Origin of the sequence: Pseudomonas sp. NFPP28 (assembly GCF_900115535.1) — a bacterium.
In the GTDB taxonomy this organism is placed as follows: domain Bacteria; phylum Pseudomonadota; class Gammaproteobacteria; order Pseudomonadales; family Pseudomonadaceae; genus Aquipseudomonas; species Aquipseudomonas extremorientalis.
The window spans coordinates 566,263-681,605 of record NZ_FOWT01000001.1; the positions used below are offsets into that span (position 1 = coordinate 566,263).

The window sequence follows — 115,343 nt, forward strand, 5'->3', positions numbered from 1 at the left end:
CTTGGCGGCTGCGTCCAACTCGATACCGCCACCCGGGAATCCGACTTCGGTCTGTTTGACCTGATCGTAATTCATCGGCAACAGCTTGGCGGTGCACAGCTGGTAGTCGTTATAAGCCTTATTGAATTTCACCGGCAACAAGCGGATTTCGGAGTAGCCGCCTTCACGGCCGTAGTGGCGGACCGTCGGGCTGCGCCCTTCCAGCAGTCCGGTGAACAGGCGACCGGCCTGGGCCTGCGAGCTATTGAACAACACATCGCCACTACCGGCACGCACGGCGCCGAGGTTGATATCGCCTCGGCCTGGCTGCCAAGGGGCGGCGGCGGCCAACAAGGTGGCCGAGCCTGTGCCCAGCGAACCGTTATAGGCTTTCAGACGAAATGTTGCCTGCTCACCCGCCCGGCGCACGAACTCACCCGAACCGAAGTCTGTGATCGGCTGGGTCAGACGGCACTCGAACTGGTCGCCCTCTACCTTCCACTCAATGTTCTCCAGACGTGTCTGGAACGTGAGGGCCATCGCGGGCAGGCTGGCGAACACACTGAGCAGGGCTAGATAATGCTGGCGCACGGGAGGCTCCACTGGTTTCTACAACACTTCAAAGCGTCATACATCGATAAGGCATACAAAAGGCTATCGGTTGCATCCTGCAAAACTTGATAGCGAGTGCCTGATAGAGTCTTTTCCGGTAGCATTCCCCCCAGATTGACCCGCCTGGAATCCCCAATGTCCGACCGCCTGACCCTGCTGCGTCCCGACGACTGGCATATTCATCTTCGCGATGGTGCTGCGTTACCCCACACCGTGGCCGATGTGGCGCGTACCTTTGGCCGCGCCATCATCATGCCTAACCTGGTTCCTCCGGTGCGTAACGCCGAGCAAGCCGATGCCTACCGCCAGCGTATCCTCGCTGCACGGCCGGCCGGCAGCCGGTTCGAACCGCTGATGGTGCTGTACCTTACCGACCGCACCCAGCCCGAAGAAATTCGCGAGGCCAAGGCCAGTGGGTTTGTGCACGCCGCCAAACTGTACCCGGCCGGCGCCACCACCAACTCCGATTCCGGCGTGACCAGTATCGACAAGATCCTGCCGGCCATCGAAGCCATGGCCGACGTCGGCATGCCGCTGCTGATCCACGGTGAAGTCACCCGTGGCGATGTGGACGTGTTCGATCGCGAGAAGATCTTCATCGACGAACACATGCGTCGCGTGGTGGAGCTGTTCCCGACCCTCAAGGTCGTGTTCGAGCACATCACCACTGCCGATGCAGTGCAGTTCGTCACCGAGGCCTCGGCCAACGTCGGTGCGACCATCACCGCGCATCACCTGCTGTACAACCGCAACCACATGCTGGTAGGCGGGATTCGGCCGCACTTCTATTGCCTGCCGATCCTCAAGCGCAACACGCACCAGGTGGCCTTGCTGGATGCGGCGACCAGCGGCAATCCGAAGTTTTTCCTCGGCACCGACTCCGCGCCTCACGCCCAGCACGCCAAAGAAGCCGCGTGCGGTTGTGCCGGCTGCTACACCGCCTATGCCGCCATCGAGCTGTACGCTGAAGCGTTCGAACAACGCAACGCGCTGGACAAGCTCGAAGGGTTCGCCAGCCTCAATGGCCCGCGTTTCTACGGCCTGCCGGCGAATACCGATCGCATTACCCTGGTTCGTGAAGACTGGACCGCCCCTGCCAGCCTGCCGTTTGGCGAGCTGACTGTCATCCCGCTGCGCGCCGGTGAAACACTGCGCTGGCGCCTGCTGGAGGAAAGCAAGTGAGTGAAGACCATTACGATGACGAACACGAGCACAGCGGTGGCGGATCCCGTCATCCGATGGCCGAGCGGTTCCGCGGCTATCTGCCGGTTGTCATCGACGTAGAAACCGGTGGTTTCAACTGCGCCACCGATGCGCTGCTGGAAATCGCCGCGACGACTATCGGCATGGACGAACAGGGTTTTGTGTTCCCGGAACACACCCACTTCTTCCGCGTCGAGCCGTTCGAAGGCGCCAATATCGAGGCGGCTGCCTTGGAGTTCACCGGGATCAAGCTCGATCACCCATTGCGCATGGCAGTAAGTGAAGAAGCGGCACTGACCGATATCTTCCGTGGCGTGCGCAAGGCATTGAAGGCCAATGGCTGCAAACGCGCGATCCTGGTCGGCCACAATAGCAGCTTTGACCTGGGCTTCCTGAATGCCGCCGTGGCGCGGTTGGACATGAAGCGCAACCCGTTTCACCCGTTCTCCAGCTTTGACACCGCTACTCTCGCCGGGCTGGCGTATGGCCAGACCGTGCTGGCCAAAGCCTGCCAGGCAGCCGGCATCGACTTTGACGGTCGTGAGGCTCATTCGGCCCGCTACGACACAGAGAAGACGGCCGAGCTGTTCTGCGGCATCGTCAATCGCTGGAAACAGATGGGCGGCTGGGAAGACTTCAACGACTGAAGTGGAATCCCGCGCATAAAAAAACCGGCCTTCTCAGGCCGGTTTTTTTGCCGCAAACGTGGCTTACAGCTTGCCGGCGTTCTCGGTCAGGTAAGCCGCAACACCTTCCGGCGAAGCGTTCATGCCTTTGTCGCCTTTTTTCCAGTTGGCAGGGCAGACTTCGCCGTGCTCTTCGTGGAATTGCAGGGCGTCGACCAGACGGATCAGCTCTTCCATGTTACGACCCAGTGGCAGGTCGTTGATGATCTGGGAGCGAACCACGCCTTTGTCGTCGATCAGGAACGCGCCACGGAAGGCCACGCCGCCTTCGGACTCAACGTCGTAGGCCTTGGCGATGTCGTGCTTCATATCGGCAGCCATGGTGTATTTCACTTTGCCGATGCCGCCATCATTGATGGCGGTGTTGCGCCAGGCGTTGTGGGTGAAATGGGAATCGATGGAAACGGCTACCACTTCAACGTTGCGCGCCTTGAAATCGTCCATGCGGTGGTCCAGAGCGATCAGCTCCGACGGGCAGACGAAGGTGAAGTCCAGCGGGTAGAAGAACACCAGGCCGTATTTGCCTTTGATGGCTTCAGACAGTTTGAAGCTGTCTACGATTTCGCCATTGCCGAGGACGGCAGGTACGTCGAAATCCGGGGCTTGTTTGCCGACGAGTACGCTCATTGGTTATCTCCTGATGTAAGGGTGACGATTGAAGTAAAAGGACCGGCCTCGAGTCTGCCGTTTATAAGCGACAGCCCTGTGACGCAGTCACGCTTCGTGAAGACCGACCATCATACACTGAAAAAACCGTTCGTCAGTGCGGGCACGGTGCCAGTGAATACCCTACGATTCTACTTTGACAATCATTCTCGTTAACATTAAGATCCACCGCACTTAAGCCTTAAACCCGCGATGGTTCTCCCTTATGTATGTGTGCCTTTGTACTGGCGTCACCGACGGAAAAATCCGCGAAGCAATCTATGAAGGTTGCTGCAGCTACAAGGAAGTGCGTGAAGCCACCGGCGTTGCCAGCCAGTGTGGCAAATGTGCTTGCCTCGCCAAGCAAGTGGTACGGGAAACCCTGACACAGCTGCAGACCGCTCAGGCTGCGCTCCCCTATTCAGCAGAATTTACACACGTCTGATTAGGCATGTTTTAAAGAACCGGACTTAGTGTCCGGTTTTTTTATGCCCGCAATTCAATAAGTTAGCGCTAAGACGCGGAACACAAACATTCTTATTCCGATTAATTTTCATTTATTATTCAATAACTTAGGTTTGACACTAGGGATTTCGCCGCTCAAACTCCGCTTTATACACAGCTATTACAGGGCAGGACCCCAGTCATGAAAGGCGACATCTCAGTCATCCAGCAACTCAACAAAATCCTTGCCAATGAACTGGTCGCGATCAATCAGTACTTTCTGCATGCACGCATGTATGACGATTGGGGCCTGGAAAAGCTGGGCAAGCGCGAATACAAAGAATCGATCAAAGCCATGAAGGACGCGGACGCGCTGATCAAGCGCATCCTGTTCCTGGAAGGCCTGCCGAACGTGCAGGACCTGGGCAAGCTGAACATCGGCGAGCATACCCAGGAAATGATAAGCAGCGACCTGGGTTTCGAGCGCAAGAGCCACAGCGACCTCAAGGCCGCCATTGCTCACTGTGAAACCAAAGGTGACTTCGGCAGCCGCGAACTGCTGGAAGACATCCTGGAAGACCAGGAAGAACACATCGACTGGCTGGAAACCCAACTGGGCCTGATCGATAAAGTCAGCCTGGAAAACTACCTGCAGTCGCAGATGGGCGAGTAACTCCGCTTCCTGTAGAAGCAAAAAAGCCCCGCTCTCTCTCGAGAAGCGGGGCTTTTTATTGCAGGCCAATCACGCGTCGGTCTTGGCCGCCGCATTTGCCGCCGCTTCTTTGATCAGCGTTTGCAACGAACCATCAGCCGCCATCTCAACGATGATGTCGCTGCCGCCGACCAGTTCACCGGCAACCCACAGTTGTGGGAAGGTCGGCCAGTTGGCGTACTTCGGCAGGTTGGCGCGGATTTCAGGGTTTTGCAGGATATCCACGTAAGCGAATTTCTCGCCGCACGCCATGATGGCCTGGGAAGCTTTCGCGGAGAAACCGCACTGAGGAGCATTAGGCGCGCCCTTCATGTAAAGCAGAATGGTGTTGTTGGCAATCTGCTCTTTGATCGTTTCGATGATATCCATGGAACACCTCGGCTGGAACTTTGCGACTCACAGGTCGGCACGGTGGCGCATTGTAACGCAAAATTCCAGCGTGGTGCTCAGGCGGCTGCTACCTGCACCGGAACGCCATTGAGTGCGGCATTGCCCGACAACTGATCCAACTGCCGCTCGTCGGTCAAATCGTTGGCGCTCGCCCCCGGCTGTCCGCTGGCGATTGTCATCTGCACGCCTGGACGGCCATGGCCCCAACCATGCGGAAGGCTGACTACGCCGGGCATCATGTCCAGGCTGGCCAGGACTTCCACTTCAATCATGCCGATGCGCGAACTCACGCGCACGCGCTGCCCATCGCTCAACTGCCGACTGGCCAGATCATCCGGGTGCATGAGCAATTGATGACGTGGCTTGCCCTTCACCAGCCGATGGTAGTTGTGCATCCAGGAATTATTGCTGCGCACGTGACGGCGGCCGATCAACAGCAGTTCGTCGGCCGCCGGCACTGGCTGCGCGGCAAAACGCGCCAGGTCGGCAAGGATCACCCCCGGCGCCGCCTGTACCTTGCCATCAACGGTTTTCAAGCGTGCCGCAAGATTGGGCTGCAGCGGCCCCAAGTCCACACCATGAGGATGGTCCGCCAGCACGGCCACCGACAACTTGTGGCTGGACGCATCACCGTACACCCCGGCACGCAGCCCGAAGTCGATCATCTGCGCAGGCGGCATGGTCGGCTTGAGCGCCGCGCCCGTCTGTGCGGCAAAGGCCTTGGCCAGTCCGACAAAGATCTCCCAGTCATGCAGCGCGCCCGCAGGCTTGGGCAGGATTGCGCGATTGAAGCGGGTGACATTGCGCACCGCGAACATATTGAAGGTGGTGTCGTAGTGATCATTCTCCAGCGCCGACGTGGACGGCAGGATCAGGTCGGCATAGCGCGTGGTTTCGTTGATATAAAGGTCGATGCTGACCATGAACTCCAATCCGTCGAGGGCTTGTTCCAACTGCCGGCCGTTGGGCGTCGACAACACCGGGTTGCCCGCCACCGTCACCAACGCACGGATTTGTCCTTCCCCTTCGGTGAGCATTTCTTCGGCCAATGCTGACACCGGAAGCTCGCCGCCATACTCCGGGCGCCCGGAAACCCGGCTCTGCCAACGATTGAAATGCCCACCACCAGTCGATGCCACCAGATCCACCGCCGGCGTGGTGCACAGCGCCCCCCCCACGCGGTCCAGGTTGCCGGTCACCAGGTTGATCAGTTGCACCAGCCAATGGCACAGCGTGCCGAACGCCTGGGTCGATACCCCCATGCGTCCGTAACACACCGCCTTGTCGGCGGCAGCAAAGTCCCGCGCCAACTGGCGGATCTGTTCGGCAGGCACCGCACACTGACGGCTCATGGCCTCGGCGGTAAAGCCAGCGATGGCGCGACGAACCTCCTCAAGGCCTTCAACCGGCAAATGGCTGGTGCGGGTCAGGTTCTCGCTAAACAACGTGTTGAGCACTCCGAACAGCAATGCCGCATCACCACCCGGGCGCACGAACAGGTGCTGGTCGGCCATCGCCGCCGTCTCGCTGCGCCGTGGGTCGACCACCACCACTCTGCCACCCCGGGCCTGGATCGCCTTGAGGCGCTTCTCCACATCAGGCACGGTCATGATGCTGCCGTTGGACGCCAGTGGGTTGCCGCCCAGAATCAACATGAAGTCGGTGTGATCTATATCCGGGATTGGCAATAGCAGGCCATGGCCGTACATGAGGTAGCTGGTGAGGTGATGGGGTAACTGATCTACCGAGGTGGCAGAAAACCGATTGCGCGTCTTCAACTGGCCGAGGAAGTAATTGCTGTGGGTCATCAGTCCGTAGTTGTGCACGCTGGGATTGCCCTGATACACCGCCACTGCATTCTGCCCGTGCCGCGCCTGAATCCCTGAAAGCCGCTCGGCTACAAGCGCAAAGGCGTCTTCCCACGCAATCGGCTGCCATTCACGGCCCACCCGCAACATCGGCTGGTGCAGGCGGTCGGGGTCATTCTGGATATCCTGCAGCGCCACAGCCTTGGGGCAGATATGCCCGCGACTGAATGTATCCAGCGGATCCCCTTTGATCGAGGTGATCGCCAGGCTGCCGTCGTCGGCCTGGGTGGTTTCCAGGGTCAGGCCACAAATGGCTTCACACAGATGGCAGGCACGGTGATGGAGAGTCTTGGTCATGGCCAGTCTCTTTTATAGGGGCATTGATCCCACTATGGGCCGGGAGCGGCAGGCGCGCCAGCAACGTTCGCCACGTGAATCGACCAGCATCAGGCCCGGCCATGAGCAAGCGTGAGCAAATGTTTCAAAACCCGCCCCATAGCCTCTGAAACCGACGCAGCCTGGTCTGCGCCCGCCTCCGCGCATTGCAAAAGGTCTCGGCGCCAGTGTACAAATGGCCCGCTGCTGTCTGGAATTCATCTTCAAAAGCGCTTCGGCGCCCTGCTTGAACACCCTTAAAAACCGTAGCCCTATTGGTAAGACGCGACATTTAATTATAAGATCGCGCCTTCCCCTATTTCGTCGCCCCGTGCGGCTTTCGCCGCAGGTCTCGCCCGTTGTCACAACAAACAAGGCTTTGAGTATCTGCGGTCTGTTGCAAAAAGGTAGTTAATGATGAGCGCAAGGCACTTTCTCTCCCTGATGGATTGCACGCCCGAAGAGCTGGTCAGCGTGATCCGTCGAGGCATTGAGCTTAAAGACCTGCGTAACCGCGGCGTACTGTTCGAGCCTTTGAAAAACCGCGTGCTCGGCATGATCTTCGAGAAGTCGTCGACCCGCACCCGTGTGTCGTTCGAAGCCGGCATGATCCAACTCGGTGGCCAGGCTATCTTCCTGTCCTCGCGCGACACCCAACTGGGCCGTGGCGAGCCGATCGCCGACAGCGCGAAAGTGATGTCGAGCATGCTCGATGCCGTGATGATCCGTACCTTCGCCCACAGCACCGTGACCGAATTTTCCGCCAACTCCCGTGTACCGGTGATCAACGGCCTGTCCGATGACCTGCACCCGTGCCAACTGCTGGCCGACATGCAAACCTTCCTTGAACACCGTGGCTCGATCCAGGGCAAGACCGTGGCCTGGATCGGCGACGGCAACAACATGTGCAACAGCTATATAGAAGCGGCCATCCAATTCGACTTCCAACTGCGCGCGGCCTGCCCGGTAGGCTACGAGCCTGACGCGCGTTTCCTGGCGCAAGCCGGCGACCGCGTGACCCTGGTCCGCGATCCGCGTGACGCGGTGATCGGCGCCCACCTGGTGAGCACCGACGTGTGGACCTCCATGGGCCAGGAAGACGAAACCGCCAAGCGCCTGGCCCTGTTCGCCCCGTATCAGGTGACCCGCGCCCTGCTCGACCTGGCCGCGCCCGATGTCCTGTTCATGCATTGCCTGCCGGCCCACCGTGGTGAAGAGATCAGCACCGACCTGCTCGACGACCCTCGCTCGGTCGCCTGGGACCAGGCTGAAAACCGCCTGCATGCACAAAAGGCCCTGCTCGAATTCCTCGTGCCACCGTCGTACCACCACGCATGAGCCATCCATTACTGCTGAACCTGCGCAACCTGGCATGCGGCTATCAAGATCAACGGGTGGTACAGAACCTCAACCTGCACCTCAATGCGGGCGACATCGGTTGCCTGCTGGGCTCCTCGGGCTGCGGCAAGACCACCACGCTACGAGCGATTGCCGGGTTTGAGCCGGTGCACGAAGGTGAAATCAGCCTGGCCGGCGAAGTGATCTCCAGTGCCGGCTTCACCTTGGCCCCTGAGAAACGTCGCATCGGCATGGTGTTCCAGGACTACGCGCTGTTTCCTCACCTGAGCGTGGCCGACAACATTGCCTTCGGTATTCGCAAGCACCCGCAAAAAGACCGGGTGGTTGCCGAGTTGCTGGAGCTGGTAAACCTGAAGAACCTGGGCAAGCGCTTCCCTCATGAGCTATCCGGCGGCCAGCAACAACGCGTCGCCCTCGCCCGTGCCCTGGCGCCAGAACCGGCCTTGCTGTTGCTGGATGAGCCTTTCTCCAACCTCGATGGCGAGTTGCGACGCAAGCTCAGCCACGAAGTGCGCGACATCCTCAAGGCTCGCGGCACCAGCGCGATCCTGGTGACCCATGACCAGGAAGAAGCCTTCGCCGTCAGCGACCAGGTCGGCGTGTTCAAAGAGGGCCGTCTCGAACAGTGGGACACGCCCTACAACCTTTATCACGAACCGCAGACACCTTACGTCGCCAGCTTTATCGGCCAGGGTTACTTCATCCGTGGTCAATTGAGCTCGCCGGAATCGGTCAGCACCGAACTGGGTGAGCTGCGCGGCAACCGCGCCTACACCTGGCCTACCGGCGGTGCGGTGGATGTGTTGCTGCGCCCGGATGACATCGTCTACGCGCCGGACAGCGGGTTGAAAGCGCGGATCGTCGGCAAGACGTTCCTCGGCGCATCGACGCTGTACCGCCTGCAACTGCCGACCGGCGCGCAGTTGGAGTCGATTTTTCCGAGCCATGCCGATCATCAGGTCGGTGCGGATGTGGGAATTCGAGTGGCCGCCGAGCACCTGGTGTTGTTCCAGGCGTCCGGCAGCACGGCCGCACACCTCCCTCCAGTCGAATCCGGCGTACGGCGTTACAGCCCGGTATAAAGCCCCGTCATACCCGGCCAATTTCCGCGAACTTGGCCTGGGTATGCTCAGCCAGCACCGCCGCCGGCAGCTCAACCTCCAACCCGCGCCTCCCCGCGCTCACAAAAATCGTCGCGAACGGCTGCGCCGTCACATCGATAAACGTGCGCAGACGCTTTTTCTGACCCAGCGGGCTGATGCCGCCCAACAGATAGCCAGTGGAGCGTTGCGCGGCCGCCGGGTCGGCCATTTCGACTTTCTTGACGCCTGCCGCGTGCGCCAGGGCCTTCAGATCCAGACTTCCGACGACCGGCACCACTGCCACCAGTAATTCGCCCTTCTCGCTGCTGGCCAGCAAGGTCTTGAACACCTGCGCCGGGTCCAGGCCCAATTTTTCCGCGGCCTCCAGCCCATAGGACGCCGCCTTTGGGTCATGTTCGTAACTGTGGACTCGATGTTCGGCGCGAACTTTTTTCAACAGGTCCAATGCGGGCGTCATAGCGTCTCCGAGGCGTGGCAAACAGATGGCCAATTCTAGGCCAAGCCCACGTAAAACGCTCTAGTCCGCACACTCTTGTGCTACAAGCGCAATGTGACAAGCGTGATCATTCACCAGACCAATAGTTTGAAAGTGACTGACAGTTCACTTTCGACCTTTGACAGCCGTCATTCTTGTCTATATTTTTTCGTTTCCGAATACTGTAGGAATACACCCGCAGCGTTCAAAGCAGTAAGCCATGGTCGGGATGGGGATCCCTGCCACGGTGAAAATCGCGCAACAGCCCGTTGAGGTTGTGCGCCAGACAAGAACAACAACTGAGGTTTTCCATGACAACTGCTCTTCAACAGCCTTCACTTTCGAGCCAATGCATGGCCGAATTCCTGGGGACTGCGCTTCTGATCTTCTTCGGTACAGGATGTGTCGCTGCGCTCAAGGTCGCGGGTGCCAGCTTTGGCTTGTGGGAGATCAGTATCATCTGGGGGGTCGGCGTCAGCATGGCGATCTACCTGAGCGCCGGTATTTCCGGAGCCCACCTCAACCCGGCTGTCAGCATCGCGCTGTGCATTTTCGCCGACTTCGAAAAGCGCAAACTGCCCTTCTACATTCTCGCCCAGATCGCCGGCGCCTTCTGCTCGGCGGCCTTGGTATACACGCTCTACAGCAACCTGTTTTTCGATTACGAACAAACCCACCATATGGTGCGCGGCTCCCAGGCCAGCCTGGAATTGGCGTCGGTGTTCTCCACCTACCCCCATGCGCTGCTGAGCACCGCCCAGGCGTTCCTGGTGGAAATGGTCATCACCGCCATCCTGATGGGCGTGATCATGGCCCTCACCGATGACAACAACGGCCTGCCACGCGGCCCGTTGGCGCCCCTGCTGATCGGCCTGCTGATCGCAGTGATCGGCAGCGCCATGGGCCCGTTGACCGGCTTTGCGATGAACCCGGCGCGGGATTTCGGGCCCAAGCTGATGACCTTTTTTGCGGGTTGGGGTGAAATGGCCTTCACTGGCGGCCGCGATATTCCTTACTTCCTCGTACCGATTTTCGCGCCGATTGTCGGCGCATGCCTCGGCGCCGCGGCCTATCGCGGGCTGATTGCCCGTCACCTGCCGAGCGCCGCACCTGCTATAGCTGAAGCAACACCTGACACGGCTGTCAACGGCAAGACCCGTATTTCCTGATAGCGCCAGCCTGAACGTACCTGCCCTTTTTACGGCCCAGGCTGATTACCGACTTTCTTATTTTCCAAGGCATTCGACATGACCGATATTCAGAATAAGAACTACATCATCGCCCTTGACCAAGGCACCACCAGTTCCCGGGCGATCATCTTCGATCGTGACGCCAACGTGGTCTGCACCGCCCAGCGCGAATTCGCCCAGCATTACCCGCAGGCGGGCTGGGTCGAACATGACCCGATGGAAATCTTCGCCACCCAGAGCGCCGTGATGGTCGAGGCCCTGGCTCAAGCGGGCCTGCACCATGACCAGGTCGCCGCCATCGGTATCACCAACCAGCGTGAAACCACCGTGGTGTGGGACAAAGTCACCGGTCGCCCGATCTACAACGCGATCGTCTGGCAGTGCCGCCGCAGCACCGAGATCTGCCAGCAGCTCAAGCGCGACGGCCACGAGCAATACATCGGCGACACCACCGGCCTGGTCACCGACCCGTACTTCTCCGGCACCAAGCTCAAGTGGATCCTCGACAACGTCGAAGGCAGTCGCGAGCGTGCGCGCAACGGCGAGCTGCTGTTCGGCACCGTCGACAGCTGGCTGATCTGGAAATTTACCGGCGGCAAGACCCACGTCACCGACTACACCAACGCTTCGCGCACCATGCTCTTCAACATCCACACCCTCGAGTGGGATGCGAAGATGCTGGAGATCCTCGACGTGCCGCGCGAAATGCTGCCGGAAGTGAAGTCCTCCTCGGAAATCTACGGCCGTACCAAAAGCGGCATCGCCATCGGCGGTATCGCCGGCGACCAACAGGCCGCCCTGTTCGGCCAGATGTGCGTCGAGGCCGGCCAGGCCAAGAACACCTACGGCACCGGCTGCTTCCTGCTGATGAACACCGGCGACAAAGCGGTGAAGTCCAAGCACGGCATGCTAACCACCATCGCCTGCGGTCCGCGTGGCGAAGTGGCCTACGCCCTGGAAGGTGCTGTATTCAACGGCGGTTCCACCGTGCAGTGGCTGCGTGATGAGCTGAAAATCATCAACGATGCCCACGACACCGAATACTTTGCCGGCAAGGTCAAGGACAGCAACGGCGTGTACCTGGTACCCGCGTTTACCGGCCTGGGCGCGCCCTACTGGGACCCGTATGCCCGTGGCGCACTGTTCGGCCTGACCCGTGGCGTACGCGTGGATCACATCATTCGTGCAGCGCTGGAGTCGATTGCCTACCAGACCCGCGACGTGCTCGACGCCATGCAACAGGACTCCGGCGAACGCCTCAAGGCCCTGCGTGTGGACGGCGGCGCGGTGGCCAACAACTTCCTGATGCAATTCCAGGCCGACATCCTCGGCACCCAGGTCGAGCGCCCACAAATGCGTGAAACCACCGCACTCGGCGCCGCCTACCTGGCCGGCCTGGCATGCGGTTTCTGGGGCAGCCTGGACGAGTTGCGCGGCAAGGCGGTGATCGAGCGCGAATTCGAACCGCAACTGGACGAAGCCGCCAAGGAAAAACTCTACGCCGGCTGGCAAAAAGCTGTCAGCCGCACCCGTGATTGGGAGCCGCACGAAGGCGCTGAATAAGCCAACGTCGGGTTGTAACTGGCAGGGAGCGGATTCCTGCGTCATCATGGGCCACTTTTGTATGGCAGCCCAAAGGACGCCCCATGAATCTGCCTCCCCGCCAACAACAAATCCTCGAACTGGTCCGCGAACGCGGCTATGTCAGTATCGAGGAAATGGCGCAGCTCTTCGTTGTTACCCCGCAAACCATCCGCCGCGATATCAACCAGCTGGCGGACGCCAATCTGCTGCGCCGCTACCACGGCGGCGCGGCCTATGACTCCAGCGTCGAAAACACCGCCTACGCCATGCGGGCCGACCAGATGCGCGACGAGAAACAGCGCATCGGCGAAGCCATCGCCGCGCAGATCCCCGATCACGCCTCGCTGTTCATCAATATCGGCACCACCACCGAATCCATCGCCCGTGCGCTGCTCAACCACAACCATCTGAAAATCATCACCAACAACCTCAACGTCGCCACCATGCTCAGTGCCAAGGACGACTTCGACGTGCTGCTGACCGGCGGCAATGTGCGGCGTGACGGGGGCGTGGTCGGTCAGGCGAGTGTCGATTTCATCAACCAGTTCAAGGTCGACTTTGCCTTGGTGGGCATCAGTGGTATCGATGAAGATGGCAGCTTGCTCGACTTTGACTATCAGGAAGTCCGGGTTTCCCAGGCGATCATCGCCAATGCGCGCCAGGTGATCCTGGCGGCGGACTCCAGCAAGTTCGGGCGCAATGCCATGATTCGCCTGGGGCCGATCAGTTTGGTGGACTGCCTAGTGACTGACCAGCAGCCGGTGCCGGCGTTGGTGCAGTTGCTCAATGACCACAAAGTTCGTCTGGAAGTGGTGTAGCGTCTGCACTGACGCCATCGGGGGCAAGCCCCCTCCCACAGGTTGATCACATTCCAATGTGGGAGGGGGCTTGCCCCCGATAGCTATTGACCTGACCACCCATTTCTCCAGCCAGCACTGGCTGATGTTCAAAAATCTTCCTTTCTCCGCCCTTCGATGAGTTTTTTCAATCGAACTCAGGTGGCTGCGCGCGCGTTTATCCGCTACCATTTTCGCAAATGAACATTAATGTTCGAATTCCAATACGAAAAAGATCGCGAGGCCAGCCGATGAACCCTTCTACCTTGCCTGCTCCACCGCTTGCCGAAGTCTATGATGTTGCCGTTATCGGCGGCGGGATCAATGGCGTCGGTATTGCAGCAGACGCAGCCGGTCGCGGTTTGTCGGTATTCCTTTGCGAAAAGGACGACCTGGCCAGCCACACCTCCTCCGCCAGCAGCAAGCTGATCCACGGCGGCCTGCGTTACCTCGAACATTACGAATTCCGCCTGGTGCGCGAAGCCCTGGCCGAACGTGAAGTGCTGCTGGCCAAGGCCCCGCACATCGTCAAGCAGATGCGCTTCGTGCTGCCGCACCGCCCGCACCTGCGTCCGGCGTGGATGATCCGCGCCGGCCTGTTTCTGTACGACCACTTGGGCAAGCGCGAAAAACTGGCCGGTTCGAAAAGCCTCAAGTTCGGCGCCGACAGCCCGCTGAAAAGCGAAATCACCCAAGGTTTCGAATACTCCGACTGCTGGGTCGATGACGCCCGCCTCGTGGTGCTCAACGCCATGGCCGCCCGCGAAAAAGGCGCACACATCCACACCCAGACCCGTTGCATCAGCGCCCACCGCAGCAATGGCATGTGGGAAATGAACATGGAGCGCGCCGACGGCAGCCTGTTTTCGATCCGCGCCCGGGCCCTGGTGAACGCTGCCGGCCCGTGGGTCGCCAAGTTCATCAAGGACGACCTGAAGCTGGATTCGCCCTACGGCATCCGCCTGATCCAGGGCAGCCACCTGATCGTGCCGAAACTGTATGAAGGCGCCCACGCGCATATCCTGCAGAACGAAGACCAGCGCATCGTCTTCACCATTCCGTACCTGAACCACCTGACCATCATCGGCACCACCGACCGCGAATACACCGGCGATCCGGCAAAAGTGGCGATCACCGAAGGTGAAACCGACTACATGCTGAAAGTGGTCAACGCGCACTTCAAGAAGCAACTGAGCCGCGATGACATCGTGCACACCTACTCCGGCGTACGCCCGCTGTGCAACGACGAATCGGACAACCCGTCGGCCATCACCCGTGACTACACCCTGGCACTGTCCGGTGGCACGGGCGAAGCGCCGATCCTGTCGGTGTTCGGCGGCAAGCTGACCACCTATCGCAAACTCGCTGAATCGGCCATGGCGCAACTGGCACCGTACTTCACCCAGATGCGCCCGAGCTGGACCGCCACCGCCAGCCTGCCGGGCGGTGAAAACATGACGACGCCAGAAGCCCTCGCCGAAGCCATTCGTAGCAAGTTCGACTGGATACCGAGCGAGATCGCCCGCCGTTGGTCCACCACCTACGGCAGCCGCACCTGGCGCCTGCTGGAAGGTGTGCAGTCGCTGGCCGACCTGGGTGACCACCTGGGTGGTGGCCTGTACACCCGCGAAGTCGATTACCTGTGCGCCGAAGAGTGGGCCACCCAGCCCCAGGACGTGCTGTGGCGCCGTACCAAGCTCGGCCTGTTCACCACCCCGGAAGAACAGGACAACGTGCAACGTTACCTGTCCAAGGTCGAGCAGACCCGTGCAAAGATTGAAGCGGCCTGATCAGGTCGCCCCGCAAAGCCCCTGCGCCGGAAGGCCCAGGGGCTTTTTTATGCAAGATAAATCCCACACGCCCTATTCGGTTTTCCGAACGCCATACCACAGCCTATTCGGATTGCCGGATCACGGTGTGACAAATTCCTCGAAGAAAAAATTTAATACCCTTATAAATCAAAGATATAACCTTTTATTCGAGGTATGGCACGACTCATGCTCTACACTCCCTGACGATTGCCTGAGACGCCTCAGGAGCCGTCACGGGCATTCGCTGTACAAGAGAGCCGTCTAGCCGGCTTCATAAAAAAAACAAATGTCGAGGAAGTATTGATGCGCATCGTTCCCCATATCCTGGGCGCAGCTATCGCTGCTGCTCTGATCAGCACTCCAGTTTTCGCCGCCGAACTCACCGGCACACTGAAGAAAATCAACGACTCCGGCACCATCACCCTCGCTCACCGCGACAGCTCCATTCCGTTTTCCTACATCGCGGATGGCTCGGGCAAACCTGTGGGCTACTCCCACGACATTCAGCTGGCTATCGTTGAAGCCCTGAAAAAAGACCTGAACAAACCCGACCTGAAGGCCAAGTACAACCTGGTCACTTCGCAAACCCGTATTCCGCTGATCCAGAACGGCACCGCGGACCTCGAGTGCGGTTCCACCACCAACAACGCCGAACGCGCCCAACAAGTTGATTTCACCGTCAACATCTTCGAAATCGGCACCCGTCTGCTGGTCAAGAAAGACAAGGATGGCAAGCCGAGCTACGCCGACTTCGCCGACCTGAAAGGCAAGAACGTCGTGACCACCGCTGGCACCACGTCCGAGCGCATCATCAAGGCGATGAACGCCGACAAGCAGATGGGCATGAACGTCATCTCCGCCAAAGACCACGGCGAATCCTTCCAGATGCTGGAAAGCGGCCGCGCCGTAGCGTTCATGATGGACGACGCCCTGCTGGCCGGTGAAGAAGCCAAGGCCAAGAAGCCGGACGACTGGGTCATTACCGGTACTCCACAGTCCTTTGAGGCCTACGCCTGCATGGTTCGCAAAGGCGACCCGGACTTCAAGAAGGCTGTAGATGACGCCATCGTTGCCCTGTACAAATCCGGCGAAATCAACAAGATCTACAGCAAATGGTTCGAGAGCCCGATCCCACCAAAAGGCCTGAACCTGAACTTCCCGATGAGCGACAAGGTGAAGGAGCTGATCGCCAACCCAAGCGACAAACCAGCCCCTGACGTAAAAATCTGATACCTGACTAAGCTTATCTCCTGAGGGAGCCAACCTCCCTCAGGCGTCTGTTACTACCTGCTGGCTTTATTGTGGAACACTCGACCTGGCGGTTTTCGAGCCGATCGCGTGTGCCTGGCGTTCATCGCCAGGCGGGAAAGGATCTTCCCCAAGCGGGTGCTTGTACATCGATCGATCTCGAGGGGAGACCCTAATGAATTACAACTGGGACTGGGGCGTGTTCTTCAAGTCCACTGGCGTGGGCAGCGAGACTTATCTCGACTGGTACATCGCCGGATTGGGCTGGACCATCGCCATCGCTGTCGTGGCATGGATTATCGCCTTGCTGCTGGGGTCCATTCTGGGCGTCATGCGCACCGTGCCAAACCGCATCGTAGCGGGCATCGCGACCTGCTACGTGGAACTGTTTCGTAACGTGCCGCTGCTGGTTCAGCTGTTCATCTGGTACTTCCTGGTACCCGACATGCTGCCGCAGAACCTGCAGGACTGGTACAAACAGGACCTCAACCCGACCACCTCGGCCTACCTGAGCGTTGTCGTGTGCCTGGGCCTGTTCACCGCCGCCCGTGTGTGCGAGCAAGTGCGTACCGGCATCCAGGCGCTGCCACGCGGCCAGGAATCCGCTGCACGCGCCATGGGCTTCAAGCTGCCGCAGATCTACTGGAACGTGCTGCTGCCCCAGGCCTACCGGATCATCATTCCGCCGCTTACCTCGGAATTCCTCAACGTCTTCAAGAACTCCTCCGTGGCGTCCCTGATCGGCCTGATGGAACTGCTGGCGCAAACCAAACAGACCGCCGAGTTCTCGGCCAACCTGTTTGAAGCCTTCACCCTGGCCACGCTGATCTACTTCACCCTGAACATGAGCCTGATGTTGCTGATGCGCGTGGTCGAGAAGAAAGTCGCAGTGCCCGGCCTGATCTCCGTGGGGGGTAAATAATGGACTTCGATTTCAGCGGCATCATCCCCGCCATCCCGGGCCTGTGGAACGGCATGGTCATGACCCTGCAGTTGATGGTCATGGGCGTGGTCGGCGGTATCGCGCTGGGTACGGTCCTGGCGCTGATGCGCCTGTCGTCCAGCAAACTGCTGTCGCGCGTTGCCGGCGCTTATGTGAACTACTTCCGCTCGATCCCGCTGCTGCTGGTGATCACCTGGTTCTACCTGGCGGTGCCGTTCGTATTGCGCTGGATCACCGGCGAAGACACCCCGATCGGCGCGTTCACCTCCTGCGTCGTGGCGTTCATGATGTTCGAAGCCGCGTACTTCTGTGAAATCGTGCGGGCCGGCGTGCAGTCGATCCCCAAGGGCCAGATGGCGGCTGCACAGGCCATGGGCATGACCTACGGCCAGACGATGCGCCTGATCATCCTGCCCCAGGCGTTCCGCAAGATGACCCCGTTGCTGCTGCAACAGTCGATCATCCTGTTCCAGGACACCTCGCTGGTCTACACCGTGGGCCTGGTGGATTTCCTCAACTCCGCCCGTTCCAACGGCGACATCATCGGCCGCTCCAATGAGTTCCTGGTTTTCGCCGGTGTCGTCTACTTCATCATCAGCTTTTCCGCCTCGCTGCTGGTCAAGCGTCTGCAAAAAAGGTTTGCCGTATGATCTCTATCAAGAACATCAACAAGTGGTATGGCGACTTCCAGGTGCTGACCGATTGCAGCACCGAGGTTAAAAAAGGCGAAGTGATCGTGGTGTGCGGGCCGTCCGGCTCGGGTAAATCCACCCTGATCAAGTGCGTCAACGCGCTGGAACCGTTCCAGAAGGGCGACATCGTGGTCGACGGCACGTCCATCGCCGACCCGAAGACCAACCTGCCGCAGCTGCGCTCGCGCGTCGGCATGGTGTTCCAGCACTTCGAACTGTTCCCGCACCTGACCATCACCGAAAACCTGACCATCGCGCAGATCAAGGTGCTGGGCCGCAGCAAGGAAGAAGCCACCAAGAAAGGCCTGCAACTGCTCGAGCGCGTCGGCCTGTCGGCACATGCGCACAAGCACCCGGGCCAGCTCTCCGGCGGCCAGCAACAACGTGTGGCGATTGCCCGCGCCCTGGCCATGGACCCGATCGTCATGCTGTTCGACGAACCGACCTCGGCGCTGGACCCGGAAATGGTCAACGAAGTGCTCGACGTGATGGTGCAACTGGCCCAGGAAGGCATGACCATGATGTGCGTGACCCACGAAATGGGCTTCGCCCGCAAAGTGGCCGACCGCGTGATCTTCATGGACGCCGGCAAGATCATCGAAGACTGCCCGAAAGAAGAGTTCTTCGGCGACATCAGCGCCCGCTCCGAACGCGCGCAGCACTTCCTCGAGAAAATCCTGCAGCACTAAGAAGCAACTCGCTGCTCTGTCTGTGAAGACGGGCTTGTTGTGGCGAGCGGGCTTGCCCCGCGTCGGGCTGCGCAGCAGCCCCGGTACTGAAAAATGCCGTGTATCAGGCATCTCTCAGTACCTGATTTTGGGGCTGCTGCGCAGCCCGACGCGGGGCAAGCCCGCTCGCCACAGAATAAGCACCATCAGCACAACTGGTTGACCCAAGGCATCTGTGATGAAATGCGACCCCAACCAATTTCGCGCCGCACCGCCATCACTTGCCGTGAAACCACGCCTGATCCGCCAACTGTTCCTGCCGCCACTGATCATCGCCCTGATGATCGGCCTGGGTTTCATCGGCTTCTGGGTCAGTGAGTACTACGGCATCCGCACCCTCAGCGACACCGGCGAACGCCAGTTGGAGTTGCATGCCCGCACCGTCGAAAGCGAGCTGAGCAAATACACCTACCTGCCCAGCCTGCTGGAACTGGAGTCCAGCGTCTCCACGCTGCTGGCCGACCCGAACCAGGAAACCCGCAAGACCGTCAACGATTACCTCGAAGGCCTGAACCGACGCAGTCGCAGTCGGGCCATCTACGTGATGGACACCACCGGCCGCGTGCTGGCCACCAGTAACTGGCGCGATGCCGACAGTTACCAGGGTGAAGACCTGTCCTTCCGCGCCTATTTCCAGAACGCCGTGCGGGGCCAGCCAGGTCGCTTCTACGGCATCGGCAGCACCAACGGCGAACCCGGCTACTACCTGGCCCACGGCCTGGAAGAGCATGGCAAGATCATCGGCGTCGCGGTGGTCAAGGTACGCCTCGAAGCCCTCGAAGAGCGCTGGCAACGCGCACGCCTCGAAGCGTTCGTGAGCGACGAAAACGGCATCATCATCCTCTCCAGTGACCCAGCCCGGCGCCTCAAGGCCGTGCGCCCGCTGAGCGATGACACCAAGGACCGCCTGGCCCACAGCCTGCAATATTACTGGGCGACGCTGAACGAGCTGGAGCCCCTGGCCCGCGAGCGCCTTAACGAAGGTACCGAAAAGCTGACCTTCCCGGCCAACAGCGAAGTGGTCAACGACGCCCACGAAGTCAGCTACCTGGCGCAGACCCGTCCGCTCAACGACACGCCGTGGAATTTCACCCTGCTCACTCCGCTCAACGACCTGCGCCGCGCCGCAATCAACCAGGGCATCCTGGTGGCCGTTGCGTTTGGCCTGGTGGCGTTTTTGCTGATTGCCTGGAACGAGCGACGCAAAGTCATCGCCACCCGCCTCGCCGCACGGGAAGCCTTGCAGGAAGCCAACAGCCAGTTGGAACGACGGATTGCCGAGCGCACCGCCGACCTGCGCGCCAGCAACGAACGGCTCAAGGGCCAGATCCGCGAACGGCGCCAGGCCGAAGAAACCCTGCGCCGTGCCCAGGATGAACTGGTGCAGGCCGGCAAACTGGCGGCCATCGGCCAGATGTCCACCAGCATCGCCCACGAATTGAATCAACCACTGGCCGCGCTGCGGACCCTGTCCGGCAACACCGTGCGTTTCCTGGAGCGCGGCGCCCTGGATACCGCCAGCGCCAACCTCAAGACCATCAATGAACTGATCGACCGCATGGGCCGTATCACGGCCAGCCTGCGCTCCTTCGCCCGTCGCGGAGACGACCAGGGCGAAGCCAGCCTGGCCAAAGCGGTAGACGCCGCGTTCCAGGTGCTCGGCGCACGCCTGGACAGCCTGCCACTGACCCTGCACCGCGACTTTTCCCACGCCCAATTGCAAATCGACCAGACGCGCCTGGAACAGATCCTGGTCAACCTGATCGGCAATGCCCTCGACGCCATGCAAGCCCAACCGGCGCCGCAATTGTGGCTGGAGGGCAGCAGCAGCGAGGGCAAATACCGCCTGCAAGTGCGCGACAATGGCCACGGCATCGATCCCGAGGCGCGCAAGCATTTGTTCGAACCGTTCTTCACCACCAAGCCCGGCGAGCAAGGCCTGGGCCTGGGCCTGACGCTGTCCGCCAGCCTCGCGGCGGCCACCGGCGGCAACCTCGCCGTGGAACACCCGGCCAGTGGTGGAACGGCCTTTGTCTTGTGCCTGCCGCTGGCGGGCACTCAACAAGCTGAGTCGACATGAATACAAACGCTACCGCCGTTAAAGAAGACCTCACCGTGCTGATCGTCGAAGACGACCCCCACGTGTTGCTCGGCTGCCAGCAAGCCCTGGCCCTGGAAGATATTCCCAGCGTCGGCGTGGGCAGTGCCGAAGAAGCCTTGAAGCGCATCGGCGAAAACTTCGCCGGCATCGTGATCAGCGATATCCGTTTGCCGGGCATCGACGGCCTGGAGCTGCTCACCCGCCTCAAGGCCCTGGATAAAAGCCTGCCGGTGGTGCTGATTACCGGGCACGGCGATATTTCCATGGCGGTCGGCGCGATGCGCAACGGCGCCTATGACTTCATGGAGAAACCCTTCTCCCCCGAACGGCTGGTCGACGTCGCCCGGCGCGCCCTGGAGCAGCGCGGGCTGGCGCGGGAAGTCTGGTCGCTGCGTCGGCAATTGGCCGAGCGCGATTCGCTGGAAGGCCGCATCATCGGCCGTTCTCCGGCCATGCAGAACCTGCGCGAACTGATCGCCAACGTCGCCGACACCTCGGCCAACGTGCTGATCGAAGGCGAGACCGGCACCGGCAAGGAACTGGTCGCGCGCTGCCTGCATGATTTCAGCCGGCGTCACGCCCACCAGTTCGTCGCCCTCAATTGCGGCGGCCTGCCGGAGAACCTCTTCGAAAGCGAGATTTTCGGCCACGAAGCCAACGCCTTCACCGGTGCCGGCAAGCGCCGCATCGGCAAGATCGAACACGCCCACGAAGGCACGCTGTTCCTCGATGAAGTGGAAAGCATGCCGATCAACCTGCAGATCAAGTTGCTGCGGGTATTGCAGGAACGCACTCTGGAACGCCTGGGGTCGAACCAGAGTGTCGCAGTGGATTGCCGGGTGATCGCCGCCACCAAGTCCGACCTCGACGAACTGAGCCGCGCCAACCAGTTCCGCAGCGACCTGTACTACCGTCTCAACGTGGTGACCCTGGAACTGCCGCCCCTGCGCGAGCGTCGCGAAGACATCCTGCAACTGTTCGAACACTTCCTGCAGCAGTCATCCCTGCGTTTCGACCGCACCGCGCCGGAGCTGGACAACCAGACCCTGTCGAGCCTGATGAGCCACGACTGGCCGGGCAACGTGCGCGAATTGCGCAACGTCGCCGAACGCTTCGCCCTCGGCCTGCCCGCCTTCAAGAAAAGCGGCGCCGGCAGCGGCGGCCAGGGGCTGGCCTTTACCGAGGCAGTGGAGGCCTTCGAACGCAACCTGCTCAACGATGCACTGCAACGCAGCGGCGGCAACCTGACCCAGGCCAGCCAGGAACTGGGGATGGCCAAGACCACGCTGTTCGACAAGGTCAAGAAGTACGGGTTGAGTCACTGATGGACTTGCTATTGAAAGCCGCCCTTGGCGCGGCAGTAGTGCTGATTCTGGCGGCGCTGGCCAAGACCAAAAACTATTACATCGCAGGGCTGGTGCCGCTGTTTCCGACCTTTGCGTTGATCGCCCACTACATCGTCGGCAAAGGGCGCTCGGTAGACGACTTGAAGACCACGATCCTGTTCGGGATGTGGTCGATCATTCCGTATTTTGTGTACCTGGCGACCTTGTATGTGATGGTCGATCGGATGCGGCTGGAAGCGTCACTGGCCGTGGCTGCCGTGGCGTGGTTGATGGCCGCGACGGTGCTGGTGAGCATCTGGGTACGCGTCCACACCTGACCCAACACGGTCAAAACTGTGGGAGGGGGCTTGCCCCCGATGGCGGTGTATCAGATACAGAAAAGCTGTCTGACCCACTGCAATCGGGGGCAAGCCCCCTCCCACATTTTTATCCCGGTTGAGTCAGCGGACGATCTTGTCGACCTGAATACCCAGCTTCTTCAGGCGATACCAGAAGCTGCGCTCGGAAATACCGATCTTCGCCGCCGCTGCGGCCTGCACCCCGTTGCTCTCCTGCAACGCTGCCAGAATATAGGCCTTCTCCACCTCTGCCAGCGCCGCATCCAGGTCCTGGGGAATGCCCGGCCCATCGCTGAGGATCGCCGTCACACCGCCCTCGCTCGGTTTGGATGCAAACAGGTAACCCGGCAGGTCGATATCCTCGATTACCGGTGAGGCCGCCACGATGGTCGCGCGCTCCACGCAGTTCTGCAGTTCACGGATATTGCCCGGCCAGTGATACGCCGCCATGGCCTGCAAGGCTTCCGGGCTGAAGCCAGTGATACGTTTGCCGGCGGTGGCACTCAGGGTGTGGGCGAAGTGGCGGGCCAACGGCGCGATGTCTTCCACTCGCTCGCGCAAGGCCGGCAATGGGATCGGGAACACGTTGAGGCGGTAATACAGGTCTTCGCGAAACTCTTTGTTGGCCACCGCGTCCAGCAAATTCTTGTTGGTGGCGGCAATCACCCGCACGTCCACCTTGCGCTCGCGCGGGTCGCCCACCGGTTCGATCACCCGCTCCTGCAATGCACGCAGGATCTTCGCCTGCAACGCCAACGGCATGTCGCCCACTTCGTCGAGAAACAACGTGCCCTTGTCGGCCTGCTGGAAGCGCCCTACCCGGTCGGCCACGGCGCCGGTAAACGCGCCTTTGCGATGGCCGAACATTTCGCTTTCCAGCAGCCCTTCCGGGATCGCCGCACAGTTGACCGCCACGAACGGCTGGTCGGCACGGCTGCCGTGTTTGTGGATGGCGCGGGCGACCATTTCCTTGCCGGTGCCGCTTTCGCCGGTGAGCAGGATGGTGGCGCTGCTGTCGCGCACCGAGTCCACCGCCTGCAGCACTTTGCGAAACGCCGGGCTGTCGCCGACCAGGCTGTCGAACTGTGCATGCTCGTCCAGTTCGGCGCGCAGGCGCGCGTTGTCGCGCATGATGTCGCGAAACTGCAGGGCCTTGGCCACGGTGATGTCCAGCTCGTCGATATCGAACGGCTTGGCGATGTAGTCGTAGGCACCATTGCGCATCGACTGCACGGCGTTTTTCACGGTGCTGTAGGCAGTCATCACGATCACCGGCACGTGGGGGTAACGCACCTTGATCTCGGCCAGCAGCGCCGGCCCGTCCATGCCTGGCATGCGCCAGTCGCTGATTACCAGGTCGATGTCTTCCTGCTCCAGCACCTTGAGCGCGTGCAGGCCGTTGCCGGCGATGAACACCTGCACGTTGTTCTGGCCCAGGGCCGACGCCAGCAGGTCGCAGAGCTTGGGTTCGTCGTCGACTACCAGAATGTTATGCGTCATGACTGTCCTCGTCGTCTTCGCCCATCGCCGGAATGTACAGGCTGAACGTGGCGCCGGCATCTTTTTCACTGGCGCATTCGATGCTGCCGTCGTGACTTTCCATGATCGAATAGACTTTGGCCAGGCCCAGCCCGGTGCCCGAGGCCTTGGTGGTGACGAACGGGGTAAAGATACGTTCGATCATGTCCGCCGGAATGCCCTGGCCGGTGTCGGCGATGCTGATCACTGTGTTGTCGTCCACCGAGCGAATGCCCAACGTCAGCCGCCCGCCTTCGGGCATCGCGTCGACGGCATTGAGAATCAGGTTGAGACACGCCTGCTTGAGCTGCTTGGCGTCGGCATAGATGGTCGCTCCCGGCGCCTGGTCATCGACATGCGCATCGATCGCATGGGTGGCCAGTTCCGGCGCGCAAAAGCCGAGGATCTCGTCCACCAGCGCGCGCGCCGGCTGCAACACGCGCAGCGGCGGGTTGGGCTTGGCGAAGTCGAGGAACTCGGTGATCAGGTCGTTGATGCGGCTGACCTCACTGACCACGTATTCCAGGTGACGCTTGTCGGTTTCCGGCAGATCGGCACGCCGATGCAACAGTTGCGTGGCTGTCTTGATGATGCCCAGCGGGTTGCGGATCTCGTGGGCCAGGCCCATGGCGACTTCGCCCAGGGCGTGCAGGCGATCGCGTCGGCGCAACTGGGCCTCGAGGTAATGCAACTCGCCCAGGCGCTCGGTCATATGGTTGAAGGTGCTGCTCAACTGCGCCAGCTCATCGCCGCCGCTGACCGGCACACGGTGTTCGTAGTGACCCGAAATCACCGCGTCCACACCTTGGGACAGGTCGCGCAGCGGTTTGGTCAGGCGCCGCGACACCAGCACCCCGGCCGCCAGCGACAAGGCCGAGCTAAGCAGGAAGATCAGCACGAACAGGTTGCTCTGGTTGACCAGCCCGACCAGGCTGGTGTGGCGCAGCAGACCGCTGAAAATCACGCCCTGCAAATCCCCCGCATCATTGAAGATCGGCCAGTACAGCCCGCTGTAGTTGTTGGTGAACTGCTCGCTGGGCTGGCGGGTGCTGCGCATCGCCGCTTCGACGCTCTTGGGGATGCGCGAGGGGTGATCCACGAAGCGCTGGGTCGAGAAGATCTCGGAAAAACCGTCGGGGTTGGCCAGGTACAGGCGCAGGTCGAGGGAATGCACATCGGCCACGCTGGTGAGGAAACTGCTGTCCAGGTAGGTGGCGACCAGCAACAGGTAGTCGACACCGTCACGGCTGGTTTCGAAGGTCGACACCACCAGGCCGGTATTCACCCCGGCCACCTGCACGGTCTGCAACACCGCGTTGCTGGTCAGGTTGATCTGTTTGACGATGTCATCGGAGGCGGTGCTGAATTCGACCTTGTGGTCGCTGGCGCGAATCAGCGCCACCACGTCGATGTCGGTAGCGTCGGCAATGTCGGCGGTCAGGCGGTCGTGCTTGGCGGCTTGCCGGCTTGACGGCGGGCTGGTGTAGCGCAGGAACAATTTGGCCATGCGCGCGTTGTCGTGAAGGATGTCGCCGATTTCGTCCTTGACGATCTTGGTCGACTCCTGCAGCCAGATGCGCACGTTGCTGTCGAAGATCTGCGACAGCGTGGTCGCGGCCAGCTCGGCCGCGATCATGGTAGGAATCACGCTGACCAACCAGAACGCCAGCACCAGCTTGCGCTGGACGCTCCAGCGCGAAATGGCAAAGGGGCGGGCTTTCTGGCGGGTCTTGGTGATCATCAGGTTTCGCTTATCGCAGCAGCCATGGCAGGGTCGGAACGGTCCGGTCGAATAAACAGTTTTACAAGCTTGAGCAGGCCGTTGACCAGCCGGTTGCGGTGACGGAAAAACACACTGTTGCCCTGGAACTCGCAGCCCAGGCGCAGCTTACTGGCATACCCGGCCTGGCCGCACTCATACACGGCAATATTGTGTTGAATACAGTAGTCGACATTGGTCAGCCAGCTGCGGAAGTACAGGTTGTAGTCGCGGGTGAACGCCACGTCATGCCCGAAAAACTTGTCCACCAGCCGGTGTTGGTCGACCAGCACCAGGTTGAACGCCACCAGTTGCTCGTCCACCCAGTAAAGAACACAGACCGCGCGCTCATCCAGGCGTTCGAGCACACCGGTGAAGTAACCGGAGGGCAGCCGTTCGAACTGCAACTCGGCACGCGTGAGCGTGGCCTCGTACAAGCGCATCACCTCGGGCAGCACGTCGTCGATATTGCGCCGCCACTCCACCCGCGGCCCCGGCGCACGCAGCTTGCGGCGCAGGTCCTTGCGCGTGGATTTGCCCAGCGAACCCAGGTAGGCATCCACCGAGCCGTACGGCAGCGGCAACACACCAGTGGGCAAGCTCGGCATGCTCTGGAAGCCTGCCGCGCGGCAGCTCTGGAGCCAATGCGGGTCCTTGCTCGGCGCATCCTTGACCGCCACCAGGCCGATGCCGAAGTCATCGGCATCCTGGCGGGCGGCGCCCAGCAGGTGCTTGAGCAACAGCGGACGCTGGGCGTCCGGCACGCTGCTGGCGAAACCCACGTCGCAGCGTTCGGCCACCGGCGATCCGAGGGCATACAGCCCCAGCTGCAAAAGCCCCGGCCACAATCGCTCGACACGTTCGGTCAAGCGCTTGCCGGCGCCCGACACCGTGGTGTCGAGGCGATAATGCGTGATGAACGCGGCAGCCACGGCCACCAGCGTTCCATCTTGATAAACCGCGAGATAACGCCACTGGAAATCATCAATGGCGGCGTTTTCCACGGCGACGTAATAGTCCCAGTCCTCCAGGGCCCCCGGGAAACAGTCGTTCCAGGCACTGCGCTGGATAGCCCGGATGGTCGGGAAGGCTTGGGCGGTGATCACATCGTGTCCTTTGTCAGAGTCTATGGCGGAGAGTGGGCTTGTTGTGGCGAGCGGGCTCGCCCCGCGTTGGGCTGCGAAGCAGTCCCATCACTGACACTGCATTCCCCTCGTTAGTACCGAGGTGTCTGGGTTTGGGGCGGCTTCGCCACCCAACGCGGGCGGTGCGACGATTCGACAAGCCCGCTCGCCACAAAGTGAACTGGCGCCCATGACGGAGGTGTGTTGTTCGATGAAATCGGCGCTCAATTCGATCACCCGGCGGTATTGCAGGTCGACGGTGATCATGTGGTAGCAGTTGTCCAGCAGGATCTTGGTCACCGGCCCGCCGAGGTGGCGTTCCACGTAATCGGCGTTCCAGCGGCTGGTGATGTCGTCCTCGATGGAGTGCAATACCAGCGCCGGTACGTTGATCGACGGCATGCGTTTCTTGACCACGGCGTTCATCCAGTGCAATTCACGCACCGTCACGCCCTCCATCGTCAACAGGCCCGCCTCGCTGCTTTCGCCTTCCTTCATCTGCCGTTCAACGATGGCGCGCAGGCGTTCGTTCTTGATGCCGTAGGGCGGCTTCTCGGTAAAGCGGAACAGGCGCACGCCGAACGGGATACGGATGAGCAACGGCGTGATAAACGCCATTTTGTTGATGCTCCACCCGTCGTACTTGAGCGTGGTGGAATACATCAGCAAACCGGCCACCTGGCCCGGATGCTCCGACGCCAGGTACATCGACATCACCGCGCCCATCGACAAGCCGCCGACAAACACCTGCGCGTGGCGTTGCTTCACGCCCACGAAGGTCTTGCGCACGCCTTCGTACCAGTCCATCCAGCCCGTGGCCTGCAGGTCGCTGTTGTCACCGCAGTGCCCGGCCAGGGTGGGCACGTACACCGTGCAATTGCCCACCTTGGCCAGGCCCTTGGCGACCTGGCGCAACTCCGTCGGGGTGCCGGTCAGGCCGTGGATCAACAGGATCCCGACCGGACCGTCACCGAGAACGAAACCGGCATCACCTTCACCGAGGTCGATCCCGACGCTGTTCACCGGTTGGTCGCCCGCACCAGCAGTTGCTCGAGCAGTTTCAGGCCCAGCTCGATTTCCGGGTAGCTGATTTCCAGGGACGGTGCCAGGGTGATCACGTTCTTGTAGTAGCCGCCCACGTCGAGGATCAGCCCGAGTTTCTGGCCGTCCACCACCATGTCGCCTTTCATGCCTTCTTCGACCATGTAGTCCAGGGTCGCCTTGTCCGGGGTGAAACCATCCGGGGCGCAGATTTCGCAGCGCAGCGCCAGGCCCAGGCCGTCGACATCGCCAATGATCGGGAAACGTTTCTGCAGGTCCTGCAGGCCTTCGAGGAAGAACTTGCCCTTGGCCATGACCATCGCGCCGTAGTCGATCTCGTTGGTCATCTTGAACATTTCCAGGCCTACCGCCGTGCCCAACGGGTTGGAGGCGAAGGTGGAGTGGGTCGAACCTGGCGGGAAGATCTTCGGGTTGATCAACTCTTCACGGGCCCAGATGCCGCCCAGTGGGTTGAGACCGTTGGTCAGCGCCTTGCCGAACACGATCACGTCCGGCTGCACGTCAAAGTGTTCGATCGACCACAGTTTGCCGGTGCGGTAGAAGCCCATCTGGATCTCGTCGGAGACCATCAGGATGCCGTGTTGATCCAGCACGTGCTTCAACTCGCGGTAGAAGTTCATCGGCGGGATCACGTAGCCGCCGGTGCCCTGGATCGGCTCGACGTAGAACGCGGCGTATTCGCTGGAGCCGACTTTCGGGTCCCACACCCCGTTGTATTCAGTCTCGAACAGGCGGGCGAATTGCTGCACGCAGTGGCTGCCGTATTCTTCCTTGGTCATGCCTTTGGGGCCACGGAAGTGGTACGGGAACGGGATGAACTGCGCGCGCTCGCCGAAGTGGCCGTAGCGGCGACGGTAGCGGTAGCTGGAGGTGATCGACGAAGCACCCAGGGTGCGCCCATGGTAGCCGCCCTCGAAGGCGAACATCAGGCTCTTGCCGTTGGTGGCGTTACGCACCACTTTCAGGGAGTCTTCGATGGACTGCGAACCGCCCACGTTGAAGTGCACGCGACCGTCGAGGCCGAATTTCTTCTTGGCGTCGACCGCGATCATTTCCGACAGCTCGATCTTGCCCTTGTGCAGGTACTGGCTGGCAATTTGCGGCAGCGTGTCGATCTGCTGTTTCAACGCGTTGTTCAGACGCGGGTTGGCGTAGCCGAAGTTGACCGCCGAGTACCACATTTGCAGGTCGAGATAGGCCTGGTCTTCGGTGTCCCACACGTAGGAGCCTTCGCAACGGCTGAAAATACGCGGCGGCTCGATGTAGTGAACGGTGTCGCCGTAGGAGCAATACTTGGCTTCTTTGTCCAGAAGGATCTGGTCTTCGGCGGTAGCGATACGGATATCAGACATGATGGAAGAGTTCCTGGTTGTCAGCAGTAAAGGTGGTGGCGTTGGCGGCGATGCCCTGAGGCAGCAGGGCCAGCAATGCAGGCAGTTCGGCAAAGGTGTCGAAGCGTGCGTGAGGAATGTCGTTGGCTTCGCAGTACTTGGCGAGGCTGCCCTTGGCGAACACGAAGTCGGCGGTGGAGGCCACGCACATGTCGGACTTGCCGTCGCCGATCACCAGCACGCGCTTGCTGCGTGGGGTGGACTTGCACTTGCAGTTGCCGGAAGCGGCACGGCAGGCGTCGCTGGCATACGGGAAATCGATGCGCCAGCTGTTCTGGTCGACCTGGCGCAGGCGGTTGGCAAGGATCGGCAGCAAGGTCACGTAGTTGCGCGACAGGATGCGGGCGATGCCCTGCTCGATGCCGTCGCTGACCACTTCGATGGTCGCACCCAGTCCCATGACGTGGTCGACGAAGTCGGGGAAGTCCGGGTCGATCTCGACGCTGTCGAAGTACGCCAGCAGCTCGGAAGGTGTGGCCTTGATCAGCGCCAGTTGGCGGCTCAGGCATTCGCGTGAACCGATATGCCCATCCAGCCATTCCTGTTCGATGGTTTCCCACTCGGGGCCGGCGAAGCGTTGGAGGACGTTGTCGATGACATCGGTGGGGGTAATGGTCCCGTCGAAGTCACACACGATATGCCACTGGATCATCGTTGTTTACCTTGGAGGAGCGCGCTGTGTGCGCTTGCACCAGAGGTAGAGCAGGGACTGTGCCAACTGGCCACCACCCAGCAGGGCTGGGGCTCTGGCGCGTATCGAGGGCGGAATGTGTCGTCGAAGCTACAATTTTTGTAGCTTGCTACAAACAAGATGAGTGCTTGCGTGAAGCGGGCCCTTCGCGCGTTCATGCGCACGTAATCAATCAAGGAACCTGACCATGTACAGGATCACATGCGCTGCATTCGCCGGTTTGCTTGGCCTTTGGAGCTTTTCAAACGCTGCCCTGGCCGAAGGCATCACCGGTGAAGTGGGCGCAGGCATCAGTTATCAACCCCATGACCCCACCGCCAGCCGCTACGAAGTCCGCCCCGTGCCCTACCTGGACCTGGATTGGGGCAGCGTCAGCCTGGGCACCGATGACGGCTTGACCTGGAGCGCGCTCAACACCCACGGCTTTACCGCCGGCCCCTATATCAACTACCTGTCGGGGCGCACGTCCAATGGCGATCTGCAAGGCCTGCGCAATGTGTCGGACATGGCCGAGGTGGGTGGCTTCGTCCAGTACGCCCCGGCTGATTTCTGGAGGGTCTACGCGCAATTGGGGCAAGCCGTGGGCGGTGGGCATTCGCAGAGTGGCGCCCTCGGCAAACTGGGCGGCGAACTGGGCTACCCGCTGGGCGGCGGGATCATCGGCAGCAGCGGGCTGGTCGCGCATTTTGCCGATGCACGCCAGACCAACACGTTTTTTGGCGTGGATGACAACGAAGCCGCTTCCACCGGCTTTCGTCCCTACAACGCCAGCGGTGGTTTCCAGAACCTGACGCTGACCCAGAGTTTCGAATTTCCCCTGGCTGCCAACTGGTCCTTGCTGACCAGCGCCAGCTGGATTCACTTGGTGGGATCGGCCGCCAACAGCAGCATCGTCAAAGAGACCGGCGATGTGAACCAGGGCCAGGTGCAGACGGCCATCAGCTACAAGTTCGATTAGGTTGGTCTGGGGTTTGCAACAAGGTGCTGGAACCCACTTTTCCAGGACACTCTTCATGGCTCGCCCCGCTTACCGCCTGCTCCATCACTCGCTCTGGGACCTGGTGCCCATCGCCCTGGGCCTGGCGCATTTCGCGTTTGTCGTCTGGCTGGTTGCCGCCTTCCATCACATGAGCTGGTGGGCCCTGGTGCCGCTGGCGCTGCTTTACGCAGTCAGCCTGTCGTGGAGCATCAACAGCATCTCCCACAACCAGATCCACAACGCCTACTTCACCCATCGCGCCATGAACCGGGCCTTCGACCTGCTGCTGTCGGTGACCATCGGTTTCTCCCAGACGCTCTACCGCGACATCCACAACCGCCACCACCGTGGCAACGCCGACCTGCCGGGGCCGGATGGCAAGACCATCGACCCGCTGTCGATCTACCAGCGTGGCCACAACGGCCAGCCGGAAAACCCGTGGGCCTATACCTTCCTGAGTTTTTTCCGCGACGACCCCAAGCCCTTCTATGACGAGATGAAGCGCAAACGCCCGGCCGATGCGCGCTGGGTCAAGGTCGAGATCGGCGTGACCGTGGCGTTCTACATCGCGCTGGCGTTCTACAACTGGCAGGCGGTGCTGTGGCTGTTGCCGTTCTGGTACCTGGGCCAGTGCCTGTCATCGCTCAATGGCTACTACGAGCATTTCGGCGGCAACCCGGACCTGCCAATCGCCTGGGGCGTGAGTTCCTACAGCGTGTTGTACAACCTGATCTGGATGAACAACGGCTACCACGCCGAGCATCACTACCGGCCGAAGATGCACTGGACCCAGGTGAAGGCGTTTCATCGGGAGATTGCCGGGCAGCAGCGGGAGGCAGGGGTCAAAACACTTCCGGTGTCCCATGGTCTAGGGTTTTTGGTGGCACACCGCAAACCCTAGGCACTCAGTTTTCTTCGCCCTCTGCCAGGAGGGCGATACCACCGATAATCACCGCCACCCCCACCCAGTGCAGCGGGCTGATATGTTCCCCCAGCCCCAGCCACGAACCCAGCAACACCACCACGAACACCAGTGAACTCAGCGGAAACGCCAGGGACAGGCTGCTGCGCCGCAGGATCAGCATCCACACGAAAAACGCGCCGATGTAGCTGGCAATCGCCGCCAGGATTCCAGGGTTGCGCACCACCTCACCCAGCCACTGCCAGTTGAAATCCATCTGCCCCAACTGGTCGCCAGCGACTTTGGTAAACAGCTGGCCGGCGCTTTCCGTGCAGATCAGCAAGGCCCACAGCACCACCGTGCCCAAACGCCCATGCAACCATCCCGTATTCATCGTTTGCGTACTCATGCCTGACTCCCTGCAATCGCCACCAACATCACACCCAAGGTAATCACCAGCGTACCGAGCCAACGGCGCCGGCTGACGGTTTCGCCCAGCACCACCTTGCCCGCCAGCACCACGCCGCAATACGCCAGCGCGGCCGCCGGAAACAGCAGGCTCAACGGCGCTCGGGACAACGCTTCAAGCCACACGAAAAATTCGACGGCATAGGCGCCGATCCCCGCCCACAGCAACGGCGCATTGAACACCTGGCCCCAGAACGCATTCAGGCGAAAACCGCCGTCCAACTCCGGCAAACGGTCCAGGCCGATCTTGAAACACAGCTGGCCGATCACATCGAGCACGATGGAAAACGCCACCAGCAACACCACGGTCAAGGTCACGGGAACAGCTCCTCAAACAGGTCAATCAGGGCTTCATTGGTCGCGGCATTGCGCTGCAGATCCTCAGGGCTCCAGCGTTCGGGCGGCGGCTGGTCGGACTTGGCTTCCCAACGCTTGAAGGCATTGCTGAACGCCGGCGTGGCGAACTCGCCGCACACGTCGATGCCGATGATGCGCTTGCGCGCCGCCAACGCCCGCAAGGCTTGCAGCAGGTGGGTCAGGCGCATGCCGCCCTGATCCCAATTGGTGGCGGCGTCTTCGCTGGCGAGTACGTCTTTGTCGAGGGTGATCCAGATTGCCTCGGTGGGCAGGCTGTCGATCATCTGCTCAAGGAACGCCGCCCAGTCCAGCTCGGCCAGGTTGCGCCAATGCAGGTGGTTTTCCCGCTGCTGGTGACCAGCGCCGTCCCCTACCCGCCCCCAGACTTTGGAGGGCGCATGCTGCCAGGGAAACAGCTGCAATTGCCCGCGCTTGAGGGCACCGAGGTTGCCGCCGCGCAGTTGCGGGTTGTGCAGGTCGTCGCTGCACGGGCCGAGGGTGACGATGCGTTTGATCGCCGGCATTTTCAGCGCGCGATTGACCCACGAACCACAGTGACGCTTGGGCGCAAAGCGCACCCAGTCGGGGTGGTTGTCGAAGTGGATCAGGCTGATGGGCTCTTTCAAATCAGCCAGGAATGCCGGCGTGAGGTGGTGATAATCGCCGGAGCCGACAAACAGGATTTCCGGCCGTGCGTCGGAAGGCCGGGGCCGTTGGGCCAGGCGTTCGGCGAAGCGCTTCCAGGTTTTTTCGGTGGACCACAGGCGCAGCTTGGGGCCAAGGTCCAGCAGGTCGATACGATGGGCGCGCCCACTGGCCAGGCGCCGTGCAATCGGTGCCTGGCCGGTGAGGCTGTGGTCGAGGTCAAGAATGTTCAAGGCAGTGTCCCCTAAGGCTTTAAGGGGTCAATGCAAGGGACGGGCCAGCACCTGTCTCAAGACCAATGGAGAACAATGTGGGAGGGGGCTTGCCCCCTCCCACATTTTGACCTGCGTTCGGCTTTAGCTTTTGGCTTCGCTGATGATCTGCCGGATCGCCCCCACAAAGGCTTCAGCCGGCTGGCCACCGCTCACGGCGTACTGGTCGTTGAACACGATGGTCGGCACCGAGGTCACGCCACGGGAGATCCACAGTTGTTCCTGTTCGCGGACTTCGGCGGCGTACTCGTCGCTGGCCAGAATCTCGGCCGCACGCTGGATATCCAGCCCGACGCTCTCGGCAATGATCGCCAGGGTCGCGTGGTCGGACGGGTCCTGCCGGTCGGTGAAATACGCCTTGAACAACGCTTCCTTGAGGTTGTATTGCAAGCCCTCCAGCCCGGCCCAATGCAACAGGCGGTGCGCGTCGAAGGTGTTGTAGATGCGGCTCTGGCCGTCAGTGCGGAAGGCGAAGCCCAACCCGGCGCCCATGTCGCGGATGCGCTCCCGGTTAGCCTGGGATTGCTCGGCGGTGGAGCCATATTTCTCGGTGATGTGCTCGACGATGTTCTGCCCTTCGGCGGGCATGTTCGGGTTCAGTTCGAACGGCTGGAAGTGGATCTCGGCTTGCACATCGGCGCCAAGCTGGTCGAGGGCTTCGGTCAGGCCGCGCAGGCCGATGATGCACCAGGGGCAGGACACATCGCTGACGAAATCGATTTTCAGGGGAGTACTCATGGCAGGCAACCTCGCTGGCAGTAATGCGCCGTAAAGGTTGCACGATACACCAATGTCACAACACCTTCGAAGGCTCGCCCAGGTCAATCTGCGCCCAGTGCGCCGCATCTTCCCGATGGGCTTGCAGGTACGGCAACACGGCCGTCAACAGGGGCGCCTTGAACGCTTCCTGGAACCGATGGGCCATGCCGGGAATCAGCTTCAACTGGCTGCCCTGGATATGCGCCGCCAGGTGCACGCCGTGCATCACCGGCAACAACGGGTCGGCCGTGCCGTGCACCACCAGGGTCGGCACGCGCAGTTGGTTGAGCAACGGCACGCGGCTCGGTTCGGCGAGGATCGCCATGATCTGGCGCTTCACGCCGTCCGGGTTGAAGGCGCGGTCGTAGGACTGCGCCGCCTGGTGCAACAGCGCCTGGCGATCATCCTTGACGTTCGGGCTGCCCAGTGCGGCGAGCAAGTCGGCCTGCTGCTCCAGGGCCACTTCACGATTCGGCGCGCTGCGTCGCGACAACAACTGTACCAGCGCGGCATTCGGCGCCGGCAGGCCTTCGGCGCCGGAACTGGTCATGATCAGCGTGAGGCTTTCGACCCGCTGCGGCGCCATGGCGGCCAGGTGCTGGGCGATCATCCCGCCCATGCTCGCGCCGAGTACGTGGAATTGCTGGATCTGCAACGCGTCCATCAGGCCTATGGCGTCATCGGCCATGTCGGTCAAGGTATACGGAGCCGCCACCGGCAGGCCGAGTTTGTAGCGCAGCACTTCGAAGGTCAGGTTGGCATTGGCCGGAGCCTGGCGCCAGGTAGACAGGCCGACGTCTCGATTGTCATAGCGGATCACCCGGAACCCTTGCTGGCACAAGGCGACGACCACCTCGTCAGGCCAGTGGATCAACTGCCCGCCCAGGCCCATCACCAGCAGCAAGGCAGGGTCGGACGCACGGCCGATGCTCTGGTAGGCGATGCTCACCTGAGCCAGGTCGACCATTTGGGTCGGGACATTCACATCACATCGAGAAGCCGCAAAAGACGGCAGGCCGAACACTAAGGCGGCCAATAAAAACAACACACGCATGGAAAACACCGAAACGCAGAACCCCAGTAGAGCGCGAGTCTGATGAAGTTTGTTCAAGCGCGCTGCCACAGTTGCGTGACAGTTTGATGAAGAGTGCTCAACGGTCACTGTCGACACGGCTTGTAACATGAGACAAACTCACGTCATCCCGATTCGTCACAAATTGTATTCATGGAGAGCCCGTGCTCGAGATCCGTCATCTCAAGACCCTGCACGCCCTGCGCGAAGCCGACAGCCTGGTGGAAGCGGCCGAGCGCCTGCACCTCACGCAATCAGCGCTGTCCCACCAGTTCAAGGAACTGGAAGAACGCCTGGGCATGCCGCTGTTCGTGCGCAAGACCAAGCCGCTGCGTTTCACCAGCGCAGGGCTGCGCCTGCTGCAACTGGCCGACGCCACCCTGCCGCTGCTGCGCGGCGCCGAGCGGGATATTGCGCGCTTGGCCGGCGGCACCGCCGGACGCCTGCACATGGCGATCGAGTGCCACAGTTGCTTCCAGTGGCTGATGCCGACCATCGACCAGTTCCGCGATGCCTGGCCCGAAGTCGAGCTGGACCTGGCCTCGGGTTTCGCCTTCGCGCCGCTGCCGGCCCTGGCCCGTGGCGACCTCGACCTGGTGGTCACCTCCGACCCGCTCGAGTTGCCCGGCATCACCTACGTGCCGCTGTTCACCTATGAAGCCATGCTGGCCGTGGCCAATCAGCACCCGTTGGCGAACAAGGCGTACATCGTGCCGGAGGACCTGCTGACCGAAACCCTGATCACCTACCCGGTGGAGCGTGACCGCCTGGACATCTTCACCCGCTTCCTGGAACCGGCCGACGTGGAACCGGCCCAGGTGCGCACCTCGGAACTGACGGTGATGATGATGCAACTGGTGGCCAGCGGCCGTGGCGTATGCGGCATGCCCCACTGGGCGCTGCATGAATACAGCTCGCGTGGTTATGTGAAAGCCAAGCGCCTCGGCGAGAAAGGCTTGTTCGCGACGTTGTATGCGGGGATTCGCGCCGACATGCTGGATGCACCGTACATGCGCGACTTCCTGCTGACGGCCAAGGACACCTCGTTCTCCACCCTGGATGGGGTCAGCGCGGTTCGCTGACCGCCCCCCATCAAGCGGACGTCGCGCAGCCGGCCAGCGATTCGCGGTAGAACGGCAGGATCAGGTCGCGGGTCAACGGCGCCAAGTGCAAGCCGCCGTCGCCCATGGGATCGATCCAGCGTATTTCTTCGATTTCAGCGGCAGGCGTCACCGGTACGTCGATCCGCACCTGGAACAGCTCGGCTTCCACGGTGAAACCCGGCTCGTTGGCGGCCGGCGCCGAGAAGTGCCCCAGGTACAAGGCCTGGCCTGGATCGATATGCAGGTTCAGCTCTTCGTGCAGCTCGCGGGCCAGGGCCTGGGCGGGTTGCTCACCGGCATCGATCTTGCCGCCCGGTTGCATGAAGGCCTGGGTGCCGCGCTTGCGGACCAGCAACGTGTGGCCATCACTGCCGATCAGGAGGGCGGCAGCAATGCGGATAATGGTGGACATGCAATAAACCTCAGGCGCAAAAGCGGCAAGGATCACATGGGCTTGCGTTGCAGGCAATCGCCCCCGGGCACGCGTTCACCCACACACATGCACCGCAACACGTGCAACCGCCACCCCTAGACTCCGAACTCTGATCCAGCCGTGCGCAGCAAGCGCCTTCCATACGAGTTCACCATGTACCAGTCATCGCTTCCCCCCTCAGATGCCCCGGAACCACTCTTGCCGGTCAACGGGCCTGCCAACCTCTCGCAACCCGTGACCCTGCCGGTGGTACCCGCCGCCAACCAGACCGGCGACACCCAGCAAGTGCGGCTTATCCAGGCACTCGGCAGGTTCAATACCCAGACCGACGAACTGCTCCAGCAACAGCCGAATCTTGAAACGGTGTATCAGCAACAGTTGGCTGCCTTGTTTCCTGATTTGCAGCGGCCCATCAATCCCAACCACATTTTCTACAGCCGCTATCGCGAGGACGTACCGGGCCAGAAACAATGGCTGGGCAGCGAACCCCTGGGATCACTGCTGGCCAGGTTACGCGGCTCTGACGCGCAGGCTTATCTGACGCAAGAGAGCGGTGCCTTCTACCGGGAAAGCGGTACCGTGGACGAGGGCAAACGCCTGTCTGCGGCCAGCCCGACCGCCACACTGGCGGGCGTGCTGGAAATCGCCTTCACGGTCAAGCTCAATGAATTCTGGAGAGATCGGGAAGGCGACCAACCGACCCTCGAGGAGCGACTGGTCGACCTGCGCCGGCAGGTCCTGGCCCACCAATTGGCCCTGCGCACGCTGGACGGCACATTGTCGGCCGCGTCACGGACACTGGCGGACACGGTATTGAAATACCCCACCGCCGCAGCGCGCAAAAAGGTGTTTCCCACAGGCCCCAGACCTGCCGTGTACCGGCTGGCGCTGGACAATGGCAGCGAGTTCGCCGCCGCGTTCATCCTGAACGCCACCGGTGGCACACCGCCCGTTGGCAGCGTGCTGCTCTTCAGCCCTGGCGAAGGCTTCGAGGAATTTGAAAACCTGGCGCGGTTGAATGAAACCGTGGCGGCACGTCTGCGCGCCAGCGACCCCGCGGGCCAACGCCTGATTGCCAGCCTGCCGCTGGCCGCTCAAGCACACGCGAGTGACACGCCAATATTGGCGAGCGACCCGGCACGGATCGAGGCCGACGTGATCGCCGACCACGTCCGCTCCCTGCGGGTACGGCAGTACTTCAACACCCGGGCGGCTCTGCGCCAACAGACGTTGCCACTGGCCGGTGAGCTCGCTCTGGTCGCCGACCTGGCGCCACACCTGGATGTATCCGCGGCCCTCGCGGCACGCAACCTGCGCCTGGTCGCGCCGCACGACCCCGTCTGGCTGAGCACGGCCAGCCCGGCGGACCAGCAGTTGTACCGACAGCTGGAAACAACCTTGGTCGACAACAATGAGGCGCTGCGCCCACTGCTTGAACAGATTTCGACCCTGCCAGCGTTCGCGGAGGATGAAACCCGCAAGGTGCTCAGCCGCCAGAAACCGGAATACGCCAATGTGGACCTGGACGTCCACAAGAGCCTGGTACGACTGCGTGTGAGCACGTCAATGCCGGTCAAGGTCACGGGTTATCGAGACGACGAATCCGAAACGGTCTACATCTGCGAAGACCCACAGCTCGATATTCCCCTGGTGTTGACGGAGCAGACACTGACCTTCGGCACCTGGAACGCCAAAGAAGTCGTGGACCTGCGCACCCTGGGAAGCTACGCCCGGCGCAACGTCGATGCGTGGTCGCCCCATGAATTGCACAGAACGATCACCGCCACTGCCGATCTTTTCGACACGCGAGGAGAAAAAGTCGGCAGGCTCGACAACGCAGACCTGCGCGCCCTTGCCCTACAGGCCGACATTGGCCAGCAGTACGCGGCGTACCTCAGGGCGGCGTTCGCGCCAGACGGTGAAGGTCGCGCTTTCGCCAGCGCCTGGCAGCGCGCGAATGCGGCAAGGATGCGCAAGGACGCCTTGGAGAGCCGGCTCAATCCTGCTGTCAACGACCTGTTTATTTTCAAGACACCCGGCGGTGGACTGGACTGGGTGCAGGCGGTTGCGCAGCATCCCGACCCCACCACCCGGCCCAAGGTCGGCCAGTTCGATATCGAGGTCAATCTCCTGGTCATGGGAGGCGGGCTCGAGGGGGGCCAGGGAGGCCAGGTGATCAACGGCGTGCTGGTCATTCAGCGCAAGGGCACCAGGCCCGGTGGCGTGTGCGTGCTCTACACACCGGAGGCCCCCGATGATGCGCCCTTCAGGGAATTGGTGCTGGGCCTGGCGGAACTCGACACGCTCAAGGCCAAACCCGAATGGCGTGCCTATTTCAGCCAACGGATGGCCACGCACGATGTGCGCGAACTCTCCCGGGTATTCAATGACACTCGCAGCGTGCACCGTTATGCCCTGACCCCCATCACCGCCGAGCTGCATGCCTATTTGTATTCGGCACAACTGGGCTTTCAGCTTTCCCATGCCGATTACCGTTCGCGGACCAACGCGGAAATTGCCCTCGAATCGGCGGTCAACGGCTTTTTATTTTCCGTCGAAGTGGCTGACTTCCTACTCGGACTGTCCCTGTTCAAGGCCCTGCGGCGCCTGGCCCATCGCTACATCGTCCGAGGGGTGCGCAACGCGCAGAAGTTGGGGCGCAGCATCCCGGGCCTGATCCGCAAAATCGGCGAAGACAAAAAAGCCTCCATCGTTCTCGCCAAACCCGCGATCCGCTCGCTGGACCCGGCCTGGGTCGATGTCGCAGAGTACCGACTGCCCCACTCGATCGACGCTCTTTTTGACGTCGAAGCGTTTGCCCAAACCCACCATTTTCGACTGTCGCGCGCGATGGGCGCGCCCAGTTTCATGGACAGTCGCAATCAGCAATTTGTCGCGATGATGGGCAACGACGGTCGCTACTACCTGTATGCGTCCCATGTGGAAGAAGGTGCGCGCTTTATCAAGCACCCGACGGGGAATAAGCCGGATTTCATGGTCGTGCCGGGCGATGCAAAAAGCTGGAAGCCACGCTTTGAGCGTACGACACGCGGAGGCGGGTCGGTGTTGGGCGTTCTCGGGGGGCGTACCGCCGAACAGCAAGTGCACGATGACCTGATCGCAGCGATGCGCATCTACTCCTCTGCTACCCATGGCGAAGCGATGCTCAAGGAGGTGACCGCGTCACAGAAACGTCGACTGCTGGACAACGCGCTGGAGCGCCTGGGTGTCGATGAGGCCACGTTCCGCCGCATTGTCTGGGGGCAGCGGGGGGTTCCCGCGCCGCGACTGCGCGAGACGTTATTGAACATTGAATTCGAAGCGAACCTTTATACACACCTGAACAAGACCACCTACTTCCTGTCCGGACAACTCACCCTCTCCAGCGAGGAGATGGAAAATCTGTTTATTAAAATCAAACGAATCGTTGGCCGGAACGACGACTTCTCAAAACACATCAGGGCATCGATCAGTATTATCGACCACGATACCGGCGCCACTTTCGTCGGTTATGCGTTCACCCAGAAACAGCTGAACAGCCTGACCAAGTTCGATAATAAGTTTCACTTGTCCACCTGGCGCCAGGAAACCCTCGAGGCGTTTGTGAGAGAAAAAGGACGCACGAAGATCGTCCAGGACATCGCTACACAACACAACATCAGCTTTAACGAGGCCTTGAAGAAACTGCTCGAGGCCCCGAGTATCCAGGAAGCCTTGGAAACGTTCAGGACCGAACGGCGCCGTGAGCTTTTACTGAAGCTCGGCGTCGATTCATTTTCAGACGATTTCAAAAAAGCCGGCATTCCCTACATTGCCTTGTCCCACGGCGAAAGGACCGGAGCAGTCTCCAGTTTCAAGGCGGTGGACAGCGTGACGGTCGCGGAATTTGAAAGAACCATTCCCAAATTCTCAACGCCTTTGGAATTTCAACCCGCACACCCGCCACTTCCTCGCGGTGAAAGGCTGCCTCAAAGGCCACAAACCCCTGTGCCACCTAGCCCCGTCACTCCCTCGGGCGACGGGGCGGCCCACATCGTCAGGTTCGACGAGCTGATGGAAACCCAACTGTCTCTGCTGCCAGCCAACGCCAAAAGCAAAATCGACGAAATCGTTCAGGACATTCAAGGAGGACGGGTCAGCGGCAAGAAAATCGGCAGCTACAGCTACGTGGATCTGCCGCAACTGGACCCAGGCGCCGGGCGCGGTCGATGGCGAGTGGCGCTCGAGAAAACCGGGAAAGACGGTGAGAAAGACGTGTACGTGCTCAGGGGCATCATCGACTATCACGGCAGCCGGCGTAAAACCTGGGGCCTGTAGGCAAGCCGGGCCCCGTACGGCGCGCACTAGGGGAGTTGCGCCTGCTCCTCGGGCGTCTTGATGAACACGCTGTACTTGGCGCCCTCCATCGCTTCGAACGCAATCAACTTGTCGACCAACGGCAGGTTCAACACCTTGCCGGCGTTCAACAACAACATGCCGTTGTCGGCATTGAGGTTGCGGGCCAGGACCATGCCGGCCTCCAGTTCTCGAGTGGTGAGGACTTTTACCGTGGGGTCGCCCAGGGTCACGTCGCTCAGGAAGGTTGCGCAGGCCTGCACGAAATCTTCCACCAGGTCCGGATCGTAGAGGCGCCCGGCATATTTGCGGATAAACAGCAGGGCCTCATCGCTGTTCAAGTTGCGCTCGAGGATCAAGCCTTTCTGCAACTCGATGAAGTCCACCGCCAATTTCAACAGCCGTGAACCGGGAGGAATCGACTCGCCCTTGAGGTGGTCGGGAAAGCCCGTACCGTCCCAGCGCTCCTGATGATGGCGAATGATCCGCGCCGCGTCTTTCATCGGTTCAAGGGTCATCAACAGCGATTCACTCTGGGCCGGGTACTCGCGGTAGAGCGTGCGGTCGGTGCTGTGCAATTTGTCCGACGGCGACACCATCATGCTGTCGGTCCAGCTCAGCTTGCCGATGTTGTACAGCGCGGCGGCCATGGTCAGGTCACGGGTGCTGGCTTCATCCATGGCCTGGGCGGCGCAGTACACGCGGATCAGTTCGATCAGCGCGCGGTTGGTCTGCTTGTCCCTGGGCAGGCGCAGGTTGGCCAACAGCGAAAACACTTCGGTGCCGGTCACGTAGCTGCGCTTGAGTTCTTCGTAGGCCAGGTCGAGCATGTCGGCGGTTTGCTGCAACTCGGCGGTGCGCGACGCGACGCGCTTTTCCAGGGTGGCATTGAGCGCCTTGAGCTGGTCGTTCTGCACCTGGGTCAGCCGTTCAAGCCGCTGATGTTCAAGCGCCTGCTGCAGGATCAGCTTGAGTTCATCGTCATTCCACGGCTTGGCGATATAACGGTGGATCTGCCCTTCGTTGATCGCCTTGATGATGGTCGGCACGTCAGCGTAGCCGGTCAGCAGGATACGGCTGGTGGCCGGGTACAGCCGGTGGACTTCGGCCAGTAACTGCGCGCCATCCATGCCGGGCATGCGCGCATCGCTCATGATCAGGTCGATGGGCTGTGCCGCCATGATCTCCAGAGCCTGGGCGCCGCTGCCGGCCAGCACTACGTCGAAGGCTTGACTGCGCAACAGCCGGCGCAGGCTATTGAGAATCGACTCTTCATCATCGACCAGTAAAACAGTGGGTTTCTCATCCATGGTGACCGCGCCTTCAAATCAAACAAAATTGAGCTAAATTGAACCCTTGTGCCCGGCCAGCTTCCTTCGCCTGAGGCGCGGGGTTGATTTGACGCCAACTGGCCGTCGATATCAAGCGACCTCGACTATGCTGACAGAACAGGTTGGCGCCCCGCTCCGAGGCGAAATCAGGGAAGGAATCGTTATGCCGTCAAACCTTTTGTCGTCACGGAGCAGGCCATGACTGCTGATTCCGCCAGGGCCAACCGGCGCATTCTGATCGTCGATGACACGGCCTCGATCCACCAGGACTTCCGCAAGATTCTCTGCGCCGATGCCAATGGCGAGCCTTCGTTGGAGAACCTTGAAGAAACGCTGTTCGGCACCGCCCCTAAAGTACGCCAGGCCTTCAAACTGGACTCCGCCTACCAGGGTGAGGAAGCTCTGGAACTGGTCAACCGGGCCCTGGCCGCCAACGCGCCCTATGCCCTGGTGTTCATCGACATGCGCATGCCGCCGGGTTGGGATGGCCTGCAGACCATCGAACAGCTGTGGAACGTTGACCCCAACCTGCAGATCGCCCTGTGCACGGCTTATTCCGACTATTCCTTCGAAGCCATCGAGGCGCGACTGAAGTACAACGACCAACTGCTGATCCTGAAAAAACCCTTCGATCATCTGGAGATCCGCCAGATGGCAAGCGCCCTGACCTGGAAATGGCAGCTTGCCCAGGACATAGCGCTAAAGGTGATCGGCCTGGAGCGCACTATCGAAGAACGTGTGCAGGAGCTGCTCAAAGTCTCGCACCTGCTGCAATACGACACCCTCACCGGATTGCCCAACAGCACGCTGCTGGGCGACCGGCTCACGCAGGCGATTGCATTGGGCCACCGGCATGACACGCAACTGGCGGTGATGTTTATCGGGCTGGACCGCTTCAAGCGCGTCAACAATGCCTTGGGCTACCCGGTGGGCGATGAGGTACTGCAACAGGTCAGCCACAGCCTGGTGGCGAGCGTGCGTGCATCGGATTCGGTGTTTCGCTACGGCGCGGACGAATTTGTGGTTGTGCTCAGCGATATCGAGCATCCGCAGCAAACCCAGCATATCGCACAAAAAATCCTCACGGCCGTGAGTGCCACCCGACATGTCGCAGGGCACGACCTGAGCGTCACCGCCAGCCTGGGCATCGCGATCTACCCCGATGACAGCGGCAATGCCGTGGAACTGATCAAACACGCCGAGACCGCCATGCGCACCCGCAAGGAACTGGGCCCGGATGGTTTCAGCTTTTACACCGAAGACATGAACCGGCGCGCCCGACACCAGCAAAACCTGGAAAGCGCGATTCGCCAGGCGCTGGACCGCGAAGAGTTTGTGCTGCACTACCAGCCGAAGCTGGACCTGAAATCCGGCAAGATCGTCGGCGCCGAAGCGCTGATCCGCTGGTTCCAGCCACGCTCGGGCTGGGTCAACCCCGGCGATTTCATCCCCGTGGCCGAAGACAGCGGGCTGATCGTGCCCCTGACCCAATGGGTGCTGCGCCAGGCCTGCGAGCAAGTGCAGGCCTGGCGTGCGATGGGCCTGCCACCGCTGTGCATCTCGGTGAACATCTCGGCCATCGACTTCCGTCAACGCGACTTCGTCGACAACCTCGTCGCAATCTTGAAGCAGACCGATATGCAGCCACATCTGCTTGAACTGGAAATCACCGAAAGCGTGCTGATGCAGAATGTCGAAGAAACCGTCAAGACCCTGCACACCATCAAGGCCATGGGCGTGCGCCTGGCCCTGGACGACTTCGGCACCGGTTACTCCAGCCTCAGCTACCTGAGACGCTTCCCCATCGACGTGTTGAAGATCGACCAGTCCTTCGTGCGTGGCCTGAACGTAAATAGCCAGGACGAGCAACTGATCAGCGCTATCATCGGCATGGGCAGGAGCCTGGAACTGACTATCATCGCCGAAGGGGTCGAAACCCTCGATCAGCTGAGTTTCCTGCAAGCCCAGCTGTGTGAAGAAGGCCAGGGCTTTTTATTCAGCAAGGCCGTGCCTGCCAAAGACTTCGCCCAGTTGCTGCAAGTGGGCTGCGCGACATTGATGCCCACCCCATAGCCCTATGCTTGCAAGGAGTGCTCGCTTGAGCGATGTCTCAACTTACCGTCTTGGCCTGATGTTCATGCTGGGCCTGGCGGCACCGCTGCTGGCCGCACCACTGGATGAAGCGCTCAAACCGCTGCCTGCGGTTCCCACGCTGGACCCGGCCAGGGTCGAGCTGGGTCGCCAGCTGTTCAACGAACCGCGCCTGTCGGTCAACGGCACCCTCTCCTGCGCCAGTTGCCATCGACTGGCGTCCGGCGGTGCCGACGACAAGCCGTTTTCCCTTGGCTTCGACGGCAAGCCGGTCGCGATCAACACGCCGTCGGTATTCAACGCCAGCCTGAACTTCAAGCAGTTCTGGAATGGCCGGGTGGATACCCTGGAAGCCCAGGTCGAACAGGTGGTGATCAGCCCGGTGGAAATGGGCAGTGACTGGAAAACCGTGGTGCAGAACCTGTCCGCCATGCCTGCCTACCAGACCGCGTTCAGCCAGGCCTATCCCGACGGCGTCACCGCCGCCAATGTGCAAAACGCACTGGCCACCTATGAACGCACCCTGCTGACACCCAACTCGCGATTCGACCAGTACCTGCTGGGCAACACCGAGATCCTCACGACCCAGGAAAAGTACGGCTACCAACGCTTCAAGGACTACGGCTGCATTGCTTGCCACCAGGGGGTCAATATCGGCGGCAACATGTTCCAGAAGTTCGGCGTGATGGGCGACTATTTCAAGGCACGGGGCAATCCGGTGGAGTCGGACCTTGGGCGCTACCTGCAGACCCAGGACGAAGAGGACCGCCATGTGTTCAAGGTGCCCAGCCTGCGCAATGTAGCCGTCACCGCCCCGTACTTTCACGACGCCTCGGCCAGGACCCTGGAAGAAGCGGTCGATGTGATGTTCAAGTATCAACTGGGGCGCAACCCGTCCCAGGAAGACAAGGACCTGATCATTCAATTCCTCAAGACCCTGACGGGCGAATGGGCGGGCAAACCACTATGACCCTGTCCAGACGCCGTACCAGCCAACTGCTGCTCGGCCTGATCACCGTGCTGCTGGCCTCGACACTGGTCTTTCTGTACTTCAAGTCAGGCCGTGACCAGACAGCCAGTTACACTCACTCGCGGGACCTGATCCGGCAACTCCAGCAACTCAATGCCCAATGGGACAGTGAGGTGCTCAAGGCCAGGATCTCTATTACCCATAACTACGACCCCCTGGTCGCGCCACTGCTGGAAATGACCCGACTGTGGACCGAGCTGAAAAGCCGCGGTTCCTACCACGAGGCCACCGACCTGCCCCGCTGGCAGGCCGATCAACAAGCCTATGAGGCGGCCATCCAGGAAAAGGCCCGGTTGGTGGACCAGTTCAAATCCCACAACGCGGTGCTGCGCAACTCGCTGGCCTTCCTCCCGACTGCCGAGGACGATATCCAGGCCCAATTCAACCGTGTGGACGATGAGGGCAAGGCGCAACTGCAAAGCGTGGCCACCGACACCTACGACCTGCTGCTCAGCAGCCTGGAGTTCGCCCAGGTCACCAGCGATGATCGAGCCGCCGACATTCTCGTTGGCCTGGGCAAGCTGGCCGTCAACAAAGAGTTGCTGCCTGTCGAGTTCCAGGCGCCGGTCGATATTCTCAGCAATCATATTTCGCTGATCCTGCGCGAACAGCCTTTGGTCAACAGCCTGCTCGAACGAATCGCGGCGGTGCCCGTGGCCGAACGCCTGGATGACCTGACCACCCATCTCAACCAGGACCAGCAGACGGCCGACCTGGTCGACCATCAATACCACCGTTACCTGCTGATTTTCTCGACCTTGCTGGTGGTGCTGTTGCTCTATCTGGCCGTGCGCCTGTTGCGCAGTTTCGCCGAGATCAACCGGGTCAACCGCGCCTTGCAGGCGGCCAATGAAACCCTGGAGCAACGCGTGGAGCGGCGTACGCGGCAGCTCAAGGATGCCCAGAGTGAACTGATGGACAGCGCCCGCCAGGCCGGCATGGCCGAGATCGCCACCAACGTGCTGCACAACGTCGGCAATGTGCTCAACAGCGTGAACATTTCCGCCGACCTGGTCAGCCGCAAATTGCGTAGCAGCAAGGCCCTGGGCCTGGGCAAAGCCATGCAGTTGATCAACGAACGCCAGGCTGACCTGGGCACGTTCCTTACCGAAGATGAAAAGGGCAAACTGTTGCCCGGCTACTTGAACCAGTTGGTGGAGGCCATCGCCGCCGAACAGCAGGGCATGACCGAGGAACTGGCGCAGTTGAGCAAAAGCGTCGACCACATCAAGGACATCGTCGCCACCCAACAATCCTACGCCGGTGCGTCCACGCTGCTGGAGCCGGTCAACATCAGTGCCTTGATGGAAGATGCCTTGCGCATGAATGCCGGTGCCCTGAGCCGTCACCACGTCACGGTGGTCAAGGAGTACGCACGGGTGCCGGAAATCCTGGGGGATAAGCACCGGCTGTTGCTGATCATGGTCAACCTGATCAGCAACGCCAAGTACGCCATGTCCAACCTCACCGACCGGCCACGACAAATGACCCTGGTTGTCCAGCCGGGTGCCGATGACACCTTGCAAATCAGCGTGAAAGACGAGGGCGAAGGCATTCCGCCCGAGAATATGACCCGGATCTTCACCCACGGCTTCACCACCCGCAAGGAAGGCCACGGCTTCGGCCTGCACAGCTGCGCCCTGGCCGCCGTGGAAATGAACGGCCAGCTCAGCGCACACAGCGATGGGCCTGGCCTGGGTGCGGTGTTTACCTTGACGATTCCTCTCACTCTTGCCGGAAGCCCCCCATGAACCAGCCTCCCAACCGGCGCATTTTGTTGATCGATGACACGCCGTCGATCCATGACGACTTTCGCAAAATCCTGATGCCAGCCGTCGAATCCAACCAGGCGCTGGATGACATGGAGTCGGCCCTGTTCGGCGACACGGCCAAAGCCCAGGCCCAGGTGTTCGAGTTGCATTCGGCATACGGTGGAGAGGAAGGCCTGCAACTACTCGTCACGGCCATGGCAAACAAACAACCCTACGCCCTGGCCTTTGTCGACATGCGCATGCCCCAGGGCTGGGATGGCGCGAAAACCATCGAGGAACTCTGGAAAGTCGCGCCCGGCCTGCAGGTGGTGGTGTGCACCGCTTACTCGGACTATTCCTGGGAAGACCTGCTGGAGCGCCTGCACGCCCATGATCGCCTGCTGATCCTGAAAAAGCCTTTCGACAATATCGAAGTCCAGCAAATGGCCAACACCCTGGCCAACAAATGGGACATGGCCCGGCGTGCCTCCCTGCAAACCGCGCACCTGGAACAGTTGGTGGAACAGCGCACCCAGGCGTTGCAACTGGAGATCGACGAGCGCAAGCACCTGGAAAGCCAATTGGTGCAGTCGGAAAAACTCGCGTCGCTGGGGCAACTGGCGGCGGGCGTGGCCCATGAGATCAACAACCCGGTGGGGTTTATCTCCTCCAACCTCAGCACCCTGGATGGCTATTTCAACCAGCTGCAACAGATGTTGGATGCCTACCGGACGGTCGAGCAAACCCTTGCGCCGGGAACACAGCGCGATCAACTCAAGGCGATGCGCGACGAGGTGGAACTGGACTTCCTCAAGGAAGACATTCCGATCCTGATCAGGGAATCCAAGGAAGGCATCAGCCGCGTGATACAGATCGTGAAGGACCTGAAGAACTTCTCCCGGGTGGACAACGACCAGACCTGGCAATTTGCCAACCTGCAACAGGGCATCGACTCCACGCTCAACATCGTCGCCAGCGAACTCAAGTACAAGGCCGATGTGGTCAAGCACTATGCCCCGCTACCGGAAATCGAGTGCCTGGCATCCCAGCTCAACCAGGTGGTGATGAACCTGGTGATCAATGCTGCGCAAGCCATGGGACCCGAGCGCGGCACCATCACCATCAGCAATGGCGTGGAAGGCGAGCATGTATGGCTGGAAGTGGCCGATAACGGCTGTGGGATTGCGCCTGAGACCGTGCAGAAAATCTTCGACCCGTTCTTCACCACCAAACCGGTGGGTGAAGGCACAGGGCTGGGCCTGTCGCTGTCCTACGGCATCGTCAAGAAACACCGGGGCGATATTTCCGTCAGCAGCGAACTGGGCAAAGGTACGAAATTTAGAGTGGTCTTGCCGATCCGGCAGACGGCGGCGTAGGACACGCCGCCATCATGTCGCTCAGGCCTCGGCTTTTTTCGGGCTAGAGCCAAACGACGCGAACCGCTTGTTGAACCCGGCAATGCGGCCTTCGGCCTGGGTCTTGCGCTGTTGGCCGGTGTAGATCGGGTGCGAGGCGCTGGACACATCCAACGGAATATACGGGTAAGTGTTGCCGTCACTGTGTTTATGGGTGCGGTCGCTGTCGGCGGTGGAGCCGATCAGGAAAAACACGTCGGCGGCGGTGTCGTGGAACAGCACGGTGCGGTAGTCGGGATGGATACCAGCTTTCATAAGGCCTCCGGGGCGTTTGAGTGCATTTGATGCGTTATACAGTAACACAATCCACACACCCAAACGAGAACAGATTGCAATAAGCATATCCCTGTCAGAACTCACAGCAGACGTTGTTGGTTGCTAACCAGACACTCCAGGCAAGCGAGTTGCCTCAATTGAGCAGCACGCGCCTCGGCTCCAGCCAGCCCTTGACTGTAACGACCAGCGTCACCAATACCGGCCCACGCGCAGGCGACGAAATTGTTCAGCTTTACCTGCGGGACGCTGTCGCCAGCGTCACCCGCCCGGTACGCCAGTTACGCGGCTTTCGCAAAGTGCATTTAGCAGCCGGCCAAACCCGGGAAGTGGTTTTCACACTCGATGAAAATGACTTTGCCTTACTGGGTGCGGATTTGGCACCAGTGGTGGAGGCCGGCACCTTTACTGTTTTTGTCGGGGGTGACTCAACCACCGACAACCAGGCCCACGTCGAAGTCACTGATAGCCGCAAGCTCTCTATATCGGGCCAGTCCGTCTCACCCAGCGTGCCAAATTGAATATTCCCACAGGTTGTCTAGGGTTTCCTTACAGGCGCAGAATGCCGTACCGACCAAAAGAGTCTGAACCCAAGGAAACCGTATGAGCCTGTCGTTGTTAAGCCGTTACGCCTTCTTTGCCGTGTGCGTCCTGTTCACCCTTGCCAGCTTGCCCTTTATCGAACACGAATGGCTGTGGCCCATCACGGTGGTCACCGGCGTGTTGAGCCTGATCGGTCTGTTCGACCTGCTGCAAAGCCCCCACGCCGTGCGCCGCAACTACCCGATCCTGGGCAATATCCGTTACCTGGTGGAAGCCATCCGCCCGGAAATCCGCCAGTACCTGCTCGAATCCGACAGCGATGCCCTGCCCTTCTCCCGCGCCCAGCGCTCGCTGGTCTACTCGCGGGCGAAGAACGAAACCGCCGACAAACCCTTCGGCACCCTGATCGACGTGTACCAGTCGGGCTTCGAATTCATCGGCCACTCCATGCGCCCGGCGCCGCTCAGCGACCCCAGCGCATTTCGCGTGATGGTCGGCGGCCCGCAGTGCACGCAGCCGTATTCGGCATCGGTGTTCAATATCTCGGCGATGAGCTTTGGCTCGCTGAGCGCCAACGCGATTCGTGCGCTGAACCAGGGCGCCAAGCTCGGCAACTTCGCCCACGACACCGGCGAAGGCAGCATCAGCCCTTACCATCGCGAAAACGGCGGCGACCTGACCTGGGAACTCGGCAGCGGTTACTTCGGTTGCCGCACCAGCGATGGCCGCTTCGACCCTGAGCGCTTCGCCGTGCAGGCGCAGAACCCGCAAGTGCGCATGATCGAAATCAAGATGAGCCAGGGCGCCAAACCCGGCCACGGCGGGATCCTGCCCAAGCACAAGGTCACCCAGGAAATCGCCGACACGCGTGGCATCCTGATGGGCGAAGACTGCATCTCGCCGTCGCGTCACAGCGCGTTCTCCACACCGATCGAATTGATGCAGTTCATCGCGCAACTGCGTGAACTGTCCGGCGGCAAACCGGTAGGCTTCAAGTTCTGCCTGGGCCACCCGTGGGAATTCATGGGCATCGCCAAGGCCATGCTCGAAACCGGCATCCTCCCGGACTTTATCGTGGTCGATGGCAAGGAAGGTGGCACCGGGGCCGCGCCGGTGGAGTTCACCGACCACATCGGCGTGCCACTGCGTGAAGGCCTGCTGTTCGTGCACAACACCCTGGTGGGCCTGAACCTGCGCGACAAGATCAAGCTCGGCGCCAGCGGCAAGATCGTCAGCGCGTTCGATATCGCCAGCGTACTGGCCATCGGTGCCGACTGGGCCAACTCGGCGCGCGGCTTCATGTTTGCCATTGGCTGCATTCAGTCCCAGTCGTGCCACACCAACAAATGCCCGACCGGCGTGGCGACTCAAGACCCGCTGCGCCAGCGCGCCCTGGTGGTACCGGACAAGGCCCAGCGCGTGTTCAACTTCCACCGCAACACCCTCAAGGCCCTGGCGGAAATGCTCGCGGCGGCGGGCCTGGAGCATCCGTCGCAACTGTCGGCCAAGCACCTGGTGCGACGCATGTCGGCGACCGAGATCAAATTGTTCTCGCAGTTGCATGTGTTCCTCAAGCCGGGCGAATTGTTGACCGGTGAGGTGAATGGCGAGTTCTATTCGCGGATGTGGCAGATGGCGCGGGCGGACAGCTTTGAACCCCACGAAGCCAGCGCCGCGTGATATCAAGATAACGACCCTCACCGCTGAACCGGACCACCGACGGCATCGTTGAAACAAGGAGATTCACATGCCGTTACTGGACTTTTCCGCCATGGCCGCGCAACTACCCGAGAGCTGGAAATCCAAGCGTCTGGGCCAGGTTGGCCCCGCGTGGATCAAGGTGTTGCGTATGGATGAGCAGGCGTACGAGGTAGAAACCCATGACTACAACGAAGGCCTGCTGGTGATCGATGGCCTGTTGCGCCTGAGCATCGGCGACGACGAAATCAGGGTAGGCGCCGGCCAGATGTACCTCGTGGAAGCCGGTATCGCCCACGCAGTGCTCGCCGGCAGCCATGGCACACTGGTCATCATTGATGTCTAGAGACATTCAGTAATATCCAACCTTTGCAATTGCTTACAAATACCGCCAACCTGCGCCCGCCCGACGTGCGGCGTACGACAACGCCCACGCTCACCTGTCCTTGTTAAACCTGACATTCAAGAGCCCGTAGCCATGCCTGACGGACGCGACCCACGCATCGATTTTTTTCGGGGCCTGGCGTTGATCTTCATTTTCTGGGATCACGTCCCCCACAACCCTCTCGGCCAGATCACCTTGCGCAACGTCGGTTTCAGCGACGCGGCGGAGGTGTTCGTGTTCCTCGCCGGTTTTGCCGCCGTGCTCGCCTACGGCAAGATCCTGCAGCGCGACGGTTACTGGCTGGCCAGTTTGAAAATCCTGCGACGCACCTGGGTGCTGTATGTGGTGCATATCTTTTTGCTGGCGCTGCTGATGGGCATCGTGTTCTTCGCCAACAGCCATGTGGAAACCCGCGACCTGGTCGAGGAGATGGGCCTGACGCACTTCGTCACCCACCCCCAGCAGGCGCTGACCGACGAACTGCTGCTGCGCTTCAAGCCCAACCTGATGGACCCGCTGCCGCTGTATATCGTGCTGTTGGGCGGCCTGCCGCTGGTGCTGCCGATGATGATGCGCAGGGTCGAGGCCGTGGTGGCCGTGTCGCTGGCGATCTACTTGATGGCGCCCTGGATGGGCTGGAACCTGCGCGCGATTGCCGACGGCGTGTGGTACTTCAACCCGGTCACCTGGCAGTTGCTGTTCGTGCTTGGCGGCGCGGCGGCGGTGTACAGCCAGCGGCCGAAACCTGTGCAGGTACGCCCGTTGTCGCGCCAGCCGCTGTTTGTCGCATGTGCCCTGTATGTAGTGCTGGCGGCGGTGATCACCCTGTCGTGGCGCTGGCCGCACGTGCATGACGCCTGGATGCCGGCCTGGCTCAGTGATGGGCTGTACCCGATCAGCAAGACCGATTTGTCACCGGTGCGCCTCGTGCACTTCCTCGCCCTGGCCTACGTTACGGCGAAGCTGTTGCCCCACGTCGGTTGGACGCAGAACCGCGTTGCCACTGAGGTGTGCCGCATGGGCCGCTACTCCCTGGAAGTGTTTTGCCTTGGGGTCGTGCTGGCGCCCCTGGCAGACATGATCAACGCCTTGGCCCACGATGCCGTCGCCATGCAACTGGCGACCGCCGTGGCCGGTGCGCTGTTGATGGTCGGCCTGGCTATGTGGCTGGACATGCTCAAGCGCCTGGACTCGGCCCCCAAGCCCGCGCTACATAGGTAGCGCCCGGCAAAACCGGCAGGGTGATTCCATTTCCTTCCACTTAACCCGTGAAAGGAAATGGCCCATGCCAACCCATCAACTGCTCAACGGCCTGTCGGGCAACCTGCAATCGAGTGATGCCTGGGGCCGACAGCAAGCCCTGGAGCAGATCCGTGAAACCCTCACGCGCACACTGAACACCCTGAGCCCTGACCAGCAGCGCGATTATGTGCGGCTGCAACGCAATGCCCTCCAGGCCCTGAAAGCGGTAGAGACAGAAAACAACGCCCTGATCGGCACGTTCAAGACGTGGGGGCAGGCCCAATTGCGCGCGCGCATCGGCAACCAGGACCCCAAGCGCGTGTTCCTGCACACCCGCTACCTGGAACAGGTGCAGCCGCCGATGCCCTGGGAACCGCGCACCAGTTCCACCAGCCTCTCCCGGGAACGGCGGCGTTTTCGCCGGGCATACGATGAATGGAAATACCGCTCCCATGTGTCCACCCTCTCGTTGTGGGACGCCGCGTGCCTGAACTTCGACTTCACCACCGGCACACCGCAACGCCAGGGCAGTACCTTCGTCGATGCCTCCTACTTCACGGGCAATGAAAACCCGGTGTTGACCGTCCAGGGTTTTGTCGAGATCGCCCGCGAGCTGGACCTGGGCGGGCAACTGCAACGCACGCTCGATGCAGCCCTGGGCCGGGACGGGAGACTGCAACAGTTGCTGCAGGACAGCGCCCGTGCCTGCCTGCTCTTCGAAGCGTTGGAAGCCTATCGCAACCGCGCCGTGACAGGCGTCACCCTTGAACTCTACCACCGCCTGACCCAGGCCATTGATGGCAGTGGCGCGGCGCTGGAATTCGAAACACTTGGGATGAGCACCGGCATCACGCTGCTGCCGGCGGTGCCGTTCGTGCCCTCCGGCGAGACCATCCCGGTGCCGCTGCTGCTGATCCGGGTGGGCAGCCTCGGGGTAGTGTCCTACTTCCCGTTCCGTCCCGGCGGTGCGCTGCACTATCACATCGACAGCAACGCGGCCCACGCGCACTTCATGCAGCAACTCAAGGACAGCCACCGCCAACATGACCTGGGCTGGTTCGCACGACAACTGCCCGTGACCGAAATGACGGCGTTCAAGCGCCTCGACCAGCAGGAGCGACGCCCGGAGCACCTCAGCGCCCTCGCCGGCTTCCTGTACGACACGTTCCATCGCCTGTTCCCGGCCAAGACCCTGGACAGCCTGCGCTTCAGCCCAGACCCCAAGCACGGGCGTCCCGAAACCCTGGTGCAAGCCCTCACATACCGTCACGTCCAACACTACCAGGCCAATCTCTCCACCCTGGCCACCAGCCGCTCGACCCGCGACTTGCAGGCCGTCATGGACGGCGCTGCCGCCATCGCCGACGAAATCCTGCAATTGCTGCTGACGCCCATGCCCGGCGGCGTCACCGGCCTGAACCGGGTGATGCAGGCGGCGGTATTCGGCAGCCTCACCTACAGCACGATCGTCGGTATCAATGAAGCCGCGAAGGGCCAGGCCATGGACTTTGCCGCCGCATTGGCGGATGTGATGGACCTGGCAATCAACGGTCTGTTGATCACCACCGCCGGGCGGGTGCATCGGCTACGCATCCAAGGTTTGCTGCAACGCCTGGGCAACCCGCAAAAGCTGATGCGCAACGACGAAACCGGGGTGCTCTGGAAACCGGACATAGGCCCCTACGCCATTCTCGATCAGAACCTGCTCAATGGTCAGACGCCCAATGCCCAGGGCGTGTACCAGATCAACGGGCAGCAGTACGCCTGGTTGAACTACGGTAAAGAGCGACGCGTCGTGGAAATCAGCCATGACGCCAAGACCCTCAGGTTCGTGCTCAAGCAGGAAAACCGCGGCGACGCAGCGCCGCCGATCATGTTCGACCCCGCCTTGCAAGCCTGGACCCTGGACTTGAGAAACGCCCATGACCTGTCCGACGTGCAACTGATCGAGCGCATGCTGCCCAATGGCTCAAGCCCGGTGCCCAGGCTCGACTTGGAACGCATGCTGCGCAGCATCTCGCCCAGCCGAGCCACCCTGGACAACGTCTGGGCCGGAGAGCCCGCCCCCGTCAACCTCACCGAAGGCGTCAGGCGCCTGCAGGTTGACCGGGTCATAGACCAGTTGATCAGCGACTTTCACCGCCGCGGCCACCTGCCGCCCCATGCCGATAGGGCGGTGCTGTGCCTGTTGCCTCACGTGCCCGGCTGGCCAGCAGATGCGTCCCTCCAGGTGCATGACGCCCAAGGCACGCTCATCGAAACCTATGCCGCCGCCGATACCCCACCGGCCACGGGCGCCGTTATCAAGCTCAAGCGCCGCGACGATGGCACCTATATCGCCCTGGACGGTCCGGACACCACCGTCGTCTCCCAGGAGCCGTTGTTCGAGCTGATCCTTGAGCAACAGCCTTCCGGTTCGGTACTGGGCAAAGAAGGCAGCCCGCATTTGACCACGGCGCAACGCATCGCCCGCGTGCGCCTGCAAATCAGCGAGCTGGCCCAGGCCCGGCGGTTGGCGCTGTTCAGCGCGCTGTACCGCTACGCCGACCATGCCCGGCATGAAGTACCGGCCAGCGATCCCGCGCGCCTCTTTACGCCGCTGAAGGTCGCGCCCCCTTTGGTAGAAGTCACGTCTGTGCTGAAGACTCTGCGCGAGCGATTCGCCCCGTTGACCCCGGCAAACCTGGCACAGTTGCTCAACGACATGCCCTTGAGCGAGCCTGAGCAGGCGCGTTTGCTGCAGACCGGCAAATTGCCGCAGGCCCTGCACGAGCACCTGGAGCATCACCGTACCGCGCTGCGTATCGATGTGGTCATCGACGGCCTCTACCACCGCCGCGCATTCAACCCGGACACCGATCAATGGGCACGGGAGTTCGCCGCCAGCCTGCTACGCGACACCCTGGGACGACATTTCGTGGTCACCGATATGAGCAGCGGCGATCCCGGGCAACGTTACGAGTCCAGCGGACCCGACGACACCACGGTGGAATTGCTGTTCTACGGCGAAGGTCGCTACGAAGCCTACGACATGCGTAACGGCGGAGCGATCCCGGTATCGCCGGCCGTCGACAGTTTCTACCTGGCCATCGGCTCGGTGCTGCAACCCCACGAACGCTTGAAACTGGGTATGCAATCCGCTTCCGATGCCCAGGGGCTGCGCACCACCTTGGGCGACCTGATGAGCGCCCAGCGCAGCCCCAGCGGCTATGTCAGCCTCCTGGACCTTTCGTTGCACCAGTACGAGCAGAACGTGGTGCTGCCGGCACACTTGCAAGCGGGCGCCAATGGCCTGTATGACCTGGACGGGCAAACCCTGCTGCCGCTCTATGGCTCGCTGTATCCGGTTGTCTATGACAACAGCCTGCGCAAGTGGCGGCTCAAGCACCCGGAAAAAATCGGCGTCGACACGCCCACTCTGGAACACAACCGTCGGGGCGCATGGCGCTTGTCCACCGAGAACCCGATGACCTGGAGCGATCATCGCCTGCTCTACCGCCTGGGAGCCCAGGACTACAACGTGGACGAAACCACCGCCGCGCGTATCCTGAAAATCACCGATACCCCGGCACGGGCCCTGCGCGAGTCGCACAGCACTCAATTGCCGCCACCGCCGTTGCTGGAAGACACCTGCAAACGCTTTCGCATCGAGCGCGACATCCTGCACTTTATCCAGGCGATGACCACCTATTCTGCCCAACAGAATGCGCGACCGTCCTTGCAACTGCAGCTCGCCAGCCACTTGCCTACCTGGCCGGACAGCCACAGCCTGGAGGTTGTCGACGACAACGGCCGCGTGATCAGCCAGTACCGCTACCACCCCACTACCGAGAAAATACGCCTCACGGAGGCCGAAAGCCGCAGTCGCGAACCGTTGAAAAAGCTGGTGCAGAACGATGCCTTGACTCGCGCCTTGCTCGGCGAACTCCCGGCCACCCAGGAAGAACGCCTGTTCAAACTGGCCAAGGCCATCGCCGAATATGCCTACCGCGAACGCGCGCAACTGTTCGACAACCTGTACGCCCAGAGCGAGCAAGGTGGCAACCGGCTGGAACAGCGCTTGAAATCCAGTTTCCCGCAACTGCCCCGTAGCGCGGTCAGGGCCATTCTCGACCAAGCCACCCCACGGGAACTCAAGCAACTGCAGGACCATGGCCGGGTCGGCCTGCGCCTGGTCGAACAGGCCCGGCTCACCGCCGACGATATGCGCCTGAACCGCGCCTACGAAGGCCTTTACCTCAGGACCCTGGCCAACCCCGACAGCGAAAGGATCACCTTGCACCTGCTCAAGGAACTGCCCGGCTGGCCCCGGCAACTACGTCTGGACATCCACGACGGCAACGCCAGGGGCCGTCTGCTGGAGAGCGCAGGTCACCTCGCCGGTATCGATCGGCGCACCCTGGCGCGATTCAACGGCGGATTCCATGCTTATGACAAGCAAGGCCGCTTGCTCAACGACCCCGCCGATGTCGGCAGCGACCTGTTGAGCGCCATCGCCCTGCTGCTGTCGGAAACCGAGTGCCGGGCACTGGGCATTGCCGACAGCATTGACCTGTCACCCCTGCGACAGGCGATTGCCGAGCTGGCGTTGAACCGGCGCATTGCAATCAAGGGCCTGCTCGGCCTACGGCATATACCGCCGTGGCTGCAACCGCCGATGCAGGTGGACAGCTCATTCATCGCCTATCCGTTTTCATTGAGAGGGCTGTGGCCATTCGGCGGGGACCAGCCGGTGGACTTGCTGAGCAAGGTGCGTGAACTCTACCCCAGCTTCAGCCAATTCCGAGCGCAGGAACTGATCGACAGCCTGGGCATGAGCGAACCCGCCGCCCTGATTGAATTGCAACGCCGCAAAGCCGAGTACCAGGCCCTGCAATTCGAATTGCAACGCTGGATCGGTCCCCCCCAGGCCGTCGACGCCCCGCGCACCGATCCGGTCGTTCGGAACTATGGCGTGCGTCGGCAATTGGCCGACAGCATCCTGCGGGCCTGGCGCCAGGAAACACGCGTGGCCTATATCAGCGGTACGGGTCTGTTCGACGCTCACCAACTGGTGCTGCGCCTGGACGGCAACAGCTTGCCTGACGCTGATTTCATCCTGAATAACCGAGGCTTCGAGCACATTGAATACCTGCGCATCGACGGCGACGCCTTCCCGGAGACCGGCAACGCCTTCCTCGGCAAATTCACCGGCCTGACCCACCTGAAAATCGACTGCATGCTCAATGAGCTGCCCGCCAGCCTGACGCAGATGACCCAGCTTGAGAACCTTGACCTGAGCGACAACACTATCGTGCTGACGGCCGAATCTCGCCAGCGACTGGCCGGTATGACGCGACTGGCCGAGCTCCACCTGGATGGTAACCCCCTGGGCCTGACCCCGGATATTTCCCGCATGACCCGCCTGCGCGTACTGTCGTTGCCTCAGACCAACATTGATCAGTGGCCCATCGGCGCCGAAACCCGCAGCAGCCTGCGCACCCTGTTATTGCAGGAAAACCGCTTGACCACGGTACCTGACGCAGTGTTTTCCGACGTGCGCATGGGGCCGACCAACCGCAACACCATCCTGCATGACAACCCATTGAGCGAAACGACCCTGGCCAGGATTCGCGACTACCGTCGTCGCACCGGCATCGTCATCGGTGGCGCATTGCCGGGGACCTTGCACCAACAAGCCATGTCCAGGGAATTCAGCCGCTGGCTGGCCGGGGTTCCTGTGGCACAGCACAGTGAACGGCAACAGTTATGGGAGCAGTTGCAACACCACGAGGGGGCGAGGTCGGATGACGCGTTCCGGGTACTGCGCGACCTGATCCAGTCCTATGCCTACACCCACAGCCCGGCCAGCCAGCAAACCCTGACCACCAGGGTCTGGCACCTGCTCGAGGCCATGGGCCAATCGACCGAGCTGCGCGAGCAGATTTTCCTGAACACCTATGTCGCCGGTACGTGCGGCGATGGCGCCATCCTCGCCTTCATCGATATGGAGATTCAGCACAAGGTCCACCAGGCCCGGTCCCAGGCCGGCAGCAGCCAGGCCGACCACGATCTGCTGAGCCTTGCCAGAGGCCTGTTCTACCTGCGCAAAGTGGATGAATTGGCCGATACGCACCTGCAAAAGTTGCGTGAAGAGGAGATAGATCCGGACGATGCCGAGGTGAAACTGTATTACCGGCTGCGTTTTCGCGATGAGTACAACCTGCCGATTCGTCGCGAAGAGATGCTGTACTCCGTGGAGGAGTGGGTCGACGAGCAAGATATTGTCGAAGCCCGCGATAGTCTGGCCGGGTTGGAGAGAACCCAGGCAGTGCAGAACTCGGTGCTGATGGAGGAGTTCTGGATCGAGTACCTGGCCCGCAGTTACCCGGAACCTTTCTCGACCATCGAGAACGTCGTGAGTCACCAATTGAAAAGCCTGAACCTGGAGATCTCGGACAGACGCTCGGAAGCCTACCTGGAACGTCGGCAATCGCTGATGGAGTTGGAGATCGCCGAACGCAATCGGCTGGTGCGCCAGTTGACCGAAGCGGCGCAACTGGCACAACAGCAGGTCAATTGAGCCTCACGCCGAACGCGTGGCCCCCTGGGCAGTGTTCAACGGCTGCAGCTTGAACACGTAGAACAACACGGTCAGCAGCACCAGGAACGCCGGCCCCACATACAGCGCCACGCGAGTGTCCGGGAAGTACGCCATCAGGCCCACCACCAGCACCAGGAACGCCAGGGCCAGGTAGGAACTGACCGGATACAGCCACATGCGGTATTTGAGCCCTGCCCGTTCGGCGGGGCTCAGGCCTTTGCGGAACTTGAGCTGGGCCAGCAGGATCATCAGCCAGGTCCAGATCGCACCGAAGGTGGCGATGGAGGTGACCCACACAAAGACTTTTTCCGGCACCAGGTAGTTGAGCAACACGCCCAGCAGCAAGGCAAAGATCGACAGCAGCAACGCCTTGCGTGGCACGCCATTGCTGGAGGTCTGGCCGAACGTGGCCGGCGCCTGGCCGTTCTGCGCCAGGCTGTAGAGCATGCGCCCGGTGCTGAAGATGCCGCCGTTGCACGACGACAGCGCGGCGGTGATCACCACGAAGTTGATGATGCCCGCGGCGGTCTTGATACCGAGCCGTTCGAAGGTCATCACGAACGGGCTGCCCTGGGTGCCGATCTCGTTCCACGGGTAGATCGACAGGATCACAAACAATGCACCCACGTAGAACAACAGGATGCGCCAGAACACTGAGCCGATGGCGCTGGGAATGGTCTTTTGCGGGTTCTTCGCTTCACCGGCGGTGAGGCCGATCATCTCGACGCCCAGGTAGGCAAACATCACCATCTGCAACGACATCAACACGCCCTGCACGCCATTGGGCATGAAGCCGCCGTGGGCCCACAGGTTGGAAATCCCCAGGGCCACGCCGTCATTGCCGAAGCCGAAGGCGATGATGCCGACGCCGCCGATGACCATGGCAATGATGGTGACGATCTTGATCAGGGCGAACCAGAATTCGAACTCACCAAACGCCTTGACCGCGATCAGGTTGATGGTGCCCATGCTGATCAACGCCGCCAGGGCCCAGATCCAGCGCGGCGTATCCGGGAACCAGACGCCCATGTACACCGCCACGGCGGTGATCTCCGCCACGCAGGTCACCAGCCACAGGAACCAGTAGTTCCAACCGGTGAGAAAACCCGCCAAGGGGCCGAGATAGTCTTGGGCATAACGGCTGAACGAACCGGCGACCGGGTTGTGCACGGCCATCTCGCCGAGGGCGCGCATGATCACCAGGATCGCCAGGCCACCGATGATGTACGACAGCATGATCGCCGGGCCGGCCATTTCGATGGCCTTGGCCGAGCCGAGGAACAGGCCGACGCCGATGCAGGCGCCCAGCGCCATCAGGCGGATATGCCGTTCACCGAGTTCGCGTTTGAGCGGGCCGCCTTGAGCGGTCTCGCCATGGGGCAGTGGGTTGCCGACTGGCATAGGGTACAACCTCATTTTGTTATTGGATTGTCCGTCGAGTCTCCAGGGCGCGGGCCGGTAAGCCGGCACCCTTGCCGAGACCGGGGCCGCCTCATGGACGGGCCCTTCTTGCCAGGCAAGATCAGCGGGGCGTGCAGTATAAAAAGCCCGGAGCAGGGTCTTTCACTATAAAAGCGAGGCAATTTAGTGGAAGTGCTCGCTGTCTTGCAATTTAACAGGAGCATCTGACCTGCATTGAGCGGCAAAACGTCGCGGCAGGCCCGCCCCCATAACCGTCGGAAGGTTCTGACTCGAAAAACACATTTCCCTCACAAGCAGCGTCCAGCGACTACGCTTCAAGCAAGTCCGATCAATCTGCGTGAATGGATCAATCGACTATGGGCGCACTGTGGCAAACCGAATCGACCAAGGCTGCGAAACCACAAGGCAGTTCGGACCCAGCGCCTTTACCCGAAAGTAAACCCCGGCCGCGCCATGGGCGTCGCCTGTTCTGGTTGATCGTGCTGATGGCGCTGATCGCCCTGGGCTTTGCCGCCGCCAGGGAGATGCGCACCTCGCACCTGCAGGCCGAGGCACTCAGCCGGCTGGCCCGCGACCTGACTTATGACGTCAGGCCCGGCCCCAGCGATGCGATCGTTTACCCCGGCGCAGGCCCATTCGATCGTCGCCTGGGCTACAGCGACCTCGATACATTCCTGCCGCGCTTGCTCAAGCGCGGCTACGTGATCGAAGCCCAGGCGTGGTTTTCCCCCGCGTTGATGGACTACAGCGCCAAAGGGCTGTTCGTGCCCTACACGGAAAAAATCCAGGCGGGACTTTCCATCACCGATTGTCGCGCCGTGCCGCTGTATCGGTACGACTACCCGCAACAGTTGTACTCAAGCTTCACGGCTATCCCCTCACTGGTCGTGAACAGCTTGCTGTTCATCGAAAACCGCGACCTGCTCGACCCCGCGCAACCCCAGGCCAACCCCGCCGTGGACTGGCCACGCTTCGCCAAGGCAGCCTGGTCGCAAGTCGCCCGGCTGCTGCACCTGCCAGGCCAGAGTGCCGGCGGCAGTACCCTCGCCACCCAGTTGGAGAAATATCGCCATTCGCCGGACGGGCTGACCGTATCGGGTGGGGAAAAGCTGAGACAGATGTTTTCCGCCGCCGTGCGCGCTTACCACGATGGGCCCGAGACCTTGCCGGCGCGGCAGGATATTGTGCGCGACTACCTCAACAGCGTGCCGCTGTCGGCGGTGCCGGGGCACGGCGAAGTGCACGGCATGGCCGAGGGGTTGCGGGTGTGGTACGGCGCCGACTTCAACCAGGTCAACCAGGCCTTGCGCGGCCCAGTGAATGCGCAGCAAGGCCTGGCGTTGCGTCAGGTGCTGTCGTTGATCATCGCGCAGCGTCGTCCTTCCCATTACCTCGCCAAAGGGCGGGACGAACTTGCCGACCTGACCGACAGCCATTTACGCCTACTGGCCCAGAATGGCGTGATCGGACCTGACTTACTGAAGGTCGCCCTGGCGAGCAAGGTCACTTACCGCGACTGGGCACAACAACCCACGCTTCAACCGATAGAAACCAATAAAGGCATCAGTGTGGCCCGCAGCCGTTTGGCCGCATTACTTGACCGGCCGCTGTACGACCTCGACCGCCTGGACCTGTCCGCCACCACGACCCTGCAAGCGCAGTTGCAGGGCCAAGTCAGTGACTACCTCAAGCACCTCGCCGACCCCGAGTATGCACGCCAGATCGGCCTGATCGGCGAGCGCCTGCTCACTCCCGCCAGTACCGCCCAGGTGCGCTACAGTTTCACCCTGTTCGAACTGACCCCGGACGGTGCGCGGGTGCGGGTACAGACCGACAACACCGACCAGCCCTTCGACATCAACGAAGGCAGCAAGCTGGAGCTGGGCTCCACCGCCAAGCTGCGGGTGCTCACCACCTACCTGCAAATCATCGCCGAACTACACGGCAAGTACGCCGCGCAAGCGCCCGCCGCGCTGAAAAAAGTCGCCGTCGACGACCAGGACCGCCTGAGCCGCTGGGCCCTCGATTACCTGATCCAGGCCCCGGACAAATCCCTGGCCGTCATGCTCGACGCGGCGCTGGACCGCACCTACTCGGCCAGCCCCGGCGAGCGCTTCTTCACCGGCGGCGGCTTGCACAGCTTCCATAACTTTCGCAGCCAGGACAACGGCCGCAGCCCGACCCTGCGCGACGCCTTGCGCGAATCGATCAACCTGCCATTTATTCGGCTGATGCGCGACGTGGTGCGCTATGTCACCTATTCGGGCGAGAACAACAGCGCCGAGTTGCTCAAGGACGACAGCGACCCGCGCCGCCAGGAATACCTTGCCGGTTTCGCTGACCGCGAAGGCACCACCTTCCTGCGCAAGTTCTGGAAGAAGTACCAGAAGAAAGACACCCAGGCACGCCTGGACACCTTCCTCGACAGCCTGCGCCCAACGCCGATCCGCCTGGCGGCCGTGCACCGCTACCTGTTGCCCGACGCCAGCCAGGCGAGCTTCAACCTGTTCGTGCGCTCACACCTGGCCGGCATCAAGACCCACGAAAAACTCACCGACGAACGCCTGCAAAAACTCTACAAGGACTACGGCCCCGGCACCTACGACCTGCCCGACCAAGGCTACATCGCCAAGGTGCACCCGCTGGACCTGTGGTTGCTCGGCTACTTGCTCAACCATCCCGAGGCAACGTTCAGCGAGGTGGTCAAGGCCAGCCAGTTCGAACGCCAGGAGGTGTACAGCTGGTTGTTCAAGAGCCGCCACCAGAGTGCGCGGGACAGCCGCATTCGCACCATGCTGGAGATCGAAGCCTTCCTCGACATCCATCAGCGCTGGCAGGCCGTGGGCTACCCCTTCGATCACCTGGTGCCGTCCCTGGCGACGGCGATCGGCAGCTCTGGCGATCGCCCGGCGGCCTTGGCTGAACTGATGGGCATTATTCTCAACGACGGAGTGCGCCCCAAGGTTCTGCGTATCGACAGCCTGTTGTTCGCCGCCGGCACGCCGTACGAAACGCGCGTCGTCAACGACCCGGCACCCGGCAAACAGGTGATCCCGGTCGAGGTCGCCAGGGCCCTGCGCGGCGCCTTGTCCCAGGTGGTGGACGCCGGCACCGCCAAACGCGTCGCCGGCAGTTTCAAGCTGGCCGACGGCACGCCGCTGGCCATGGGCGGCAAGACCGGCACCGGCGATAATCGCATCGAGGCCATCGGCGCCGGTGGGCGCATCCTCAGTTCCAAGTCGATCAACCGCACTGCCACGTTTGTGTTCTACCTGGGCGAACACCACTTCGGCACGTTAACCGCGTTTGTCCCCGGCCAATCCGCCGAGCACTTCACCTTCACCTCGGCCCTGCCCGTGCAGGTGCTCAAGGGCATGGCGCCGTTGCTGATGCCGTACTTGCAACCCGGCAGCCAGACCCTGTGCCGGGCAAACGCTGACCTCAGTCGAGGCTGAAAAACAGGCGCCTGGCCACGCCCAGAGAGAGAGCTTGACGTTCGATCTCAGGCACAGGTTGCAACTGACCAGTCTGCCCGCGACGAATACGCGCAAACCTGTCCGCCTCGACTTCGGCCTGGTCCTGGCGGCCCAGGTGTTCCTGTTCGGGACGCTTGAGGTGGGCGGCCACGAAATGATCGTCCAACGCCTTCTGCGTCGGGTAATGGAAATGGGCGACACACAGCGCTTCGCCGTTCGCGGCATCGACGACGGCGTAGACCTGCAGATAGTCGTCGCGGTGCCCCTTGAGCGCCACCCGCCCGCCGCGCCGGGTTATCCGAACCTCGTGGTGGCGATGCAGGAACTCCAGCGTGTCCTGGGTGATGGGCCGTACCTTGCTCGCCTGTATGCGAGCCTCCAGGCCGGCGGCCTCCAGGCTCGCCACCGAGGCGTGCAAGCGGCTGACCATGGCCCGGGCGTTGGCCTGTTGCACCACTGCCAGCCGCGTACTGTCGAGCACACTCAGCTTCTTGTTGATGTCCTCGGCCACCCAGCGTCGACGGGTGGCCTGGGACTCCAGCAGGTATTGCAGGCTCGACGGCTGGTTGACGCCAGGGATCATGGCCTTGACCTGATTGATGGCTTTATCGACCGTCGCCAACAGGGCTTCGCCTTTTTCCATCAGGCTGCTCAATGCCGGATCGGGGCGGCGCCGGGCGGGTGTCGGCCGGGCATCCCACACGCCGTCTTCGGCTTCGGTGAAGGCGGCGATGACTTGGCCCGAAGGGTCACGCAGTTCGGCGGCTGGGTGGTCGGACGGCAGGTCGCTCAGTTGGGCAACATACAGGTCGCGGTTACGCGTGCGGATGATCTTCTTGCGCCTTGCCCCTGGTACGGGTGCGGGCGGCTTGGTCCGTGGCCTGGTCTTGGCGACCGGTTGCGTCAGGTCGTTGAGTTGGCCTTCGATGTACAGATGCAGCTGTGTCAGTAACGCCTGGAGTTTTTGCAGGTAATCCACGTTGAACTTGTCCGGCTCCATGGCCCGCCAGAACTCGATCTGATCGTCGGTTTGCGCGTAGACCCGGTCAACGCTCTCCAGCAATTCGATGCGCTCCTGGTCAGTGACCTCCACGTGACGCAAGTCCGCCATGGAACGGTTGGCCCGACGCGCCCGGTTGATGGTTTCGCTGATGCTGTCGAAGAAGGCGTCCTCCAAAGGCGGCCCCGCAACATCGATGGCGATACCCCATAACGTGGTGAACTGCAGGGCTTGCAGGTCCTGCACCGATGGCCGTGGGGGCAAGCCTGCCGTCAAGGCCTCGGCCTTGTCGCGGCCAAGCCTGGGAACCTGCCGCAATTCGTCCAGGTGAAGGTCCTCCAGGGTTCGCCAGTGAATAGCGTGGTCGTGCAGCGTCGCCAATTCGCGCAGGCCCTGTCCCAACTCCACATGGGCCTGGCGGTTGATGTCGGACTGAGCCTCATCCTCGGTTTCGTCCTCCAACAATTTGAACACCGGATCGAGTCGCGCGTTGGTTGCCACCATCTGGTCGCGGGTCAGGGAGCTGAGCAATTGCGTGCTCAACACAACCGACTCCAGGGCGCCGCACAGCTCTTCTTCATAACGCGTGCGCGGTGCCAATTCGCGCAATGCGCGCAGGGTGTGCAGTTCCTTGCGGGCGAAACCACAGGCGCGTTCGGCTTCCTGGTGATAACGCTGCCGGGCTTGCACCCGACGTTGCTCATCAATGGCGCCTTCAGGCTGTTCGACCAGTGCACGGGCCACCGCCATCGCCTGGCGAGCCCGCGTCTGGTCCTGGCGTGCCTGCTGGTAGTCGCGGGTCAGGCTTTCACGCCGTGTACTGGCTGCCTGGCGGGCTTCCTGCCGGGCAGGGTCATCCGCGCCGCCACGCAGGTGCAGGCCCAGGTCGATGTCCCAACGCCCGTTGCCCAGGTGTTTGAGCCAGGGCCCCAGGATTTCGTCCGTGGCACCGACCACCCGTACCCGCCCCTGTTGGATCTGAACGCGATAGACCCGCCCGCGTACCAGCGCCTGCCAGTACCCGCCGACAGCCGATGCGGGTTTCAACAACCCTTGCAACGGACCGCTGGCTTCAGCCTGTTTCAGATCGTCGGGCGTGGGCTGCGACTCGAGGCTCAAGGCCGTCAGCCGCGCCTGCATGGCCGGGGTCAGGGTATCCCGTGCGTTGGCCCAGCCAAGCGGCGCACTGAACGATGCCGGGGCCACCACCCGCACCGGCGCGGCAGGCAACGGTTCGGCGCGGGCCAATGGCGCAAACGCCGGATGTTCCAGGTCCAGATGGCGCTGCACGTCATGGGGGGCAGCCTGATGCGCTATCACGGCTATCAGGTTGACCAGCATGTCCGTGACGGCGGCGGCTCGCGCCTGGGCATCGGTACTGTGCAGGCTCTGAAGATCCTCTCGTACGCTGTCCGTCAACTGCAGCAGCCACCCGGACAACGCCGCCGGCCCACGCAGGAACGGCAGCAGGTTGGTAAACAGCAGCCAACCGAGTTTTTTCAGGGTGGCCCAGCGCTGTTCGGCATTGGACTGTGACTGACGGTCGGCCAGGGTCACCAGCGCCTCGGCGGTTGCAATGAAAACCTGTTGCGCCGGGTCGCCCTCGACCACCTGTTTGTGCAGTTGTGCGGGAGCCGGTTTGGTGTAGACCGTGAACTCATCCGTCGGTAAAAAATGCCGGATGTGCGGCTCGATGAAACCACCCTTGACATAGATCGCCTGGCGTCGTGCATCTATCCAGCTCAGCACCTGATCCTGCAGTTCGCCAGGGGCCCTGATCGCCTCGAGCAAAGCCGCCAGGCTTTCATACTCCTGCAACGTCGGGCTCAGCAGTGGCCGGTACAACAGGTGCGGCCCTTCGTGCCCGGCCTGGGGCCCGATGATGAACTGGTTGGCAACCACGTCCGCCACCTGATCGGGCGCAGCGCGAAACGCCAGCGGCCACAGGGCCATGCCTTTTCCATCGAGCAGGCGTTGGGCCGGAGTAGCTTGCAACGCGGCCTGCAAGCGCAGGAAACCGGTGCGGGTCAGGCCGTGCAGCCCCTGGATTTTGTATTGCAGAGCCAGCAGCGGCAGTTGGTTACGCAGTTGCCGGCTGAACAACCGCCGGCGGCGCGTGGCTTCAGATTGGTCCTCCACCAGCTTGCGCTTGAGCAACAGCGGATAGGCTTGCCCGATATCGACCTGCTCGATGCAGGTGCTCAGCAGGTTGTACGTCAACCACGTCGGGGCCTTTTCGCCCTTGAGGCTGATCGACTTGGGCGTGTGTGGAAAGCCGGCGAGGTTTTCCAGGGCCAATTGCACCAGTGTCACGGTGACGGGTTCGACTTCCCCGGCAATGAAGCCGCCCGGCAGCGGCACGGCAGCGGCAATCACGCGATCGAACCGCAGGCTGATGTCTTGTGCTTTCAGCTTGGCCGTCAAGGGCTGCTGCTGCAAACACCCTTGCAATTGCTCGATGGCAAACTGCTCAATCGTCGGGATACCTTCCAGGTAGTCGTGTGCGCCCTCGGCATGCCCGGCCAGCACACAGCCACGCAGCAATTGGGCACAGGCGATACTGTCGGCGGCATCGGCCTGGCTCAGCCACAGCGGCAAGCCAGCACGCAACTTCTGTTGAAGAGAACTCAGGCGCGCGACAAACCAGTGAAAGGGGTCAGTGATGTCGTTCAGCAACTGTTGCAAAGCCTGGGGCGTGCGTGGCACCCGGCGGTCGATGCGGTCGAGGTCGCGCAACTGCCGCTCCAGGTAACTGGCCGCCAAAGCATCGAAGGGGTCCCCCTCCACCGGCTGGGAAAACCACTGTGCGACTTGCCCTGACGGTGACGGTTCCACCTCGGCAGCCAGCAAAGCCCCTATATCGTCTATAGCTTCAATGGGGGTGATTCCCGAGGCCGGGTTGTAGACCAACAAAGACGAACGCCCCAGCGCCAGGGTCCGCTCAAGCAACAGCCAAGGCAGCGTGCGCAGCTGGTTTTGCTGCAGGTGCAGCGTTTGCACGCGCAATGCCGCGCTGTGCAGGCTCCACTCACGGTCGGGCCGGGTCGCACGCAACAAGGTTTTCGGAAACAGCTCGGCAAAGCGCGCCGGGCTCATGCCAGGCGGCATGGGGGCATCGTAGAACAGCGCCAACAACTCATCGGACAAATACCCCCAGCGCACGCTGTCCACGGGCATTGCCTCATGCCACCACGCCTGCAATCGCTGGGAAAAAGCCTCCAGCAGAAAGCTACCGCATTCGTTGATCAATACCTCCAGTTCGGCAAGGCTCGGCCCGCCCGGCCCAATCACCTCGCGTACGCGTCGGACCACCTTGTGATAGTCCTGCACCAGCAACACTGGCCGAGCAGTCGCCAGGCGCTCCACCACCATCTGCGCCAATGAGGCATAGCGCCAGGCGCCTTCATCGGGGTGATCTTCAGGGGTTGCGATATGGAGCCATCGCGCGTGCTCGTTACGCGCGCTGAAATGACGGTCCAGGTAAGCCTGGGCACTGTCCAGGGCGACTGCCAACAAGGAGGGAGGGTCGTTGAACAGGGTTTCGATCTGTTCAATATGAGCTTGGCGCAGGGCGCTGGCAGTGAGGGGCATCCAGGTCTCTCCATGGGGTGGGTCCACTCAAGCTAATCCCTTGCGCCACCTCCGAAGACGTAGACAGTTAACACCGCCGACCGAGCCCCAGGAATAAAGCGCAGGCGACTTCAACTATCTACTGCCTCGCCCCCACCCCAGGGCACCTAGGCTGACGACCTTTTCTACACCTCAAGGTCATCTGCCATGCACCCGCCACCGCAGCCCGCGCCCGCGTCGTCCCTCCACCCAGACAAAGGCCCGCACTATGAATTGATCAAACAGAAGATCCCGCCATGGCTGCTCGCAACCTCGCCGGCCAGAGCTGAAGCCTTGAGCAAGGCCCGCCTGGACCTCGCGTCCTGGTATCACAGCGCGCCCCCTCAGGCTCACGCCAGCCTCAAGACGGCCAACGCCCAGGCATGGGTCACCCAGAACACGGTGGATGAGCGCCTCGAACAGGTCCAGGACGTCTATGCCTTCGCCGAGCCGTTGCTGACCCAGGCGCTCAAGACAACATACGGCGTGGACGCCAGCGTCCGGGACACCTTCCTGTTCCTGTACAGCGTCAAGGGCACGTTCATCCAGGGTGTCACCAGCCGCAGTGTGTCTCTGCTGGACGCCGCCCTGCACAACTTTGCCAAGGATGAGCACTTCACCGACGACTCCAGCTACACCAGCCGGCCCGACGCCCGCGGTCACTTCACCCTCAAGCCCCTCAAGCAGCAGATGAGCATTGCGCAGTTCACCGCCCTGTGCCGACAACTGGATCTGGGTGCCCAGTACCAGCGCCACCTGCAACAGCACCTGCTGCCCACCGACGAAACGCAACTGGCCGCGCTGCACGATGCGCTCATCGCCAGCCAGAAAGCCGCCCTGAACGCCGCGGCCCACCACGCCTTGCTCACGCACGCCATCGACCCCGCCAGTTTCCATGTGCTGCAACGCGCCCTCAACGGCGAGCGAGGCGTGCTGCAGTTTTATGAGTTGCAGATGATGGACTCGCGCCTGACCGGCATCCTGCTGATCGCCGCCGACCTTGAGCGCGCAACGGTCACCGTGCCGGTACTGGCGTATATCCCCCATGACCCACAGGCACCACTGATGGCATACCCCAGCAGCGCGGCGTTCATGCAAGCGCTGACCGATAAGTTGCGCACCGCCGCGTACCGCCAGTTCTTCAGCCAATTCATCGACCAGCAACAGCGCGGGCACTTTTTCGCCAACCTCGAACAACGCCTGAACCGCGTCCAGTGGTATCGCCGCACCGATCCGCTGGACACGCGCCCTACCTGGCGGGACACGCCGGTGGACCAGCCGCGCCTGCAATACGCCGCCGTGCCCATCGACGGCGACCTGTGGCGCCATCGCCTGCAACGCGGCCTCGACAAGATCTTCAATGACGCCCGCGACATCGTGGTATCCACCGCCGACAGCGACAGCCGCGCCCGCTGGGCCTGGTGGGATAATTTCAGCCGCGTGCTCAGCGAGATCTTCAACGCCGCCTTGCTGGTGATCACACCCTTCGTGCCGTGGCTGGGTGAGCTGATGCTGGCCTACACCGCCTACCAGTTGCTCGATGAAGTGGTCGAAGGTGTGGTGGACCTTGCCGAAGGCCAGGCCAGGGAAGCGGCCACACACCTGGTCGGCGTGGTCAACGAGGTGGTGCAGTTGGGTACGTTTCACATCGGCGGCCAACTGGTCAAGCTCATCCCTTCGCCCTTCGTCGATCAACTGCAGGCCATCGAACACAATGGTCAACCGCGCTTGTGGAACCCCGACCTGCGCCCCTACGCGTTGAAGGCCCCCGGCCTGCCCAGCGATTCGGCACCCGACGCGCTGGGCTTGCACACCCACGCAGGCCGCAGCGTGCTGCCCCTGGACGGCGAGCACTATGAAGTCAGGCTCGACGACGCCGGCCACCGTATCCAACACCCCAGCCGCCCCGACGCCTACGCACCGCGTTTGCAACACAACGGCCAGGGTGCCTGGACCCACGAGGCCGAAGACCCCAGGACCTGGGACGACCCCCAATTGATGCGGCGCCTGGGTCACAGCGTCAATGACCTGGACGCGGCGCAACTGGAACAACTGCGCCAGACCAGTGGCACCGAGTACAACGAACTGCGTGCGCTGCATCGCGACAACGCAGCCCCCTCTCCGCGCCTGGCCGACAGCCTCAAGCGCTGGCGGCTGAGGCAGCACACGGAGCGCCTGGCCCAACGTTTAAAGGTCGGCGAGGCGGTGGATGATGACACCTACTGGAGCCCTCACTTGGCCACCGAACTGCCGCAATGGCCAGCGGACCAGGCGATTGACGTGTACGAAGAAGATGACCTCGGCGGCGCGCCCCTGCGTTACGGCGCCACCGACGCCAACGCCGTGCTGCCGATCAGCCGCCAGGCCCTGAACAGGGGCGAGCTGGCGCCGCGCCTGCTCGACGTTCTCAACGAAGCGCAACTCCAGGCCCTCGCCGGCCCCTTGCCGCAGACACGGGCGGCGCGTATCGATGCATTGCGCCAGCGCCTGGCCGATCAGCTCGCCGTACGTCAACGGGCAGTGTTCGACTACCTCTACCAGCACAGCGAGAGCGTGAACCAGGCAACGGCGCTGCGGGTCCGCGAGGCGTTCCCCGAACTGCCCAAAAGCCAGGTCGAATATCTGCTGGAACAAGCGCGCCCGGACGAACGGGCGCTCATGACCCACGGCCATCACTTGCCTCTGCGCCTCAAAAGCCTCGGGCGCGCACTCCAACTGCAAGCCCGGGCCACTCACGCGTATGAAGGCTTCCACGCCGCGCCGCTGCTCAACGAGCACAGCGAGCGCATGATGCTCGGTGCGCTTGAGCAACACAGCCCGGCCCTCGCCGCGCTGCACTTGCAAGTGCGCAGCCAGTCCACCGGCGGTGCAGTGCGCGCCGAGGCGGGTCGCGGCGACGCCCGGCGTATCCTGGTACATCGCGAAGACGGCCAGTACGCGGTCTACGACGGCGCTCACCAGAGCCTGCACCCCGCCAGTGACTTTTACAGCGCATTGCTCAACGCCCTGCCCAGGCCAACGCGTACCGCGATGGGCGACGCCGCCGCCGACGGCCCGGCGTTGCGCAACTGGTTGATGGAGCGCCTGGTACCGCTGGAGGATCGCTGCCGAGTGCTCGCCGACCCCATCGGCGCGCCGCCCGAACGCGAGACCCTGCGCCTGGTGCAGGCGCCAAGGTTCAAATGGGCGAGCAAGCTGCTGGGGCTGTCGCCAGGCTCGGTGGAAGAACGCGTCAAAGCCTTGTACCCGGGATTGAGCGCGGCAAAGGTGCAGGAACAGGTGCAAGCGTTTGACTCACCGGATGGCCTCACGGCGCTGCGTGAGCTGGAGCGGGAGAAAAAGCAGCTGGCCAAGGACCTGAAGAAATGGGTGGAGGCCCCCACGAGCCGGCATCAGGGCAACATCGAAGAACAAACCGCCGAGCGACTGGTGCGCTCTCAACTGTCCCAGGCCTTGCGGCGCAGTTGGGAGAAATCGGCAAGTGGCTACCGCGACGGGTTTGGCGAGCGCCAGCCAGGCAGCCGCCTGGACCTGGAAGGCTGGCCGCTGGGTACCTACCTGTTGCATATGCCGACACTGCGCACACCGCTCAAACACATCACCAGTCTGAACCTTGGCGACACCGGACTGGGCGATGCGCAGGCCAGGTTCCTGGAATTGTTTCCAAACCTCATCACTCTGGAGCTGGCGCAGAATCGCCTGACGCGGCTGCCGGAAACACTCACCACTCTGCCACGCCTGACCCAACTGGGGCTGAGCGCCAACCCCTTGCAATGGGACGCCCATTCCCTGGCCCAACTCAACACCCTCAGCCGCCTCAAGGTGCTGGACCTGTCCTACAACCGCCTGCTGCGCGAGCCACCGGACATCAGCGGCATGCCCGACCTGCGCGAGCTGTACCTGACGAATACGCAGTTGACGCAGTGGCCGCAAGGGTTGTTCGAACAGCCACGGCCCGAGGATTTCCTGCTCGACCTGCAAAACAGCCCGATCAAGAGCGTGCCGAAGTTTCTGCCCTGGCAAGCCGAGGCGCTGTTGGTGGCGCGCACGCGGTTGGACCGCAACCAGCTCGGCCTGGACGACGAAGAACGCATGGTCAGCTATCGCCTTGGCGCCGGCCTCGACCCTTATCGCACCTACCCGCCGCGTGGCGAACAGGACAGCGCGTTCTGGCTGCAGGACCTGCCGGCCGAACAGGGTCCATCGCGTCAGCGCCAATGGGACGAGCTGGAACAGGAACACGGCTCCCAGGGTTTCTTCGAAGTGATCCGCAGCCTGCAGACGCCCAACTACTTCGAGACCGAGGGCGATCGGGCCGCGTACCTGGCCAACCGGCGGGCGCTGAGCCTGAACGTCTGGCGCATGCTCGACGCGATGCACGCCGATGAAGCGCTGCGCAGGCGCTTCTTCACCCTGGCCAGCGCGCCCGCCAACTGCGCCGATGCGGGTGCGCAGGTGTTCAATAGCCTGGGCGTGCAGACCCTGGTGTACGAGGCCTACGCTGCACGCCCGGCCCTGGAAGAAGGCGCCTTTGCCCGGCGACTGGCGCACCTGGCCTGGCAGGCCGCACGCCTGAGCCGCGTCACCGCCCTGGCCCGCCAGGAAGTGGCGCACCGACTGGCGCCGATTGACCAGGGTGGGCTCGGGTTGCGACTGACCAGCGAAGTGATCGATGGCGTACCGGGCAGCGTGGATGAAGTGCAGGTGCACACGGCGTTGCAGACCGCCCTCAAGGCACGCCTGCACTTGCCCTGGCTGGCAGAACATATGGTCTATCGTGTCACCGCGTCGGTGAACCCCGCACTGATCGAGACGACCTACAAGGCCGTCATCGAGAGCGAGGCCGGCGACGGCCGGGTGGATGCGTTGTTGAACGTCGAGTTCTGGGACCAGTACCTGGAAGCCACTCACGCCGAAGCGCTGGCGCTGAACACCCAGGTCCATCAGGACAAAGCCGCACGCCTGGACGACTTGCTGCAGGCCCAGCACGCCTGGGTGCAGGGCCAGGGTTCGCGGCAAAGCGTTGAGACCCTGGCCGATGCGCTGGGCGTGCCCCGTGCCAGCGTGCTGACCGACGCCCCCGTTAGCCAGGCAACCTATGAACGCTGGCTGGAAGACGTGGCGCAGGCCCACAAGGCCCTGCGCCGGCAATTGACCCGTGAGGCGCTGGGCCCGCTGCAAAGCGAGGCCGCGCCCTCAGACTTCGGAGTCCCAGACCACCGTAGCCGTTCCTGAATAGGTGGTGCCGCTGCCGTGTTCGAGCATCTGTGCCACACCGTCGGCCAGTACCGAAAAGTGCAAGGTGCTGGGTTGCCGGTAGATGTAGATGCGCGGCTGGAAGCGCTCGGTGCCGCTGCCGTCCAGGCGCAGCGGCAAGCGGTTGACCGGCCGCCCGGCACTGTCATACAAACCCGCCGGGAGGCTGACGGCCACCTCCAGCGGCACCTGGTGCGTGCCGTTGCTGACGCTGCAGGTGTTGCCCAGCGGCTGCCCGCACTCCAGGGTCATCTTGAAGGGGCCGCCCGACCACAGGCTGACGGTCTGGTCCCTGGCCAGGCGCGTCGGTTTGCGCCCGTTCTGCAGCCAGTTCTGCCAGCCGCCCTGGGGTTCCAATTGCACCCGGTTGCCGCCCGGCGGCACCTGTACGCGCAGGTGATGGTCCACTGTCAGGGTGAAGTTGAACGTCAGGACGTTATCGTTGGGGATCATCACATCGCCGAAATCGAAATCCCCACCCGGGCCGAGTACGTAGCTGAGGCTGCCCGTGTATTCACCCGGCGCCATGGCCAACGGGTTCGGGGTTTTCAGGCCGTAGGCATACTCCATATTGCTGTAGTTGAACCAGTCGATGGTGGTGGAAGGCACCCGGTGACACACCCCGGCGTTTTCCGGGACCAGCCAGAAGAACAACACAAAGTTGGTTCCAGCGGCAAAATAGTTGATGCCGCGACAAGGGCTGGGCGCATCCCGCCACGCGCTGCTCCAAGGCAAGCCGGGTTGCCCCCAGGCACTCACGCCGGGGCGGCTGTTCCAGCGATGGCCGATGCCTGCGATGCGCATCTGTACCGTATCGGTCTGCCCGGTTTCGGTATGGGTGACCTGCACCGCACGCCACTCCGAAGGCACCTTCCACATGGCCCCCTGGCGGGGGCTGGGGTGGTTTGCGGGAATGGGCCCGTTGGCCTCGGCCGTGAAGGCGTTGGTGCGGATGGTGAAGATCCCCAGCGCGTTGCAATGCCCCGGGATATGCCCCGGGCAAATGCCGCTCTGGGGCGTGGTGTTGACGAACTCGTTGACCGTCGGGTTGGACGGGTCGGGGCGGAACTTGGCGGTGATGTCCTGGGTAAGTGCGCTGGCCAAAGGGCTGATCAACGCGGCCGTCAGCCCGGATGCCAGGATCAGTCTGCTGATCCAATAGTGACTCATTTAAACCTCCGAATCCCAGATCACGGTGGCTGTGCCTGTATAGGTACTGCCGCTGCCGTGTTCGAGCATCTGCGCCACCCCCTCGGATTGAATGGAAAAGTGCAGCGTGCTGGGCTTGCGGTCGACAAAGCGGGTCGGTTTAAACAGCTCGCTGCCACTGCCGTCAAGGCGCAGGGGCAAGCGGTTGACCGGACGTCCGGAGGCATCGCTCAAACCTGCGGGCAACGTGACAGCGATGTCCAGCGGCACCTGATGCGTACCGTTGCTTACGCTGCAGGAATTGCCCATGGGCGCCCCGCACTCCAGGGTCATCTTGAACTGAGTACTGGTCCACAGGTTGAGGGTCTGGTCGCGGTACAACCGGGTCGGTTTGCGCCCGTTTTGCAGCCACGCCTGCCACCCCCCTTGAGGCTCAAGCTGTACGCGATTGCCACCGGGGGGCACCTCGACCTTGAGGATATGGTCCACATCCAGTACGAAGTCCAGGATGGCGACGTTGTCGAACGGAACCACGCGGTCGCCGAAATCGAAGTCCATCCCCGGGCCTACGGTGTAGAGCTGGCTGCCACGGTAAATCCCGGCGGGCATATCCAATGGGTTGGGCGTACGCAGCTCGTAAGTGAAATACAGGTCGGGGAAATCCATATAGGGCAGATCAAACAGCGCCTGGGTGGCGCAGGCGCCCGCATTTTCCGGCACATGCCAGAGCCACTCGACCCAGTAAGCGGTGCCATTGATCATTCCGGTGGGGATACACGGTGCCGGCGCTTTATGCCAGCGTCCGGTACTCCACAATTGTTCGTAGTCTCCACCATTGGTGATCAGCGTCACATGCCCGCCGTGACGCTCGGTGCCACCGATCCCCGAGATACGCACCTCCAACTGACTGCTGTCGCCAGCAGCGCTGGTGACCGTGATGGTTCGCCATTCGGACGGAACCTTCAGGTATACGCCCTGACGCGGGTCGGCGTGGTTGGCGGCAACCGGTCCACCAGTGGTTTGCGGCCTTGGGCCGATGGGCATGTCCAGACTGAACCAGCCTCTAGGCTCGCAGTAATAAACGAAGTGCTTACAGAACCCCGTACTGGGCGTGACGTTGGTAAAGCGGTTGACCATCGGGTTGCTGGGGTCGGGACGGAATTCGGCACGGACCTCGGCGGAACCGGCCTGGGCTGCACTCGCAACCAGCGTGAGAACCAGGCCAAGGCCCCATTGGATATGACGTAAATACCTCATGGATTCGCCCCCGGCGCCAGCGCATCGAACACCATGTGCACCGTGCCGTAATAGTTACCCGGGGCGTAGTCATCCGCCGGTTTGATCGCGGCGATTTCCAAAGCCACGCGCTTGCCCGGCGCGGCATCGGTGCTGGACACCACTTCGCTGGAGGTCAGGCCCAGCTCTTGATTGTTGAAGGTCACGCGCAGGTCGATACGCTCCCTGCCGTTGAACAGAAACGGTTCGGCATCCAGCCGTGCGCCAATGGCGCCGCTGACGTTTTTCACATCGAATTGCGCACGCAGCGGCTTGAGTTGCGATGACACCGGGTTGTAATCCAGCGGCTGGTCGCGCTGCACCAGGGTCGGATCCACCGGGAGCACATAAAACTGCGCCGTGGGGATTTCCACGAACACCTCGAAGGTTTCCCGCTCTACCGCCGCGCGGGCCGAGGGCAACACGCAAATGGCACTGAGCGAGGCGAATGCCAGCGTCTTGAAGAGTGTGATCACCCCTTGACCTCCATCGGTTTTTTCTCGCTGCCTTCGATCAGGCTGAAGCGGTAGGAGCGGCCAGGCTCTTTATCGAATCCATAGGAACGACCGGCCATGATGTGGTGCTTGACCGTCGGCCGGCATTCCAGGGTATTGGCCGCCGAGCAGTCCTTGAATTCATCGACCACCACGACACTGTTGCCCTTGTTGACCAAGGTGTAGCGCTTGCCTTCGTCACGCACCTGGGTGTCAAACCGCACGTTGCTGGGGCGCACGAAAAACACCGTGCCGTAACCCGCCAGCACGCGTACGCCAGCGGCCAGGCTGTCTTTGTATTGCTTGCGCTCTTCTTCGGTGACGGCGAACTCGTCTTCGGTCTCGGGCACCACCGGTACGAAGCGCACGCGGAAGTAGCGTTCCTTGTCACGGTTGCCCATGAACAGCAGGCGCGTGCCCTGGGTGCCGTTGGCCGGTACGATCAGCCGCGCCGGGCTGGCCATCAGGCCATCGCGCGCAGCGGCGCCGGGCTGGTTCTGCAACGGTACTTCACGGTAGGAGCCATCGGCGTCGTAGATCATTTCCAGGATGTTGACCTTGACGAACGCCGTGGAGGTGCCGCCATTGAACACCCGTTTCATATAGGTGCTCTTACCCGCCTCCAGGTAGTCGTACACCACGCCTACGTTGATCTGGGGGCCCGCCTGGGCCCCCAGGGAGAAAAGACATACGCATAACAACCAAAAACGTTTCATGCCACAACCTCATGTTTTGCAAGCGGCCAAGCGCGGCCATTTATCCAGGAACTATTCAACCCGCCGTTGCCGTGCCCAGGGTGGCCTCGGCCAGGGTGTCAGGGGTACAGCGCAGGTCACCGATCATCAGCACATCGCTCTCCTGGCGCGCCTGGCTGGGGTCAAGGCGGAACTGGCAGAGCAACTGGTTGGCGTAGCGCACTTCCAGGGTGGGCGAGCTGGCGTTCATCTCCATGGAGAAGAACCCGTCGACCTCGCTGACCCCGCGACTGGCGTGATTGATCACGTGGTGCCCCTTGAGCGGCCGGCCCTGGGCATCCAGCAGGCGACCGAGCACCGTGACGGTTTTCATCACGCTGATCTTGCGGTAGCCCACCCCGCCCTTGTTCAAGTGGTAGCTGGACCGCGCCGGCTGAATGTTGGCCGCCGGTGGATGGTTGCCCTCGAAGTCGAAACTCAGGGTGCTGTTCTTGTAGGCGGTGATGGGCACGAAGTTGCGCCCCGGCCGCAGGGTGCTGCTGCCGCCGGTAAGGTCGTCGGCGCGCAGGGTGATGTCGTCCAGGTCGGTCTCCACGTCCACGATCATCCCGGCGCCGTGGCCTTGGGGCTGGCTGCTCAGGGCAACTTTCTGCCCGCCCACCGCGACGGTGCTGCTCAGGTTCAAGCCACCGGTGATCTTGTTGTTGAAGGAGGAACGCTGGGCAAAGGCATCGCCGTACAGCGCATCGGTCTGGAAGCTGGTACGACCGGACAACCCGACGCCGTAAGTATCGGCAATCGCCGTGGCCGACACGCTTTGCAGCACGTGATCGTCCAGGGTGCGCTGGTAGGTCAGCGAGCCATTGTTGTCGCGGCTGCCGTCACGGGCAGTGCGCGTACCGAGGCTGGCGGACCATTGCTCGTTGGGCCCGCCCAGGGCCAGGCTGACGCTCACGTCGACGCCCACGTTGCGTTTGTCGCCGGTGCTGGAGGTGGCCGGGCGATCGAACACCGAAAAACGCCAGTTGGCGTCGCTGCCGAGAAGCTTGCCGCGCTGGTTCCAGCCCAGGTCCAGGCCCAGCCCTTCGATGTTGCCCTGGCTGTAGGACAGGCGCGAGTTGATCGAACTCTTGTTGCTCAATCGATGGTTGATCGACAGCGACGAGTTGCTGGTCTGGCCGATAAAGGCGGTCCGCGGCCGCAGCCGTGTGCCATCGGGGAGGATCTCGAAGGTGCGGCGGGTGTCCAGCCAACTGCGGTTGTGGCTGAGTACCACGCTGCCGTGCCCGTAGCTGTAGAGGCCTTGCATATCCAGGCCGGTGCCATGGTCCTGGGTCTGGTAGACGTTGGCGTAGAGGCTGGTGCTGTTGGCCAGGGTCCAGTCGATGGACGTGCCGTATTGCATCTTCTCGCGCACTTTGCGCGTGGACAGGCCCAGGATTACCCGTGGATGGGCCAGGTAGTTGGCGCTGGCGCCGTAGGTCATGAACCCGGTGGCTTGTTCGTCCCAGTTACTGAGCAGCTTGGTTTCCCGACCGACGAAGGTGTTATAGCGCCAGCGTTCGTCGGCATTGCGCCAGTTGTTGGGTTTGTACACCAGTTCCTGGGTGGTGGCCGTGGTCAGCCCGTCTTCGATCAGACGCACCTCTACTTCATAGATGCCCCCCGGCAGCGAGCGTGTGTCGAGGGTCTGCAACCCCGCCGCCACCGGCTGGCTATTGATCAACAGGCCATTACGGTAGATCTCCACCGACGCCTGGCGGCTGGCGGTGACGTAAATCGGGTACACGCTGGGCTTGGGGTTGTTGATCAGCAGGCTGTCGGAGCTGCCGTACATCAGGCCCACGGCGGTGTCGGGGTTGGCGCCGAATGAGCGGACCTGCCGCGTGAGGCCATCGGAGCCAGGGGTGAAGTAACCCAGGCGCAGGAAGTTGCCTTCCATTTCACGCTGGCTGTAAAGCTCATGCACGGCGTGGTACAGCGTGGTATCGGTGCCGCCGAAACGCGACAGTTGCAGGTTCAGTGCCTGGGTCCAATTGCCGACGCTGGCGCTGGCTTCCAGGCCGTAACGGCCGCCCAACGCTTCATCCTGCCCACCATTGAGGTTCAATTGGTTATTGACGATCAGGCCCAGGCTTCCGGCCTCCGGCTGGTCGTAATAACGCTTGGTCTGCGTGGTGCGCTCGACGTTCTCGGTGAGGATCGAGACCAATGAGTTTTCCAGGCTGTAGTGCATCGCCAGGAGTTGCTCTGGGCAACTTCTTTCGCAACTTCCAAGGGTCATGCCCTGTTGCAGGAGTTGCTGCCACTTGGCCCGTTCTGAAGCCGCGAAGGGACTGTCGTTGGCGTCTGTGAATTCCAGTAAGGTAATACGGTCATTGCGATCCAGCACAATCATGGCCTCGCCGAGAAACTGTTGGTCCAGTTCCACGCGCACGGCCAAGGGCACGTCAAAAAAGTGCTCTTCGAAATCGTTTGGCAATCCCTTGGACTGTGACAGCAAACTGCCCGGCGTCGTGCCAGGCGCTGTCGGCGCGGCCAGGGCGCCGGCGCACATCAATAGCGCCAGCGCGCCCGCAATAGGCGTCTTCGAAAACATGAACGGAATACTCGTAAATACGCACAGTCAGGGCTGCTTGACAAGGTCGGCAGCCATTGCCGGCAACCGACCTTGGGTCAATGCCCGCGTGATCGTCGCGATCACGGGGCCAGGGGTGCTCCGCGTCGGTTACGGATTCGGCGTACGCGGCACGGCGTCGAAGATCACCGTGTAACTGGCGGTGTACAGGCCATTCTGGGTGTCTGTCGGCTTGGCCGGAGTGATCACCAGGTCGGCCTGGGTGCCCGGGGTGGATTGAGGGTCGTCCACCACTTCCTGCGGGGTGCCAGTCAGGGTGACGCCGTTGAAGGTGTTGGTCAGCGCAATGCTGTTGGAACCGTTGTACAGCGCGGCCGACGTCGGGCCGCCTTCGATGTAGGCATGCACCGAACCGTCGGTGTTTTTCACGTCGAACGTGGCGCGCAGGGAACTCAGCTCACCGCTCACCGGGTTGTAGTTCATGGTTTCGTCTTTACCGAAGTTCGGGTCCCGTGGCTGCGCATGAAACTGCTTGGTCGGGATGTCGGCCTTGATGTTGATGGCGGTGCGCGCGTCATCGGCGGCAACGACCAGGGACGAATTCAAGGCGACCGCGACCAGAGCGGCCGCGACGGAAAGTTGTTTCAACATAGCGATATACCTGTTGGTTAAAAACAATTTAGTGAAGTCATTAAAAACCTGCATTACGCAAACTTTTCAACAACTTGCATTGACGAACGCACCGTCTCGCCTTATGCCCAACAAGTATTCTCAAAATAAAAGTTCAAGTAAGCAGTCCGCTTCTCTACTTCATGTAGCCGAGACACACCTAGTAATATGGGAAAAAAGTGGCATTTTGCCAAAACTTTAAAATCACCTGTAAGAAAAAGACTACTTGATAATAAACGAGAATAATTACGCACCGAAAAAGTATGTAAGAACAATACGACATGCGCATAAAAACTCCAACATTCGCGTGCCGACAACGCGTGTAAGAGAACACCACTGACTACTTGAGTAGTTACTCTATTTATACAGAGTTGAATAACTCGAAACTTTCAGCCTGCTTTTCAGGCTCGTAATGCCTTGCGTGCCGTTGGTCGGGTGCGTTTGCCCTAGTCATAAGATATATCTTACGTTGTATCTAACCACGACAGGAGAAGCGCAATGAGAGGACACCCTCACCACGACAGCCACGACGGCTTCGAAAAACGCGGCGGTCGCGAACGCGGTGGCCGCGGCCCGCGGGTCTTTGCCCCAGGCGATCTGAAATTGCTGCTGCCGGCGCTGATCGCCGAACAGCCATGCCATGGCTATGACCTGATCCGTCAGATCGAAAGCCTGTTCGACGGCGCCTACAGCCCCAGCCCCGGGGTGATCTACCCCACGCTGACCTTTCTTGAAGAAAGCGAGTTGATCAGCGGCGACACCGAAGGCGGGAAAAAACGCTACACAATCACCGACGCCGGTCGTCTCTTCTTAAGCGAGCAGACGGTTGCCCTCGACGGTATTCGTCTGCGCATGGACGTGAGCAAGCGCGCACTGCGCGGCCAGGACCGCCCGCCGGAAATCCACGAGGCGGTGCACAACCTGCGCCATGCCTTGCATTCGCACCACGGGCGCTGGAGCCCGGAAGAAATCGTGCGTGTCGCGGCGCTGCTCAACAGCACCGCCCAGGCCATTGTCGACGGGGAAAACCAATGAATACGCAAACCATCCATCGCGTTACCCACGAAATCAAACGTCGCCGCCTGCAGGTGCTGCGGGTGGTGGACATCACCCCGCGCATGCGTCGCATCACCCTGGGCGGGCCAGAATTGGCCGGGTTTGTCAGCCTGGGCAGTGACGATCACATCAAGCTGCTGTTCCCCCAGAACGCCGCCGAACAGGCCGCGCTGGAAAGCCCGACGTTCGCCATCAAGGGCGACGGGCCGCAACCGGCCATGCGCGACTACACGCCGCGGCGTTTCGACCTGAGCATCGGTGAGCTGGATATCGACTTCGTGCTGCATGGCGACGGCCCTGCGTCGACCTGGGCCGAGCAGGCGCAGGTTGGCCAACACCTGTACATCGGCGGGCCACGGGGCTCGATGATCGTGCCGGATATCTTCGACAGCTACCTGTTGATCGGCGATGAAACCGCCATCCCGGCCATCGCTCGCCGCCTGGAAGAATTGCCGGCCGGGCGCACCGTGCTGGCCGTGATCGAGATCGCCAATACAGCCGAAAAGCAGGCGCTGCAAAGCGCGGCCGACGTCCAGGTGATCTGGGTGATTCGCGGCCAGGACGACCTGCTCGACACCGTGCGCGAACTGACGCTGCCGAGTGGCTCGCTGTACAGCTTTGTCGCCACCGAAACCAAGCTGTCGCGCCAGGTGCGCCGCGTGCTGCTGGACACGCACCAGGTCAAGGAGGAGTTCCTCAAGACCGTCGGTTACTGGCGCGCCGAAGGCAGCGACGAAGAATGAATCAGGGCTGGGGCTTGATGAGCTTGTCCAGCCCCACCACTGCCGCTGCAATCGCGACAAACCCCGCCAGAATGCCCCCCGCATTCACGAACACCTGTGGATAACCAAGGGTGCCCACATCAATGAACGGGTACTGATACTGCCCGAGCAAATCCCCCCGCAGCAGCACATAGGCAAAGTACACCAGCGGGTAAATCACCCAGCCGGCGATGTGCCTGAGGTGCAGGTTGCCCTTGGGCACGCACTGCCACCAGTAGATAAAAAACAGCACCGGCATTACGTCGTGCAGCAACTCGTCGGCGATGAACTGGAAGCCTTCGGGTTGCCACAGATGCCGCAGCAACAGGTTGTAAGCCAGGCCCACCACCAGGATGCTCACGGCGATCCCACTGCTGATGCCGGGCGCGAGGAAAAACCGCTTCGCGGGTGAATCGCGCTTCACCAGCGCATAGCTCAACACCACCACCGCGAGGGTGTTGGTGAGCACGGTGAAGAAACTGAAAAAGTTGACCAGCCCGCCCATCAGGCTGGCGCCGGATTCCCAGCGCGAATAGAAAATCAGGTATTGCTGAATCACCAACCCCACCCAACCAGCAAGCGCCGCCGCAGCCACAAACCGCTTCATGGGATCAGTCCAGCGGGCGTTTGGTACGCATCAGTTTCACGTACAACCCTTCGACTTTTTCCCGCGCCCACGGGGTCTTGCGCAAGAACGTGAGGCTTGACTTGATGCTCGGGTCGCTCTTGAAGCAGCGTACGTCAATGCGTTCGGCCAGGCCGGCCCATTCGTAATGCTCCACCAGGGTGGTGAGGACGTGTTGCAGGGTCACGCCGTGGAGAGGGTCGTTGCTTGTCGCGGTCATGCCAGGCCTTTAGAAAAGAGAACACACAGCTGCGCACTTTAGCACGATCAAAAAAGTTCCCGTTTTCAGCGAAAAAGAGATGTTATATTGTAACTATACATATCAAATCTTTTCGTTGCTTTACAAAGGAATGCCCAATGCTCTTCTCTTCCCTATGGCGCCTGTCCCCGCTCGCCGCCGCCCTCCTGATCGGCTCCGAAGCCCATGCCCTGGAGCTGCAACCCCAAGTCATCACCGGCAACCCCCTGGGCAGCGAGCAGCTCGCCTCGCCGACCACCGTGCTGGAAGGCGATGACCTGACCCTGCAACAAAAGGGCAGCCTCGGCGAAACCCTGAACAAGCAGCCAGGCGTGTCGTCGTCGTACTTTGGCCCGGGCGCCAGCCGGCCGATCATCCGCGGGCAGGATGGCGACCGCATTCGCATCCTGCGCAATGGCGTGGGCGCGCTGGATGCGTCATCGCTGTCCTACGACCACGCGGTGCCGCTCGACCCGGTCAACGTGGATCGCGTTGAAATCGTGCGCGGCCCGGCGGCGCTGTTGTACGGCGGCAGCGCCATCGGTGGCGTGGTCAACACCTTTGACAACCGCATCCCCACCGAAGCCATCGAAGGCATCCACGGTGCCGGTGAATTGCGTTACGGCGGCGCCGACACCACGCGCAGCAGCGCCGGCAAACTGGAGGCTGGCAACGGCACGTTCGCCTTGCACCTGGACGCCAACGCGCGGGAATTCAACGACCTGAAAATCCCAGGTCAGGCGCGCAGCCGCCACGCGCCGGCAACCGACGACGCCCCCGGCAAGAATGGCCGCCTGGGCAACAGCGACGGGCGCCAGGACGGCGGTGCCGTAGGCGGTTCCTACACCTGGGACGACGGCTATGCCGGGTTGTCCTACAGCAACTACGACGCCAACTACGGCTCCCCTGCCGAACAGGATGTGCGCATCCGCATGAAGCAGGATCACTACGCCTTCGCTTCGGAGATCCGCAACCTGCAGGGTCCGTTCACCTCGGTGAAACTCGACGCGGGCTACACCGACTACGAGCACCGCGAAATCGAAGGTGGCGAAACCGGCACGATCTTCAAGAACAAGGGGTATGAAGCCCGGATAGAAGCCCGCCACCAGCCGCTTGGCCCGTTCGATGGCGTGGTGGGCGCGCAAGTGACCCGCAACGAGTTCTCCGCCCTCGGCGAAGAGGCCTTCGTGCCGCAGACCGACACCAACGCCGGCGCGCTGTTTATCCTCGAAGAAATGCAGGCCACCGAGCGCCTCAAACTCAGCCTCGGCGGGCGCCTGGAACACACCAGCGTCGACCCGGATGCCAAGGGCAACGCGCGTTTTGCCAATGCCGACAAATCCAATGACTTCACCGCCGGCAGCTTGTCTTCGGGTGCGGTCTACACCCTCACACCCGTGTGGTCCCTGGCCGCCACCCTGGGCTACACCGAGCGTGCACCGACCTTCTACGAGCTGTATGCCAACGGCGCCCACGTCGCCACCGGCACCTACGAGCTGGGGGATGCCAACCTGAAAAAAGAAAAAGCCGTGTCCAGCGACCTGGCGCTGCGCTTTGACAATGGCACGCACAAGGGCAGCTTCGGGGTGTTCTACAGCCGCTTCTCCAACTACATCGGGCTGTTGGGCAGCGGTCGCACGCTGAACGATGAAGGCGAAGAAGACGCGGGCGGTATCCCTGAGTACAAGTACTCTGGCGTGCGGGCACGCTTCGCCGGCTTTGAAGCCCAGGATCACTGGAAACTTGGCGAAAGCGCCTACGGTAAGTTCGCGCTGGAACTGTCAGGCGACTACACCCGTGCGACCAACCTCGACACCGGCGAAGCCCTCCCGCGTATCGCACCGTTGCGCTTGAACAGCGGCTTGCTATGGGAACTGGACCGCTGGCAGGCACGTATCGATGTGGAACACGCGGCGGGCCAGGGTCGCGTGCCGGATAACGAAAGCGGCACCGATGGCTACACTACGCTCGGCGCAAGCATGGGTTATCACTTCAATATGGGTGGCAGCCAGTGGCTGGCGTTCGTGAACGGCGAGAACCTGACAAACCAGACCGTGCGCTATGCCAGCTCGATCCTGCGCGATATTGCCCCGGCACCGGGTAGAAGTGTGCAGTTTGGCGTTCGAACTACCTTCTAAAAAATTTCCCCCCAGCCTGTAGCAACCCGCTTACTGTGGCGAGCGGGCTTGCCCCGCGTAGGGCTGCGCAGCAGCCCCAAAACCAGTCACTGAGTCTTTCTCAAAGAATGCGGTGAATTGACAGGGGGCTGCTTCGCAGCCCAACGCGGGGCAAGCCCGCTCGCCACAACAAGCCCGCTCGCCACAGGGCAGGGCTTCATGAAGCCAACGTTGCAGCGACTATCTGTCACTGTTACCAAATCTGAAATGATGCATCTTGCGATTTACGCTTTCTCTCGACGCCCTCTCCCTTTATCCTTGCCGCAACAAACTGAAACGTTTCACGCCCCCGGTCGACCTCATCTTGCTGATTATTCCCACCTGCAAAGACAGCGCTGTCTTACCCCGAGCTGCGCCTGGGGATAAATCGCCCGTCTGTGGATAACCCCACTTATCCCCAGAAAAACCGAATTAACGCTGAACCAAGCCCGTGCCGAATCGTCATCTACAGTGAAGCACGGGGTCACATAATTCCAACGTCACGGAGAAACACACTATGAGCACTGATGGTGCTTCGAGCCCAAGCCGCCTGCTGCCCAGGTTGCTAGGCGTCTTGCTGCTGATCATGGGCCTGGCCTTGCTGGCCGGGGGTATCAAGCTGACGATGCTCGGCGGGTCGCTGTACTACCTGCTGGCCGGTATCGGCATCACCCTGACCGGCATCCTGTTGCTGGCCACCCGCCGCGCCGCGCTGGGCCTGTACGCACTGGTGCTGTTCGCCAGTACCGTGTGGGCGCTGTGGGAAGTCGGCCTGGACTGGTGGCAGTTGGTGCCGCGCCTGGCGCTGCTGTTCGCCCTGGGTATCGTCATGCTGCTGCCGTGGTTCCGCCGTCCGTTGCTGCGCGGCCAACCTGCCCCACTGGGCACTGGCGCGCTGAGCGTCGCCGTGGTGTTGGCAGGTGCTACCGCCCTGGCCAGCCAGTTCACCAACCCGGGTGAGATGGTCAAGACCGGCCAACTGGACCGCGACGCGGTGCCAGGCATGGCCAGCGCTGCGCCGTCCCAGGCCGATGGCGACTGGAACTCCTACGGCCGTTCGGCCTACGGTGACCGCTACTCGCCGCTGGCGCAGATCACCCCGGAAAACGCCCACAAGTTGGTGCCGGCGTGGACCTACCGCACCGGTGACATCCCTGGCCCGAATGATCCAGGCGAGACCACCGCGGAAAACACCCCGCTGAAAGTCAACGGCATGCTCTACGTGTGCACCCCGCACAGCCAGGTGATTGCCCTCGACCCGGACACCGGCAAGGAAATCTGGCGCTTCGATCCGAAGATCAGCAGCCAGGGTGCCGAGAACTTCAAGGGCTGGGCACACATGACCTGCCGTGGCGTGTCGTATCACGATGACGCCGTGTACGCTTCCGAGCAAAGCCCGACCGGCAGCGCCAGCCCGGCCGCCGCACCGAACGCCTGCCCGAAACGCATCTTCGTGCCAACCGCCGACACCCGCCTGATCGCCCTCAACGCCGACACCGGCAAGATGTGCGAAGACTTCGGCGACAAAGGCCAGGTCGACCTGCGTGCCAACATCGGCAGCTTCGCCCCAGGCGGTTACTACTCCACCTCGCCACCGGCCGTCACCAAGAACCTGGTGGTGATCGGCGGCCACGTCACCGACAACGTCTCCACCGACGAGCCCAGCGGCGTGATCCGCGCGTTCGACGTGCACACCGGCAAGCTGGTGTGGAACTGGGACAGTGGCAACCCGGACGACACTACCCCGTTGGCCGAAGGCAAGACCTACACCCGCAACTCGCCGAACATGTGGTCCATGTTCGCCGTGGATGAAAAACTCGGCATGCTGTACCTGCCGATGGGCAACCAGATGCCCGACCAATACGGCGGCGACCGTACCGAAGACTCGGAAAAATACAGCGCCGGCCTGACCGCCCTGGACATCGACAGCGGCCATGTGAAGTGGACCTTCCAGTTCACTCACCATGACCTGTGGGACATGGACGTAGGCGGCCAGCCGTCGCTGATCGACATCAAGACCGAAGCCGGCGTGAAGCAGGCGGTGATGGCGTCGACCAAGCAAGGCAGCATCTACGTGCTGGACCGCGCCACCGGCCAACCCGTGGTGCCGATCCACGAAGTGGCCGTGCCGCAAGGCGCCGTCGCGGGCGACCACACCTCGCCAACCCAGCCGAAGTCGGACCTGAACTTCATGCCGCCGCCGCTCAAAGAGCGTGACATGTGGGGCGTGACACCGTTCGACCAACTGCTGTGCCGCATCGATTTCAAATCCATGCGCTACGACGGTGCGTTCACCCCGCCTTCACTGCAAGGTTCGATCGTGTACCCGGGCAACTTCGGCGTGTTTGACTGGGGTGGCATTTCCGTCGACCCGGTGCGCCAGATTGCCTTCGTCAACCCGAGCTATATGGCGTTCAAGTCCAAGCTGATCCCGGCGGCCGACATCGCCAAGCAAGGCCCGCGCGTCAGCGAAACCGAAGGCGTGCAGCCAAACAAAGGCGCGCCGTACGGCGTGATCCTCGAAGCCCTGCTGTCGCCAATGGGCCTGCCGTGCCAGGCACCGGCATGGGGTTATGTGGCCGCGGTCGACCTGACCACCCACAAAACCATCTGGATGCACAAGAACGGCACCGTGCGTGACAGCTCGCCGGTTCCGGTCCCGCTGACCATGGGCGTGCCCAGCCTGGGTGGCACCTTCACCACCGCCGGTGGCGTCGCGTTCCTCAGCGGCACCCTCGACCAGTACCTGCGTGCCTACGACGTGAAAAACGGCAAGCAACTGTGGGAAGGTCGCCTGCCAGCCGGCGCGCAGACCACCCCGATGACCTACACCGGCAAGGATGGCAAGCAGTACGTGCTGGTCATGGCCGGCGGTCACGGTTCCCTGGGCACCAAGCAGGGTGACTATGTGATGGCGTTCAAACTGCCGGAATAAGCGACACCGGCAACAGAACTGTCACTGTGGGAGGGGGGCAAGCCCCCTCCCGCATTTTTTATCAGTGTTCTATGACTTCACCGCGCATCACCGCCAGCCGCGCAATCAGGCGGTTCTGCACCGGCACCGCAATTCCCTCGCTGTCCATCGCCTTGATCAAGTCCTCCACCAACGCATTGAAATCACTGCGGCTCACATTCTGGCCCTTGTGACTCTCGGCCATGCTGTCACCGGTGTAGGTGCAGGGCCCACCCGCCTCCACACAGAACTGCTCGATCAGCTTGTTGCGCAGACGCTGGATATCAATGCGCCGGAAGCGCTCGACGATACGATCATCCCGGGCGATGTTGAGCAACATGCCCTCCACGATCCGCGTGATGCCGGGCATGGCGCCGAGGTCGCGATAGAGGCTGTCGTCCTTGGGCGGTTGCTGCGCGCAGGCGCTGAGCAGCAGCACGAAAACCAGCGGTAGACAGCGCATCAGAAACTCCCCTGCACGGACAAATACGTGCCGTTCTGGTGGTCCAGCGTGGCGATTTCGCCAAGCCGTGCATAAGCCAATACAAACGACACATGCTTGTTGGGGAAGTACCCCACGAACAGATCCGCCCAATCACTTTCGCCGGCAAACGACAGGTTGTCGGGCTTCTCACGGTACTCCACGCCCACCGCCCAACGCGGGTTGAGCAGCAACGCCAGCGAGCCTTCCTTGAGCAGGCTGCGGCTGTCGCGGCGGTCGCCGCCAAAGCCGAGCAAGCCGGTTTCATTGGCCCGACTGTAGCGCAGGCTGCCGTTGACCAGCACGTTGTAGCCAAACGCGGCGCCCATGAACAGGCGGCTGGCGGCCAGGTAGCCTTCGACGTCGCTGTCGCGCCTGGCGCCCACCAGGCTGGGGATATCAAAGTTCGTCTGGTGCTTGTATTCCAGGCCCAGGGAAACCTGCGGCAGCGCGTCGTAGATCACATCACCGAACAGGCGCACCTTGAGGCCGACCACGTCCTGGCCCAGGTTGTCCTCGGGCAGATTGAGCTTATGCACCAGGCTGCCGAGGTCGAAGCGCTGGCGGGCGAAAGACACCTCGACGCGGTTGTCGTAGGCCAGCGCCAGCCCGGCCACGTCCAGCCGATAATCCGGCAGATTGACCGTGGCCGCGAACGCCGTGGCGCCCCATTCGTGCTGTTCGCCGTATCCGGCCAGCACTGCCCAGGGTGTGATCCCACCGCCCGCCGCGCCTTCGATACTGCTGGCGCCGCCGGTAGCGATCAGGCGGCCGTTGTCGGCCAGTGCCGTTTGCAGGGCCAGTGCGCCAAGGCAACCGATCAGGAAAGAAAAACGCACGGTCATGTCACTCAATGAACCAGGGAAGTTTGCGCACTGAGCGGCAAGGCCATCCAGGCTTCAAAGGCGTCGGCACTCAACGGCCGGCTGATCAGGTAACCCTGGGCTGTGTCGCACTGCCAGCGCTCCAGCAGGCGCAGGCTGTGGGCATATTCGACGCCCTCGGCAACGACCTTGAGGCCCAGGTTGTGGCTCATCTCGATGGTGGAACGCACGATCACTGCGTCTTCACTGGTTTCATCGAGGTTGCGCACAAAGGATTGGTCGATCTTCAACTCCTGCACCGGCAGGCGCTTGAGGTGCGCCAGTGACGAATAGCCGGTGCCGAAATCGTCCACCGACAGGCCGATACCGCAATCGCGCAGCAAGTTGAGCACCTTGAGGGCTTTTTCCGGCTCACGCATCACCGCGCTTTCGGTGATTTCAAACAGCAGTTGCTCGGCCGGCAAACCATAGCGACACAGCAATGCCGAGACCCGGTGGGCCAGCTCATCGCCCAGCAGATCGTCCGCCGAGATGTTCAGCGACAGTTGCAAGGACAGGCCGCGCCGGTTCCATTCGCACAACTGGCGAATGCCCTGCTCGATGACCCATTGGGTCAGCAACTGGATACTGCCCGAGCGCTCGGCCAGCGGGATGAATTCCCCCGGCGAGACCATGCCGAACTGCGGATGCTGCCAGCGCAACAGCGCTTCGGCCTGACGCACATGGCCCTGGCGGATATCCAGCTTGGGCTGGTAGTGCAGCAACAGTTGACCCTGGTTGGCCGCGTGGCGCAGGTCACGGATCAGCGTAATCTGGCGGCGGTGCGCCAGGTCGCGGCCCTGCTCGTAGATTTGCAGGCGGCCGGGCATTTGCGCGGCGTCCTTCATGGCGATGGCCGCGCGTTCCAGCAAGGTGTGCGGGCTTTCACCATCGACCGGGTACACCGCGATGCCCAGGCGACAATCCAGCGCCAGGTCATGGCCGTTGATGCGCTGGGGACGCAGCAGCAGCTGTTGCAGTTTGTCGGCCATGCCCACCGCTTCGTCGCTGCCTGCCCCTTCGAGCAGCAGCAGGAATTCGTCGGCGATCAGGTGCGCCACGGTATCGCCGGGGCGCAACGCCGCTTGCAGGCGCTGGCTGACCGTGATCAGCAGTTGGTCCACCGCTTCGGGGCCGGCGGTTTCGCTGGCGGCGCGCAGGTTGTCGATGCCCAGGTAGATCAGGGCCACCGGGCGTTGCAGGGCAATCGAACTGCCCAGGCGTTCCATGGCCAGCGCACGGTTCGGCAGGCCGGTGACGCGATCATGCAAGGCATTGTGCGCCAGCTGTTGTTCGCGCTCGGCAATGCCGTTTTGCATCGCGTTGACCGCCAGGGCCAGGCGCCCCAGTTCATCACTGCGCGCCAGCACCACCGGGGTCTGATAGTCGCCGCTGCCGATGCGTTCGGCCGCCTGCGCCAAGGCCTGCACCGGACGCGACACCGTGCGCGCCAGCAGCAAGGCACCGATCAATGAAGCGATCAGCGCGACCAGGGCAATCCCGAGAATCTTTTCATCCAATGGCACAAAGGCCTGCATCGCTGCATCCAGCGGGCTTTGCAGCAGGGCCAGGACTTTGCCGTTTTCATCACTGGCCAATACCAGCGATTGACTGAGGAAGCGGTGCTCAAGGTGATCGGTGGTGGACACCCCACGCCGCGTCGAGTCGCCCAGCATCAGCGCGCTGATGCTCTGGCGCAGTGCTTGCGGCTGGGTACTGACCAGCTCGCCGGGGCGGTCATGATCAATCGCCAGGAACGAGACTTCCAGGTTGCTCAACGAACGCAGCTCATCGGCAAATGCCGCGTCCATGCTGAACCCCATTACCACCCGCGCGATAGGCAACGGCGCCAGCACCGAAGCTTCCACCAACAGATGCGGCTCGCCCTGCAACGGCACCATCAGCATCGCCTGACGATTGCGCCGGGCTTCGCGCAGGGCCTGGTCGTAGCGAAAGGTCGAGCCCTCCGGAACGTCCTCCAGGGTGCTGGCCAGGACTTTTCCGTCCATGCCCAGCAGGATCATGTCGCTGGCGTTGATGCGCTTGCCGTGGTTGAGCAGCACCGAGCGCAGGGTTGCCGAATCGCCACTGGCGACCGCATCGCGAAAACCGAAGTCGGCCGCCAACAACTGCACGCCATCGGCCAGGCGCCGACCGCGTGTGTCGAGCAAGCGCTCGAACACCCGCGTGCCCACGTCCAGCTGGGCCAGGGCCTGGCCGTGGACCGCCGAGCGGGTGGCGGCCTTGACGCTGAAATACAGCGCGCCGATCACCACCAGTGACAGCACGATCAACACGCAGGCGACCCGCGCCTGGAAGCTACTGCGCAGTTTCATGGGCGGCTCGATTGAAGGCATCGCCAAAGGCGCTGGGCGGCGGCGGCAAATCCGCCGGTGCGGGCTCCAGGCTCAACGTCACACGGTGGCTGAGCCCGGCAGCAGGCATGTGCAAGGTGCCGCCATCCAACGGCTGCATATCTGCCAGTTGCGGATGCCACACGGTGAGGTGGTAGTCACCGGCCGGCAACTGTTCCAGGCGCACACGGCCCTGGGCATCGCTGACGCCGAAACGTGGGTCATCGGTGACATAGATATAGCCGAGCATCCAGTCATGGATATTGCAGCCCAGCACCACCACGCCGGGCCTGTCGAACAGCAGCGGGTCAGTGGGCGTGCCTTCGTAAAGGCGCAGTTCGAAGCGCTTGGCAGCGGAGAACGAATACACCTGATGGCGAATATTGTCGCTGTTGGGAAAGCGCACCTGGGTACCGGTGTGCACTGCCAGTACATGGGGCGCGAAGCGTTGACCGCGCTGGTCCATATCCGCCTTGAGCACGCCTTGCGGCGCCTGCGCCGGGCCGTGCAAGGTGACCACGGCATCGGCAACAGGCTGACCGTCGACCTGCAGGGCCAACACCTCAAGCGTCGCCGCCGATGCGGGGCCGGCCACAGCCAGCAACAGTGCCGTACGAAGTAACGAGTGAAAAATCCAAGCCATGGTCGATCCGCAGGAAATGAGCTGAAAGAGCAGCCTGCCTTGGCACAGAAACATTGAAGTGCATGCATGATGACGCAAGCAAGGCCAATTGCCATCATCGGTTTTACAGCAATACATAACCGCCTGTCGGCAAAAAACTATGCATTCGGTCAAGCCTTGTAGAGGTTATCGACGCTGTTTTGAAAATCTGCAGTCGAAGGGAAAGGCTTTTCTAGATCGGCACCCGCTCACGCCGCATCCACATCTCGAACGCCATCGCGTTCAGCGGGCGGCTGATCAGGTAGCCCTGGGCGGTATCGCAATTCCACTGCTTGAGCAGCTTGAGGCTGGGGGCAAACTCCACGCCCTCGGCCACTACCTTGAGTCCGAGGTTGTGGCTCATCTCGATGGTGGAGCGCACGATCACGCCATCGCCGCTGGTGCTGTCGAGGTTGCGCACGAAGGACTGGTCGATCTTCAACTCCTGCACCGGCAAGCGCTGCAATTGCGCGAGGGACGAGTAGCCGGTACCAAAGTCATCCACCGACAGGCTGATACCGCAACCGCGCAGTTGCTCCAGCACGCTGAGGGCCTGTTGCGGGTTGTGCATGATCGCGCTTTCGGTGATCTCGAAGATCAGTTGCCCGGCGTCCACCTGGTACTGCATCAACAGCGCGGTGACGCGAATCGCCAGGTCGTCATCAGCCAGGTCGTCCACCGAAATATTCACCGACAGCTGGATCAGCAGGCCGCGCTGCGCCCACTCGGCGATCTGGCGCACCGCTTCTTCGATCACCCACAGCGTCAGGCTGCTCATGCTGCCGGTGCGTTCGGCCAGGGGGATGAACTCGGCGGGAGACACCTGGCCCAGGGTCGGGTGCTGCCAGCGCAACAAGGCTTCGGCCTGACGCACATGGCCGTGCTTGAGGTCGAGTTTGGGCTGGTAGCACAGGAACAACTCGCCCTCGATGGCCGCACGCCGCAGGTCGCGGATCAGGGTGATCTGGCGCTGATGGGCCAGGTCGCGGTCCTGCTGGTAGATCTGCAGATGCCCCGGCAGGCTCGCGGCGTCATGCCGGGCGATGGCGGCGCGGCTGATCAACTCTTCCACTTGCTGGCCGTCGGCGGGGTAAGCCGCGATGCCGATGCTGACTTCGTGGCGCAGTTCGTCATTGCCGATGCGCTGGGGCTCGGTGAGCAGCGCGTAGAGGCGGTCGGCGCGGGCCACGGCGCGGTCGACCTCGGTGTTTTCCAGCAACAGCAAAAACTCACTGCCGGCAATACGTGCCGCGGTGTCGCTGGCCAACAGGCTCATGGCCAGGCAGCGACTGGCTTCGCGCAGCATTTCCTCGACACCTTCGGGGCCAAAGCCTTCGTTGATCACCCGGTAATTTTCGATCCCCACATACAGCAACACCACCGGCCTGCCGGCGCTGATCGCACTGCCCAGGCGCTCCATCGCCAGGGCGCGATTGGGCAGGCCGGTGAGCGGATCATGCAACGCGTTGTGCGCCAGTTGCCGCTCACGCACAGCGATGCCGCTTTGCATGGCGTTGAACGCACGGGCCAACAGGCCGAACTCATCATGGCTGCGCACCCGCACCGGCGTGCGGTAGTCACCGGCGCCGATGCGTTCGGCCGCCTGCACCAGCGCATTGAGCGGGCGCGACACTCGCCGCGCCAAAAACAACGCGCCGGCCAACGACACCACCAGCACCGCCAGGGCAATCCCGAGGAACTGCCGGTCCAGCGGCGCAAAGGATTCCAGGGCGTGGTCCAGCGGGCTTTGCAACAGCACCCGCACATCATCGCCGTCGCCCGTGTTGGCCAGCGGTAATACCTGGCTGAGCACACGCTGGCCGTAGAACAAATGGATCCGCGGTTCGGGGTCGACATGCCCGTCGCGCAACAGGCTGAGGGTACCGGCCTGGTAGGCGTCCGGCTGCGTGCTGAACAACGGGCCGGGCTTGCCGTCCTGCACGCTGAGGAACGACACCTCCAGGTTGCTCATGGAACGCAGTTCACTGGCGAACAGCTTGTCCATGGGGAACCCCATGACGATGCGTGCGATAGGCAGCGGGTCGAGTACTTCATCCTGCACCAACAAATACGGACGCCCATCCATGGCCACGATCAACATCTGCAGCCCCGTGCGCCGCGCGTGACGCAGGGCATCGTCGTAGGGGAAAAACTGGCCACGGGTGAGGATCGGCAACGTGCTGACCATGACCTTGCCATCCAGGCCCAGCACAAACACCTCGCTGGAGCGGATACCCGTGCCGTGACGGCGCAGCGCAGCAAGGATCGGCACGGTCTTGCCGTCGGCCACGGCTTGCTTGAACGGCAGGTCGGCGGTCAGCCAGTCCAGGCCGTATTGCAGGCGACGCCCGCGCAGATCGAGCAAGCGTTCGAACACCTGGCTGCCGGTTTTCAGTTGGACTTGCGCCTGGTTTTCCACTGCGCGGGCGGTGGCGGTCTTTACCGAGAAATAGGTGGCGGCCACGACTACCAGCAGCAGCAGCGCGAGCACCCCGGCGATGCGGGTCTGGAACGTGTGGCGCCACTTCATCGCAGTGCCCTCTGGCAGCGTTCGCCTCTCTCTGCCACTACGTCCCTTTGTCATGTGCATTCCCTGCGACTGCTGACCTGGCGTCAAAAAAATATCCATTTTGATTGAATATTCGATTTGAGGAGATTAGCTGGGAGTGGGCGTATGTGCACCCAATAAAGACGGGGAACTGGGTGACGGTTTTTTGGCGACAAAGGGTTGGCTGAGGTTTTGAGTTGAGTACATATCCGTTATTTTGATAACGGCGACTTATGGCTCCACTCTTACAGTTGCGAACACTGCAATTGTGGCGAGCGGGCTTGCCCCGCGCTGGGTTGCGAAGCGACCCTGAAGAAGGAATTCGTTGAGTCAGATACTCTTCGGTCGCCGGTTTTGGGGCTGCTTCGCAGTCCAACGCAGGGCAAGCCCGCTCGCCACAGGGTAGTTATCGCCTGCTCTACTTAACGACCTTGATATGAACACAATTACCCACCCCGAGCCCGCATGAAATCCCCCCACCGCCGCACCAGATAATTGTGCTCATCCATCACCGAATTCCACACCGCAATATGCCCCATGCGCTGCTCATACGACCCCCCGTCCCGCACTTCCCCCACATCGATCAACGGCAAACCATCGCTGCCCAACAACTCCTCCCGCGCCGGCAACCCCGCATACCAGTAATCCCATTCGGCACTGCTCAAGTGATCACGACTGCGCGCGGGGTTACCAATGTAGTAACCCTGGCGCGCCATCACCGCCCCGGGCCAGCCGGACAGCCACCAATTCAAGTACGCATACGCCGCATCCAGCACCGGCCCCTTGGCATGCCGCGACAACGACAACCCGCCAAACCACGCGCGATACCCTTCACGCGGCACGGCAAGGCGGTATTTCACCCCTGCGCGATGCAGACGCATCAGGGTCGGCGACCACAGGCTCTGGATATCGATACTCGGGCTGAGCATCAACTGCGCAGCTTCTTCATCGTCGGACCAGAACGCCGCAAAGTGCCCTTCTTTCTGTTTACGCACCAGGATGTCAGCGAGCACGTCGATCTCTTCGATGCTCATATTGCCGATGTCCCTGAAGCTGGCCAGCCCCGCGCCCTGCACCGCCAGCGCGGCATCCAGGGCGCCGATGGCGGCATCGCTTTGCAGCGCGGTGCGCGCACGCCAAGCCGGGTCCAGCAGCCAGCCCCAGCTCTCGTTACCGTGGCAAAAACCGTCGGGCAAGCGCTCGGGGCGGTAGGCGAAACTGTCGGCGTTGTGGGTCAGCGGCAGCATGCTGATGCGCTCGGTGACCGTGCTGCCGAGGCTGCCGTCGTGCTGCACGAACAGCCGCTCACTGGGCACGCTGCCACTGCCCAGGCGGTCGTCGGCCGACAGGCGCCCGCGCTTGGGCAGGTCGTTGATTTCATGCCACAAGGCGATGCGCCGGGTGTCGATAGGCTGGATCGCCTGGGCCGGCCACACAAAGTCGACGTTGTGGAACCACTGGTCGTACAAGTCGTAGCTGTCGGGCTGCATCACCGCAATACGCTGGGCCTGTTCGACATCGTGCACCTGGTACACCAGACGAATGCCCAGCTCTTGTTCGGCACGTACGCGCAGGCATTCAAGCAGGGTCACGGAGGTGCCGAGGACGCGCAGTGTGATCATGCCGCCCACCGCCGCGAAAAGACTTCAAACGAGCGCCTTAACAGCGCAGGGTCTACGCCACGCAGGATAAACACCAGGCGCGATTGGCGATCACTGCCCGGCCACGCCGGCAGATGCACCGGCGCGTGCAGGCAGTGCTGCACGCCATGGATGACGATGGGAGCGTTACTGGCGTTCACGTTGAGCAGCCCTTTGACCCGGAGGATTCGTTCGCCGTGGCATCTTAACAGCATCGACAACCACACCCCGAACCCCACCCAATCCAGAGGCTGGTCGAACGTCAGGCTGCACACTTGCGCGGCGCCGTGAGTGGCAGTGGGGATGCGATGCAACTGCCAGCGACTGACTTCAACGGCGGGCTCGGCGCTGCGCAGGCCTTCGCCGAGCAGCAGCTGGTCACCGCTGTGGATGTCGTGGGTATCGAGGATCGGCGTACCGGCATTGAGTGCCTGCAAATGGGTCCGTAGCGCTGCGCAATCCCCCGCCAGATCGGTCTTGCTCAGCAGCAAGCGATCCGCCGCCGCCACCTGCGCCAGCCATTCCGGGTGCAGGCGTTCTTGCAGGGCTGCGTGGCTGGCGTCGACCAGGGTGATCACCAAGCCGATATGGAAACGCCCGCGCAACTGCACGTCGTTGTTCAGGGTGGCGAGGATCGGTGCCGGATCGGCCAGGCCCGTGGTCTCCAGGATCACCCGTTTGAAGGCCGGGATTTCACCGCGCTCGCGGCGCTGCAGCAGGCCAAGCAGCGCGTCTTTCAGCTCGCCCCGGATCGAGCAGCACACACAGCCGCTGGGTAGCAGCACGGTGTCCGGCGCAACCTCCTCAACCAGCAGATGGTCGATGCCGACGTCGCCGAATTCATTGATCAGCAACGCGGTGTCGCCCAGGCTTTCGCCTTGCAGCAGGCGCTTGAGCAACGTGGTCTTGCCGCTGCCGAGGAAGCCGGTGATGACGTTGAGGGCGATGCTCATACGCAGGCCTCCAGATGATCCAGCAGGCGCGGATCGAGCGGGTCCAACGGACGGCCAAGCAGGGTCTCGGCAGCTTGCCAGAGTTGATCCAGGCCGCTGGCCAATGCCTGTTTACCGGTGGCGCCCAATAGCAGATAGGACGCGCCCTGGAAGTCTTCGACCTTGAGCCGGAACACCGCCAGTACCTGGTTGATCGCCGCAATCCGGCGCAGGCGTTCGCGACGCCGGGGCAACTCATCGCCCAGGGGGTCGCTCCAGTGCAGGTCTTCACCAAGCAATCCACAGAGTCCGCACATGGCTACACCTCACTCATGGCATGACATCGCCGGAGTTCGGGCCCAGGGTCTGGCCAACGAACAGGTTGCCGCCCGGCTCGCTGGCCAGCAGCACCGCGACCGGCGCCACCTCATCCGCCAGGCCGAAACGGCCCAGGGGCAGTTCCCTGGCCTTGGCGCGTTTCCAATCGTCGCTGATGCCGCCGACCAAAGGCGTCTCGATCGGGCCGGGGGCGATAGCGTTGACCAGCACATTGTCCTTGGCCACTTCCAGCGCCAGGGATTTGGTAAAGCCGATCACCCCCGCCTTGGCCGCTGCGTAATGGGTCAACTCGGCGCCACCCTTGATGCCCAGTTGCGAAGCCACATTGATGATCCGCCCCCAGCGCTGCGCGAGCATGTGCGGCAACGCACGCTGGCTGGCGACGAACACACTGGTAAGGTCGACGCGCAGCATGTCGTTCCACATTTCAAGGGTCAGGTCCACGCAACGCGCCTGGGTGAGCATGCCGGCGTTGTTGACCAGAATGTCGATGCCGCCAAAGTGCTCAACGCAGCGGTCGACACTGGCCTGGGCGCCTTCGACGGTACCGACATCGGCCAGGCATTCGAACACCTCGGCGCCGAGGTTGCGGCAGCTGATCGCGGTTTCCGCGAGGCTGGCCGCATTGCGGTCGGCCAGCACCAGGCGGGCACCTTCAGCGGCGTAGGCACGGGCGATGGCGGCACCGATGCCGCTGCCGGCGCCGGTGATCACGGCGCGGCGGTTTGAAAGTTGGGACATGTAAATTCTCCTGAACAAAACACAGGTCCAATGTGGGAGGGGGCTTGCCCCCGATGGCAGTGGTTCAGATAAAACAACGGTGACTGATGCACCGCTATCGGGGGCAAGCCCCCTCCCACACTGGACCCAGTAAACCAGTTAGTCAGTCGGGCCAGCGCACGGTCAGGCCACCGTCGATGACGATGCTTTGCCCGGTCAAATAACTCGACGCCTCACTGGTCAAGAACTGCACCAGCGACGCCACTTCATCCGCCCGCCCTACCCGGCCCAAGGGAATCGCCCGCGCCGCTTTCGCCAAGCCTGCCGGCCCCAGCGAATTCTTCGCATCCAGCGACTGCGGCGTCTCGATCAACCCCGGGATCACCGCATTGCAACGAATCCCCAACGGCGCCAACTCCACCGCCAGCGACCGGCACAACCCCGGCACACCGGCCTTGGCCGCCGCGTAATGGCTGTGTTCCTGCCAGCCATACACGCCACCGGCAATCGACGAAATCGCCACCAGCGCACCACCTTCAGCCATATGGCGGGTGGCCGCACGGAAGGTGCGCATCACCCCCGTGAGGTCGACATTGAGCATTTCGTCCCACAGCGCGTCGGTCATCTCCAGCAACGGTGCGCGGCGCAGCAGGCCGGCGTTGGCCACGGCGTAGTCCAGCCGGCCGAAATGCGCCACCGCCTGTTCGGCCAGGGCGTCCACCGAGGCGGTATTGCCCACGTCCAAGGGCAGCATCAGGCATTTGCCGCCGGCCTCTTCCACCAGGCCTACGGTGGCCTGCGAGTCATGGGGATCGGCCGGGTAATACCCGCCCACCACCGCCACACCCACGCGGGCATAGGCCACCGCGAGGGCTTGGCCGATGCCGCTGGCGGCACCGGTAATCAAGGCAACTTCAGGGATCATCGATCACTCCTTACTGAACGGTTTCCGGACGCACATGCCGTGCGGCGAACATCAGCGCGCCGGAGAGGAAGCACGGCAGTGCGCCAAACCACAGCGCGGCGGTCTGCCAGTCGCTGCCGGCAGACAACACTTGGGTCGCACCAAAGCCTGCGACTACAGCGCCGATCGGCCCCATGGCATGGATGATCGCGCCACCGGTGGCGCGGATGCTGGTGGGGAAACTCTCGCTGATAAAGAACAGCGCCGCCGAGTACGGCCCGATCAGGAAAAACAGGCCCAGGCTGTACAGCCCGACCACCATCGGCATATTGCTCGGGCCAAACAGCATCCCGGCGAACGACAGCCCGCCGAGCATCCAGCCCAGGCCGATCACGTTGCGACGGCCGATCTTGTCGCCCATCCAGCCGTGGCTCAGATAGCCGCAATAGCCCACCAGGTTCGACAGCACGAGGATGATCAGCGAGTTCTCGAACGAGATGTGGTGCACGCTGACGATCACCGAAGTGCCCAGCACGCTGAACACCTGGATCGCGGCCCAGTTGAGCAACAGCGCGGCGCCGATCACCAGGGTGGCGCGGCGCGCCGGGCCACGGAAGGCGGCCTTGAGGCCGGCCTTGCTGTGTTCGTCGTAATCCACGCCGTAGGTCACGGCGACGTTCTGCGCTTCTTTCACCGCACCGCTTTTACGCAGCTCGCTGATGCGCTGGTGGATCTGGAACTGCGGGCTCTCCTTGAGCTTGCGCGCCATGATCGCGATGACGATGGCCGGGATCGCGGCAAAGATAAAGCAGCCCTGCCAGCCGATGATCGGCAGCAACAGCGCGGTCAACCCGGCGGCGATCAACGCACCGACCGGCCAGCCGCCTTGCACCAGGCTGTAGATAAAGCCACGGCGTTTGGTCAGGCGCGGGTCTTCCGAAGCGCCGTACAGCTCGCTCAGGTAGGTGGCGTTGACGGTCTCCTCGGCATAGCCCAGGCCGCCCAACGAACGGATCAAAATCAGCGGCGACTTGCCCCACGCACCACCGATAGCGGTCAGCGCCGAACACAGCGCGGACCCCGCCACGGTGAAGATAATGCCTTTGCGCCGGCCCAACTTGTCGACCACCGGCCCAATGGCAAACGCCACCACCGCCGTGCCCACCGCGACCCAGGTCGCGATTTCCGCTTGCTCCACTTCACCCCAGCCGAAGTGCCGGCCAATCTCCGGCAGCAAGGTGCCGAACAGGATGAAGTCATACACCGCAAACACCCAGGCGAAAAACGCGATCCAGGTGGCGAAGCGCACTTCCTGGGACGTCAGTTGCCGGGGTTTCCAGCCAGTCAGGTCAAGCTTGTTGTAGATGGACATGGGTCGCGCCTCAGGGGTGGTTGCAAAGGTTCAGGTACGCGGTTGGCGGCGGATGAAGTCGTCGGCGATTTCGTCGAAGGTGACGAAGCGCACGCCGGCATGGCTCTGGATGTGTTCGATCAGGCGCTCCAGCATCAGCAGCACTTGCGGGCGACCGGACACGTCCGGGTGGATGGTCATGGTGAACACCGCGTGTTCGTGTTCGCGGTAGACCCAATCGAACTGGTCGCGCCACATTTCTTCGAGGTGACGCGGGTTGACGAAACCGTGGCTGTTAGGGGCTTTCTTGATGAACATCATCGGCGGCAGGTCGTCGAGGTACCAGTTGGCCGGGATCTCTACAAGGTCGGTTTCTTCGCCGCGCACCAGGGGTTTCATCCAGGTGTCGGGGTGCTGGCTGTAGTCGATCTTGGTCCAGCTGTCGCCCTTGCGCACGTAGTAGGGATGGAAGTCGTTGTGCATCAGGCTGTGGTCGTACTTGATGCCTTTTTTCAGCAGCAGTTCGTTGGTCACCTTGCTGAATTCCCACCACGGCGCGACATAGCCGGTGGGGCGCTTGCCGGTGACCTGGGTGATCAGTTCGATGGATTTATCCAGCACGATTTCTTCCTGCTCGGCCGTCATCGCGATAGGGTTTTCGTGGCTGTAGCCGTGCACGCCGATTTCGTGACCGGCGTCGGCCACGGCCTTCATCTGTTCCGGGAAGGTTTCCATCGAATGGCCGGGGATGAACCAGGTGGTGCGCAGGCCGTAGCGTTCGAACAGCTTGAGCAACCGTGGCGCGCCGACCTCACCGGCGAACAGGCCACGGGAGATGTCGTCCGGCGAGTCTTCGCCGCCGTAGGAACCGAGCCAGCCGGCGACGGCGTCAACGTCGACGCCAAATGCACAGAGGATGTCTTTAGCCATGGTGTGTCTCCTTAAACGTTAAGTACGGTTTCGACGGACAACGCCGCGCGCAACAGGCGAGCGTCTTCTCCGGTGGGGGCGCTGAGAAGCAGCCCGGTGGGCAGGCCCTGGGCATCGCGGCCGCTGGGCAGGTTCACGCAGGCCATGTCGAGCAAACTGCCGGGCATGGTCAGGCGCAGGGTGGCGAGATTGGTTTTGACAAACAGGTCGTCGTCGGCCTCCAGCGGTGCCAGGGCTGGCGCGACATGGGCGACGGTGGGGGTGATCAGGATGGCGCCGTCGAGGTCGTCGATCAGTTGCTGTTGCAGGCGGCGGCGTGCATCGGTCAGGTGGATAAGCTGACTGGCGGGCAGTGCGCGCGCGGCTTCGAGGCGGCGACGTACGCGAGGGTCGAGTTGCTCGGCATCAGGGCCGTCGAGCAGCGATTCATGCAGGGCAAAGGCTTCGAAGGAACCGAGCCAGCCGTGGTGCTTGATCAGGTCCAGGGTGGCCTGGAAGGTCGCGCATTCACGTTCTTCAACCAGTGCGCCCCGGGCCTTGAGTTGCTCCACGGCGCGCAGCAGATTGTTGCGCACAGCGGGCTCGACGTCCTGTTGCGCCAACACAAAGCGCTGGCCCTTGAGGCTGCGGGCAGTGTGGATCTGGGTACGGCCATGCAGCAGGTCGTCGATGGCCAGTGCATCGCGCACGCTGCGGGTCAGCGGCCCCAGGCTGTCGAGGGTATGGGCCAGGGGGAACACGCCGTCACGGCTGTAGCGTCGGCGGCTGCTGCGGTAGCCCACCAGGCCATTGAACGCCGATGGGATGCGGATCGAGCCCGCAGTGTCGGTGCCCATGGCGATGGGCACGATCCCGGCCGCCACGGCCACCGCCGAGCCGGACGACGAGCCGCCAGGAATGCGCGGCTGGTCGTCGCCATGGGGATTGTGCGGCGTGCCGAAATGCGGGTTCAGACCCAGGCCGGAATAGGCCAGTTCGCTGAGGTTGGTCTTGCCGACACTGACCATTCCGACGCGGCACAACAGGCCGACCACAGGTGCATCGAGCAACGCGGCAGGCGCGTTGCGGCGATAGGCAGCGCCTGCGGTGGTGACGCTGCCGGCCACATCGAACAGGTCCTTCCAGGCCAGCGGCACACCATCGAACACGCTCAATGGCTGCCCGGCGCGCCAACGGGCAGCCGAGGCTTCGGCTTCACGGCGCGCACGCTCGGCAGTCAGGCTGATAAACACGGCCGGGGCCTGGCTGGCCTTATCGAGTGCCTGTTCGAGGGCTTGCACCGGGTCACTGCGACCGCTGGCAAAATCCTCGGCCATGGAAGTGGCGTCTGACATCGGCTTGATCCTCAAAACGTACATATTCATAAAATGTACGTTTTACAAAGGCAGATTCCGTGCCAGTCTGTATCGGCACGTGTGTGCGCGATGAGGGAAGCTTGCCCAGAGCAGCTGGATAGATGCTTTTAGACGGCAGGAAAAATCTTGCCAGGACGAGGGAAAACACTTTCAATGAAATAATGTATCTTCTATTAAAAAGTACATTTTGGTGCAAAAAAGTAACATCCTCGCTTTCAAGGCCCCAAAAAAGTGCCACCGACGTGGCGCAGAGTGACAGGCACGACTTATGAGAGAATCCTCGGCCACCTTCCTACAGCCTCCAGAGAAAACGATGAAAGCAGTGTCCGCCTCGGCGTCCCGTTACGCGATGATTCACAAGGTGATGCGTGACGCGATCGTCAACGGCACTGCGCGCCATGGCCTGGTGTTGCTGGAAGCGCCGCTGGCCGAATTGTTCGGCACCAGCCGTGTCCCAGTGCGCAAGGCCCTGGACCTGCTGCATGACGAAGGCCTGATCTGCCGCTTCAACGGCCGGGGTTACCTGATCAATCCCGAAGGCCTGGCCATGGAACCGCTGCGCCTGCCGCTGAGCCATGCACACCTGGGGCTCAACCGTGACGATGAACTGGTGGACACGCGCCCCCTGGGCGAACGCATCGTCGAAGAAATCGGCGCGGCGCTGTCCACCTGCATCGCCTTCGGCCATTACCGCCTCGACGAGCAAGCCGCCGCCGACCACTACGGCGTCAGTCGTGCGGTGGTGCGCGAAGCGCTGATGCGCCTGCGCGACCGTGGCCTGGTGGAAAAGGAGCCCTACTCCCAATGGCTGGCGGGGCCTTTGACGGCGCGGGAAGTCACCGAAGACTACGAACTGCGCGCCTGCCTGGAACCCGAAGCGCTGCGCCAGAGCGCGCCCCACCTCGACCGCGAGTTGCTCGAAGCCATGCTGCAGCGCGTGCTGGCCGCCCAGGACAACCCCCACTGCAGCCTGGAGGCCATCGAACAGATCGAGGACGACTTGCACCAACGCTGCCTCGCCGGCCTGCAGAACCGCAAGATCGCGGCGTTGATCCGCCAGGGCCAGAGCCCCATGATCATCAGCCGGATTTTCTACCGCTTGCTGGGGATCGGCGCGGATCCAGCCATGCTGGCCGAACATCGGTTGATATTGGAGCTGCTACTGCATGGTGCGTTTGATGCGGCGGCGTTGAACCTGCGCGAGCATTTGCAGCGGGCCAGGCAACGTATGTTGCAGCGGTTGAAGGTGCTGTCGGTGTTACCGGAGCAGCCGTTGCCGAGTTATCTGCACAAGATCAGCTGAATTCATGCAATTTGTTGCTAACTCCACCCCGCCATTGAAACCACCACTGCCCCGCCCCATCTAAGCACCATACTTCCTTATGCAGGTGCCCCATGAGCGACCAGCAAGATTTCCCCGATTACGACCTCAACGACTACGCCGACCCCGAAAACGCTGAATCCGCGTCGTCCAATACCGGCCTGGCCCTGCCTGGGCAAAACCTGCCGGACAAGGTCTACATCATCCCGATCCACAATCGGCCGTTCTTCCCGGCGCAAGTGCTGCCGGTGATCGTCAATGAAGAACCGTGGGCCGAAACCCTGGAGCTGGTAAGCAAGTCCGACCATCACTCCCTGGCCCTGTTCTTCATGGACACGCCGCCGGAAGACCCGCGCCACTTCGACACCTCCAGCCTGCCGTTGTACGGCACCCTGGTGAAGGTGCACCACGCCAGCCGCGAGAACGGCAAGCTGCAATTCGTCGCCCAGGGCCTGACCCGCGTACGCATCAAGACCTGGCTCAAGCACCACCGCCCACCGTACCTGGTGGAAGTTGAGTACCCGCACCAGCCCAGCGAGCCGACCGACGAGGTCAAGGCCTATGGCATGGCACTGATCAATGCGATCAAGGAACTGCTGCCGCTCAACCCGCTGTACAGCGAAGAACTGAAGAACTACCTCAACCGTTTCAGCCCCAATGACCCGTCGCCGCTCACCGACTTCGCCGCCGCGCTGACCTCGGCCACCGGTAACGAGTTGCAGGAAGTGCTGGATTGCGTGCCCATGCTCAAGCGCATGGAAAAAGTGCTGCCGATGCTGCGCAAGGAAGTCGAGGTCGCACGCCTGCAAAAAGAACTCTCCGCCGAGGTGAACCGCAAGATCGGCGAGCACCAGCGCGAGTTCTTCCTCAAGGAACAGCTCAAGGTCATCCAGCAGGAGCTGGGCCTGACCAAGGACGACCGCAGCGCGGACGTCGAACAATTCGAGCAACGCCTGGAAGGCAAGGTGCTGCCGGCCCAGGCGAAGAAACGCATTGACGAAGAGTTGAACAAGCTGTCGATCCTCGAGACCGGTTCGCCGGAATACGCGGTGACGCGCAACTACCTGGACTGGGCCACCTCGGTGCCGTGGGGCGTGTACGGCGAGGACAAGCTCGACCTGAAACATGCGCGCAAGGTGCTGGACAAGCACCATGCGGGCCTGGACGACATCAAGAGCCGCATCCTCGAGTTCCTCGCGGTGGGCGCCTATAAAGGCGAAGTCGCCGGCTCCATCGTGCTGCTGGTCGGCCCGCCGGGTGTGGGCAAGACCAGTGTGGGCAAATCCATCGCGGAGTCCCTGGGGCGGCCGTTCTACCGCTTCAGCGTCGGCGGCATGCGCGACGAGGCCGAGATCAAGGGCCATCGCCGTACCTACATCGGCGCGCTGCCCGGCAAGCTGGTGCAGGCGCTCAAGGACGTGGAGGTGATGAACCCGGTGATCATGCTCGACGAGATCGACAAGATGGGCCAGAGCTTCCAGGGCGACCCGGCGTCGGCGCTGCTGGAAACCCTCGACCCGGAGCAGAACGTCGAATTCCTCGATCACTACCTGGACCTGCGACTGGACCTGTCCAAGGTGCTGTTCGTGTGCACCGCCAACACCCTGGACTCCATCCCCGGCCCGCTGCTGGACCGTATGGAAGTGATTCGCCTGTCGGGCTATATCACCGAAGAAAAAGTCGCCATCGCCAAGCGTCACCTGTGGCCCAAGCAGCTGGAAAAAGCCGGTGTGGCGAAAACCAGCCTGACCATCAGCGACGGCGCCCTGCGCGCACTCATCGACGGCTACGCCCGCGAAGCCGGGGTGCGACAGTTGGAGAAACAGCTGGGCAAACTGGTGCGCAAGGCGGTGGTCAAGCTGCTGGATGAGCCGGACTCGGTGATCAAGATCGGCAGCAAGGACCTGGAAAGCTCCCTGGGCATGCCAGTGTTCCGCAATGAGCAAGTGCTGTCCGGCACCGGCGTGATTACAGGCCTGGCCTGGACCAGCATGGGCGGCGCAACCTTGCCGATCGAGGCCACGCGCATCCATACGCTCAACCGCGGCTTCAAGCTCACCGGGCAATTGGGTGAAGTGATGAAGGAATCTGCCGAAATCGCCTACAGCTACATTAGTTCGAACCTGAAGTCATTTGGCGGCGATCCGAAATTCTTCGATGAAGCCTTCGTTCACTTGCATGTGCCGGAAGGCGCCACGCCCAAAGACGGCCCGAGCGCCGGGGTGACCATGGCCAGCGCGTTGTTGTCGCTGGCGCGTAACCAGCCGCCGAAAAAAGGCGTGGCCATGACCGGCGAACTGACGTTGACCGGGCATGTGCTGCCGATTGGCGGGGTGCGTGAGAAGGTCATCGCGGCGCGGCGCCAGAAGATCCATGAACTGATCTTGCCGGAGCCGAATCGCGGGAGTTTTGAAGAGTTGCCGGAGTACCTGAAGGAAGGCATGACGGTGCACTTTGCCAAGCGCTTTGCGGATGTGGCGAAGGTGCTCTTCTGACAGCTATCCAGCGCCTGGTAGGCCCCCTGTGGCGAGCAGGCTTGCCCTGCTCGCCACAACAAGCCCGCTGCCCTGTTGTCACACCTTGTCTCATCTTCGGTTATGCTCGCCCTTCGTCGTGAATGAACGGAGCCCCCATGACCGCTGCCCGCCTGCTTCTCCCCTTGAGCCTTGCCCTGCTGGCCGCGTGCGCCAGTGCACCGAAGCAAAACGTCACCGTGGACAACCAGAGCGCCTGTCCGCTTCAGCTTAAAAGCGGGCAAAACCTGACCCTCACCCTCCCGAGCAACCCCACTACCGGTTACCGCTGGGCCATCCAGGATTCCGCCGGCGGCGTACTGCGCGCGTTGAGCCCTGAGGTCTACAGTAGCAGCGAGTCGGGTGTGATCGGCGGCGGCGGCCAATCGACCTGGCGCTTCCAGGCCTTCGCCTCCGGCCAGGGCCGTTTGCGCCTGACCTCCCAGCAACCCTGGGAGCCGGAGGCCGAACCTGTCGAAACCTTTGACTGCGCCATTACGGTGAACTGATATGCCCTGGCTGATTCTTGCGTTGATGGGCGCCGGCACTTTTATCTACGGCCTGAGCACCCATGCCACCTTGCTGTGTCTATTGGTCAAGCCGCTGCCGGTACTTGCGCTGCTGGGCTGGCTGCATGATGCACCGCCCACCGACTATCGACGCTGGATCAGCCTTGGGCTGATTTTTTCCCTGGTGGGCGATGTGCTGCTTGCCTGGCCCGGCGACCTGTTTATCTTTGGCCTGGGGGCGTTCCTGTTTGCGCACCTGGCGTATCTCAAGGCCTATTTCAGTGATTGCCGCCGCCTGGCGCTGCTGCCGCTGGTATTGGCGCTGGGCATGGGGGTTGTGCTACTGAGCATCCTGATCTCGCACGGCCTCGGTGATTTGCTGATCCCCGTGGTGGTTTACGCCGCCGTGATCAGCGCGATGCTCTGGCGAGCGTTGGCACGCCTGGGCAGCGAAGTGCCAAAACGCTCGGCTCTGCTGGCGGCGGCGGGTGCCGTGTCGTTTGTGTTTTCCGACACACTGATTGGCATCAATCGGTTTGTGGTGGCGTTCGATGCGGCCCCGTACTTGCTGATCACTAGCTATTGGCTGGGCCAGTGGGGAATAACAGCAGCGGCATTCTCTCCAACCGCTACTCAGCCATTCGCGAATGTACCAACGAAAGAACTTATTGATTAGATCAACGCTAATATTTATAGCCAAAACTTCTACAACACTGTCATTACTAACAGTATCCGACCTCCCGAATCAAGAATAGCCTTCCTACTACTCGGCAAGTCAAACCTCATTCACCGAAGATGGGAGTCTTGAATCATGAGCACAGCACAACCTAAAGGACAAAAAGCAACGGGACGCCTTACGGGCACCATTACCAGGAATGATCAACCGACAGCGTTCAATGGTACAGATCACTATATATATAAAGACAACAACGAACTTGAGATTTACTCAGGCGAAGAAACTCCCGGAGGAGCTTGGAAATCAATAAGTTTGAATCTGGACCCAAACATTACAGCAGGCACACATAAGCTAGGTTCTTTTTCAAGTTTTCGGAGCGCCACGGTCGTTCCAGGCAACACTGATGTTCTTCTAAACTACTCGGGCACTCTGGATATAAAACCCGACCATGCAAATCGACATTACACTGGCAGCATTTCTCTCTCTGCAAAAAACAATGGCTCAGATACCTACCAGATAGAGGCAACGTTTGATCTCAAAGAATGAACGTAGCCAACGCCAGCAATCATCCACTTTAAAAACTGTGCTCGCCTCATAAGCGAGTGCAGTTTTTTTCTGAATCGATGATGTCTTTCAGACAAACCGCGCACGCCCCCTTCAACCTGGCTAAAATACTGGCCTTTCCCAGATCAATGCCGGAACAGCCGTGAGCAAAGAACCCGATCGCCTATTCGCCCAGCCCCTGCCCCAGGTGCCGGACTTCGCCTTCAACGAAGACGTGGTGCGGGTGTTCCCGGACATGATCAAGCGCTCGGTGCCCGGTTACCCGACCATCGTCGAGAACCTCGGCGTACTCGCGGCGCAATTTGCCCAGCCCAACAGCGTGCTGTATGACCTGGGCTCGTCCCTCGGCGCCGTCACCCAGGCCCTGCGCCGCCATGTGCGCACCGACGGTTGCCGGGTGATCGCGGTGGATAACTCGACAGCCATGGTCGAGCGCTGCCGTGAGTACCTCAATGGCCAGGACTCGATGTTCCAGGAGTTGCTGCCGGTCGAGGTGATCGAGGGCGATATCCTCGCGCTGCAATTTGCCCCGGCCTCGGTGGTGGCGCTGAACTTCACCCTGCAATTCATTGCCCCCGATGAGCGCTTGGCGTTGCTCTCGCGCATCCGCCAGTCGCTGTTGCCGGGTGGTGCGTTGATCCTCTCGGAGAAGCTGCGCTTCAACGATGCCGAAGAACACGCGCTGCTCACCGACCTGCACATCGCGTTCAAACGCGCCAACGGCTACAGCGAACTGGAAATCGCCCAGAAGCGCAGCGCCATCGAAAACGTCATGAAGCCCGACAGCCTCGAAGAACACCGCGAACGCCTGCTGGCAGCCGGGTTCTCGAAAGTCGTGCCGTGGTTCCAGTGTCTTAACTTTGCCTCGTTGATTGCCTTGCCATGATTGATCTTTCCCCCCTCGCCCGCCATCTGGTCGGCACTCCCCTGGCCGTGTGGGCCCAGGGCCTGCAAGCGCAGCTCAACAGCAAGATGGAAAAGGGCCATGGCGACCTGGAGCGTTGGCAGAGTGCGTTGGATGCGCTGCCAAAGATCCAGCCCAGTGACGTGGATTTGCTCAACGGCCTGACACTCGATACCGACTGCGACGATGACACCCGCGCGCAGATGCACACTGCATTGATGGGCCTGAGCCCGTGGCGCAAAGGGCCGTTCAACCTGTTCGGCGTGCATGTGGACACCGAATGGCGCTCGGACTGGAAGTGGTCGCGGGTTGCGCCGCACCTGAACTTGAAGGGCAAACGTATCCTCGACGTAGGCTGCGGCAACGGTTACTACATGTGGCGCATGCTTGGCGCCGGCGCTGACAGCGTGATTGGCGTAGACCCGAACTGGTTGTTCTTCTGCCAGTTCCAGGCGGTACAGCGCTACCTGTCCGAGCCCAGGGCCTGGCACCTGCCGTTCCCGTTCGAAGACCTGCCGGCAAACCTGGAAGGCTTCGACACAGTGTTTTCCATGGGCGTGTTCTACCACCGTCGTTCGCCGATCGAACACCTGCTGGCGCTGAAAGACACCCTGGTCAAAGGTGGCGAACTGGTGCTGGAAACATTGGTGGTCGAAGGCGATCAGCAACAAGTGCTGGTGCCGGAAGATCGCTACGCGCAGATGCGTAACGTGTGGTTCCTGCCCTCAGTGCCGGCGCTGATGCTATGGCTGCGCCGTGCAGGCTTCACTGATGTGCGCTGCGTGGATGTGAGCGTGACCACCGTCGAGGAACAGCGCGGGACGGAGTGGATGAAGTACCAGTCGTTGAGTGACTTCCTCGATCCCGAAGATCACAGCAAGACCATCGAAGGGCTGCCGGCGCCGATGCGGGCGGTGATCATCGCCAGGAAATGACGCTGATACCTCACTGATAAAATAGAGTTCCAAATGTGAGAGGGGGCTTGCCCCCGATGGCGGTGCATCAGTCATAAATATGCTTACTGACACACTGCTATCGGGGGCAAGCCCCCTCCCACCTTTTGATTTCCAGCGTCGTTTAGAGAGCAGATTTGGCCCGGCGCGCCCTGAAGAACTCGCTCAAGACCGTCCCGCACTCCTCAGCCAGCACCCCGCCTTCAAACAACACTCGATGATTCAGAAAGCCCTGGGTAAAAAACTGCCCCTGGCTTTGCACGACTCCCGCCTTGGGCTCCAATGCGCCATACACCACCCGTGCAACCCGTGAATGCACGATCAAACCCGCGCACATGCTGCACGGCTCCAGGGTCACATACAGCGTGCTGCCCACCAGGCGGTAATTGCTGATGGCTTGCGCGGCGGCGCGGATGGCGACCATCTCGGCGTGAGCGCTGGGGTCATTGCCACTGATCGGGCAATTGAAGCCTCGGCCGATGATCTCACCGTCCTGCACCAGCACCGCGCCGACGGGCACTTCTCCCAGCGCGGCGCCTTCGGCGGCGAGGGCCAGGGCTTCGCGCATGAAGTCCTGGTCGCGGCTGCGATCAATGATTGCGGTTGGGCGGATCTGGCGCATCACGCCACCTCGATGGCGGCCATCAGGCCGGTTTCCATATGGTCGATCACGTGGCAATGGAACATCCAGACGCCTGGGTTATCCGCCACCAGTGCCACACGGGCACGCTCGTTCTTGCCCAGCAGGTAGGTGTCGGTGAAATACGGGATCACCTTGTGCCGGTTCGAGGCGATCACCTTGAAGCTCATGCCGTGCAGGTGGATCGGGTGCTGGTACTGGGTCATGTTCTTCAATTCGAAAATGTAGCTCTTGCCCTTCTCCAGCTTGGCAATCGGGCGGTCGGCGCACGTCTTGTCGGTGATGTCCCAGGCCTTGCCGTTGATCTGCCACAGGCTGGGTGGCTTGCCGTTGTCGATGTTGACCGAGACCGAACCCACCCACTCGAAATTGAAGTTGAGTTTCTCGGCATTGGCCAGGTCCGGTTCGCTGATCGGGTTGGCGGGCAACGCAGGCGGCCATTCGCCGGGCGCATCGGTGTTGGCGACCGAACGGAAGGTGCCGAGACGTACCGGGCCGTTGCGGATCGACAGTTCCTCACCCACCGGCGGCGCCTTGATCGCCAGGCAGATACGCATGCCCGGGCCCAACCAATATTCCTTGCCCAGGGGGCGTGGCTCGATGGGGTTGCCGTCCAGCGCGTAGATCTGCGCTTCAACATCCGGGATGTTGATGCGATAGGTCAGGGTGTTGTCGAGGTTGAGCAACCGCACGCGGGTGATCTGCCCGGCCGGCAAATCGATCACCGCCTGGGACACGCCGTTGATCGTCGACAAGCGCCCTGCCGTACCGCCCCGGGCCGCCTCACGCGGGATACTGAATGCGACGAAAGCCCCCTCTTCGTCTACATGCCAGCTTTTCAGGCTGAGGGTGCGCTCGTGCTTGAAACCGGTGGGTTCGCGCTCTTCGATGATCAGCGGGCCAACCAGGCCACGGCCAAGTTCTTCGCTGCTGTTCACGTGGGGGTGGTACCAGTAGCTGCCGGCGTCGGGTACGCGGAATTTGTAGTCGAAGTATTCGCCGGGCAGTACCGGCAATTGAGAGACGTAGGGCACGCCGTCCATTTCCAGCGGCAGGCGGATGCCGTGCCAGTGAATGGTGGTGGCGACCGGCAGGTGGTTGATAAAGCGTACCCGCAGCCATTCGCCCTGGCGCACCCGCAACTCGGTGCCCGGCGCCGAAGGGCCGAACGCCCAGGCTTCGGTCTTGTGCCCTGGCACCAATTCCACGTCCAGTGGCGCGGCGATCAGCTCGTAGTCGTGCCCCGCCTCGGCTTCGGCAACTTTCCCCAGCCAGTAGCGGTAGCCGCCACCGGCACCGACGCCCACTACGGCCAGGCCTGCAAGACCACCCAGGATTTGTCGACGGGAAAAGGATCGGGACACAACAACCTCACGTATCGGCCGCAGGCCCAAGGCCTGCAAAGGGCAGATACGATACACCTGCAACGGCTAAACAGTAAGGGTTCGCATGTGGGAGGGGGCAATCCCCTCCCACATTGCAACTGCATCGTTGTTTAGTGCTTGGCGGCAGCCAGGATCAGGGCTTTCATTTCGGCGACAGCGCCTTTGAAACCGACAAACAGCGCATGGGCCACCAGCGCATGGCCGATGTTCAGCTCGTTGATACCCTTGATCGCGGCCACGGCTTCGACGTTATGGTAATGCAGGCCATGGCCGGCGTTGACGATCAGGCCTTGCTTGAGGCCGCAGCTCACACCGTCGATGATGCGTTGCAGTTCCTCGGCCACTTCGGTGGGCGTGGTGGCGTCGGCGTAGCGGCCGGTGTGCAGTTCGATCGCCGGTGCACCGACACGACGCGAGGCTTCGATCTGGCGCTCGTCGGCGTCGATGAACAGCGAGACTTCACTGCCGATCTTCGACAGGCGCTCCACGGCGGCTTTGATCCGCGCTTCCTGGCCGGCCACGTCAAGGCCGCCTTCGGTGGTCAGCTCCTGGCGGGTTTCCGGCACCAGGCAGATGTGTGCCGGGCGGATGCGCTCGGCGAACTGCATCATTTCCTCGGTAACGCCCATTTCGAAATTCATGCGGGTTTGCAGCACATCCTTGAGCAGCAGCACGTCGCGCTCCTGGATGTGGCGGCGGTCTTCGCGCAGGTGCACGGTGATGCCGTCGGCGCCCGCTTCTTCGGCGTCCAGCGCGGCCTTGACCGGGTCAGGGTAACGGGTGCCCCGGGCCTGGCGCAGGGTGGCGACGTGGTCGATGTTGACGCCAAGAAGAATGCGATTGCTGGTGCTCACGGAAGCGCTCCTGAAAAGGGAAAGAAACGCCGCACAGCATACACGGGGTTGTCAGGGCTTTCGAAACAACTCGCGGCTGACCAGCGGCCGTCCGCCCAGGTGCACGGCCAGGGCCTGGCGCATCAGGCGCTTGGCGGCGGACAAGGCGCCGGGCGCCGTCCAGTCCGCTTCGCTCATGGCCAGCAGCTCGGTGCCCTGGAACAGGCCAGGTTGCAGCAGGTACACGCGCTCCAGGCCAGCGTCCACTTGCAGGCGATACATACCATCGGCGGCGATGGGCTCGCCGTGCAGGTCGTTGGCCAGTTCGAAGCCGTAGCCCAGGTCGTCGAGCAGGCGCCATTCGAACGCACGCAGCAAGGGTTCCAGGGGACGGCCTTCGGCCAGGGCGAGCAAGGTGGCGGCGTAGTGCTCGAATACTGCCGGGTGCGGGTCTTCGGCGGGGAGCAGGCGGATCAGCAGTTCATTGAGGTAAAGGCCACTGAACAGCGCATCGCCGTTGAGCCAGGCCGAGGTACCCACGCTTTCCATGCGGCCGACGTTTTTCAGCTCACCCTTGCCGCGAAACTCCACGTCCAAGGCCACGAACGGCCGCGCCAACGTGCCCGCCTTGCCCCGTGCACTGCGCAAGACGGCGCGCAGGCGGCCTTGGGGCGTGAGGAAGTCCACCAGGGCGCTGGTCTCGCGGTAGGCGCGGCTGTGCAGGACGTAGGCAAGT

The 115,343-nt window shown here is 62.0% G+C and carries 89 protein-coding genes (2 of these 89 only partly in view); 43 read left to right on the top strand and 46 right to left on the bottom strand.

The genetic code is table 11. The features are described from left to right. Positions 1-570, bottom strand: partial view of a flagellar protein MotY gene (locus BM110_RS02755; RefSeq protein ID WP_092241056.1) — the 5' portion only. It extends 339 nt beyond the left edge of the window; only the first 570 of its 909 coding nucleotides appear in the window; its start codon is at positions 568-570; its stop codon lies beyond the left edge, outside the window. Positions 571-726: 156 nt separating this feature from the next. Here BM110_RS02755 and pyrC point away from each other — a divergent pair, with 156 nt between their 5' ends. Continuing rightward, positions 727-1,773 (top strand): dihydroorotase, encoded by a 1,047-nt coding sequence (gene pyrC / locus BM110_RS02760; RefSeq protein WP_071488714.1) that lies wholly within the window; start codon positions 727-729, stop codon positions 1,771-1,773. After that, a complete protein-coding gene (gene rnt / locus BM110_RS02765) occupies positions 1,770-2,441 on the top strand; it encodes a ribonuclease T (protein ID WP_010564138.1) in 672 nt (223 codons plus the stop codon). The genes pyrC and rnt overlap by 4 nt, the downstream gene beginning before the upstream one ends. 63 nt (positions 2,442-2,504) lie before the next feature. Here rnt and BM110_RS02770 read toward each other — a convergent pair whose 3' ends face one another. Next, complete coding sequence (locus BM110_RS02770) at positions 2,505-3,107, bottom strand: peroxiredoxin (protein WP_003172097.1); 603 nt, start codon at positions 3,105-3,107, stop codon at positions 2,505-2,507. Between the two features lie 244 nt (positions 3,108-3,351). On the opposite strand from BM110_RS02770, the gene BM110_RS02775 reads away from it, so the two are divergent. Beyond that, positions 3,352-3,570 (top strand): bacterioferritin-associated ferredoxin, encoded by a 219-nt coding sequence (locus tag BM110_RS02775; RefSeq protein WP_093512278.1) that lies wholly within the window; start codon positions 3,352-3,354, stop codon positions 3,568-3,570. A 201-nt stretch (positions 3,571-3,771) separates the two neighbouring features. Further along, positions 3,772-4,242 (top strand): bacterioferritin, encoded by a 471-nt coding sequence (gene bfr / locus BM110_RS02780; protein WP_012722487.1) that lies wholly within the window; start codon positions 3,772-3,774, stop codon positions 4,240-4,242. Positions 4,243-4,311: 69 nt separating this feature from the next. Here the strand turns inward: bfr and grxD are convergent, their stop codons facing one another. Together grxD and BM110_RS02790 are read right to left on the bottom strand one after the other, a co-directional pair. Beyond that, positions 4,312-4,650: a Grx4 family monothiol glutaredoxin gene (gene grxD, locus BM110_RS02785; protein ID WP_016970749.1), complete on the bottom strand. Its 339-nt coding sequence runs from the start codon at positions 4,648-4,650 to the stop codon at positions 4,312-4,314. Between the two features lie 77 nt (positions 4,651-4,727). Then, on the bottom strand, positions 4,728-6,836 hold the full coding sequence (locus BM110_RS02790; RefSeq protein WP_093512280.1) for a molybdopterin oxidoreductase family protein: 2,109 nt from the start codon (positions 6,834-6,836) through the stop codon (positions 4,728-4,730). Between the two features lie 435 nt (positions 6,837-7,271). Between BM110_RS02790 and argF the strand changes: the two genes are divergently transcribed. Continuing rightward, positions 7,272-8,192, top strand: a complete 921-nt coding sequence (argF, locus tag BM110_RS02800; RefSeq protein ID WP_093512282.1) for an ornithine carbamoyltransferase — start codon at positions 7,272-7,274, stop codon at positions 8,190-8,192. After that, positions 8,189-9,295 carry an ABC transporter ATP-binding protein gene (locus tag BM110_RS02805; RefSeq protein WP_071488711.1) on the top strand — a complete coding sequence of 369 codons (1,107 nt, stop codon included), beginning with the start codon at positions 8,189-8,191 and terminating at the stop codon, positions 9,293-9,295. The genes argF and BM110_RS02805 overlap by 4 nt, the downstream gene beginning before the upstream one ends. Positions 9,296-9,302: 7 nt before the next feature. Here BM110_RS02805 and ybaK read toward each other — a convergent pair whose 3' ends face one another. Further along, positions 9,303-9,773, bottom strand: a complete 471-nt coding sequence (gene ybaK, locus BM110_RS02810) for a Cys-tRNA(Pro) deacylase (protein ID WP_071488710.1) — start codon at positions 9,771-9,773, stop codon at positions 9,303-9,305. A 329-nt stretch (positions 9,774-10,102) separates the two neighbouring features. Here ybaK and BM110_RS02815 point away from each other — a divergent pair, with 329 nt between their 5' ends. The 11 genes from BM110_RS02815 to BM110_RS02865 all read left to right on the top strand — a co-directional run bounded on the left by BM110_RS02815 (position 10,103) and on the right by BM110_RS02865 (position 22,587). After that, on the top strand, positions 10,103-10,960 hold the full coding sequence (locus BM110_RS02815) for an MIP/aquaporin family protein (protein WP_071488709.1): 858 nt from the start codon (positions 10,103-10,105) through the stop codon (positions 10,958-10,960). Between the two features lie 78 nt (positions 10,961-11,038). Then, positions 11,039-12,544 (top strand): glycerol kinase GlpK, encoded by a 1,506-nt coding sequence (gene glpK / locus BM110_RS02820; protein WP_071488708.1) that lies wholly within the window; start codon positions 11,039-11,041, stop codon positions 12,542-12,544. 83 nt (positions 12,545-12,627) lie between these two features. Next, entirely contained in the window at positions 12,628-13,383 is a 756-nt protein-coding gene (locus BM110_RS02825; RefSeq protein ID WP_034118315.1) for a DeoR/GlpR family transcriptional regulator, read from the top strand. Positions 13,384-13,652: 269 nt separating this feature from the next. Continuing rightward, positions 13,653-15,191 carry a glycerol-3-phosphate dehydrogenase gene (glpD, locus tag BM110_RS02830; RefSeq protein ID WP_071488707.1) on the top strand — a complete coding sequence of 513 codons (1,539 nt, stop codon included), beginning with the start codon at positions 13,653-13,655 and terminating at the stop codon, positions 15,189-15,191. A 324-nt stretch (positions 15,192-15,515) separates the two neighbouring features. Then, complete coding sequence (locus BM110_RS02835) at positions 15,516-16,442, top strand: glutamate/aspartate ABC transporter substrate-binding protein (protein ID WP_058423787.1); 927 nt, start codon at positions 15,516-15,518, stop codon at positions 16,440-16,442. Between the two features lie 193 nt (positions 16,443-16,635). Beyond that, on the top strand, positions 16,636-17,382 hold the full coding sequence (locus tag BM110_RS02840) for an amino acid ABC transporter permease (RefSeq protein ID WP_071488705.1): 747 nt from the start codon (positions 16,636-16,638) through the stop codon (positions 17,380-17,382). Further along, a complete protein-coding gene (locus BM110_RS02845) occupies positions 17,382-18,053 on the top strand; it encodes an amino acid ABC transporter permease (RefSeq protein ID WP_071488704.1) in 672 nt (223 codons plus the stop codon). Before BM110_RS02840 ends, BM110_RS02845 begins: the two co-directional genes overlap by 1 nt. Next, positions 18,050-18,784, top strand: a complete 735-nt coding sequence (locus BM110_RS02850; RefSeq protein ID WP_071488703.1) for an amino acid ABC transporter ATP-binding protein — start codon at positions 18,050-18,052, stop codon at positions 18,782-18,784. Before BM110_RS02845 ends, BM110_RS02850 begins: the two co-directional genes overlap by 4 nt. A 217-nt stretch (positions 18,785-19,001) precedes the next feature. Then, on the top strand, positions 19,002-20,903 hold the full coding sequence (locus BM110_RS02855) for a two-component sensor histidine kinase AauS (protein WP_071488702.1): 1,902 nt from the start codon (positions 19,002-19,004) through the stop codon (positions 20,901-20,903). After that, positions 20,900-22,249 carry a two-component response regulator AauR gene (locus BM110_RS02860; protein WP_092241046.1) on the top strand — a complete coding sequence of 450 codons (1,350 nt, stop codon included), beginning with the start codon at positions 20,900-20,902 and terminating at the stop codon, positions 22,247-22,249. Before BM110_RS02855 ends, BM110_RS02860 begins: the two co-directional genes overlap by 4 nt. Continuing rightward, positions 22,249-22,587 carry a GlpM family protein gene (locus BM110_RS02865; protein WP_071488700.1) on the top strand — a complete coding sequence of 113 codons (339 nt, stop codon included), beginning with the start codon at positions 22,249-22,251 and terminating at the stop codon, positions 22,585-22,587. Before BM110_RS02860 ends, BM110_RS02865 begins: the two co-directional genes overlap by 1 nt. A 123-nt stretch (positions 22,588-22,710) precedes the next feature. Here the strand turns inward: BM110_RS02865 and BM110_RS02870 are convergent, their stop codons facing one another. The 6 genes from BM110_RS02870 to BM110_RS02895 all read right to left on the bottom strand — a co-directional run bounded on the left by BM110_RS02870 (position 22,711) and on the right by BM110_RS02895 (position 30,114). After that, complete coding sequence (locus BM110_RS02870; protein WP_071488699.1) at positions 22,711-24,108, bottom strand: sigma-54-dependent transcriptional regulator; 1,398 nt, start codon at positions 24,106-24,108, stop codon at positions 22,711-22,713. Then, the gene (locus tag BM110_RS02875; RefSeq protein WP_071488698.1) at positions 24,098-25,867 is read right to left on the bottom strand and encodes a sensor histidine kinase; all 1,770 of its coding nucleotides are present in this window, start codon (positions 25,865-25,867) and stop codon (positions 24,098-24,100) included. The genes BM110_RS02870 and BM110_RS02875 overlap by 11 nt, the downstream gene beginning before the upstream one ends. Continuing rightward, complete coding sequence (locus tag BM110_RS02880; RefSeq protein WP_093119453.1) at positions 25,867-26,991, bottom strand: GNAT family N-acetyltransferase; 1,125 nt, start codon at positions 26,989-26,991, stop codon at positions 25,867-25,869. Before BM110_RS02880 ends, BM110_RS02875 begins: the two co-directional genes overlap by 1 nt. A gap of 87 nt (positions 26,992-27,078) precedes the next feature. After that, positions 27,079-28,032, bottom strand: a complete 954-nt coding sequence (locus BM110_RS02885) for an alpha/beta hydrolase (protein ID WP_093512284.1) — start codon at positions 28,030-28,032, stop codon at positions 27,079-27,081. Beyond that, on the bottom strand, positions 28,029-29,423 hold the full coding sequence (locus BM110_RS02890; RefSeq protein WP_071488695.1) for an aspartate aminotransferase family protein: 1,395 nt from the start codon (positions 29,421-29,423) through the stop codon (positions 28,029-28,031). The genes BM110_RS02885 and BM110_RS02890 overlap by 4 nt, the downstream gene beginning before the upstream one ends. Then, positions 29,416-30,114: an MtnX-like HAD-IB family phosphatase gene (locus BM110_RS02895; protein WP_093512286.1), complete on the bottom strand. Its 699-nt coding sequence runs from the start codon at positions 30,112-30,114 to the stop codon at positions 29,416-29,418. The genes BM110_RS02890 and BM110_RS02895 overlap by 8 nt, the downstream gene beginning before the upstream one ends. A 226-nt stretch (positions 30,115-30,340) precedes the next feature. Here BM110_RS02895 and BM110_RS02900 point away from each other — a divergent pair, with 226 nt between their 5' ends. Together BM110_RS02900 and BM110_RS02905 are read left to right on the top strand one after the other, a co-directional pair. Continuing rightward, complete coding sequence (locus tag BM110_RS02900) at positions 30,341-31,111, top strand: MipA/OmpV family protein (protein ID WP_071488693.1); 771 nt, start codon at positions 30,341-30,343, stop codon at positions 31,109-31,111. Between the two features lie 55 nt (positions 31,112-31,166). Beyond that, entirely contained in the window at positions 31,167-32,033 is an 867-nt protein-coding gene (locus BM110_RS02905; protein WP_093512288.1) for a fatty acid desaturase family protein, read from the top strand. Between the two features lie 4 nt (positions 32,034-32,037). Here BM110_RS02905 and BM110_RS02910 read toward each other — a convergent pair whose 3' ends face one another. The 5 genes from BM110_RS02910 to BM110_RS02930 all read right to left on the bottom strand — a co-directional run bounded on the left by BM110_RS02910 (position 32,038) and on the right by BM110_RS02930 (position 35,588). Next, positions 32,038-32,442 carry a DMT family transporter gene (locus BM110_RS02910; RefSeq protein ID WP_058423798.1) on the bottom strand — a complete coding sequence of 135 codons (405 nt, stop codon included), beginning with the start codon at positions 32,440-32,442 and terminating at the stop codon, positions 32,038-32,040. After that, entirely contained in the window at positions 32,439-32,819 is a 381-nt protein-coding gene (locus BM110_RS02915; RefSeq protein ID WP_016977488.1) for a DMT family transporter, read from the bottom strand. Before BM110_RS02915 ends, BM110_RS02910 begins: the two co-directional genes overlap by 4 nt. After that, positions 32,816-33,736, bottom strand: a complete 921-nt coding sequence (locus tag BM110_RS02920) for an arginase family protein (protein ID WP_092241036.1) — start codon at positions 33,734-33,736, stop codon at positions 32,816-32,818. The genes BM110_RS02915 and BM110_RS02920 overlap by 4 nt, the downstream gene beginning before the upstream one ends. A 123-nt stretch (positions 33,737-33,859) precedes the next feature. Next, complete coding sequence (locus BM110_RS02925; protein ID WP_092241034.1) at positions 33,860-34,513, bottom strand: DsbA family oxidoreductase; 654 nt, start codon at positions 34,511-34,513, stop codon at positions 33,860-33,862. 55 nt (positions 34,514-34,568) lie between these two features. Continuing rightward, a complete protein-coding gene (locus tag BM110_RS02930) occupies positions 34,569-35,588 on the bottom strand; it encodes an alpha/beta fold hydrolase (protein WP_093512291.1) in 1,020 nt (339 codons plus the stop codon). Between the two features lie 182 nt (positions 35,589-35,770). Here BM110_RS02930 and metR point away from each other — a divergent pair, with 182 nt between their 5' ends. Then, positions 35,771-36,688, top strand: coding sequence for a transcriptional regulator MetR (gene metR / locus BM110_RS02935; RefSeq protein WP_071488687.1), 918 nt, complete (start codon positions 35,771-35,773; stop codon positions 36,686-36,688). 10 nt (positions 36,689-36,698) lie between these two features. Here metR and BM110_RS02940 read toward each other — a convergent pair whose 3' ends face one another. Further along, complete coding sequence (locus BM110_RS02940) at positions 36,699-37,121, bottom strand: NUDIX hydrolase (RefSeq protein WP_071488686.1); 423 nt, start codon at positions 37,119-37,121, stop codon at positions 36,699-36,701. A 174-nt stretch (positions 37,122-37,295) separates the two neighbouring features. On the opposite strand from BM110_RS02940, the gene BM110_RS02945 reads away from it, so the two are divergent. Further along, positions 37,296-41,459 carry a DUF6543 domain-containing protein gene (locus tag BM110_RS02945; protein WP_139220308.1) on the top strand — a complete coding sequence of 1,388 codons (4,164 nt, stop codon included), beginning with the start codon at positions 37,296-37,298 and terminating at the stop codon, positions 41,457-41,459. Between the two features lie 26 nt (positions 41,460-41,485). Here the strand turns inward: BM110_RS02945 and BM110_RS02950 are convergent, their stop codons facing one another. Beyond that, on the bottom strand, positions 41,486-42,787 hold the full coding sequence (locus BM110_RS02950) for a response regulator c-di-GMP phosphodiesterase, NosR family (protein WP_093512296.1): 1,302 nt from the start codon (positions 42,785-42,787) through the stop codon (positions 41,486-41,488). Between the two features lie 219 nt (positions 42,788-43,006). Between BM110_RS02950 and BM110_RS02955 the strand changes: the two genes are divergently transcribed. The 4 genes from BM110_RS02955 to BM110_RS02970 are packed head-to-tail and all read left to right on the top strand — an operon-like array spanning position 43,007 to position 49,056. After that, on the top strand, positions 43,007-44,881 hold the full coding sequence (locus tag BM110_RS02955) for a putative bifunctional diguanylate cyclase/phosphodiesterase (RefSeq protein ID WP_093512298.1): 1,875 nt from the start codon (positions 43,007-43,009) through the stop codon (positions 44,879-44,881). A gap of 58 nt (positions 44,882-44,939) precedes the next feature. Continuing rightward, positions 44,940-45,869 (top strand): cytochrome-c peroxidase, encoded by a 930-nt coding sequence (locus BM110_RS02960; RefSeq protein WP_371914783.1) that lies wholly within the window; start codon positions 44,940-44,942, stop codon positions 45,867-45,869. Then, a complete protein-coding gene (locus BM110_RS02965) occupies positions 45,866-47,680 on the top strand; it encodes a DAHL domain-containing protein (protein ID WP_093119487.1) in 1,815 nt (604 codons plus the stop codon). The genes BM110_RS02960 and BM110_RS02965 overlap by 4 nt, the downstream gene beginning before the upstream one ends. After that, on the top strand, positions 47,677-49,056 hold the full coding sequence (locus tag BM110_RS02970; RefSeq protein WP_092241021.1) for an ATP-binding protein: 1,380 nt from the start codon (positions 47,677-47,679) through the stop codon (positions 49,054-49,056). Before BM110_RS02965 ends, BM110_RS02970 begins: the two co-directional genes overlap by 4 nt. A gap of 21 nt (positions 49,057-49,077) precedes the next feature. Here BM110_RS02970 and BM110_RS02975 read toward each other — a convergent pair whose 3' ends face one another. Then, entirely contained in the window at positions 49,078-49,350 is a 273-nt protein-coding gene (locus tag BM110_RS02975) for a type B 50S ribosomal protein L31 (RefSeq protein WP_071488679.1), read from the bottom strand. A gap of 158 nt (positions 49,351-49,508) precedes the next feature. Here BM110_RS02975 and BM110_RS02980 point away from each other — a divergent pair, with 158 nt between their 5' ends. The 5 genes from BM110_RS02980 (at position 49,509) to BM110_RS03000 (ending at position 59,798) form a co-directional block, all read left to right on the top strand. Then, the gene (locus BM110_RS02980) at positions 49,509-49,889 is read left to right on the top strand and encodes a fibronectin type III-like domain-contianing protein (protein WP_256572924.1); all 381 of its coding nucleotides are present in this window, start codon (positions 49,509-49,511) and stop codon (positions 49,887-49,889) included. 82 nt (positions 49,890-49,971) lie between these two features. Further along, positions 49,972-51,591 (top strand): FMN-binding glutamate synthase family protein, encoded by a 1,620-nt coding sequence (locus tag BM110_RS02985; protein ID WP_071488677.1) that lies wholly within the window; start codon positions 49,972-49,974, stop codon positions 51,589-51,591. A 67-nt stretch (positions 51,592-51,658) separates the two neighbouring features. Continuing rightward, a complete protein-coding gene (locus BM110_RS02990; protein ID WP_092241017.1) occupies positions 51,659-51,955 on the top strand; it encodes a cupin domain-containing protein in 297 nt (98 codons plus the stop codon). A gap of 132 nt (positions 51,956-52,087) precedes the next feature. Beyond that, complete coding sequence (locus BM110_RS02995; protein WP_071488675.1) at positions 52,088-53,215, top strand: OpgC family protein; 1,128 nt, start codon at positions 52,088-52,090, stop codon at positions 53,213-53,215. Positions 53,216-53,279: 64 nt separating this feature from the next. After that, a complete protein-coding gene (locus BM110_RS03000; protein ID WP_093512303.1) occupies positions 53,280-59,798 on the top strand; it encodes an NEL-type E3 ubiquitin ligase domain-containing protein in 6,519 nt (2,172 codons plus the stop codon). Between the two features lie 3 nt (positions 59,799-59,801). Here BM110_RS03000 and BM110_RS03005 read toward each other — a convergent pair whose 3' ends face one another. Further along, entirely contained in the window at positions 59,802-61,220 is a 1,419-nt protein-coding gene (locus BM110_RS03005) for an amino acid permease (RefSeq protein WP_092241013.1), read from the bottom strand. 377 nt (positions 61,221-61,597) lie between these two features. Between BM110_RS03005 and BM110_RS03010 the strand changes: the two genes are divergently transcribed. After that, positions 61,598-64,696: a transglycosylase domain-containing protein gene (locus BM110_RS03010; protein WP_093512305.1), complete on the top strand. Its 3,099-nt coding sequence runs from the start codon at positions 61,598-61,600 to the stop codon at positions 64,694-64,696. On the opposite strand, the gene BM110_RS03015 is transcribed toward BM110_RS03010, so the two are convergent. Continuing rightward, positions 64,683-69,308, bottom strand: a complete 4,626-nt coding sequence (locus tag BM110_RS03015) for a hypothetical protein (RefSeq protein WP_093512307.1) — start codon at positions 69,306-69,308, stop codon at positions 64,683-64,685. The genes BM110_RS03010 and BM110_RS03015 overlap by 14 nt on opposite strands. 186 nt (positions 69,309-69,494) lie before the next feature. Here BM110_RS03015 and BM110_RS03020 point away from each other — a divergent pair, with 186 nt between their 5' ends. Then, positions 69,495-74,561 carry a dermonecrotic toxin domain-containing protein gene (locus BM110_RS03020; protein WP_093512309.1) on the top strand — a complete coding sequence of 1,689 codons (5,067 nt, stop codon included), beginning with the start codon at positions 69,495-69,497 and terminating at the stop codon, positions 74,559-74,561. Here BM110_RS03020 and BM110_RS03025 read toward each other — a convergent pair. The 6 genes from BM110_RS03025 to BM110_RS03050 all read right to left on the bottom strand — a co-directional run bounded on the left by BM110_RS03025 (position 74,523) and on the right by BM110_RS03050 (position 81,424). Beyond that, entirely contained in the window at positions 74,523-75,752 is a 1,230-nt protein-coding gene (locus tag BM110_RS03025) for a hypothetical protein (protein ID WP_093512311.1), read from the bottom strand. The genes BM110_RS03020 and BM110_RS03025 overlap by 39 nt on opposite strands. Then, a complete protein-coding gene (locus tag BM110_RS03030; protein ID WP_175507930.1) occupies positions 75,753-76,988 on the bottom strand; it encodes a hypothetical protein in 1,236 nt (411 codons plus the stop codon). After that, entirely contained in the window at positions 76,985-77,482 is a 498-nt protein-coding gene (locus BM110_RS03035; protein ID WP_371914358.1) for a CS1 type fimbrial major subunit, read from the bottom strand. Before BM110_RS03035 ends, BM110_RS03030 begins: the two co-directional genes overlap by 4 nt. Continuing rightward, positions 77,479-78,216, bottom strand: coding sequence for a pilus assembly protein (locus tag BM110_RS03040; RefSeq protein WP_071488668.1), 738 nt, complete (start codon positions 78,214-78,216; stop codon positions 77,479-77,481). The genes BM110_RS03035 and BM110_RS03040 overlap by 4 nt, the downstream gene beginning before the upstream one ends. A gap of 55 nt (positions 78,217-78,271) precedes the next feature. Beyond that, positions 78,272-80,794: a CS1-pili formation C-terminal domain-containing protein gene (locus BM110_RS03045; protein WP_093512313.1), complete on the bottom strand. Its 2,523-nt coding sequence runs from the start codon at positions 80,792-80,794 to the stop codon at positions 78,272-78,274. A 129-nt stretch (positions 80,795-80,923) separates the two neighbouring features. After that, positions 80,924-81,424, bottom strand: coding sequence for a CS1 type fimbrial major subunit (locus tag BM110_RS03050; protein WP_092241001.1), 501 nt, complete (start codon positions 81,422-81,424; stop codon positions 80,924-80,926). Positions 81,425-81,940: 516 nt separating this feature from the next. Here BM110_RS03050 and BM110_RS03055 point away from each other — a divergent pair. Together BM110_RS03055 and BM110_RS03060 are read left to right on the top strand one after the other, a co-directional pair. Then, entirely contained in the window at positions 81,941-82,477 is a 537-nt protein-coding gene (locus tag BM110_RS03055) for a PadR family transcriptional regulator (protein WP_071488665.1), read from the top strand. Then, positions 82,474-83,241 carry a siderophore-interacting protein gene (locus BM110_RS03060; RefSeq protein ID WP_093512315.1) on the top strand — a complete coding sequence of 256 codons (768 nt, stop codon included), beginning with the start codon at positions 82,474-82,476 and terminating at the stop codon, positions 83,239-83,241. Before BM110_RS03055 ends, BM110_RS03060 begins: the two co-directional genes overlap by 4 nt. A 1-nt stretch (position 83,242) precedes the next feature. Here BM110_RS03060 and BM110_RS03065 read toward each other — a convergent pair whose 3' ends face one another. Together BM110_RS03065 and BM110_RS03070 are read right to left on the bottom strand one after the other, a co-directional pair. Continuing rightward, a complete protein-coding gene (locus BM110_RS03065) occupies positions 83,243-83,866 on the bottom strand; it encodes a Pr6Pr family membrane protein (RefSeq protein WP_093512317.1) in 624 nt (207 codons plus the stop codon). Between the two features lie 4 nt (positions 83,867-83,870). Next, complete coding sequence (locus tag BM110_RS03070; protein WP_048720273.1) at positions 83,871-84,104, bottom strand: VF530 family protein; 234 nt, start codon at positions 84,102-84,104, stop codon at positions 83,871-83,873. Between the two features lie 137 nt (positions 84,105-84,241). Between BM110_RS03070 and BM110_RS03075 the strand changes: the two genes are divergently transcribed. Next, positions 84,242-86,260, top strand: a complete 2,019-nt coding sequence (locus tag BM110_RS03075; RefSeq protein ID WP_093512319.1) for a TonB-dependent receptor — start codon at positions 84,242-84,244, stop codon at positions 86,258-86,260. Between the two features lie 535 nt (positions 86,261-86,795). Next, positions 86,796-89,213, top strand: coding sequence for a glucose/quinate/shikimate family membrane-bound PQQ-dependent dehydrogenase (locus BM110_RS03080; protein WP_071488661.1), 2,418 nt, complete (start codon positions 86,796-86,798; stop codon positions 89,211-89,213). A 61-nt stretch (positions 89,214-89,274) separates the two neighbouring features. Here BM110_RS03080 and BM110_RS03085 read toward each other — a convergent pair whose 3' ends face one another. The 13 genes from BM110_RS03085 to BM110_RS03145 all read right to left on the bottom strand — a co-directional run bounded on the left by BM110_RS03085 (position 89,275) and on the right by BM110_RS03145 (position 104,288). Then, positions 89,275-89,694, bottom strand: coding sequence for a group I truncated hemoglobin (locus tag BM110_RS03085; RefSeq protein WP_093512321.1), 420 nt, complete (start codon positions 89,692-89,694; stop codon positions 89,275-89,277). Beyond that, on the bottom strand, positions 89,694-90,557 hold the full coding sequence (locus BM110_RS03090; protein ID WP_093512323.1) for a DUF3034 family protein: 864 nt from the start codon (positions 90,555-90,557) through the stop codon (positions 89,694-89,696). The genes BM110_RS03085 and BM110_RS03090 overlap by 1 nt, the downstream gene beginning before the upstream one ends. Before the next feature lie 5 nt (positions 90,558-90,562). Then, on the bottom strand, positions 90,563-92,911 hold the full coding sequence (locus tag BM110_RS03095) for a putative bifunctional diguanylate cyclase/phosphodiesterase (protein WP_093119536.1): 2,349 nt from the start codon (positions 92,909-92,911) through the stop codon (positions 90,563-90,565). Then, positions 92,895-93,572, bottom strand: coding sequence for a methylamine utilization protein (locus BM110_RS03100; RefSeq protein ID WP_092240981.1), 678 nt, complete (start codon positions 93,570-93,572; stop codon positions 92,895-92,897). Before BM110_RS03100 ends, BM110_RS03095 begins: the two co-directional genes overlap by 17 nt. A gap of 211 nt (positions 93,573-93,783) precedes the next feature. Then, positions 93,784-96,120 (bottom strand): putative bifunctional diguanylate cyclase/phosphodiesterase, encoded by a 2,337-nt coding sequence (locus tag BM110_RS03105; RefSeq protein WP_093512326.1) that lies wholly within the window; start codon positions 96,118-96,120, stop codon positions 93,784-93,786. 464 nt (positions 96,121-96,584) lie between these two features. After that, entirely contained in the window at positions 96,585-97,760 is a 1,176-nt protein-coding gene (locus BM110_RS03110; RefSeq protein WP_092240976.1) for an ABC transporter substrate-binding protein, read from the bottom strand. Then, positions 97,757-98,731, bottom strand: coding sequence for a CobW family GTP-binding protein (locus BM110_RS03115; RefSeq protein WP_093512328.1), 975 nt, complete (start codon positions 98,729-98,731; stop codon positions 97,757-97,759). The genes BM110_RS03110 and BM110_RS03115 overlap by 4 nt, the downstream gene beginning before the upstream one ends. After that, complete coding sequence (locus tag BM110_RS03120; protein ID WP_071488653.1) at positions 98,728-99,027, bottom strand: hypothetical protein; 300 nt, start codon at positions 99,025-99,027, stop codon at positions 98,728-98,730. Before BM110_RS03120 ends, BM110_RS03115 begins: the two co-directional genes overlap by 4 nt. Before the next feature lie 13 nt (positions 99,028-99,040). Next, a complete protein-coding gene (locus BM110_RS03125; RefSeq protein ID WP_093119549.1) occupies positions 99,041-99,790 on the bottom strand; it encodes an SDR family NAD(P)-dependent oxidoreductase in 750 nt (249 codons plus the stop codon). A 142-nt stretch (positions 99,791-99,932) separates the two neighbouring features. After that, the gene (locus BM110_RS03130) at positions 99,933-100,694 is read right to left on the bottom strand and encodes an SDR family NAD(P)-dependent oxidoreductase (protein WP_093512330.1); all 762 of its coding nucleotides are present in this window, start codon (positions 100,692-100,694) and stop codon (positions 99,933-99,935) included. Between the two features lie 10 nt (positions 100,695-100,704). Then, positions 100,705-102,045: an MFS transporter gene (locus tag BM110_RS03135; protein ID WP_092240968.1), complete on the bottom strand. Its 1,341-nt coding sequence runs from the start codon at positions 102,043-102,045 to the stop codon at positions 100,705-100,707. A 30-nt stretch (positions 102,046-102,075) separates the two neighbouring features. Then, positions 102,076-102,954 carry a polysaccharide deacetylase family protein gene (locus tag BM110_RS03140; protein ID WP_010212857.1) on the bottom strand — a complete coding sequence of 293 codons (879 nt, stop codon included), beginning with the start codon at positions 102,952-102,954 and terminating at the stop codon, positions 102,076-102,078. Positions 102,955-102,965: 11 nt separating this feature from the next. Then, positions 102,966-104,288, bottom strand: coding sequence for an amidase (locus tag BM110_RS03145; protein ID WP_093512333.1), 1,323 nt, complete (start codon positions 104,286-104,288; stop codon positions 102,966-102,968). Between the two features lie 334 nt (positions 104,289-104,622). On the opposite strand from BM110_RS03145, the gene BM110_RS03150 reads away from it, so the two are divergent. The 7 genes from BM110_RS03150 to cmoB all read left to right on the top strand — a co-directional run bounded on the left by BM110_RS03150 (position 104,623) and on the right by cmoB (position 111,731). Beyond that, on the top strand, positions 104,623-105,612 hold the full coding sequence (locus tag BM110_RS03150; protein WP_172963315.1) for a GntR family transcriptional regulator: 990 nt from the start codon (positions 104,623-104,625) through the stop codon (positions 105,610-105,612). A gap of 92 nt (positions 105,613-105,704) precedes the next feature. Next, complete coding sequence (lon, locus tag BM110_RS03155) at positions 105,705-108,125, top strand: endopeptidase La (protein ID WP_093512337.1); 2,421 nt, start codon at positions 105,705-105,707, stop codon at positions 108,123-108,125. A gap of 137 nt (positions 108,126-108,262) precedes the next feature. Next, a complete protein-coding gene (locus BM110_RS03160) occupies positions 108,263-108,652 on the top strand; it encodes a protease inhibitor I42 family protein (protein ID WP_092240959.1) in 390 nt (129 codons plus the stop codon). 1 nt (position 108,653) lies between these two features. Beyond that, complete coding sequence (locus BM110_RS03165; protein WP_092240957.1) at positions 108,654-109,328, top strand: lysoplasmalogenase; 675 nt, start codon at positions 108,654-108,656, stop codon at positions 109,326-109,328. A 135-nt stretch (positions 109,329-109,463) separates the two neighbouring features. After that, on the top strand, positions 109,464-109,874 hold the full coding sequence (locus BM110_RS29225; protein ID WP_139212839.1) for a hypothetical protein: 411 nt from the start codon (positions 109,464-109,466) through the stop codon (positions 109,872-109,874). 160 nt (positions 109,875-110,034) lie between these two features. Next, a complete protein-coding gene (gene cmoA / locus BM110_RS03170; protein ID WP_093119564.1) occupies positions 110,035-110,778 on the top strand; it encodes a carboxy-S-adenosyl-L-methionine synthase CmoA in 744 nt (247 codons plus the stop codon). Further along, positions 110,775-111,731: a tRNA 5-methoxyuridine(34)/uridine 5-oxyacetic acid(34) synthase CmoB gene (gene cmoB / locus BM110_RS03175; protein WP_093512340.1), complete on the top strand. Its 957-nt coding sequence runs from the start codon at positions 110,775-110,777 to the stop codon at positions 111,729-111,731. Before cmoA ends, cmoB begins: the two co-directional genes overlap by 4 nt. A 142-nt stretch (positions 111,732-111,873) precedes the next feature. Here cmoB and tadA read toward each other — a convergent pair whose 3' ends face one another. The 4 genes from tadA to recO form a co-directional block, all read right to left on the bottom strand. Continuing rightward, positions 111,874-112,371, bottom strand: a complete 498-nt coding sequence (gene tadA, locus BM110_RS03180) for a tRNA adenosine(34) deaminase TadA (protein WP_093512342.1) — start codon at positions 112,369-112,371, stop codon at positions 111,874-111,876. After that, a complete protein-coding gene (locus BM110_RS03185) occupies positions 112,371-113,753 on the bottom strand; it encodes a multicopper oxidase family protein (RefSeq protein ID WP_093512344.1) in 1,383 nt (460 codons plus the stop codon). Before BM110_RS03185 ends, tadA begins: the two co-directional genes overlap by 1 nt. Positions 113,754-113,884: 131 nt before the next feature. Continuing rightward, entirely contained in the window at positions 113,885-114,628 is a 744-nt protein-coding gene (gene pdxJ, locus BM110_RS03190) for a pyridoxine 5'-phosphate synthase (protein ID WP_071488640.1), read from the bottom strand. A gap of 51 nt (positions 114,629-114,679) precedes the next feature. Continuing rightward, positions 114,680-115,343, bottom strand: the 3' portion of a protein-coding gene (gene recO / locus BM110_RS03195) for a DNA repair protein RecO (RefSeq protein WP_092240949.1). Its footprint extends 26 nt past the window's final position; only the last 664 of its 690 coding nucleotides appear in the window; its start codon lies off the right edge, out of view — the gene reads right to left on this strand; the stop codon is at positions 114,680-114,682.

Coding starts and splice junctions, on each gene's coding strand:
- pyrC (WP_071488714.1), top strand. CDS start 727: ATGTCCGACCGCCTGACCCTGCTGCGTCCCGACGACTGGCATATTCAT.
- BM110_RS02770 (WP_003172097.1), bottom strand. CDS start 3,107: ATGAGCGTACTCGTCGGCAAACAAGCCCCGGATTTCGACGTACCTGCC.
- BM110_RS02775 (WP_093512278.1), top strand. CDS start 3,352: ATGTATGTGTGCCTTTGTACTGGCGTCACCGACGGAAAAATCCGCGAA.
- bfr (WP_012722487.1), top strand. CDS start 3,772: ATGAAAGGCGACATCTCAGTCATCCAGCAACTCAACAAAATCCTTGCC.
- grxD (WP_016970749.1), bottom strand. CDS start 4,650: ATGGATATCATCGAAACGATCAAAGAGCAGATTGCCAACAACACCATT.
- BM110_RS02790 (WP_093512280.1), bottom strand. CDS start 6,836: ATGACCAAGACTCTCCATCACCGTGCCTGCCATCTGTGTGAAGCCATT.
- argF (WP_093512282.1), top strand. CDS start 7,272: ATGAGCGCAAGGCACTTTCTCTCCCTGATGGATTGCACGCCCGAAGAG.
- BM110_RS02805 (WP_071488711.1), top strand. CDS start 8,189: ATGAGCCATCCATTACTGCTGAACCTGCGCAACCTGGCATGCGGCTAT.
- ybaK (WP_071488710.1), bottom strand. CDS start 9,773: ATGACGCCCGCATTGGACCTGTTGAAAAAAGTTCGCGCCGAACATCGA.
- BM110_RS02815 (WP_071488709.1), top strand. CDS start 10,103: ATGACAACTGCTCTTCAACAGCCTTCACTTTCGAGCCAATGCATGGCC.
- glpK (WP_071488708.1), top strand. CDS start 11,039: ATGACCGATATTCAGAATAAGAACTACATCATCGCCCTTGACCAAGGC.
- BM110_RS02825 (WP_034118315.1), top strand. CDS start 12,628: ATGAATCTGCCTCCCCGCCAACAACAAATCCTCGAACTGGTCCGCGAA.
- glpD (WP_071488707.1), top strand. CDS start 13,653: ATGAACCCTTCTACCTTGCCTGCTCCACCGCTTGCCGAAGTCTATGAT.
- BM110_RS02835 (WP_058423787.1), top strand. CDS start 15,516: ATGCGCATCGTTCCCCATATCCTGGGCGCAGCTATCGCTGCTGCTCTG.
- BM110_RS02840 (WP_071488705.1), top strand. CDS start 16,636: ATGAATTACAACTGGGACTGGGGCGTGTTCTTCAAGTCCACTGGCGTG.
- BM110_RS02845 (WP_071488704.1), top strand. CDS start 17,382: ATGGACTTCGATTTCAGCGGCATCATCCCCGCCATCCCGGGCCTGTGG.
- BM110_RS02850 (WP_071488703.1), top strand. CDS start 18,050: ATGATCTCTATCAAGAACATCAACAAGTGGTATGGCGACTTCCAGGTG.
- BM110_RS02855 (WP_071488702.1), top strand. CDS start 19,002: ATGAAATGCGACCCCAACCAATTTCGCGCCGCACCGCCATCACTTGCC.
- BM110_RS02860 (WP_092241046.1), top strand. CDS start 20,900: ATGAATACAAACGCTACCGCCGTTAAAGAAGACCTCACCGTGCTGATC.
- BM110_RS02865 (WP_071488700.1), top strand. CDS start 22,249: ATGGACTTGCTATTGAAAGCCGCCCTTGGCGCGGCAGTAGTGCTGATT.
- BM110_RS02870 (WP_071488699.1), bottom strand. CDS start 24,108: ATGACGCATAACATTCTGGTAGTCGACGACGAACCCAAGCTCTGCGAC.
- BM110_RS02875 (WP_071488698.1), bottom strand. CDS start 25,867: ATGATCACCAAGACCCGCCAGAAAGCCCGCCCCTTTGCCATTTCGCGC.
- BM110_RS02890 (WP_071488695.1), bottom strand. CDS start 29,423: ATGTCTGATATCCGTATCGCTACCGCCGAAGACCAGATCCTTCTGGAC.
- BM110_RS02895 (WP_093512286.1), bottom strand. CDS start 30,114: ATGATCCAGTGGCATATCGTGTGTGACTTCGACGGGACCATTACCCCC.
- BM110_RS02900 (WP_071488693.1), top strand. CDS start 30,341: ATGTACAGGATCACATGCGCTGCATTCGCCGGTTTGCTTGGCCTTTGG.
- BM110_RS02905 (WP_093512288.1), top strand. CDS start 31,167: ATGGCTCGCCCCGCTTACCGCCTGCTCCATCACTCGCTCTGGGACCTG.
- BM110_RS02910 (WP_058423798.1), bottom strand. CDS start 32,442: ATGAGTACGCAAACGATGAATACGGGATGGTTGCATGGGCGTTTGGGC.
- BM110_RS02925 (WP_092241034.1), bottom strand. CDS start 34,513: ATGAGTACTCCCCTGAAAATCGATTTCGTCAGCGATGTGTCCTGCCCC.
- BM110_RS02930 (WP_093512291.1), bottom strand. CDS start 35,588: ATGCGTGTGTTGTTTTTATTGGCCGCCTTAGTGTTCGGCCTGCCGTCT.
- BM110_RS02940 (WP_071488686.1), bottom strand. CDS start 37,121: ATGTCCACCATTATCCGCATTGCTGCCGCCCTCCTGATCGGCAGTGAT.
- BM110_RS02945 (WP_139220308.1), top strand. CDS start 37,296: ATGTACCAGTCATCGCTTCCCCCCTCAGATGCCCCGGAACCACTCTTG.
- BM110_RS02950 (WP_093512296.1), bottom strand. CDS start 42,787: ATGGATGAGAAACCCACTGTTTTACTGGTCGATGATGAAGAGTCGATT.
- BM110_RS02955 (WP_093512298.1), top strand. CDS start 43,007: ATGACTGCTGATTCCGCCAGGGCCAACCGGCGCATTCTGATCGTCGAT.
- BM110_RS02960 (WP_371914783.1), top strand. CDS start 44,940: ATGTTCATGCTGGGCCTGGCGGCACCGCTGCTGGCCGCACCACTGGAT.
- BM110_RS02965 (WP_093119487.1), top strand. CDS start 45,866: ATGACCCTGTCCAGACGCCGTACCAGCCAACTGCTGCTCGGCCTGATC.
- BM110_RS02970 (WP_092241021.1), top strand. CDS start 47,677: ATGAACCAGCCTCCCAACCGGCGCATTTTGTTGATCGATGACACGCCG.
- BM110_RS02975 (WP_071488679.1), bottom strand. CDS start 49,350: ATGAAAGCTGGTATCCATCCCGACTACCGCACCGTGCTGTTCCACGAC.
- BM110_RS02985 (WP_071488677.1), top strand. CDS start 49,972: ATGAGCCTGTCGTTGTTAAGCCGTTACGCCTTCTTTGCCGTGTGCGTC.
- BM110_RS02990 (WP_092241017.1), top strand. CDS start 51,659: ATGCCGTTACTGGACTTTTCCGCCATGGCCGCGCAACTACCCGAGAGC.
- BM110_RS02995 (WP_071488675.1), top strand. CDS start 52,088: ATGCCTGACGGACGCGACCCACGCATCGATTTTTTTCGGGGCCTGGCG.
- BM110_RS03000 (WP_093512303.1), top strand. CDS start 53,280: ATGCCAACCCATCAACTGCTCAACGGCCTGTCGGGCAACCTGCAATCG.
- BM110_RS03005 (WP_092241013.1), bottom strand. CDS start 61,220: ATGCCAGTCGGCAACCCACTGCCCCATGGCGAGACCGCTCAAGGCGGC.
- BM110_RS03010 (WP_093512305.1), top strand. CDS start 61,598: ATGGGCGCACTGTGGCAAACCGAATCGACCAAGGCTGCGAAACCACAA.
- BM110_RS03015 (WP_093512307.1), bottom strand. CDS start 69,308: ATGCCCCTCACTGCCAGCGCCCTGCGCCAAGCTCATATTGAACAGATC.
- BM110_RS03020 (WP_093512309.1), top strand. CDS start 69,495: ATGCACCCGCCACCGCAGCCCGCGCCCGCGTCGTCCCTCCACCCAGAC.
- BM110_RS03025 (WP_093512311.1), bottom strand. CDS start 75,752: ATGAGTCACTATTGGATCAGCAGACTGATCCTGGCATCCGGGCTGACG.
- BM110_RS03030 (WP_175507930.1), bottom strand. CDS start 76,988: ATGAGGTATTTACGTCATATCCAATGGGGCCTTGGCCTGGTTCTCACG.
- BM110_RS03040 (WP_071488668.1), bottom strand. CDS start 78,216: ATGAAACGTTTTTGGTTGTTATGCGTATGTCTTTTCTCCCTGGGGGCC.
- BM110_RS03045 (WP_093512313.1), bottom strand. CDS start 80,794: ATGTTTTCGAAGACGCCTATTGCGGGCGCGCTGGCGCTATTGATGTGC.
- BM110_RS03050 (WP_092241001.1), bottom strand. CDS start 81,424: ATGTTGAAACAACTTTCCGTCGCGGCCGCTCTGGTCGCGGTCGCCTTG.
- BM110_RS03055 (WP_071488665.1), top strand. CDS start 81,941: ATGAGAGGACACCCTCACCACGACAGCCACGACGGCTTCGAAAAACGC.
- BM110_RS03060 (WP_093512315.1), top strand. CDS start 82,474: ATGAATACGCAAACCATCCATCGCGTTACCCACGAAATCAAACGTCGC.
- BM110_RS03065 (WP_093512317.1), bottom strand. CDS start 83,866: ATGAAGCGGTTTGTGGCTGCGGCGGCGCTTGCTGGTTGGGTGGGGTTG.
- BM110_RS03070 (WP_048720273.1), bottom strand. CDS start 84,104: ATGACCGCGACAAGCAACGACCCTCTCCACGGCGTGACCCTGCAACAC.
- BM110_RS03075 (WP_093512319.1), top strand. CDS start 84,242: ATGCTCTTCTCTTCCCTATGGCGCCTGTCCCCGCTCGCCGCCGCCCTC.
- BM110_RS03080 (WP_071488661.1), top strand. CDS start 86,796: ATGAGCACTGATGGTGCTTCGAGCCCAAGCCGCCTGCTGCCCAGGTTG.
- BM110_RS03085 (WP_093512321.1), bottom strand. CDS start 89,694: ATGCGCTGTCTACCGCTGGTTTTCGTGCTGCTGCTCAGCGCCTGCGCG.
- BM110_RS03090 (WP_093512323.1), bottom strand. CDS start 90,557: ATGACCGTGCGTTTTTCTTTCCTGATCGGTTGCCTTGGCGCACTGGCC.
- BM110_RS03095 (WP_093119536.1), bottom strand. CDS start 92,911: ATGAAACTGCGCAGTAGCTTCCAGGCGCGGGTCGCCTGCGTGTTGATC.
- BM110_RS03100 (WP_092240981.1), bottom strand. CDS start 93,572: ATGGCTTGGATTTTTCACTCGTTACTTCGTACGGCACTGTTGCTGGCT.
- BM110_RS03105 (WP_093512326.1), bottom strand. CDS start 96,120: ATGAAGTGGCGCCACACGTTCCAGACCCGCATCGCCGGGGTGCTCGCG.
- BM110_RS03110 (WP_092240976.1), bottom strand. CDS start 97,760: ATGATCACACTGCGCGTCCTCGGCACCTCCGTGACCCTGCTTGAATGC.
- BM110_RS03115 (WP_093512328.1), bottom strand. CDS start 98,731: ATGAGCATCGCCCTCAACGTCATCACCGGCTTCCTCGGCAGCGGCAAG.
- BM110_RS03120 (WP_071488653.1), bottom strand. CDS start 99,027: ATGTGCGGACTCTGTGGATTGCTTGGTGAAGACCTGCACTGGAGCGAC.
- BM110_RS03125 (WP_093119549.1), bottom strand. CDS start 99,790: ATGTCCCAACTTTCAAACCGCCGCGCCGTGATCACCGGCGCCGGCAGC.
- BM110_RS03130 (WP_093512330.1), bottom strand. CDS start 100,694: ATGATCCCTGAAGTTGCCTTGATTACCGGTGCCGCCAGCGGCATCGGC.
- BM110_RS03135 (WP_092240968.1), bottom strand. CDS start 102,045: ATGTCCATCTACAACAAGCTTGACCTGACTGGCTGGAAACCCCGGCAA.
- BM110_RS03140 (WP_010212857.1), bottom strand. CDS start 102,954: ATGGCTAAAGACATCCTCTGTGCATTTGGCGTCGACGTTGACGCCGTC.
- BM110_RS03145 (WP_093512333.1), bottom strand. CDS start 104,288: ATGTCAGACGCCACTTCCATGGCCGAGGATTTTGCCAGCGGTCGCAGT.
- BM110_RS03150 (WP_172963315.1), top strand. CDS start 104,623: ATGAAAGCAGTGTCCGCCTCGGCGTCCCGTTACGCGATGATTCACAAG.
- lon (WP_093512337.1), top strand. CDS start 105,705: ATGAGCGACCAGCAAGATTTCCCCGATTACGACCTCAACGACTACGCC.
- BM110_RS03160 (WP_092240959.1), top strand. CDS start 108,263: ATGACCGCTGCCCGCCTGCTTCTCCCCTTGAGCCTTGCCCTGCTGGCC.
- BM110_RS03165 (WP_092240957.1), top strand. CDS start 108,654: ATGCCCTGGCTGATTCTTGCGTTGATGGGCGCCGGCACTTTTATCTAC.
- BM110_RS29225 (WP_139212839.1), top strand. CDS start 109,464: ATGAGCACAGCACAACCTAAAGGACAAAAAGCAACGGGACGCCTTACG.
- cmoB (WP_093512340.1), top strand. CDS start 110,775: ATGATTGATCTTTCCCCCCTCGCCCGCCATCTGGTCGGCACTCCCCTG.
- tadA (WP_093512342.1), bottom strand. CDS start 112,371: ATGCGCCAGATCCGCCCAACCGCAATCATTGATCGCAGCCGCGACCAG.